Genomic DNA, 115,343 nt, shown 5'->3' with positions numbered 1-115,343 from the left:
TTCGTTTCTAATCGTCTCTGTTACATTTCCAATTTTTAATATCGTACCTTCTCGAACTCTACCCAACTTTATTAATTGATCATGCGGAACAGCTACAACCGTCTTTGATCCGCTATTCGAACCTACTTCGTCAATTTCTATTCCCATTCTTCCATATACCTCTCCACCACGGACAACACCATGAACCTTTACTATCCCACCAGCGTGAATTTTTGTGTTAATTGAACCTTTGCCAATTATAGTTACATCCCCACTACAGTATAGACTACTATTAACTGTGTCTGATATAGTTATATATGAATTGGGTTCTACTGGAACTTCACTCTGATTCGATAATTCTTTCATATCCTGATACAAAGTTGCTAATCGATCCAAAGTTGTTATTTGATTGGATAATGTGATAAAAGTTTGATTGATGGTCTCACTAACTTTTATCCACTCACCTTCCTTTAAATAAATTTTACTTTTCTCCACAGTATCCTGATATTTCTTTGCAGAGATTAAGAAGTTTCTAAATCGCTTTTCCATCAAAATTTTAAGTAGTGGTTGTAAACCAGTAACAGAAAAGTCACTAGATTTAAATGCTGGGGATTTCATGAGTTGTTTCACTACGGCAATCATCTTTCCTAACTCAACAAGCATGTTACCTACCAAATGTCCTAACTCGACAATTAACATATTATTTTTCCCCGATTCTAGTTCTGAACCAAAAACATTCCCCTTTACAACAATTGATTTTGCAGTAGTTAGTTTGGCTGCACTAACAGATTTATGAATAAAGATGTCGCCCTCTGCTTCAACAAGCATATTTTCTTCTACTTCACCTAATACCTCTACATCGCCAATAAAGTGTATATTACCAGAAGTTAGGTTTACATTATCATAGTGTATCAATTTAGGTACAATAGCTGCCTTTACTAATTTGCCCCTTATTTCAATAGATGGTCTACCAGACTCCATTGCAACTAGCTTATTCTCTATCTCAATAATACCTTTTCCAGTACGAGCAATGAGCGGATTCGTTTGCCGAGCAGGCAGTGGCTCATTCGTAACTGTTATTCCTGGTTTTCCTGGGATAGGAGGATGAATCGTTGCAATAACGGTCCCTTTCTCAACTGTTGGAATTAATTTCGTTTCACGGAAATTCACTTTTCCAGACTCATCCTCCACCAATCCATTCATAGGATTGATATCAACGTTTAGTTCAATCCATCCATCTTTCCCCGCTACTGCGTTTTTTCCTGTTGCAGCTTCAAATCTTCCAGGAATCAATGTGTTTACAGATTTCATGATTTCACTATGATTAAACCCATAACTAACGCGTAAAGCGTCCAGTTTTTCTAATATTTCTTTGTATTGGAGTGTGTTAGAAAACACTTTAGTCTCTCTAACCTTTAATTCAATATGTTCATTCGGTTCAACATCCTGTACTTCTCGAATTATTTTATAACCTGGTTCTACATCTATGGTTGCATGAAGTTTATTATTATCAATGGATACATTCCACTTTGTTGGCTCTTCTTGAGGTTCCTCCAACTTTATCTCCAATAAATCTTTTTCAGTTATTACCGTGGAAGTTCCAGAAAAAACTTCCTCATTTTTTATAAGTTGAATTCCTTTACCTATCGTAACAGTTGAATAATGAGAAGGAGAATCCACTACGTATAACCTTTGATCCTTAACCCATGACTTTCCGACAAGGTCAGTTGATGAAACATGGTTATTTACTGGTGTTTCATTCATTACATCTTGTTTTTCAACCATAGCTGTAACAGTGTTCGCTAGATCTTCTAGGGATGTAGAATGACTTTGTACTTCGATATTCTTAGAAAGTTCATTTGTTACTGTCAAACGAACTACTGCTTGTTTTTTACCTATTCCTATAAAACCGTTGGTCTCTTGCGTAATAATTTCAATATCAACTTCTTTTTTGCTTACACCCAGTAAATTAAGCCCGATATGTATTGCATCTTCAACATTTTTCCCCTTAGAAATTATACTTTGCATTTTAATTTCACCCCTATGAATTAATTACTGGGGAAGTATAGCTCGCTACCTTCGTATCACCATTTTTCACTTTTAATAACACCATCGTAATATCGTCTTTTTGATCTAAACTCTCTGTAAATTCATCGATTGCATTTACAATAGAATCTTCTATCTCCTGTACTTCTGCGTAATAATTATCTAGGAGCGCTTCTCGTAACCGATCGATTTTATACATTTCTCCGTCTGGATTTTGCGCTTCGGTTATCCCATCCGTATAGAAGAATACAAGGTCTTCATCATTAAGAGAGAGCGTGTTATCTTGATAAGAAGTGTTTGGTAATCCTCCCAACATCACCCCTTTTATCTTTGGTGCTTCATTGATCTCCACTTCCGAGCATACTATTAATGGCAAATTATGCCCCGCACTAGCATAGGTTAAGGTTGCCTTGTTAGGATCCCAATCAGCACATAAAACTGTAACAAATGAACCAAGGATACGTAAGTCTGAATAAATAGCTTGATTCATTGCAGTTAGTGTTTCTCCAGGTCCTTGTGTACTCTCAGAAGCACTTCGAAACGCTCCGCGGGTTAGAATCATAAGCATTGCTGCTGGTATTCCTTTTCCCATTACATCCCCGATTACAATTCTCAGTTTCCCATTTGGTAGCATATAGAAGTCATAGTAATCTCCCCCAATTAACCTTGCTGGAATAGAAACACCCGAAATTTCACCATTTTCTACTTCTGGGTTTGGACCATTTAAAAGCTTCATTTGAATTTTCTGAGCTACTTTTATTTCTCTCTCTAGTGTTTTTTTTACTACCTCATTATTCTCATTATTCAGATATGAGAGCTCCCTCTTAAACATCGTTACGATTCCTCCTTTTGAAGAGTTTCCAAAATCTCAAACACACCTATTGTCCCAAGAACATCATTAATTTCTTGACGAACTGCTTCTAACTCTATAGAAAAACGTTTATCTTTTGCCTCATGTACTAAATTTATTATTGCTCCAATTCCAGTTGAATCAATAAACTCCAATGCTTCGAAATTAATGATAACCTTTTCTGTTCCTCTTTCAATCGACTTTATTTCCTCTATAAAAGAGTCCATCGTTGCATAATCCAATACCCCATCAACATAAATCGTACAAAAAAGTCCATCGATCTCTTTATAAACTTGTATCGTATCCTTCATTTTCTCACTCCCCTTCATTACTTGTTACATAACAATAGCTTCTTTTACGACATTGCTTTTAATATCATTTCGTTTATGATTATTCTCGGCATTCAGTACTAGAATTAACGTAGAACCGCTAGCTGACGTTTCTAATACTACCTGACTTGCCATTTTCATCATTAGAGTAAAGCCTTGTCCCAAAGATTCTTTTGTAGAGAATCCAGCCATTAAAGTAGTTTTTGGTAATATTTTAAGCGGGAATCCAGTCCCCTGATCTTCAACAATAATGTGAAAAGAGTCATTAAATTGATAGAAGCTAACTTTACCTCGAGTTGCATGTTTTAATACATTTGTCACCGCTTCTGAAATTACCAGATTATAGTTGAGGGTTGTAGCAGATGGTATTCCGTTTTGGTAAAAAAAAGATTTGGCCAGTTTTCTGGCAACGGATATATGTTTTCTTTCTGTAATATCTAATTCTCCTAGCAATACCCCTTTTCTATAGCGTGATACATCATCCTTATTAATTAATAAAAATTGACCATGTGTCGCGGCATAAATAACGTCACGATAAACCTCCCAGGCTGCTTCACATTCGTTTGTTTCTTTACTATTATCTTCATAATCCGATTGAATCTCGCTGAACACACGTGTTAGTGCATCTTTTTCTAAGTAAGATGAATGTACCGATTTTACTTCCTCTTCTATAACAGCATCTGATTCCACCCAATTTACTGCTGAATTTGCTAGAATCATAAGTTCTTTTACAATTCCATCTTCTAGTTCTTCAAATGATTCTGTTATAAAAGATAAGAAAAACAGTGCTTCACGTTCTGATTCATCTAAATTCAGGGTGGCTGCACATTTAGAGGCAATCCATCCTACTAATGCTCTTTTTTGTACACTCTTATATGAAGTTAAATGAGCTAGTTTTAATCCGTTAGTCTGTTCTTTGTCATTTGCTTTCTTTTTTGAATGATCTTTTAATATTTTTTGCAGAATGCTCTTCATATTAGTCCTCCTAATTTAGAAAATTCGAAATTATTAAGGTATAAAAATAGTCCACCAAAAAGTATGGTGGACGATGAATTCAATTGACAGCATCAAAACATTGAACTCCTATGTCATTCCAAGCCTTTTCGGTAACCCGGCTATCCTAGTCCTTAGACCTTAGACCCGTGGCTTTGCGTCCTAAATTTTCAAATAGTTTGCTATTATCGTAGGATGTCTACATTGATAATTAATAGTATTTTATGTAATGTTGTTTGATTTAATTTAGTAATTATCCTTGTTTAGACGTTGATATTTAATAATTAATCTATCTAACTCTTGACTGCGTTCCAATGTTTGTTGACTGTTAAAACCACTATACGCAGCAGTTTTTAACATGTTCTCTCTCTTTTGTCTGATCTGTTCTAGCAATAATTTCTTTTGCATTTTGTGTTCCCTTCTATCGATTAAACTGCGCTTATATGAGCACACATCTGTTGTAAATATAATAGTATATTATTAATTCTGTATTTGAAATAAGAATCTATTCTTATTATTAGTAGTACTATACTCTTATTTCTTTCTGGACAAAATAAAAAAGAGAACCAAAATTATTGGTTCCCTTGAATATTATTCCTTCGTAATCTTAAATCGATCCATTTCTTTCTGCATTTCAGAAGCATACGATTCCAGATCCGTTGCTAGGCTATTTAAATGCTCCATAGATGCCGTTTGTTCTTCAATCGAAGCTGATACTTCTTCGGTTCCTGCTGCTGTTTCCTGACTGATTGATGCATTATTAGTAGTATTTGTAGAAATAATCTTCTCTTGTTCTACCATATCCTTCATAACGTCCATTACCTTTTCAATAAGCGTATTGTTGGTTTGGATTGTTTTTGAAATACTATCAAATGCTTGATCAGTATTATTGACAGACTCTTCTTGTGATTGAATGACATCGTTTGTTGTGTTAATCATCGAAACGGTTCGTTTGGTATCCTGTTGCATTTCCGAGATTAATCCAGAAATATCTCCAAGCGCGTGCTCGGTTTGTTCGGCTAATTTTCGAACCTCATCCGCTACAACGGCAAACCCACGTCCACTTTCTCCAGCACGGGCTGCTTCAATTGCTGCATTTAGCGCCAATAGGTTCGTCTGATTCGCAACATCGGTTATTTTATCTACAATATTACCGATATTGGTAGAGCGTTCATCCAGATTATGGATAGCTTGTACCATTTCTTTCGTCATTTTACCAGTTTCTACAGATTGATCACGAAGTTCTCTAATAATCGTAGCACCTTGTTCAGAGGCATCCGTCATCAGCTTCGATTCCTTATAAATGTTTGTACTTTGTGCTTCAATCTGGTTAATCAACTGGGATAATTTACTTGCAGCTGCCGTGTTCTGCTCCATTAACTCCGATTGATCTGCAGCACCAGAAGCAATTTCTTCCATCGTCGTCGCCACTTCATTAGCAGAGGCCGTATTTTCTTCCGCACTCGCGACAAGTGTTTGGGATGCCTCAGATACACTATAGGAAATAGTAGCTACTTTTTGCATCATCTGACGCATTTGTTTCAACATATTCTCAAAGCTAGCGGAAAGCTGACCAATCTCATCTTGACGTTTAGTGTCAACTTCAGCTACTAGATTACCATTCTCTACTTCCTTCATCGTCTCTTGTAATTTTTGAATTGGTTTCGTTATCCGTCTCGTGATTCCAAGAGATGCTAAGATGGCTAGAATAAGAACGATAACGAGGCTAATCGCTATTGGTATAAGAATAACTTGGGCTTTTTCCTTAAATTCATCCACATAGACGGTTCCACCAATTGTCCATCCAGTTGTAGGGTTTTTCGCAAACCCCATCACCTTCTCGTCACCTTCAAATTGATATTGAACAATTCCTTTTTCACCACGACTCATGATCTCTTGGTAGTACGATTCTTGTGATGCATCTTTCCCTATATAATCGCTTTCTGGATGAGCAATGTAACTACCGCTATTATCATATAGAACAGCATAACCAGTTTCTCCAATAGTAATGTCATCTATCATGTCGAGTAGCGTGTTAATCGTTACATCAACACCAACCACTCCAGCTACCGTATCATTATGATAATATGCTTTTGCTGCCGTTACTACTGTTTCTCCTGTTGCAGAATCCGTATATGGTTCTGTCCATATGGTTTCTCCGTCTGCATTAACAGCATCTTGATACCAGTCCCTATCGGTAACTTGAAAATCATCACCGAGATCAATATTAGGATAGATAAGCATCCCACCCGTTTTGTCAAAACCTGTATATATATTTAAAATGGAATCATTGCTTTCTCCGGTTTCCAGTAAATATTGATTCAATTCTTCTTTATTTTCTGGGTCATAATCAGTTAAGATTTCTTTTAACGTGAAACGTTCTAATGTATTATCGATATTCTGAAAAAACATTTCAAAGGTATCGTCCATGCTAGTCATTTGGCTTTCCACATTATGTGTTAACTCATCTGTTGTTGTTTTGACACTAAAGTTATAGCTTACACCTGCTACAATGACACCTGCAAGAACAATAAGTACGATAAATGGTAACAGGATTTGATTTTGAATGGATCTGTTTAAAAATCCTAGCTTTCCAGTAGTCCTTCCATTTTGATTGTTACTCATCGTTGTCCTCCTAATTGGAAAGTCTTAATCAACTTTTTTCAAATAATATTCTAATCGGTTCGGTTTTCCGAAATAGTAGCCTTGAACAAATGGAACACCTATTTCTTTTGCTTTTGCGTTATCTTCTTTCGTCTCAATCCCTTCTAAAACAACAGGGATGTCCTTTCCAAATAATTGCAATAATAGTTGGATAAGTTTTTGCTTTTTTGGTGAGCTAGCTAAATTAGATGCATAGGTTCGATCAATTTTAACGATATCTGGATCTAATTCTAGTAATGTTTGAAAACTAGATTCACCGCCTCCGACATCATCTAAGGCGATCAAATACCCTTCCTTTTTTAAATCAGCTACAACCTTTTTTATTGCTGGTAAATCTTTTTCTTTTTCTGCTTCATTAATTTCAAATACAATCGAAGATGATTTAATCGACATCATGGATTGAAGTTCTTTTAGATGTTTGTGAAATGATGGATGAACTAATGTAGATGGAAAAATGTTAATAAATAGCAATGCGTCTTCTGAGTTAGGTATTTCCGTAAGCCTCATACAAGCTTCCTGGATGGAGCTCATATCTAACTCAAAGAGTAAATTCTTTTCTTTATAAGATTTAAAAAGTAATTCTGGATTCGTTATTTCATTGGAACGAAGTAATGCTTCATAACCATATATCTCATTCGTGGAAACGTTTAATATTGGTTGTACTGCATGATAAAAGTTCTTATTTTTATACAATAACGTATCTTCCGTTTGATCCATATCCTTACACCCATTTCGTCATCGATGATTTTCGTATTCCTGGCTTAGCACCAAGTCTTTAATGGCGAAACCCTTCATTTCATTATGGGATTTTTCCCATCTACCAAACAATATGTATAAATGATGGCTTGTTTCGGAAAACAAACCATCATTTTCTTTTACAACTTAAATTGACGTACTAATCCATTTAATTGTTCTGCGAGTTTTGCTAATTGCTCCGAGCTTCCAGCAACTTCTTCCATTGTGCTTGTTGTCTGTTGTGTAGAAGCTGACGTTTGCTCGACGCCTGCAGCAGATTCTTCGGAAATCGCTGCGATCTCTTCAATAGAAGAACTCATTTGCTGACTACTTGCTGCAATTTCAGACATGTTATTCGCTACTGAATTAATACTAGTTGCCATTCGATTTACGGCATTTGTAATCTTCTCAAATGTTTGGCCTGTTGTATCAATTTGACTAGATCCTTGTTCTACCTCTTTATATCCAGCCATTAAGGACTCTGTAACATTCGATGTTTCACTCTGGATACTAGTAACAATTCCTGTAATATCTGTAACAGATACAGAAACTTGTTCTGCTAGTTTACGAACCTCATCGGCTACAACGGCAAATCCTTTTCCATGTTCTCCTGCTCGTGCTGCTTCAATTGCTGCATTTAAAGCAAGAAGATTTGTTTGTTCGGCAACATCTTTAATAACTGTTACAAGGTCAGAGATTTGTTTGGATTGTTCATCAAGACCTTTAACCTTCTGAACAGCTTCTTGAACAATTTGATCAATTTTAGCCATTTGTTGTGTAGAGCTCTTCATTAACTGGCTGCCTTCGTTGGTCATTTCGAGTACATTAGCTGATTGTTTGTGAGCTTCGTCCCCTTCTTCATTTGCTTCTTGCACTTTTGTAGCAAATGAACTCATAACAGAGGACAATTCACTCGCACTATTTGCTTGTGTCTCTGATCCTGTTGCTAGTTCCTGCATTGTCGTTGCAACTTGCTCGGTACCAGCTTTTACTTCGTTGGCTGATTGGGTTAATTCCTCACTTTGACTTGTTACTGTCTCTGAAACCTCAGAAACCTGCTGAATGACATTACGCAGATTTTCACTCATTCGGTTTACCGATTCTCCCAACATACCAATTTCATCTTCCCCATTGTAGTCAATTTTTTCTACAGCAAGGTCTCCATCAGCAATCTTATTACTTACTTCTACTACTTTGTTTAAGTTGCGTGAAATCATGCGACTTACTAAAATAACTAATGCGATACCGATTGCTGCGGCTATGACAAACGATACCAATTGAATAAGTTGCGTAAATCCTTGACTTTCTTTCGCTGCAGTAACAGCGGCAGTTCGTTCATCGTTAACCAATTGTTGTAATTCGTTTAATAGTTCTACTGTTTCTGACCGTTTTTGATTTGCTCGAAATACAAATTTATTGGCTTGATTAGCATCGCTACTGTTTACAGTAGCCACTAGTTCATCAAAAATTTCATTTAATTCTATATCATTTTCTACTATTTGTCCAAACAGTTCTTGCAGTTCAGGCGTATCCATTCGATCACTTATTCTCTCTGTAAGTTCAATAAATGACGCTTCTCGATCTTCATATTCATTGATAATCACTGAGCTTGGTTCCCGTTGATAATCTAAAACGCGAATCCCTTTTGCTCGAGTTAACGATGCCATCTCCCCAATAATAATAGCTCTTTCTCCTCTTCTTTCAAGGGCTTCAATATTATCACCGACATCATCCATAAAGAACGATGAAATACCGGTTGAAATAGCAAATAATAATAATACAATGGTTAAGATCAGTCCATATTTACCGCCAATCTTTAAATTTCTATATTTTGAAACTTTTATTTTCGGCTTCTTTAGCTTTAGTTTTTTACCCACAAAAATTTTCCCCTCTTTGATGTTTAGCTATCTACAGTTTAAACTGACGTACTAATCCATTTAATTCCTCTGCTAGCTTTGCAAGCTGCTCTGAGCTTCCAGAAACTTCTTCCATCGCACTGCTTGTTTGTTGACTTGAAGCAGAAGTCTGTTCAATGCCAGCAGCTGATTCTTCAGAGATTGCGGCGATGTCTTCAATTTTTGAACTCATTTCCTGACTATTCGATGCAATCGTAGATAGATTAGATGAAGCTTCCTTAATGCTGTTGGCCATTTCGGTCACATACATCGTAATGCCACTAAATGTTTCACTTGTTGTTTGTAGAGATTTCTTCCCGCTCTCTACCTCTTGATAGCTTCCTCGTAAGGAGTTCGAAACATTATTTGATTCTGTTTGAATCCCTGTAACAATCGTTGTTATATCTGTTACAGATGATGATACTTGTTCTGCTAGTTTACGAACTTCATCCGCAACAACGGCAAATCCTTTTCCATGCTCCCCGGCACGAGCTGCTTCAATCGCAGCATTCAACGCTAATAGATTTGTTTGCTCTGCAACATCTTTAATCACAGTAACAAGGTTTGAAATTTGTTGCGATTGATCGTCAAGACCTTGTACTTTTTGGATTGCTTCTTTGACAATTTCATCTATCTTATTCATTTGATCGGTTGAGCTTGTCATTAGCTTACTACCTTCGTCTGTCATCGATAGGACATCACCTGAAGCTTTTTCAATAAGCGATCCATTATCATTCACTTTATCCACTAACTCGGTGAATGAACTCATCATCGATGCTAGTTCACTAGAACTATTTGCTTGTGTTTCTGAACCAGTGGAAAGCTCCTGCATGGTTGTTGCAACCTGTTCAGAACCAGATTTTACTTCGTTTGCTGATTGGTTTAGTTCTTCACTTTGTGTGCTTACTACTTCTGAAACAGAATTGATTTGGGTCAATAATTCTCGCATACTAGCATTCATTTCATTCGTAGCTGTAGCTAGCTGCCCAATTTCATCTTTTGATTTAATATCTAATGGTTGATTCCCTAAATTCCCAGAAGCAATTGATTTCATTCGTTCCATCAGGGTTTTGATTGGTTTTGTAATGATTCGTGCTGTGAAGATGGCTATCACAATTCCAATTACTATAATAATCCCGGATAGAATGAGTCCAGCAATTATGGTCGTTTCACCAGAAGCGATTACTTCACTTGCTCTATTATTAATAGACTCTTCCCTAGATGCAGCTAACCCCTGGAGGTCATCCATTAATTCCTCTGAAAGAGGCTGTACATCATTATTCATAATTTCTAAGGCGAGTTCTTTATCTCCTCGATCATAAGCTTTAAAAACCGCGTCTGTTATAGTGCCCCATTGAATTTTCTTTTCTATGAGAGCTTCGATTTCCGCAGAATCACTAAGCTCTAATATTTCATTCTCAAGAGCAATACTAGCATCCGTTTGTCCCTCGAATTTATCTCTGAAGCTTGGGTCATCATATAGTAAGTATCCACGTAATAAGGCAGTTCTCTCCGCCATATCAAACGCTAATTTTTCATCTGCAATAAGTAATGGTAATTCCTTATCTGCAATTTCTTTGGTATTAGAAACTGTGTCATTTACTGCTAGGAAGTTAAATGCGCCCATTAGTAGGGATAGAAGGATCACCAGTGAAAAACCAGCTAGTAATTTTGCTCGTACACTCTTAAGTTGAAATAGTTTTTTCATATTAAGCCACCTCTCGATTTCTTAATTGATTAATTCTAAAGTACTTTCCCAACCGATTCCTGAATTCTCTCCGGAGTAAATGGCTTAACAATAAAGTCTTTCGCTCCTGCTTGGATTGCTTCTACAACCATGCCTTGCTGTCCCATTGCAGAGCACATAATAATCTTCGCTTCTGGGTTGATTTTTTTAATTTCCTTCACCGCATCAACACCATTCATTTCTGGCATCGTAATATCCATTGTAACTAATTCAGGTTGTAGATCTTGGAACATTTCAACAGCTACTTGACCGTTTTCTGCTTCGCCTACTACTTCGTGCCCTTGTTTCGTTAAAATATCCTTTAATTGCATTCTCATAAATGCTGCGTCGTCCGTAATTAATACTTTTGCCATAATCCATTCCTCCTAAATTCTATTCTTCGATGACTTCTTTCACTTCATTTGTTTCTTCCAAATCTAAAATCCGCTCTAAATCTAGTAAAATTAATAACTCTTTATCTAAATTAGCCACACCATGTAAGTACGTTTCATGCACGCCACCGATCATTTTAGGTGCTGGTTCAATAGATTCTGTGTTGATGTCCAGTACATCTGTTGCGGAATCGACAATTAATCCAACTTGAACATCATCTACTTGAACTATTAAAATACGATTGTCATCTGTCGTTTCCGTTTTCGTAATTTGTAATCGTTCTTTTAAATCAATAATTGGAATCGTTTCCCCACGTAAATGGATAACACCTTTAATAAAATCAGAAGTTCTTGGTACTTCTGTAATCTTTTGTAACTTTTCAATCGAAACAACCTGTTGCACATTTACACCAAATCGCTGCTCTTTTAAAGTGAACACAATGACTTTCATAAAATCTTCCATTATTTTGCCTCCTTTACTTTACTAATGCATTTGGATCAATAATTAACGAAACCTCTCCATCGCCTAATATCGTAGCACCAGAGATGGCAAAAATATCACGTAAATAGTTACCTAGAGATTTTAATACGACTTCTTTTTGTCCTATAAAGGAATCAACAAGTAATCCAGCCATCTTATCGCCTTTATGAACGATTACGATAGAGTTTTCTTCCTTACTGTCCTCAGCTGTAGGCACATTGAAAATATCTCTTAGTGATACAAGTGGGATAACCTTCCCTCGGAAATCAATTACCTTCTGTCCTTGAACAAACATTACTTGCTTCTCTTCCAATAGCATCGTTTCTACAATAGCCGACAACGGAATTGCATACGTTTCTTGTTGTACATTTACAAGCAATGTCGTCAAAATAGATAATGTTAGTGGTAATTGAATAGAAAACTTACTTCCCTTACCAGGTTCTGATTCTACAATAATATTTCCACCTAAGGATTCAATTTTACTCCGGACAACATCAAGCCCTACACCACGACCAGAAATATCAGAAATCTGGTCAGCTGTACTGAAACCAGAGGAGAAGATCATCTGATAAATTTCTTCATCTGATAAAACTTCGGAATGCTCGGCACTTAGTAATCCATTTTCAATCGCTTTTGCTTCTACTTTTTCACGATTAATACCGCCACCATCATCTTCAATCTCAATAAAGACATGATTTCCACTATGGAATGCACGTAAGGAAACTTTACCTGTTTCAGACTTACCAACTTCTTTTCGTTTTTGTGGCGATTCAATTCCGTGGTCTAATGAGTTACGGATCAAGTGAACCAATGGATCCCCAATTTCATCGATAACTGTTCTATCTAATTCTGTATCTGCACCAGTAATCTCTAAATCAATTTCTTTTCCAAGTTCTTTGGTAATACCACGGACCATACGCGGGAAGCGATTAAACACTTGTTCAACCGGAACCATTCGCATCGATAGCATTAAGCCTTGCATATCTTCCGTTACTCTCGTCATATTCTCAATTGTTTCAATTAATTCTTGATCTTTTAGCTTCTGTCCCAAATCTTCTAAACGACTACGATCAATAACGACCTCTTCAAATAGATTCATTAAATTATCGATTCTTTCCAGATTTACACGAATTGTTTTGGATTGCTTCGGTGCTGATTGATTATTAGCTGGAGCTTCTTTAGTCGCAGCTACTTCGGATTTCGCTTTATTTGGATCTTCGTCTTCTTGCGCTTTAGGTTGTTCCTGCTCTTTATCTTTAACCTTTAAATCTGATACATCGACACGATTGATTTCAGATACCGAATGAATTAGCTTTTCAAGATCCTCTTTTGATTCCTTCGTAAGCATTAATAAGGAGAATTCCTGTTCAAAGTTTCCATCCTCTATATCTTCAACGACAGGTACCGTTTGAATAAGGTCGCCTTTATCTTCCAGTTTTTCAAAAACCATATAGGCACGAGCTGCTTTTAAAATACAGTCATCATTCAAACGAACGTTAATATGTAGTGCTTCAAACCCTTGTTCTTTTGCTTGAGCGATGACCGTCGCTTGGTACTCGTCTAGCTCAAATTCAATACTAGATTGACTTTCACTTGTAGAAGATGATTCCTGTGAAACGGGAGCAGATCCCCCATTTTCCAATTGTTCTAATTTGCTTACCAGATCAGAAACATCCTTCTTTCCATCATTGCCTTCACTAATTGACGCTACCATTTCTTCCAATGCTTCTACTGCGGCGAAGGTAATATCAACAACATCTGTAGATACGTGTAATTCTTCATTTCTGATTTTATCAAGGACATTCTCCATTTGATGTGTTAATGATGCTACATCTTCAAACCCCATCGTTGCGGCCATCCCTTTTAACGTGTGTGCAGAACGAAAAATTTCAGAAACAATACTTAAATCCTCTGGTTGTTTTTCTAGCTTTAATAAATTGTCATTCACTGCTTGTAAATGCTCACGACTCTCATCTAAAAAAACCTCAATATATTGATTAGTATCCATCTTATACTCCCCTTCTATTAATCTACTAATAGGTAAATATCAAGTTCTCCAACTGATTCAAATGCAGCTGTTAAATGGATTGCTTTTTCATATCCTGATAGCGACGTGCTACCTTCCATTATGGTTGGAGCTGTGATATCTGTTTTAATTCCGCTTTCAATGATATTCGTCGAAAGTCCTCCTGCAATCATATTTCCTAGTTCTCCACTAAACGATGAGAGCATCTCCCCTTCTAACGGCATTCCAAACATCGCTTCTCCAATTCCACCAAAAACTTTTGTATCTCCGGTTAATACCAGCTTTCCTCTTAGGTCACCTGTAATCCCAATGAGAACACCGAATTGTACTTTTAAAGCGTTCTGTAGTAGTTGTGGACCATTTACCTCGTGCTGAATTGGAACAACATTCTTTATCGATGCAATGGTACCATTTAACAATGTAGTGATCGACTTACTTTTTTCATTTGCTATTGTCACGATGACCCACTCCTTTTTATCTATACTAACGTTATATTTCTGTTATAAAAAATAGCTATTCCGATGAATAACAGAATAGCCAAGAATTAAATCCAACTTGGTAGTCAGGCGATCTTAGTCTCTAGGACTTTAGACCCTAAACTTTGCGTCCTATCTTTTCAAATAGTTTGCCTTTTTTGTCGGGTTAGATACTATTATAGTTCTTTTATACTATCCCAATCCTATAATATTCCAATACCTAAATCAATGCTTTACGGATGATTGAAAAAAATAATTGTTTTTAGAAATTTATGTGTATTATCGTAAAAGAACTAAATATTAGTACAGAATTATCTAAAATTAATTCTCTGATGTTTCTTCTTTCTCTAACGCTTCTTTAATCTTATAATTTGGTAAGATTAACACTTCTACCCTTCTGTTCTTCAGGCGATTCTCATCTGATGTATTCGGAACAAGCGGTTTATGCTGCCCAAAACCTTTCGCACTGAATTTAGTCGGGTCTAGGTGATCATTATCGAGAATTAAGCTCATAAAATTGACTGCCCGCATCACACTCAGCTCCCAATTTGATCCAAACTGTCTGTTATTCATTGGAATATCATCCGTATGACCACTAATAACAATTTGGCGAGGTGGATCCGTATCAAGGAAATTTGAAATCTCAGACGCAATCTCTCTTCCTTCACCACTTACCGTTGCACTTCCCGGGTCAAAGGAGACATCATTCATAATTGATACTAATAATCCTTCATCTGAAAGCTGAGTCCCTAATACATCCCCTAAGTTATTTTCTTCAATATATTCATTAATTTGTTGCTGAATCTCTTTCATCGATAACATTTCATTTGTTTCTTGTTCTTCACTCACTTGATCTTCATTGGCTTCATTATCCAATTCAACAGGCGCTTCCTCTTCTTCAAAAATCCCTTCGCCATCCCCAAATTCACTATTAAATACTTGAGCAAGTTTTTGGTATTTTTGTGTATCTACTTCACTCATCGCGAACAATACAATGAATAAGGCGAGAAGAAGAGTTAACATATCCGAGTAGGGGAGTAGCCAGGATTCATCAACATGGCTGTCTCCTTTTTTCTTCTTCTTTTTACTCATTCTCTCCCTCCTGTTCAAAGGATTCTTTTTCTTTTGTTGAAAGGTAAGAGCTTAGCTTGTCCTTTACGATTTGTGGCGAATCTCCATTTGTAATCGAAACAATTCCTTCAATCATAATTTCTTTCACTTGTACTTCTTGCTGCGATTTCTTTTTCAATTTATTTGCAAATGGGTGCCATAAAACATACCCCGTAAAAATACCGTATAATGTTGCAATAAATGCAGCTGAAATAGCAGCACCTAATTTATCCATGTCTTCCATATGTCCTAGTGCTGCAATTAGACCAACTACAGCTCCTAATACTCCCAGGGTTGGTGCATATGTACCTGCTTGAGTGAATACAGCAGAACCTTCCTGGTGTCTTGTTTCCATGGCATCGACCTTTTCCATCATTACTTCTCGTATAAAGTCAGGTGTTTGTCCATCTACTGCTAACTGTAATCCCGATTTTAGAAAAGCATCATCTACTTCACCGATTTGTTTTTCTAGCATCAGAATTCCCTCTTTACGAGTTTGATCTGCCATATCTGCAAACATATCAATAAGCTCTTTTACATCAGATTGTTTTTCTTCCTTAAATAACACCTTGAACCATGCTGGAATATTTTTTAGTGTACTCATTGGAAAGGCAATACTTACGGATGCTGCAGTTCCAACAAGGATAATTAAAATTGCTGGCCCATTGAATAAAGCATCAACGGGAACCCCTTTGAGCACCATCCCCACTCCAATTGCGAAAAATCCAAGAAATAATCCTATAATTGATGACTTATCCATTTGTTCTACCTCCAAAAATTCTATTCAAAAACGCTTCTATGAATCTTTTATGTTGACCCAATTGTTTTTTACAGCAAGAATCGCAGCACTGGTCCGATCAGAAACATGTAGCTTCTTTAATATTGAACTAACATGATTATTTACTGTTCTCGTTGAAATATAGAGATTTTCAGCAATGCTACAATTTTTGTTCCCTTTCACGATTTCTTCTAAGATGTTCCACTCCTGCTGCGTTAAAACACCATTCGGACGTGTTGGTTTGCTATTCGTGACCTTTATATATTCATTTAATAATATAGATGATAGCTGTGGATGAATATATTGCTGACCATTTAGCATTGTCTTAATGGCGAATACAAGCTCACTTGTTTCCATGCCATTATAGAAATAACCATGCAATCCAAGTTTAAATAAATCGATTAAAAGGTTATTCTCTATATCGGCAGACCAAACAGCAATCTTAACGTTTTTGTCGAAATTCCGCGAAATTATTTTACTCACATCTACATTTGCTTCAACATCAATAATCAATAGATCATTCGAGGTCAGTTCCAGTGCTTCTATCTCTTCTTCTGAAGTAATAGCAGATATGACATATTCAGGAAGTTTCGCCTGTAGTACACTCATAATCCCTTCTCGAATTAGATCATTTTCTTTAACTAATACAATTTCACTCAAATTTAATCGCTCCCGTTCTAAATCTACCTTCTCATTAAAAAAGCTATTCTCTTTTTGAGAATAGCCAACGTTAGATTTATGAAATCTATCTTGGCAACCAGGCGATCATAGTCAACTAGACCTTAGACCCATAGCTTTGCGTCCTACCTTTTCAAGTAGTTTGCCATCATTATAGTGTTTGTTCAAAAAGGAGGATAAAAAGGACCGAGAAGTTCAAGGCAGCGTAGCTTTGAGTAGCGGAATGTATGCTTTTAAATACATGAGCAACGGAAAAGCAAGCTAACGAAGAAATTCGATGTGTCATTTTTACCGGACTTTTTGAACAGCCTCTTATAGAAGGGTATAGTAGTAATTACTTATTACTTTTGTAATGTTATAGTAACTTTATCATGTTTTCAATAGAAAGATAGTCAAATGAAAAAAGTACCAGTTTTGGGATAGTTTTGTGAAGTATAACTTTGGTAAAGATTCTAATTATTGTCTTTATAGAAGGGACAGGGGGACAGGGTTGTTGTCCCAGGGGTCAAGTTTATGTGACCTCAATAACGTTTTGGGTTAAATGAGGTTAAATGAGCTGGTGATTGCTCTTCAGCTATATGCCAATTTCCACAAAAAGATCCCCAGAATAGGTAATAATCAAACTTAGCCTTCATTTAGACATGACCTTTATATGTTCTTTCATTTAGTTTATATAACAAAACGAATATTATTGTAACAATACGTAGCAACTTATAGGGGTACCTTTGAAATTTCTTTTATATGGATAGAGTTTCAATATTCGGAAGTTTAGGTATCTCTGAATTTATCGTCGTCATTGAGAAGGAAACACACGGAATATGAGATGAGTTAATTGCTGATCTTCAGTATACATTTTATATAAAAGATACTGACCTTCTTTCAATTCATACTGCTCGAGATATTTCTGAATCGGATCGATTAACCAATATTCTGGTATTTCGTAATATGCGTAGCTAGATAATTCCCCCATCCTTTCTTGTTTAACGGATGAAGGTGACAAAATCTCAACCCTGAAATTTCATTAGTAGAAACGATCGACTTGGGACAATGTTCCTGTCCCCATGTACCGGAGCAACATCAAAAAATCCCACTGTTTTTATCCAGCGGGACTTAAAATGAATTCTATCTTAGTAACTGCAAGACGCCTTGCGGAAGTTGATTGGATTGCGCTAGCATGGCTTGGGCTGCCTGTACGATAATATTTCCTTTTGTAAAATCCATCATCTCTGCCGCCATCTCAGCGTCACGTACACGTGATTCTGCAGCCGTAAGATTCTCTGAGCTAATTTGTGTTACATTAAATGAGTGCTCTAATCTGTTTTGAATGGCACCATAACGTGACCTTTCATTTGAAACCATTTGAATAGCACGATCCATACTAGTAATTGCATCTTCTGCCCGATTCACCATATCAACCGCATGTATTCTTAGATTCGTAGTATGTACATTACTTCTCTTCACTTGTAATGACTGATCTGTATTTGCACCTAATTGTATTGTTAATGGATCTTGATTAGACGTTGCATGATTAACACGGTATATTTTTTGTTGGACAAGACGCACATATGCAGCTGATGTTGTAGTTGCTGCATCCCCAGAAGTGTTCGGCCAAATTTCATTGAAATAAGAAAGTGGATCGTCAGTTGGACTACTTGAATCAGCAACTACAGTAATATCTGTCTTCACAGAGCCTCCATCTGCATCAAGACCACCAATAGCTCCAGTATCCTCATTGGTTAGATCAATATGATCATTGATATACTGCACTCCATTAGCTTTATAGTCACTAATAAAATCCGTCAATCCACCTGCGTAACTCCCATTACTAATGTTTTTAAGAGCATCATCTAAAATTGCATCCAAGTTATTATTTAAATATTGCATAACATCTTTAATTCCCGAACCACCGGCTTCTTTGATTCGATCATGGAGATAGCGAACGGCTACATAACCAGTAGAGTAATCAATACTTTGTTGTCCCCAGGAGGCATCTGTTCCGTCTCCAATACTATCTATGATGGATTGCTTACCATCCCAATAAATATCTGCTTCCAATCGCTCGTCCCCACCATGGATAAACTCTGCCGCACCTTCTTTGAACCATTTTGGCATAGCAGCAAAGTTCATGCTACGGGCCATAATCGCATGGGTCATTTCGTGTGCGACAACCCGGTCATTCTCAATGAAAGTATTTTCGTCAAAAAAAGCATCTTTATTCATATGTAATTCAACACTTTCACCTTTACCATCTGCTCCAATGTAATAGCTAACATAAGCAAGGGTTCCTCCATCCATCGTGTCATCGATATAGATCGCAATGTCAGCATCATCTGCAGTAATACCAAAATAATTTTCAACCATTTTTTCCGATTCCTGAAGCATATACTCTTTCAAAGAATCAATTATTTCCTGTTCTTCCGTAGTAGTTATTGTATCTGCTGTTAATGGGGGAATCGCACCACCTGTAGTTGTTCCACCTCCATCAACTGAAACGGGGGTTGAGGATCCGTTTCCTAAAAGATTCTTTCCATTGAACTCTGTATTACCTGCTATATTATCTATTTCGTTTAAAATTTGAGATACTTCTGCTTGAATTGCTTCTCGATCGCCTTCTGTTAATGTTCCATTAGCTGCTTGAACACCTAACTCTCGACCACGTTGTAATAAAGCATGAACTTCATTTAATCCGCCTTCAGCTGTCTGAACCAAAGAAATAGCATCTTGAATATTTCGAGATGCTTGTTTCAACCCACGAATTTGCGCTCGCATCTTTTCCGAAATCGAAAGTCCAGCAGCATCATCTGCTGCTTGGTTAATTCGCATGCCAGAGGATAGATTTTGCAGTGCTTTTGATACAGTTTGATTATTCTTCGATAGTTGATTAGTAGTTTTTAGTGAAGGTATGTTGTGATTTATTATCATGCCGTTTTCTCCTGTAGACTATGAAACTTTTTTCGTAGTTAGTAATCGTTTATTTTAGTTATCGGCGTAAAAACAAAACATTAAAGCATAATTACATAACAATATATTAGGTATTGTGCATACTTACTAAAAACCACCCATTTAACAAATTCTCCCTATTATAATCAAACCTCTCATGATCCTCGTATCGAACTACTATTCCACCTGCTCCTTCTACAATTGCTTGTCCAGCCGCAGTATCCCATTCCATAGTTGGCGCATAACGTGGATAGTAGTCAGCTTTTCCTTCTGCAACTAAGCAAAATTTTAATGAACTTCCAGATGATACAACCTCAATATTTCCATGTTTCACTTCCAATTCCCGAATAAATGCTTTTGTTTCATCTGTCATATGAGACCGACTAGCAACTACACGAGTGGCTCTGTCGTTTCCAATTATCGGTATTCGGTGGCTTTTCTCCATTAATTCGTCTTCTGTAGTAATTCCTGCAATAGATGCACCCTCTATTTTAAATGAACCATAATCAATCCCACCAAAATAGAAAACATCTAGGGCAGGTGCGTAGATTACACCTAGTCTAGGGTATTTCCCGTCAACTAAAGCAATATTCACCGTAAACTCACCATTTTTCTTGATAAACTCTTTTGTTCCATCCAATGGATCAACTAACCAAAATCTACTCCATTTTTCACGTTCGTTAAACGGTATTTCAACCCCCTCCTCACTAAGGATAGGAATTGCGGGGTCTATTTTCTCTAGTCCTTTCATGATTGAAGCATGCGCTTTTTTATCTGCTTGCGTTAAAGGCGAATGATCTCCTTTTGTAAATACTTCGAATTCCTCTGCGTAAACTTCCAGTATTTTTTTTCCTGCATCCATTGTCACCTTAAATAAATCAATTAAACTGATTTTATTCATGTGTTAAACCACCTTCTCATAAAAATTAAAACCAAAATAATCTAACTATTGTTACTGTAATTAGCATTACTAGAATGCTAAGCGGTGTACCAACCTTTACATAATCTTTAAATTTATACCCTCCTGGCCCATACACAATTAAATTGGTTTGATACCCAATTGGAGTTATAAAGCTAGCTGATGCCGCAATAGAAATAATCATAGCAAATCCCATATAATGAACATCCATTGTTTCTGCAATTTCCAATCCTACCGGTAACATCAATACTGCTGCAGCACTATTTGTTATCAACTCTGTAAATATATTGGTTAACAAATAAACAAGTATCAAAATAACAAGTATACCTAGTGGCTCTCCTAAATAGAGCAACCACTCAGCTACCCATAATGCTAATCCACTCTTTGACATTGCTATGCCGATTCCAAATGCACTTGCAATGAGTAAAAGCACCTGAAATTGAATATACCTTTTAGCTTCTTCTGGAGTAATTAGTTTCATCATAATAAATATCAATACAGCTAAAGCCATTGCTTTAAACATGCTTAACCAACCAAAAGCTACTAGTAAAACCATGATTAGCAATACAATAACTGAAAAAACCCCTTTTTTCCTACTTTCATGTAAATTGGCTGGAGTAGCTATGGACGATACAACATAAAAATCCATTGATTGTTGATAATTCCGTATAAAATCAGAACCGGCTAATAATAACAATGTATCACCAGGTCGTAATATAATATCCCCAATTTCACTCCTGATTCGTTCATTATTTCGATGAACTGCAAGTACACCAGAATCATACTTCGATCTAAATCGTGATTGTTTAATGGAATTTTCTAATAAGGAGGATTGATCAGATACTACTACTTCTATCAATTCTGTATGACCATTTTTTAAGTCTTCTAATCCTAAATCGGAACCAGTTTCAAGAGTAAGTCCGTTTATTTTTTGTAAATCAGCAATAGTAGATATCAATCCCGTGAAGATTAATCGATCCCCTGTTTTAACTATGGACGTAGGTCTAACTGGAGAAATTCGTTCATCTCCCCTAATAATCTCTATTAAATATAGTCCTTTTAAATCTCTTAACCCTGCTTCCTCCACCTGCTTTCCTGAAAAAACAAAGTCTTGATTTACCTTCATTTCTGCAATGTATTCTTTGGAATCCTCCATAACTTGTTCCCGGAAGCCTTTATGATTCGGCAATAAGCGATACCCTAATGTGAAAACATAAATAAATCCGACAATGGTTATTGGTATACCAACTAGTGAAAGTTGAAAAAAGGAAAAGCCAGTTAAGCCATAATCAAGCAACATGCCATGTATAATTAGATTAGTAGATGTACCAATTAAAGTAATTGTTCCACCTAAAATTGTTACATACGACAGTGGAATTAAGAACTTAGAGGGGGCTATTCCATGCTGTTGGCACCAATTTTTTATAATTGGTGTAAATGTTAAGACAATAGGAGTATTGTTTAAAAATGCTGATAAAATTGGTAGCGGTAAGAAAAATCGTAGCATTGACCCTTTCACTCTGCTACTGTTGCCAAGCCAATTTATTAACGACCGTTCTATGATTCCATACTTTTGAACGGTACCCGATACAATGAATAACAACGCAATCGTTAACATCCCTTGGTTAGAAAAGCCAGCCAAAGCTTCTTCAGGGCTTAGTATCCCTGTTAATAGGAAGATAACTAAAACAGAGAAGATAACCATATCTGGACGTGCTAATTCTAGTATCAATGCTAAGAACATAATAAAAATTATTAATAACACAACTAACATTTCTGCAGACATCGTTTATCTCCTTCAGGTTTTATTAATACAATAATGAAAGCTACTACCGAAAGATAGTAGCTCTAACTTAAATATTTCATAATTTCTTTAACCACAAATTCTGTTGCATCCTCCAATGAATACCTACTTGTATCTATTTCAATGTCAGGATTTTTCGGTTCTTCATATGGACTCGATATTCCAGTGAAATTTGGGATCTTACCATTACGTGCTTTTTTATACAAGCCTTTAACATCTCGTTTTTCACATTCTTCTAATGGAGTACTAACATATATCTCTATAAACTCTTTACCAATGATCTCTCTTGCATTGTTACGGTCACTTTCATATGGTGATATGAAAGAAGCTAAAGTGATCAGTCCGGCATCATTCATCAACTTAGATACTTCTGCAACTCTACGTATATTTTCTACACGGTCAGCCTCTTTGAACCCTAAGTTTCGATTTAAACCATGGCGAACATTATCTCCATCAAGTAACATAGTATGGTTTCCTAATGATACCAAACGTTTCTCAACCGCATTGGCTAACGTGGACTTACCCGAACCCGATAGCCCAGTAAACCATAATGTTAATGGGCTCTGCCCTTTTTGTTGAGCCCGAATCTGTTTCGTAATATCAGTTTCTTGCCATACAACATTTGTTGATCTTCGTAGAGGATGGTTGATAACTCCACATGCTGAAGTCATATTCGATACACGATCAATTAGTATTAAACCACCTAGCACCTTATTTTTCTCATAAGTGTCAAATACCACATTTTCAGATAAGGAAATATCACATTCAACTAAATCATTTTTAAATAGTTGATCGGCTGAAAGTTCTCCTCCAGTATTTATATCAATTTTATGCTTAATAGACATTACGGTACCAGGTAGCGTTTTTGTTCCTAGTTTTACAAAATAGTTTCGTCCGGGTACTAATTTCGTATCATCCATCCATAAAATTTGTGCAGTGAACATGTCAGTCATGTGAATATTCTCTGAGGTGGTTAAGACACAACCACGTGACACATCAACTTCTCGGTCTAACTGAATGGTGACAGGTTGTCCAGCTACTGCAGAATTTGCTTCTTTATCTGTTACCAATAAACTTTTCACCTTTGCCTTTTCCTTGCTTGGTAAGGAAATAACTTCCTCTCCTACAGAAATGTTACCAGCTTCTATCTGACCTTGAAATCCACGGAAAGTGTGATTCGGTCTACTAACACGTTGTACAGGCATTACAAATTCATCCCGATCAACATTATTATTAACTTCAATATTTTCTAAATAAGGTAGTAACGGCTGACCATCATACCAAAATGTTTTCTTAGAAATCTTGGTAATATTATCTCCTTCAGTTGCAGAAACTGGAATTACTTGGACACTTTCAAGATTAAAGCTTTTAGTCATCTGTTCAAAATCTTCTTTGATTTCTTCAAATCTTTTTTGATCAAAATCGATTAAATCCATTTTGTTTACTGCTAAAACGATATGTTTAATACCCATTAAGGCACAAATACGAGCGTGACGTTTGGTTTGTGTAATGACCCCTTTAGTAGCATCAACTAAAATTACAGCGAGGTCTGCAAAAGAAGCACCAACTGCCATATTACGAGTATATTCTTCATGTCCAGGGGTATCGGCAACAATAAACGATCGGGAATCGGTTGTAAAATAACGGTAAGCTACATCAATCGTAATTCCTTGCTCACGTTCTGCCATCAACCCATCAAGGAGAAGGGAGTAGTCAATCTCTCCTCCGCGACTACCTACTTTACTATCCAGTTCTAAAGCTTTCTCTTGATCAGCAAATAGTAATTTTGCATCATATAGCATATGCCCAATTAATGTTGATTTTCCGTCATCTACACTTCCGCAAGTGATAAATTTAAGTAAACTCTTCATGTTAGAAATACCCCTCTCGCTTACGTCTTTCCATACTTCCGGTGGCCTCATGATCAATAACACGACTCGTACGTTCAGAAGAAACAGCCCCAAGCGTTTCTTCAATGATCGCATCCAACGTATCCGCTTTCGACTCCACGCCACCAGTAAGAGGGTAACAACCTAGTGTACGGAATCGAACTTTCTTTAATACCACTTTCTCATGAGGTTCTAATTTCATTCGGTCATCGTCAACCATGATAATGTTTCCGCCTCTTTCAACAATTGGGCGTTCTTTTGCAAAATATAGTGGAACAATATCAATATTTTCTTTTCGGATGTATTGCCATATATCTTTTTCTGTCCAGTTCGAAAGTGGAAAAACTCGCATACTTTCCCCTTGATTGATTCGCGTATTATAAAGCTTCCACATTTCCGGTTTTTGATTTTTCGGATCCCAAGCATGGTTTGCATTACGAAAAGAAAAAATTCGTTCTTTGGCTCGCGATTTTTCTTCATCACGTCTTCCACCACCAAAGGCAGCGGTAAACCCGTACTGATCCAAAGCTTGCTTTAATGCTTGGGTTTTCATAACATCTGTATAAGCTGGACCATGTTCAAAAGGATTTATTCCCTGTTCTACACCTGCCATATTCGAGTGAACAATCATATCAATCCCTAATTCCTTCGCTTTACGATCACGAAAGTCTATCATTTCCTTAAACTTCCAAGTGGTATCTATATGCATAAATGGAAAGGGTGGTTTTTCTGGATAAAATGCTTTCATGGCTAGATGAAGCATCACAGAACTATCCTTGCCAATAGAATACAACATTACTGGATGTTCGCATTCTGCTGCTACTTCTCGGATAATATATATCGCTTCCGCCTCGAGTTGATCGAGGTGGGTTAGTTGTGTCATGGTGTGTTCCTCCTAAGTCAATATCTCTATAAATTTATTAGTTTATCTGATAACCTAAAAAGTAAAATAAAATCTTAGGTTCATAATATATATCGGCTATTACATCACTTGAATTTAGTATAATACATTATAAAAGTTCTACAGTATATTACAGACAATATTTTAACACTATATATGATACTTATTAAGTTTTGTCATATAACGTCGATATATATTATAGTACTTTATGAAATTCCACTAAAAGTGAGGTTAATATAATGCGGGCATTTGAAAATAAAACTATACTTGTTACCGGAGGTACAGGCTCCTTCGGCAAGAAATTTATAGATAAAGTTTTACAAAGTAAAGTAAAGAAAGTTATTGTCTTTAGTAGAGACGAGTTAAAACAATATGAAATGGCTCAAGAATACACAGACGAACGAATGAGATTTTTTATTGGAGATGTGAGAGACAAGGACAGATTATATCGTGCCTTTGATGGTGTCGATTATGTTGTACATGCAGCAGCTTTAAAGCATGTAGGTGCTTGTGAATACAATCCATTTGAGGCGGTAAAAACAAATATTCATGGGGCACAAAATATAGTCGAGGCAGCAATTGATAGAGGAGTAAAAAAAGTTATAGCCTTAAGTACAGATAAAGCAGCTAGCCCAGTCAACCTATATGGCGCTACAAAATTAGCTTCAGATAAGTTATTCGTTGCAGCTAATTCATATGCTGGTGATAAGGACACTTCTTTTGCTGTAGTGCGATATGGTAATGTAGTCGGTAGTCGTGGTAGTGTTGTTCCGTTTTTTGAAAAGGTAAAAGAAACTGGTACGATTCCAATAACAGATGAGCGTATGACTCGCTTTTGGATTACTTTAGATCAAGGTGTTCAATTTGTAATAGATAACTTTTCCAGAATGCATGGCGGAGAAATTTTTGTACCTAAGATCCCAAGTATGAAAGTAATTGATCTAGCTGAAGCGATTGCACCTGAATGTAACATTAAATATGTTGGGATCAGAGCTGGGGAAAAATTACATGAAGCAATGATTACGGAAGATGACGCGCGTAGGACATTGGATATGGGAGATTACTACATTATTCAACCTGAGTTTCCTTGGTGGAAAGCTGAGTACGGACACGGAGGGGCGAAATTAGAAGACGGTTTTAGCTATGTTAGCAATACAAATAGAGACTGGCTATCAGTCGAAGAACTTCGGAAACTCGTCAAAAAGGGAAAGGTGTGATCTAAGTGAAAACTCCAAAACATCGCTATATTCCATATGGCCGACAGTTTATTGAAGAAGACGATATTCAAGCTGTTGTTGATGTTTTAAAAAGCGACTATTTAACAACTGGACCAGCTGTAAGAAATTTTGAAAAGAAAATTGCCGATTATCTTGGTGTCAAATATGCTGTTGCATTTTCTAATGGAACAGCTGCTTTACATGGTGCATGCTTTGCTGCAGGTATAAAAGAAGGGGATGAAGTGATTACAACTCCTATGACTTTTGCAGCTAGCGCAAACTGTATACTATATCAAGGTGGTAGACCTACCTTTGCAGATATTGACCCAAAAACTTATAATATTGACCCTAATGAAATTCGAAAAAAAATCAACTCTAAAACCAAAGCAATTATTCCAGTTGATTTTACCGGCCAACCTGTTAAATTAGATGAGATAATGACGATTGCTCATGAAAACAATTTAATAGTTATTGAAGATGCTGCACATGCAATAGGAGCTACTTATAAAAATCGTAAAATAGGCTCTATTGCGGATATGACAATGTTTAGTTTTCATCCTGTAAAACACATAACCACTGGTGAAGGTGGAATAATTACGACAAATAATAAGATATTTTATGATAAACTACTACAATTTCGTTCACATGGAATAACAAGGGACATATCTTTACTAAGTGATAACCATGGCCCTTGGTATTATGAAATGCAGTTTCTAGGATATAACTACAGAATGAGTGATATACAAGCAGCCCTAGGTTGTAGCCAAATTGATAAATTAAATGCATTTATTACAAGGCGAAAAGAAATTGTTAAACAATATAATCAAGTATTAGAAGATATAAATGAAATTCAAACTCCATTTCAAGATTCGAATGGAGTATCTAGCTGGCATTTATATGTAATAAAATTAAACAAAGATTTATTGGTAATCGATAGGAAACAATTCTTTGAAGAATTACACTATGCCAACATCGGAGTTAACGTTCATTATATACCAGTCCATTTGCAACCTTATTACCAAAAGCTTGGTTATAATAGAGGTGATTATCCTATAGCGGAAGATTTATACGAAAATATAATCACCTTACCACTGTTTCCAACAATGACAAATGAAGAGGTACGTTATGTACTAGAAACAGTAGTTAATTTAGTTAATAAATACAAGACTAGGTAGTGATTGAATGAAAATTGTAGCAATAATACAAGCCCGAATGGGATCTACCCGATTACCGGGGAAGATAATGAAAAAAGTATTAAACAAACCTTTGTTTGAATATCAAATAGAACGTGTAAAACGTTCTAAACTTATCGATGAAATAGTTGTGGCTACTACTACAAAAAAATCTGAACAACCTATCATTAACTTATGTGAACATCTTTCAATTCCATATTTTCGAGGTTCAGAAGATGATGTACTTTCTCGTTATTATGAAGCAGCTAGGAAATATCAAGCAGATGTCATAGTAAGGCTGACTTCTGATTGTCCAATAATAGATCCAGTAATAATTGATAAAGTTGTCAATGCTTTCTTAACAAATAAAGAAAAATATGACTATGCGTCTAATACACTGAAAAGAACCTATCCTAGAGGAATGGATACTGAAGTTTTCCCAATAGATGTATTAGAGAAAGCACATAATGAAGCAAACTTTAAATCAGAACGAGAACATGTTACACCTTATATTTATAACAATCCTCTCGAGTTTAATTTATTGTCTGTTGAAAACAGCAATAATGCAAGCAAATATCGGTGGACAGTTGATACTAAAGAAGATTTGTTGCTTATTAGTAGAATAATTAGCACATTATATAAAAGAAATGATAAATTTAACCTTAAAGAAATTCTAGAATTAATACATCAAAATCCAAATTGGAGTAAAATTAATGAAACGGTTGAACAAAAAAGTATATAAATGTTCAGCAATATGTTTTTAAGGTGGTAGCAACATGAACATTTTAATTCTTGGTCCTAAGAGCGAAAGATTGTCATACTTCTTTACTAAAAATAGAGATAATGTTATTTATTATGAAGAAAAGTTATATTTAAGTTCAAAGGTGCTTAAGAATATCGATTTTATCATAAGTTACAGATATCGTTATATTATTCAAGAGGAAATAATAAAAAAATTCCATAAAAAAATTATTAATCTCCATATCTCCTATTTACCTTGGAATAAAGGGGCTGACCCTAATCTTTGGAGCTTTCTAGAAGATACACCTAAAGGGGTAACAATTCATTATATGGATAATGGAATAGACACAGGTGATATACTAGTACAGGAAACAATAACAGTATTTGCAGATGACACCTTAAAAACTACTTATGATCGATTAACTAAGACAATAGAATTATTATTAATAAAGCATTGGAATAACATAAAAAAAGCAGAATACTCAGCGGTAAAACAATTACACCCGAACGGAAGTTACCATAAAAGTAAAGATAAACAACCTTATTTATACTTATTAACAAAGGGATGGGAAACACCAATAAAAAATTTAATTGGAAGAGCTAATAAATGAAAGGTGGTTAAAAATTGGAAGAAATTAAACTAGCTAATAAATTTATTGGAAAAAAGCATAAACCTTTTATTATCGCAGAAATGTCAGGAAACCATAACCAATCGCTAGATAAAGCATTAAAAATTGTAGAAGCAGCTGCGGAATCAGGGGCAGATGCAATAAAGATTCAGACATATACTGCTGATACGTTGACCTTAAATGTAAGAAACGGGGACTTTACTATAAATGACCCAAAAAGTCTATGGAATGGTGAGTCGTTATATGATTTATATAGTAAAGCGTATACTCCTTGGGAATGGCATGAAGCCATCTTTAATAAAGCTAAAGAATTAGACTTGATTCCCTTTAGTACGCCTTTTGATGAAACTGCTGTTGACTTTTTAGAGGATCTAGATGTTCCCTTCTATAAAATAGCCTCTTTTGAAAATAATGATTTACCGCTTATTGAAAAAGTTGCTGCAACAGGTAAACCAATGATTATATCAACAGGTATGGCAACAGTTGCAGAGTTAGATGAAACTATTCGTACAGCCCGAAAGCATGGCTGTAAAGAAATAGTTCTATTAAAGTGTACAAGTACCTATCCTGCAACGCCTGAGAACTCACATATTACAACTATTCCTCATATGAGAGAACTGTTTAACTGTGAAGTTGGATTATCTGATCATACAATGGGTACAGGGGTTGCCGTAGCTAGCGTTGCACTTGGTGCTACTATAATTGAAAAGCATTTTGTTCTAGATCGTTCTGAAGGTGGAGTTGATGCTGCATTTTCCATGGAGCCAAATGAAATGAAATTGTTAGTAAAAGAAACAGAAAGAGCTTGGAAATCATTAGGTGAAATAAAATACGGTCCAACAAAGGCAGAAAAAAAGTCTCTCCAGTTTAGACGCTCAATATATGCTGCTAAGGACATTGCTAAAGGGGAAGAATATACTAAAGAAAACATTCGAATAGTTCGCCCTGGATATGGACTTAAACCAAAGTATTATCAAACTCTCTTAGGTAAAAAAGCAGAATATGAATATAAGTTTGGAGAGCCAATACATTTTTAAAATAAGCTCTATTGAATTTATAATTCAATAGAGCTTATTTTTATTACTTATATTTTCAAGAACCCTAACAACTCTTTCTTTCCCCTGTCCATCCACAATTTTTTTAGCCTTAGCCCTTAATTGTTGGGACTTACTAAATCCGTCTATCATGTTCCTCACTTCTAGTTCAATAGTTTGGTGTGACACATCATCAGAGAAGCCTATATACTGATCAATGCCTAATTGTTGGACGTTTTCACATATTTCTATTTGATTATACGCAATTGCTGTTAAAATAGCTGGTGTACCAACGCAATACCTCTCCCACGTTGTACTACCCCCTGCACATATAGCAAAATCCACACTGTGCATCAACTTGGCCATGTAGTCAATATTACAATGAAAAATAATATTAGAAGAAAGTTCACACTTATCTTTAATAATATTTTTATGCAAATTTGATTGACCGACTACAACATGAATAGTAATATCATCACCTTTTATTACTTCTATTATTCGTAATAATGCTGTTAGAGCCTTTAATGTTTCATTTGTTGGATCACTTCCACCAAAGAACACCATTATTGAGAGTCGATTGTTTGGAATCTTAGGACACATATGGTAATTCACAAACTCATCTCTTAATAAAGAGTATTTTGGACCTAATAATTTAATACAATCTTTACTAACCAGACCTTCATAACGCACACCAGCAAGATGATAATAATTCTGATCTAATAATATATCACATTTATGTTCTCGATCTGCAATATCATCTATTACCATAATATTAGGGATATGGTTACGTATTTCAACCTCCCAAGTTTTGTCAATTGCATAATGATCAATAACTATCCACTCAAAGTCCAAATTATAATTTGTCATTATTTGCCTTGTTTGCGTAACGTCTTCAATTTGTGTTACACCTAACCATTCTGAGTGCTTTAAACTCCCAATAGATTTATTACTATTTGAATTAGTTACAAGTTTATAGACAATATAACCCTTTGATTTTATGAAGTTACATAAATTACCATCATGAGCCCTGCATATAAAAGTAATAAAATGGCCATTTTCCTTAAGTTTTTCTGCTAGTGCTAAACATCTCATAACATGACCTGTACCCATCTTAAACGAAGCGTCTACTCTAAAACATATTTTCATCAATAGCACCTTATTTAAATAAATTTTCACCTGTAGGTTGTTTTTATTCAATATATCTATCATAATAATTCCGATTTGAAACAATCGAATGTCTTTTAATAATTGACTTTTTATGTCTAATTACTCTTATGACTTTGTCTCATTTAATCCTCAATTTCAGTCTATTTTGCCTAAGTCTTCTGTACCTACTATAACGTAACTACAGATAATTTCTTGTAGTAAGTTTATTTGTTAATTTAAACAAAAAATTAGATCCTTACTTATTACACATCCGCTTAAAATAATTTACCTAGACTTAATTAATCATTGATAATTCCTTTAGGCATTCATTTATTATTGGATATAGTTCGCTATGTCCAAGCTTACATTGCTTTAAAAAATTGGATAACAATACTTCTATTTCCTTACCCTTAACTATTGAATTGCTTTCCTTATTCAATCTTCTAATTTCGTTCCCCATAATCTCCACTTGAACTCGAATATAAAAAGACAAGAAATATTTATAATAATCATTTGAATTTAAGGAATTGTATAATTCATCAAACTGAATTAGTGATTTTTCAAGAAGTACTTTTTTATCTGAATTAGAATATCTAGCAATATAGCTTAACACATGTTCAAAAGATTCAAGTAACTTATAAAAGCTATCAATACTTTTTTGCAGCTTCCTATGTTGTTCTTTAAAATTATCAAGGTTGTAGCTATTCGCCGAATTAAACCAATTTTCTTTTTCTATTGGGTGTGTTAAGATCTTCTCAATGACTTCTTCTATTAATTGAAATTGTACCCCCTCAATTGCAGCACCGCCCTTAGTAGTATTAATAAACGTCTTACTTTTATAAAAATCAGCATATAGCTCTATATTTTCCCGCATATTATTAAATCCAATATTGGTTTTTATTTCATTCCCGTAAACATCAATGGTTGTGATAGCATTATTTAGCTTTTTTTGATCTACCGTGGAAGGGATATGCTCATAGTCAATTCCCTCAGAATATAATCGATCATACAAATAGCCCAGGTTCTGACCAGCAAAAATGATTGGATCTGCTCCTAATTTATTTAATACTTGAAATGTCATCACTGCAATAGAGGGGGCATCTAAAATAAGATCATTTTTCAAGTCTAGTTTGTCCTGTAAAAAATACAGTGAAGTTTTATCCTGTGATGTTATAAAATGTGTTTTAGGACCATTGTACTTATTTAATATCTCGTAGCCAACACTTGTTCCAAATACCATGGGAATATGATCAATTTTATTATCAATCATCTTTTTAAATACTAAGTGGTTTTTTTCGCCCGGATCATATGTGCAAACCGCATCAGGTAAAACTTCATATTCGATCAAACTATTAATCGCAGATCCGACCGAAAATATATATGCTAAGTTATTCTTTTCAATATGCTTAATATATTCCATATCCTCAGCTAGCGAAGGTCCTGCCGAAACGATTAATGCAGGTTTTCCAATAAATTGTTTATGATCAATATCTTTAATAATATTCGGAGTATTTAGTACAGACCCAAAGTTCATTAAACTATTAATAACCCAGCGTTTTTGGAAATTAAAATTAGTATGCAAATTAGAGCGACGGTTTAAAATTGTTTTTTTTATATTTTTTCGAAAGCCCGTACTTTTTTCTTTTGCGATATTTTCATAGCTAGGTAAAACTATAACATGAACATTTCTATTATTCGAAGAAAATTCTTGTAGATAATTTTCGGATTGTGTTGCGTGATTGTCAATATATAAGTTCCTAGCTTTACTAGTAATAATATTATCTATCAGTTTTTTCTTAGTAACTTCTAAAAAAATCTCGGGTACAGGTTCATACATTGAGTAAGTGTTATTTGGGAACAATTCTCTAAACTTTTCAATATGATATCCCATACCAATTCCATAAAAAAATATATGTGTATCTATATTTATTTTTTCCTTGTGAGAAGAAATAATACGCTCAGCTTCTCGCAATGGATCATACTTACTGTGCACCATAACTTTTTTATTGTCGTCAGTAAAATACTGTAATGTTTTAAATCCACTTTTTGATTCGATTACACTTATTCGATCAGATTGTAAATCCTGTTCATATTCACGAAAATATTTACGAATTTCTGGAAATCTATCTCTTAGTAATAACGTATTATCAATTAGCATTATTTAAATACTCCTTATCTCTAAGAGACATTTCTAGATATTTTTGTAACGATTCAAATGCAGGAGTTAACTCGTATGATAAAATATCGATAATTAACACTGTATCGTTATCTTCGATAGCATCAATTAATTGAGTAAAGCCAACTTCACACTCTTTTATACTCTTTTCAATATTATCCCAGTGGGATGGCTGTTGTGTATTTTTGGTAAAGGTAGCAAATTGTAATATCCATTGCATTCCCTCAGCTAATTGATCAATTCCTGTCCATGTTTTATCGGAAAATCTTTCATAACTCTCGTCAATAATTACCTTCAATGATGGAACAGCACGTTCAAGGTAATCATATATCGTTTCCATTGTTTCTAAAATCATTTCACTTGTACTTCTTGTTACTATTTCAATATTTGATATACTATTTATACGATTCTTCATATATTCCTCGTGATTCTCGTAAACTTCTCTCCCATCAATAATTAGATGACTAAAAATAACATCATTTTCCTTAATGGTTTCATCAATCTTTTCGAAAATAGTTATAATTGAAAACTCACTATTATTTAAATTTAATTGTTCATTTTTATATTGTAATAACATAGTAACCTCCAGTTGGTTAGATAAGACTTACTTAATATTAATATCGGCAAGATAGGGGGAAGTTCAAGAGGGAGAGGTATATTTTTGTTCTATTTTATCGGCTCTAACTGCTAGAGTATATTGGATTTTTTTATTTGATAAACTCGCAACATATAAAATCCTTTACATTTAAATTGGCATGAAACAAATTAAAAGGGAGTTGAGTTCGGTTCATACTCATATTGATATTATTTTTCGTTTGAAAAGTAAAGATCATCTATTCGAGAGAAGGTGGAGGGGATATTATAGAAATTCATTTCGAATGTCCTAGGAATCCTCAAAATGCCATGGTTAAAGAGGTTTAACAAATCATATATGTAACCGTCTAGCTTCTAAGGGCACCATTTTTATTTAACATTTCGTGTTATTATTAATATACGTGACACATCTTTTCACACTTCTTACGATAATCCACAAATTTATTTTATTCCTGATTACGCATTCGCTCTAATGATAATAAAAAAGCCATTCAGATAGAAACTGCAAAGGAAGCTCTTATAGAGTATCATCAATTAATGGGAAAAGGTTTTGATAGGCTTTCATTTAAGCAGTAGATACATTCAAGAATTGGCAAATAGAAATTCTAAATGGCTTTGTCCTAGGAATAATTTATAAATGTTTAAATTCATAAAGGGTGGGTAAATATTTATTACCTTACCCCATATTTGACAAAGAACCATTATTTAAACTCAACAATTGAAGTAGAGATAGAATTTAAGAAGATTCAAAAAAGAGGGAGATCAAAAATTGATCTCCCTTCTGTAATAGAAATTATCTTAATAACTGTAAAACACCTTGTGGTTGTTGGTTAGCTTGAGCCAACATTGATTGTGATGCTTGAGAAAGGATGTTGTTCTTAGTGAAGTTCATCATTTCTTTCGCCATATCAACATCACGGATGCGTGATTCTGCAGCAGTTAAGTTTTCTTGTGATGCACCTAGGTTGTTAATTGTGTGTTCTAGGCGGTTCTGTACTGCACCTAATTGAGAGCGCTGATCTGACACTTGAGTAATTGCTTTATCAATAGAAGCTAATGTATCATTAAAACCACCAGATGAATCTGCACCTGACATTCCAGCAAAGGCAGTAACATCAATATCTGCAACAGCCATTCCAGATGTTCCAAGATCTTCTGCTGCCATACTTTCAATATTAATTTTTAATTGTTGGTCTGCATTAGCTCCAATTTGGAATGCAAGACCGTCTTCTTTAGCACCAGAAACTGCAAATTCACCATTTAGCAATGTTTTTCCGTTAAACTCAGTACGATCAGAGATACCTGTTAACTCTTCTTTTAGTTCATCAATCTCATCTTGAATTGCTTGCAGATCGTCTCCGTCCTGTGTACCAATGTTACCAGCTTGCACTGTTAATTCACGTGTACGTTGTAGAATTGAATGAGTTTCATTCAATGCACCCTCAGCAGTTTGAATTAAAGAAATACCATCTTGAGAGTTTTTAGAAGCCATTTCCAATCCACGGATTTGACCGCGCATTTTCTCAGAGATTGCTAGACCAGCAGCGTCATCTCCAGCTTTGTTGATACGAAGACCAGAAGAAAGTTTTTCTAAAGATCCTTGTACTGCGTTGTTGTTAGCACCCATTTGACGGTGAGTGTTTAATGCTGAAATATTGTGATTAATAATCATAATTTTCTTACCTCCATGTAGTGTTTTTTTATTTGCGAGTCACATCCTTATGTCTCGCATCTATAACAACTCATTTTGAGTTATTACCAAAGTTGTGTATGTTACGGCCATAACATTTATACATCTTGGTGATGTACTTTATATATCGGCAAGAAAAAATAATGTTTAACTATTTTTATAAAAAAATAAAATATTTTTTCGTAATCCATTTATGGTAGCCTGATGTTTATCTTATTATATAATCCTTTAGATTTTGTTCGTACTGGTCTGCAAATTCGGTTAATATGTTATTTTTTCTTAAAAAACCGATGTATTGTGACTTTATTACTTCATCTAAATAACTAGGAATTTTTATATCAAAATAATTCTCTGGATAATACTCTATATTCATCATATTGTATAATTCATTTATTTTTTCATCGTTCGCAAATTCAACGAACCTTCTATGAATCCATTTTCCACTTCCTAAATAATTAGTTACTATATGTTCTTTCTCTTGAATATGATTATAATCCTTTGAATCTATTAAGGTACCAGTTAACATATGTGATTGTTCATTTAGCTTAGAAAGTAAGTATGTTCTTTTGGGATCTAATGATGGATTGATTTTATTTTCTATCCTTTCTTCTACTATAGGTAACTCAAAAGCTTCTGAAATTATTTTCCAAAACATATTTTCATCACTTTTAAATAGCTCATACGGTAAAATTAGTATATTAAAATACCTTTCATAACTCTTCACAATATAATCAAGATCTAACGAGTGTTTCAGAAAGTTGTATTGATCCTCAATGAAGCTTGTTGCGCTTCCACTTCCACCTTCTTTAATAGATTGTATATGGATAGACTTTAACCATGACATAGGATCTCTAATAACAATTAACAAATTTTGCTTCTTTTTTGCTAACCTGGAAAGATTTCTACTAGCAGAATCTATGAACTGTGGTATTTTGTGCTGATTTTTTATTTGATTTAAATATGCAGTTGAAAACCCTTCATTACTCAAAATAAATTTTTGTCCTTCTTTATAACTCAAATCGCTTTTTATATTGAGTTTAAGGTTAGCATTGTAATCACCTTTAACCACTGAGTTTCTTAATGACTCTAATAATTCAAAGCTACCTCTCCATGACAAGCAATATTTTTCATCTCTTTTCCAAACATTTTGCATATATGTCGTTGCTGTTTTCATCATACCAATATGAATAAACCCTAATTCCATATGTTAAATTCCTCTCTATACTAAATTTAAAATACACACCTCAAATAATTCTAAAGTCCAACTTCATTTGTATCCTATAACATCAACTCCAAATAAATGTCTATTCTATTAAATACTGGTTCTAAGCACCATCTATTAACGGAAATTATACATTACTTTCATTTGACTATTAAATTATTTTTAACCGATTGCTTTTTTGAAATTTAAAATTCAATAAGTCAACCACTTTGTCATTAAGGTTACTTATTTTTTTAAAATCCTCTTTTATTATTTTTCGGACTTCCACCGTCTCTTTCTCAGTAAAATATGAATGCCCTAAAATTTAATAATATAATAAACTACAATTTTCTTCTATAGGAAATTGTTGCCTTTAGGATCCTACACCAACTTATCAAGAATAATAAAAATACCGCTCCCCAAACAGAAAGCGGTCTCCCACCAATCTATCTACCTATCTTCCAATTCCCTCACCAAATTCCCCGCCAAAGCATACAAAACAACCGTACTAACAAAATGCGATGAATTATCATTCGCATCCTGCTGTGGGTAAACCTCCACATAATCCATCCCACAAATGCCAAGCTTCGCAAATTCATGGACGAGCTCTACTAATTCAAATGACGTTAATCCATTCCCATCAACTGGACCTCCTGGGTTGAAGGCGAAGTCTAGTACATCACTACAAATACTTAAGTACACAGTTTCGGTTCCTTCTGAAGCGATGTCATACGCTTTGCGCGCAGTATCCAACAAGTCTCCTGATAATCGAATATCGCGTGAGGTTATCGTTGTTGCACCAACCTCTTTGGCGTATTCTCCAGTTTCAGGCTTATTACGTGGTCCGTGAATGCCCATGTGTACAATGCTTTCATTTCGAACGCTGTCACTTTCATAAATTCGGTGGAATGGGGTGTTTCGGGCATATAGTTCTCCCTCATGATCTGGATGATTATCATAATGGGCATCCAAATGAATGATCCCAACTTTTCCATCTATTTTTTCGCTCAACGCTTTTACGATCGGGTATGTAATGCCGTGGTCTCCGCCGAAAGCAACGGGGAATTTTTCTGTTTTCCATACATCGCTTGCAAAGTTTTCAATTCGTTCCATCGTTTCCTTTGTGTCAGCAGGTACGACATCGACATCGCCTAAGTCTCCGATCGTATAATGCTTGAGAACATCAATATGATCCAATTCGGGTAAGTAGCCCGAATAACGCGCTGAGTTTAGGCGAATGGCTTTTGGACCGAGCTCGCATCCGGTGTAATCTCCCCATGTGACAGAGCCCTCCCACGGTACGCCATAAATTAATACATCACTGTCCTTGAAACTACCATCTTGTAATCTCACTTTTTTTCCGCCTAGAAAGCAAGGTGTATTGCCATAGATTTTTTCTTGACTCACACTTCCACTCCTTCTGAATTTTTGTGATGATTACAGGGCAGCGAATATAGAGCTGCCCCGCCTACTTACTATGTTACTTTACTTTAGCTACTTTGTCATACTCTTCTAAAATTTCTTCGGATGGTGACTTTCCTACTAAACTAAATACGACGATTGCTATGCTAGATAAAATGAAACCTGGAACCATTTCATACAAAGCCGAACCGGTTAATGGCCAAAGGAATACCGTTATACCGCCAACAAGAATCCCAGCGACAGCACCATTGCGAGACATTTTTCTCCAAAATAAGGAGAACAAAATGGCAGGTCCAAAGGTTGCACCAAATCCAGCCCATGCGTAGGATACCAGATCAAGTACAGAACTTGTTTCATTCCAAGCAATTAATAGTGCAATAATTGCAATCGTTAGTACTGCGAACCGTCCGAACCAAACGAGCTCTTTTTGACTTGCCTCTTTCCGGAAATATCTACGGTAGAAATCCTCGGTTAACGCGCTGGAAGAAACAAGTAACTGCGAATCGACGGTACTCATAATTGCTGCTAATACGGCAGCCAATAAGAAGCCAGCAACCCACGGATCATAAATGAATTGCACAAGCTGAATAAATACTTGCTCCGAATCCGCTAATGGTTGATCAAAGTTTACAATCCCGAGCATCCCAACGATAAGCGCTCCATAAAGTGGGATAACAAGTCCTAATGTAACACTGATTAAACGTGCTTTTCGGACTTCCTTATGGGAGCGAATTGCCATGAAACGTGCTAATATGTGAGGCTGTCCGAAATAACCTAGACCCCATGCTAATGCGGAGATAATCCCAACAGCACCAATCGCTCCGGCAGATTCCCAGAGAACCCCAGCAGCTTGATCATAGGATGTATCAGCAAATGCATCGATCAAGCTTCCATCTATAGAGGCGAGTTGATTAAACAATTCCCCAAATCCACCAATTTGAAACAATCCATACACAGATGTGAATAATAACGCAGCTGACATCAACGCACCTTGGATGAAGTCGGTATAACTAACGGCTAAAAATCCACCTAAGAATGTGTAGGCAACAATAATGATTGCCCCAACAACCAGTGCCATATGGTAATCAATTTCAAAGGTACCTTGGAATAATTTTGCTCCCGCAACGAGCCCTGATGCGGTATAGAAAAGGAAGAACGCCAGTATGAAAGCAGCAGAAACGACCCGAAGCAAGTGGGAGTTATCGCGAAAACGATTTTCAAAAAACTGTGGTAACGTAATGGAATCATTTGTGTATTCCGTGTAAATACGCAGACGTTTGGCAACGAACTGCCAATTGATCATCGCACCAATTGCCAAACCAACGGCAATCCATAAACTCCATGTTCCAAGACCAGCGGCATACGCTGCACCTGGTAACCCAATCAACAGCCAGCCACTAAAGTCACTCGCAGATGCAGAAAATGCACTAACCCAGCTATTTAGTTTTCGTCCACCTAGAACATAATCCGATAAGGTATTCGTCATCCGGTACGTAATAATTCCAATCGTAATCATTAGGGCTAAATATAATATGAAGGTAATTAATGTTGCATTCATTCGTCCTCATTCCTCCTCTCCGTGTAAAACGTAATGATCGCCCACACCACTAATAGTGGCATTGGGACAAAGAACCAAAACCATGTCCAACCCGTTAAGGCATATAACATCCAAACTCCCCCTAAACATTTTTTCGGTTGACACCTAGGACGAAATTCCTGTCCATATGTTAGGCATATGAGAGGGGTGGAGAGAATATGATTTTATTTTTGGGTGTAGAGAGGTGATTGGGCGACGAAAGAGGTAGGTATGGAAATGGGAAATGGATAAAAACTTGAAAGCGTATCATATTTATCTTATAATTTAGATATAATAAATAATACCGAGTGGCGCGAACCACCCGGTAGTAGCAATCACACACCGCATGTGCGGTCGGCTACAATGAAGATGTTGGGTCAGAGAAGTAACCGCTTGTCCACTTGCCGAATGGGGGCGGTTACTTTTTATTTATGAGGACGACAATAGATAATTTGGATGAAACATATACTTGAATAAAAAGTCAACAATGTACTATAATATATATAGATAAATTATCCCGAATGGCGCCAACCATCCGGGATAATACAACTACAACCGCATTGGTGCGGTTGACCACTAGAATAAAATGTATAAACAACAAGGAAGTAACCGTCATTTCCATTGGTCTGGTAGGCGGTTACTTTCTTTTGTTTAGAAATACGACGACAGATACAATAAGTGTTAGTGTTGTTACTAATGTTAAACTGAACTGAGCAAGTAAACTTAATGCTTCATATGTCGTCATCGTTACCACCTCCCTACTTTGGGGAGTTGGTCAACCGCCCACCACGGATATGTAGTTGTTATTTAAATTATATCATTTCACTTCTATAATGAACAGCGAAAAAGAACAAGCGTTCCCCTCAAACTAAAAGAGTTTCATCTGTTCTGTATTATCGTCATTTTCAGACTCAGAGTTTTGCAAATTATATCCTAACGTTTGATAGCCATTCTTCCTTTTTTTATACATGTTGTTTAACATTTCTACACGGTCGTCTACATAATCATATACTTTAACAATCTCTTTTCCCTCGTATAGTCGATGGATCCTTCCTATATATTGTTGCAATGTTCCCTTCCAGGATATTGGCATTGTTAAAAACATCGTATCTAGCCGTGCATAATCAAACCCTTCTCCAATATATTTTCCAGTCGCAATAACTAATAGTTCTTGGTTTCTTGGGATTTCCTCGAGCTTTTCTATTTTTTCTTTCTCTTCCTTCTTTCCCATTCCCCCAGTTAATACAATGACATTTTTGGCAAAGCCTTTAAAACATATTCTCTAACATTTTAATATGCTCAATTCTTTCCGTTAAAATAATTGGTGAAGCACCTTTATCAAGCTCACGTAGTACATCATCAAAGATCATTTTATTCCTTTTTTCATCTAAGATAAGTTCACTGTTTATCGATTGCATCGTTTCTTGCTTCGTAGTAAATGATGTATTTCGTGGTACTAAAATATGCTTAAATGGACGAACCTTAGCTTGATCTTTTGCAGTTATTTTATATCCTGATTATCCTACTTAAAAATTGGGTTAGAAATATAACGTATCCTCATATATCAAGGTTATCTTAATTATTGACTTCCGATAAAGTTAATAATTAATAAATAACTTTAAATTGGTCGCATTCTTTATACATATAATTGTATATTTATACTTAACTTTAACTGAAAATAAAAAGATATTTATATGTACCAATAAAGATAGAAGTATAAGAGACTTCCAATCTCTTGATGATAAATTATACTGTAGATAATGAAAAGTTACTAAAATATTTAAGGTGTAGGTGAATGTATTGAGAAAGCCAATTGACTTAAATTCTTTAGTGAGTAGTTACGAAAATTTATCGGAGGAGGTTTTTGAAGGAATCCTGAGTTTATTCACTTTTACAGGCTCCCTATCAATGTTTTAGATATATTTAGGCGTTCCAATAATATAGAATAAAAAGCCTAATTCTTTCCTGTTTTTGGCGGGGAATTAGGCTTTTGATGTTCCACAATCGCGCCCGATTGCTGAAGATTGTTATTGAAGTAAACTGCTCTACATTACGGTTCGCGGAAGCGTGCACTTTTTTGCACGGCTAATGTTGTGCTTTCTTTTTGCATTTTTGCTATTGACTTGGCATAGTTGGTCTTATACTGTACGATGCACTATTCAAATTGTTAGCTTTATAATCCGAGTCTGGCACCTACTTCTGCATACTCTATATCTTTTCTTTCTGCATTCCAATTACCCCCTGTTTGTCCGTCCCATATCGCTCCTGTTTCAACGAAACCAACAGACGCAAACAACTTCCGGACGGCTTCGTTTACCATCCAATATGATGTAGCAACTGCATCGGCTTTTCCTTGTGGAAACGACTTTATGTAATCAATAACTTTCATCATTGCTTGTTTGCCAAATCCTTTGCCTTGATGCTTTTTATCAATCATAAAGCGATTAAGTCCATAAGTAGATTTATCTCCATATTTTTCACATAAAAGTGAACCTTCCGCCAGTTCGTAAAATCCAATATCGACATATCCTATGACTTCATCATTGTTGCATATAGCGAAGATCATAGGAGGTTTTTCGTCGTTGAGTATCTTTACATAGGCTTTAGCCAAACAATATATGCTGGAATCCACATTTCCTTTCTGCTCGTCTGTTATGCTTAACTTCAACACTGCCTCAAAATTATCGTGGGTAATTTTTCTTAATTCAATCATTTTTCTTCCCTACTTCCGAAAAATTCTATTATTCGCCCTTTGTTATTCAAGTATCCTGACCCGTTAGCAGAAAGGTTGCCGCCTAATTTAACAATTGCACTCGTTTTATTTCTAGCCTGTTAGTATTCAACGAAATGGCCCGATTGCGGCATACAGTTCTTTTTGACAACCAATCAAACTATTACAATAAGTATAACATTTTAATTGAATATGCATATGGCATTTAACTAAAAACATATTGTATTTTGACACTTTTACAGGCTCCCTAGTGATGGTTTCAGATGTATTTGGACGTTCTAAAACGAAGGTGAAAAATAATAGGTTTAACTCAATTGCTTTAATCCAGCTAAGAAGTCTTTTCATAGAAACCACTCCCATCTTAAAAATTTTCACTAGAGAATTTATAGCCTGAACGGGCTTAGGGAGAGAAGCCTGTCAAAATGAAAAATTAATTTTTTCTACTTTGTTTGAAAAATATTTCTTTGAAGCTCTTCCATCTTTTCCATACGTATCCTCTCATTTTATAAGAAATTATAGATCTATTATACAATCTAACCAATACATGAAAGAATCAAACGAATTGAACTCAGTCTTATTTGACGTTATTCTGAGTTTTGTGGAGGTTTTATTTATGGGGAAACGCAAGAAAAACAAATCTAATACGCCAAGACAAAAACGAATGAATCGTCCCAGACGGCTTCAAGCAGCAGAACATTGGATTCCGAAATATACTGGGAAAAGTCTTGTAAATGGGTATAGCAAGCACTTTGCAGTAAATAGACTTTGTGCAGTTATAGAACTAGAAATGCTTGGCTATACATTTGATGATGTTTATAAGCAAAAACTGAAACATGCCGAGATTCAAAAGCAACAACTAGCCAAAAAACGAAACGCTGTAAAGAAACAAAAACGGGAACAAGCAATAAAGGACTTTTTCTATGAGGAAAGCGATGAGACATTTGCATTTATTGCTGGCCACACACCTGGTGGAGCCCCATATGGTATAACTTGGGAGGAATGGGAAGAAGAGCATGATGTAACGTCCAAATCTGATTCTAAACCATTTCGCATAGATATAGATGACGACGAACTTCCTTTTTAGATGCAAATAGGAGGAATCAATTAACCGATTCCCCCTACGTAAACACATCCCCTAATTTAACTTCAAACCCTTCTAAAACTTTGGATTGAATGGTTCCTTTTTCCTTCATTACTTCTGTTTGTTCATATACACCTGAATCATTTAAGTTATATATTTGAATAACCTCTAACATTGGATTGATGATCCAGTATTCCTTTACTCCATATTTCATAAAAGCTTCCATTTTAACAACTAAATCATGGCTTTGATTGGATGGACTTAGAATTTCCATGATCAAAGCAGGTACTCCAACATACTTACTATCTTGAAATCCTTTTTTGTCACATATAACAGATATGTCTGGGATGAATATCAAATCTTCATTCAAATCATCACGATGTAATTGAATATCATAAGGTGCAGAGAAAACTTCACATTCTTTCCCTTCCAAATAATTGAATAGTTCCGCATGAAGTTTACCAGATATTCTCTGATGTGCCGTTGATGGAGATGGTGACATGAAAACAACACCATCAACATACTCCAATAATTGATTGGTTTCTTCTCTCATTCTATAAAATTCTTCAAGGCTGATTTTTCGCTCTTGTGAATCGCTCATAGACATTTGCTCCCTAGTTTATTTTCATATATTTTATCACACTAGGTCCATTTCCTATTATTTCATCAACCCATCAATCACCTTAAACACCAACTTAACGCCCTTCCTGTGATAAAGAAAGTTGTTCAGACTTCCAATAATGTACGTTTCCAGTTCTGGATGGTAAAACATAAAACTCCCCGTGATACCTGCATTTCCCCACATGGCATATTTCTTCGGTAACACAACTGGGGTGGGTGTAAATTTCATAATCCCATACCCATAATCGATACCGGGGGCAAACTTCGCCCAATCGTGCATCGCCTCAAATGATTCCTTAGAGATAAGCTCATGATTTTTTACTGCCTTCATGAACTTCAATAAGTCCTTTGCTGGTGCAACAATTCCTCCACCGGCATAATCAATTCCTAAGCTGGGATAGCTGATGACATTCGTATCCTTTATATAGACGTCTGCAGGAGGGAATTCATTTTTTATCACCGGATCTGAATAATGAAGTAAATAGGAATGCTGCATGTTCAGTGGTTCGAAAATATATTCTATCAAGGCACGATGGAATGCCATTGATGTCACTCGCTCAATGATTAATCCTAATAAATGATAACCGGTATCCGAATAATGAAAACCATCTCCGGGTGCAAAATGGGATTCTAAATTTTCCTTGGACCATTGGATGGTTTCTTTTGGTGTCCAAAAATGACTTGGTTCCTCGAGTAAATGGTCTAACATCGGCTTTCCTTGCTTTGGCTTGTCTTCAAAATAGTCATGGATCCCGGACGTATGGTTCAGCAAATGTTTCACTTGTATTTCACCCGTATAATCGGTTCCATTGTAAACGTGTAAATCTTTTACTATCTCCCCATCCAAGTATTGGGTAATATTATCCTCATAAGAAATCTTTCCTTTTTCCACCAGCATCGCAACAATAACAGCGGTAAACATCTTCCCAATACTCGCTCCGAAAAAGGCTTGGTTTGATGTAGCCTTCATCTCGCCTGTATTACCTTCTGCCAGATTGACATGGAGCCCTTGATTTTCCGAGTGTACCAACAAATATGCATTACGAATATTTTTGTCGTTTTGAACCATCTTCCGAAATTGGCTCTCCAGCAACTGGAATTTCTCATTTACCATGGCAAATACTCCTTCCCTTGACCAAACAGCGAACTTTTTTGCTTCCTCTTGTACTACTATTCTAGTGAAAGCTCATATATTCGAAAATGCGCTCATATATTTCTAGATTCGCTCATAAATCTGGAGTTTTGCTCATAAATCCGGAGTTTCGCTCATAAAAGGGTGGAAATAGCTCATAAGTGGGATACGTCAAATTTTTGTCTATTTTTAAAACCCCAGCGTGCCCACTTCCTACATAGCAAATACTCCTTCCCTTTGACCAAGTAGCGAACTTTTTTGCTTTCTCTTGTACTACTATTCTAGTAAAAGCTCATATATTCAAAAAAACGCTCATATATTTCTAGATTCGCTCATAAACCAAGAGATTTCGCTCATAAATCTGGAGTTTTGCTCATAAAAGGGTGGAAATAGCTCATAAGTGGAATATGCCAAATTAATGGAATCCCCTCCGATACCCCCAGCCCCTCCCACATCCTGCGCCTCTCATTCCCAAATCCATTTTCAAATTGCACATTCCTCCAATTAAAGCTAAAATAGTCTTCGTGCATACTTAAATTTACCCACCTCATTTTCGAATAATTATGACTATTAAGAATAAGTATAAGTAAGCTAGTACATGAAGGAGGAATAATATGTTAAGCAGTATTGCTGGGTTCTTCGATCGGATGGTTCGAAGGTATTTACCAGATGCATTTTTGTTTGCGATTCTTTTAACGATTATCGTTTTTCTATTAGGGGTATTCTTTACAAACAGTTCTCCAGTTCAGATGGTTGAGTATTGGGGTGGCGGATTCTGGAATCTATTAGAATTTGCTATGCAGATGTCACTCATTGTGGTGACAGGATATATTTTAGCCAACAGCCCGATTGTTAAAAATATATTAGGTAAAATTAGTAAACTAGCGAAAACTCCTGGACAGGCTATTGTACTGGTAACTTTTGTTGCTGCGATTGCTTGTTTAATTAATTATGGGTTTGGGTTGGTAGTTGGTGCATTGCTGGCGATCCATGTTGCCAAACGTATCCCATCAGTGGATTACCGCCTGCTCATGGCTAGTGCGTACAGTGCTTTCTTACTTTGGCATGGTGGACTTTCTGGTTCTGTTCCACTGACCATTGCGACAGAAGGGCACTTTTTAGAAGACATGCTTGGTATTGTTCCAATCACTGAGACACTTTTTAGTGGGTTTAACCTGTTTATCGTTGGTACGCTTCTGATTACACTACCATTGCTAAATCGTTTATTAATGAATTCTACTCAAGGTACTGGAAAGATTGACCCTGAACTACTTAATTTACAAGCGAACCAAGTGGAAGAGACTGTAGAAACGCCGAAAGAAGAAATGACGCCTGCAGACCGTTTGGAAAATAGCCAAATCCTATCGTTAATCATCGGAATACTTGGTTTGGTGTTTATCATCTATCATTTTGTACAAAACGGATTTGATTTGAATATTAACATTGTGAACTTTATCTTCTTATTCTTAGGAATTATTTTCCACCGCACGCCGCGCCGCTTCCTAAACAGTGTCACAGATGCTGTGAAAAATGCAGGTGGAATTATTATTCAATTTCCATTTTACGCAGGTATTATGGGGATGATGGTCACTTCGGGGCTTTCGGAGCAAATGTCATTATGGTTTGTAAATATTTCAACTGAATTCACGTTGCCACTATTCAGCTTTATAAGCGCAGGAATTGTCAATTTCTTCGTTCCATCTGGTGGTGGACAATGGGCGATTCAAGGTCCAATCATGATTCCAGCCGCAATCGACCTCGATGTTTCAACTGCCAAAACAGCAATGGCTGTTGCTTGGGGAGATGCTTGGACAAATATGATCCAGCCATTCTGGGCATTGCCATTACTTGCTATCGCTGGGCTTAAAGTAAAAGACATCATGGGATTCTGTGTAATGGTGTTGTTCTTTAGCTTTATACCAATATCGATTGGGTTATTATTCTTTTAATAAAAAGATAGACGTTAGGCACCCCCTAGGTACCTAACGTCTATTAAAATGGGCTTTCTTTTAATTGATTCGGATTATAGAAGGTTGAATTTCTAACGTATAACGAGTCTAGCATTTCTGGCATACAGCGGAAAATATAACTCACCCTACCACTAGAAAACTCTAACATTAATACGTCTTCCCCATCATCAATTTGCATAAAGGATGGCAGATCAAGCCCCTCTCTATATAATAATTTATAATCGAAGCCTTCATAAGCCTTTTCAGCCTGTTCCAATGTTGACCGTCTTCCGATACCTTCTTTCGTTTCCCAATCTTCAAACGATCCACTTCTGCCCCAACTGATAAATTTAATTACTCCGTCTTCAGCAACAAACTTTATTGGTGGAGAAGCGTAAATAGTGATCGATTCGTTCCGCGCATCGATATTTCCTTCCCCCATGTAATCGCGTACCACTTCCTCACGATCACCAATATTAACGGTCTTACTAAACGCTGCAACTTCATGTTGTTTTTGAAATGGATCGTAATCGTCATCTGAACTTTCTACTTTTTCTTCTTGTCCTGTATTTCCTGGATCTTCTATTCCATCCGTGTTCCCATTGTCCTCTATATCATCCGTGGATACTTCCTTCTCAGCATCCGTATCGTTTCCCTGTTCACTAATTCTGTCTTTGCTTTCTTGTTCCGTATTGGTAGAATCCGATTGTATCTCAGAACCATTTTCTGATAATCCTTCATCAGCGTTTTCACTCGCAGTTGAAGGCGTCAGCGGTGTTTCAAAGATTTCTGATCTTACTAATAACTCATCCATTGTCATCTCTACTAATGACAAATAAGTATCCTTCTCGTGTAGTTCCATACTATAGATCTTATTTGTTCCATCCGCTAAAAACACAATGATTAACTCGTCATCGTACATGTAGAATGCTTCATCAGCTGTTTGTTTGGTATAAGTGTATTTTCCCAATAAATCATTAACAGAGTCTCCAGTTGCAACACCAGACGAAGTTTTTGCCGATTTCCTTTCATCCTTCAGCCCTACTATTTCGTCATCTCGCAACACGATATGATGATTTTCGTAATCCATCAGCGTTAAATCTTCAGCACGACCAGTTTCCAGACTTCTTGGCTCCCCTAGTACTTCAACTACTTCATCATAGCTACTTCCAAGTGTCAATCCCTCTATAGCTAGTTCCTCACGTAAAGGGGATGGATCCTTTGGTGTAGCCTTTTCTTCCTCCGAAACATCCTCATTTTCTTCCACTTTGTATGGCGGGGAACTATCGCACGCACCAAGAAATAGTAGTATAAACAAACCGAAATAAATACCTGTTCTATGCAAAAAATCATCTCCAAGTTTTTGTGATCTTTATTAATATCGGTTACCTGACCAGTAAAGTGAAGGGACGCGGGGACAGGTTCATTGTCCCCGCTCCTTTTTTCTACCCGAAACTTGGGTGATGGCTATCCCCATAAATATTAGAATCGAACCATAAATAATACTCCACGTGATTGCCTCGTCTAGAATTATCCAACTGAAAAACATTCCAAACACTGGTACTAACAACGTTGAAAGTGTCGCAGTGACCATATCAATTTTACTCAGTAACACGAACCATACGGTAAAACAAAGTGCAGAAGCTAATACCCCTGTAAATAAAATATAAAAGATGCTCTCGGCTTGGAGCTGAACTGGATCCCCCCATTCCATAATAACAGCAGCTGCAATAATGCCAATTGTTCCAAATAGCATTTGAAATGCAGACACCTGTAATTTAGGAAGTCCATCTAATTTCAGTCGGTAATACACATTCGATGCGCCCCATGAGATGGCTGCAATTACAATGAATGCTTCGCCGATAATCATGTCTACATTTTGTGCTTGAAAGAAATCCCAGCCAATAATTAAGAGGAGACCGAGCATACCGACAAGAAGTCCAACCAGCTTATTCCTCGTAATCTTTTCTCCTAGAAATTTAACAGCTAGAAAACTACTCCAAATCGGCATCGTATATAATATAATAGAAGATTTCCCTGCATCAACGAAGCGTAAGCCATACATTACAAGTAGAAAAACGATTGTTGTTTGTAAGATACCTACCACAACAATGTGCCCCCATTTCTCCTTGGGTGGGAGCTGCATTTTCATGAAAATTACGATTAAGAGTAATGCAATAGCTCCGGTTCCAAAGCGGAAGGCAGAGAATGTAAATGGCCCCATGTACGCTAAGGAAGCTTTCATGTATACCCAGGCGATCCCCCAAATGAGGGTGATTATAAGTATGAGGAGCCAGTTGAGGAGCTTTGTGTTATGTAATAATTTCTTCATTTGTTAAACCTACCTTATTGCTTACAATGTTTAATTCAAGTGAATTGGCCGAACCAATTCACTCTTTTTTTTCTGACCAAAAAGAAAACTGCTGACACAATAGTCTAGCAGTTATTGCTTCCAATTTATTATAACACCTTATGTTTGGACAATTGAATGAAGGAGCTCATATGCATTCCATAGATTACACTCCATCTTCATCATTAGAAATGTGATCGGATAATATTATGTAACCTGGGACGCAACCGAATAATCGGTGGTTTTCTACCAAAATGCACTCGATTTGTTAATAAGATGACATGTAAATCAACGGATGGGTCAAACCATATACTTGTGCCTGTGAAACCAGTGTGTCCATAAGATAAATCAGAAAAATAATCGCCGCAAGATGATAAATTCGGACTTTTTAATATCCATCCTAATCCTCTATATTCACTTGCAAATGATGTATAGTTTTTCCTAGATATATCTAACGCATTTCTAGATAAGATACGCTTCCCCTTGAAAATACCATCATTCTCGATCATTGTGGCAAAGTTTTGTAAATCGTGGATTGTGGAAAAAAGCCCTGCATGACCACTGATTCCCCCCATGGACTCGGTATTATCGTCATGAACAATTCCAAATTTATAATCCTTCCGTTTCTCACTATATTCCGTAGCAGCATAACGGTCTCTATCAAATTTTGGGTTGAATCCGCTATTCACCATTTCCAATGGCGTAAGAATTTCTTCCATAACAAATTCGTCAAACCGTTGTCCAGTTACAACTTCTACTAATTTATATAACGTAATTAACCCTAAATCACTGTATACCACCTTATGGTCTGTTACATATTCTAACTCTTGATTATAAATATTCTCAAGCACTTCTTCTCTATTCAGATCCTCTTCAAAATAGGGTTTATGTGCCGGTAACCCTGATGAATGGGTTAGCAGTTGCTTAATTGTGATTGCCTCTTTATTTTTTCGCGCAAAATCTGGCAAGAAATAGGCCACTCGATCATCTAACCTAATTTCTCCCTCATCTAGTAATTTTAAAATAGCTGGCAAGGTTGCAACTACTTTGGTTAACGAAGCAAGATCAAACACGGTATCCAGTTTCATTGGTGACTTTTCAGGATAGACTACTTTGCTTCCAATTGATTCTTGTAAAACGACCTCACCTTTATAGGATACATGTACCACTGCTCCAGGAATATGTTCGGCATCTATTTCTTTTTGTAAAAAACGAAGCACTGTTTCCTTCATCAATTATCATTCCTTTCATTAAAGATCTTTTCTGTATGATTTATAGGTTTTCCACTTCCCATACCCCAATTTTTGATAAAAATCTACTAATCCTGTCCAATCAATGACAATGCGGTTAATTCCCCGTTCACGTAAAAATGCTATTCCCGCTTCTACAATAGCTAAACCATAACCATTTTTTCGTTCTTTTGCATCAATACCTAGTGGACCAATTCCTCCAAGTTCTTCTTTAAATAAAGGAGCCCAATATACATTTTGAGCAATCAATGGAGACATTGAGTCATTTATTCGGCAAAAGCCAATAATTTGATCCTTTTTCTTAAGTACGACAAACTCTCTGCCTGTCCCACCTCTTTCAAAGTACGTGATTGCTTCATATTCCCATCTCCCCGGAAAACAGCGATGCAGAAAATCCAATAAATGTTCTTTTTCATTCGTTTTTAATAAAGCAAACTCCACATCTTTTATATTGGGTATGGAATGTTTTTCTATTGGATTATAGCTACGAATGAGATCGTAATCTGTTCCATGCTTCTCATAACCTTTATGTTCGAACCATCGACAGACGTCCTCAAATTGCTCCGGAATTCCAGGGAAATAATGCCAAGGGTCTCTTCCTAAAATAATCCTTTTTACCCCTTTTGATTGAAAAACCTCCTCTGCATGGTCTAGCAAATGCTTTCCAATCCCTTGTTTCCTATAGGATTGTTTCACTATAAGGACTTGAATCCAGCCAAATTCAGGCTTCATACCCACCTGTAATTCTTCTTGCCACCGTTTGGCAACAAGAAAACCAATAACCTGATTATTTTTGGTTACTGCAATACGTGATCCCTCCAAACAAATATTTTCATCTAGGAAACTATTTTGTTCAAAAAGCTCCTCAAGCATTGGGAAAGATTCTCCTACTTCGTTATTCCACAATTCCACAATTTCTTCCAATTTATCGTTAGTCCAAGGAATTAGTTTCATCGTTTCACCTCTCTAGTGATTGTTTGAATGTAGCCATAAAAGCATCATTTATCTGTCTGTTTTCTTCCTTCCATGCTGCAACTATTGCACCTCCGATTGGCTCTATTCGTGGCTTTATGAGGCGTACTTCTTGCTGACAACGATCCACTACATGGAGTATTGGTTTTTCAAATAATTCCATCCGATTAAAAACACCTCCTGTTAAGACGACCGGAACGGAAACATTCTGAAATAACTTTCCTCCTAAAGCAGAAATAGCTCGTCCAAGTTCAACACCGTTTCTCCAAATAATTTCCTCCGCCACTTTGTCTCCATGATCATACGCATCCATAACCAATCTACTTAAAGATGCAATTTCGGTTCGAGGATTGGTACCTTGATATAGTTTTTTAATCGTTTCTGGTAACGCTTCTACGTTGTAGTACTTTTGCAGTAAATCAATCAAATATGTATAATCTTTCAAACCATCATAGGCTAGAAACGCTTCACTTAATGCATCCCTACCAATAGAATAGCCGCTTCCATAATCACTAAATAAATACCCCCAACCGCCAACTCGTTGGCGCTCTCCATGCTGATTCATTCCAAATGTTATCGATCCAGTTCCAGAAATTTGAACAATTCCTGGCTCACCTAGCGTCCCGGAGTAAAGAGCGGTTATCGCATCATGATCAATCGTTACTTTAACCTGTTTTGGCAGATAGGAGGAAATTATTCCCTTGATAAGCTTATTATTTTCCGGATGGTCCACACCTGACATTCCTGCATATAAATGTTGCACATGACTAAACTCAGAATACCTTTCAAATTCCATAAAAAGCTTTCCAAATTCCCCTTTGAGATGATAATTGGATACACTATTGGGATTAGTTGGACCAACGATCGATTTGGCAACAACAGTTCCATTTTCATCTGCAAGAACTCCGATTGTTTTCGTTCCGCCACCATCTATTCCAATTACATACACAAACAATTCCCCCATTAAGAAAAAAGGAGCCACCGTGATGATAGCTCTTTTTATCTCTGCTTTCTTACTTTCGTTTTCCGTTTTTGGTTAAAAAATCAATTGCGTCTCTTGTTGTATCGATATGTTTTACAGTTTGATCATATTGCAGAGATGCAACACACATAAATAAAATATCAATCACCTGCAATTGTGCAATACGTGAAGATGTCGCACCACTGCGGAAGGTAGGCTCCTTAGTTGCTGACGTATATAAACGTATATCTGCTTGTTCTGTGACGTTAGAGCTTCCATATCGAGTTAAACTGATCGTTTTAATATTATTTCGTTTAGCAAGTTCTAATACATTTGCAACTTCTTGGGTTTCCCCTGAAAAAGAAATGCCAACAACGACATCTCCCTGTTCTGCATTCGCGACCAAAGTTGCAGCCATGTGAATGTCAGAGAATGCGTAAGCCATTTTATTAATACGGAGAAATTTTTGTTGGGCATCATGTGCTATAATGCCGGAAGCACCCACACCAATAAAATGAATTTTATTAGCATTCCTTAATAAATCAACTGCTTTCTTTAGCTCATCTGTGCTTAATAGTTCTACTGTCTCACGTATTGTTTGAATACTATTATTGGTCATCTTCTCAATAATGGATGGCAAGGGTTCATTAGGTTCTACATCGCGAAAGCCTTGATCATTTGTTTTCTGAAGGTCACCTGCAATCCGAAACTTCAAATCTTGAAAACCTTTTAAATCCAAAGATTTACAAAGTCTAATTACCGCTGCCCCGCTAGTTGAACTTCTTTTCCCTAATTCTAGTGCTGTTAAGGTGACAGCTTCTTCCGGGTTTTCAATAATATATGAAGCTATTTTTTTCTCAGATGGAGGTAATAAAGGCAGCATTTCTGTAAGCATCACAAGTCCCCCAGTCATAAATGACATAGTATCAGCTCTCTTTCTCCTTTAGTATTCGGGTGATTTATATTTCTTTACGCATAACGTGGAACTTTCTTGTTATATGAAAACCAGTTTTTTTGTATAAATGTCCAGCAGAACTTGTTTCACCTGTCCACAGAAACCAGGCACTATGTAAACCTTCTGCCTTCATATTATTCAAGCATTCATTCAAGATTAGTTTTCCAAGCCCTTTCCCTTGTTGATTCGGATCAACCCCGAAAGGACCAAAGCGCTCAGGTACCCCTTCATAGCCACCATAAATACAAAAACCAACGAGTTTACCTTTGTGGCGAGCAATAAGAATACGATCTAATGGGAGGCCTTGTAGAATTCCTTCTCGAATAGCTCTTCCCCAATCTGGGTTAAATTTCTCGTTAGCAAACTGGATAACTTCATAAAGGTCTTTATCCTGTGCATTATTAATAGAATAACCTTCTTGTTCTCGTTTTGTTTTTAAATGAATAATCTCTTTTGGAAGTCTATAATCCACCAAACTACGATCCATTGCAACCGGAGAGTATAGTTTATCGAATCCTTGTTTAAGCAAGAATTGATAAGCTTCGGGATAATTTTCTTCATCCAAGCCGGGCAGGATATAATTCGGAGCATAGGATGCGAAAAATACATTTTTTCTTCCATTACCCTTTAAAAATGTAACCGCATTTTCAATTAACTGGGATCCAACACCAGATTTACGGTGTTCTTCATCCACGAAAAAGAACGGCATCCAACCATTTTCCGTTTCTAAATCATCTCCGTACATGGGTAATAGTCTGCGCACCGCGTAAACACACCCTATTAGCTTATCACCCTGAAAGGCAAGCTGCATCCCCTTTGGATCAAAGTTGGCATCTAGAAGCACTAGATGACGAAAACGTTTTAAGGTTATTGGATCATTTTGTAAAGTACGATTCCATAAGTTAATAATAAGTATCTCATCCCCTGGAAGATAACTTCTATAATTGACCATTTTCTCCCACTCCCCCTGATAGTGCTAAATCAATCGCTTTCCGTACAAACCCATCTGCCTTTTGAATGGAATGTTTTGCTTTATTCAAAGATGTATTTGCTTTTATCATGACAATTGCGGGTTTGACTTCAAAATTGGTCTTTTTCAGCGTTTCCTTCGCTCGTTCATAGGAAACATCTGTAATTGTCGAAACAATACTGATTGCTCGTTCCTTTAATTTTTGATTACTAACTTTGACATCCACCATTAAGTTCTCATATACTTTTCCAATCTTAATCATCGTCGTTGTCGTGATCATATTCAATATGAGTTTATGCGCGGTTGCTGCCTTCATTCTCGTTGACCCAGTAATAACTTCTGGACCAGTTAGCACTTCAATATTAATATCTGCAAATCTACTAATCATGGAACCTTCATTACTCGAGAGACTCGCCGTACTTGCTCCAATTTCCTTTGCATACTTTAGAGCACCGATTACGTATGGTGTTCTCCCGCTCGCTGCTATACCTATCACAACATCTAGCTCCGTTACATTCCTTTCTTTAAGGTCATTCGCACCTAAAGTTTCACTATCCTCTGCACCCTCCACAGCCTTCTCAATTGCTTTCGTTCCTCCTGCCATGACAGCTTGAACAAGCTCTGGAGGAGTACTATAAGTTGGAGGACATTCAACTGCGTCTAATATACCTAATCTACCACTTGTTCCAGCACCGACATAAAATAATCTTCCACCATTTTTTAATGATTGATAGACAGCTTCAACGGTTGCTTCTACTTGTGGTATAACTTTCTGAATTGCTGTTGCTACTTTTCTATCTTCATCGTTAATAGTAGTTAATATTTCTGCTGTAGTCATATTATCGATGGATTTAGTCTTGTCATTTCTTTGTTCTGTTGTCAGTGTTGATAATTTGCTCATCTCATCCCATCCTAATTGTATAAAAGATATGGTTCCCTTTGGTTGTGAAAAGTCTTCACTTCTTCCTTACATGACAGTAGGAATGCCTCAGTATCCCCTTTTAACAAGAGATCCCGCAACCGCTTTGTTCCAGCTAGTAGGTCAAAAAAGTATTTCCCATTTTCATGTTTTAAGAAATAAAAATCGTTTGGATACATTGTTGCAACTAATTCAATTAATACAACACCTGTTTCAAAAGCATTAAAGTTCCCACGATCGACAATATGTAACTGAATCCCCCCACATATTTCATCTTTATGCTTTTGATATGTCGGAATAAATGATGTAGGTCTTGCTAGGACTCCAGAAAGTTTCTGTTCATTAAAATTCTTTGCCAACCGATACCCGTCTATAAACGGTGCACCGATATACTCAAAAGGCCTAGTCGTTCCTCGACCTTCTGATAAGTTAGTTCCCTCAATCAAACAGGTTCCGGGATATAAGATTGCCATATCGATGTTTGTTGTATTAGGAGATGGGGCTACCCAAAATAAATCCGTATCATCGAAGTACTGATTCCTTTCCCAACCTTCCATTGGAATAACGGTCAAATTGCATTTCAATCCGAATTCCCCTTTGAATAAATGAGCAATCTCCCCGATTGTCATACCATGACGATTAGGTATCGGAAAAAGACCTACAAATGATTGGACATCCTCCTCTATTAAATTGCCTTCGATCTTTTCACCTGAAATTGGATTAGGTCGATCTAACACAACAAATTCCTTATCAAGTTCTTTACACGCTTCCATCACATAGGCCATTGTATAAATGAATGTGTAATACCGAGATCCGATATCCTGCAAATCAAAAACAAGAACATCTATATTATCAAGCATTTCCTTCGTTGGTTTTTTGGTCAATCCATACAGACTGTGAACTGAAAGATTCGTAATTGGATCGACTATCGATTCCACTTTCTGCCCTTCTTTTGCATCTCCTCGTATGCCATGCTCTGGAGCATATAGTGCAACTAGATCAATATCCGGATGTTCAAAAAACAAATCAATTGATGGTGTTAATCTCTTATTCACACCTGTCATATTTGTAACTAAACCGATCCGTTTTCCTATATAATCTTCATAATTTTTTTCTAAGAATATATCAAGTCCTAGTTTCATTACAGGTCACTCCTAAGAACATTTTGGCTTTTGTCAAGAACAAAAGCCATTCATAAAATGTGCATGGTTATTCTTTTACCCCACCTAATGTTAACCCTTTAACAAAATGACGCTGGAATATTAAGAAGACAATAATCATTGGGATTGCAGCAATTGCTGCACCACTCATTAATAGTTTAAAGTCTGCAAGGTTTGCATCTTGTAATGTTTTCAATCCAACAGGTAGGGTATATAAGTTCGCACTATTTAAAACAATAATTGGCCATAAGAATGAGTTCCATACGTTCATGAAAGTAAATATACCTAATGCAGCTAATCCTGGCTTCGCAAGTGGAAGTACAATACTCCAGTACGTTCTCCATTCACTTGCCCCATCAATTTTCGCTGCTTCAATTAATTCATCCGGAATGGAATACATAAACTGTCGCATTAAGAAAACACCAAATACCATGGATAAATCAGGTAATATCAATGCCCAGTGAGTATCCATTAAACCTAAATCGCGAACCATTATAAACATTGGAACTAAGGTTACTTGCGAAGGGATCATCATTGTAGAAATAATTAACCAAAAGATAATATTCCTACCTGGAAATCGCTTCTTGGCTAGTACGTAACCTGCCATGGAATCAAATAATAACACACCTACTGTAACAACAATCCCTATATATAAGCTGTTAAAAAACCACATTCCCATACTGTTTTGGCTGAATAATCTTTTAAATCCTGAGAACGTGTCTTCCACGATATAACTCATCATATCGCGATGGTAGGTTGCTTGTTCCAGGTCATCATTTTTTTCCGCTTCCCGTGCTTTTCCCCAATGCTCGAAGTATTCTGGTATTCCCATTGGATACATTTTGGGGGGATTTGCATTAACATAGGAAGTCGTTCTTTCTAAGTCATCATCCTGATAACTACTTAACTGCAAGGAGGTACTGAATACCCAATATAATGGCAAAAGGGAAACAATCGAAAATAGCAGTAGTAGTGATACAATAAGTGTCTTTTTTATACTAAATTTTCTCATCTTTTATTTCCCTCCTATTCATCATGACGTAAAGCTCTATACTGTAAAATTGAAATAACTAAGATAATAAAGAATAATACGACAGACTGTGCCGCAGCTAATCCGAACTCAAAATCTCTGAAACCAGTTTTATAGATTAAATGCACGATGGTCTCTGTCGCATAGCCAGGTCCCCCACCAGTCATCAAAATAATCTGCGTAAATACCTGGAACGAACCAATGGTACTTAGTAATACTAAATAAACAGTGGATGGTTTAAGCATTGGAACGGTAATTTTAACCCATTTTTGTAATGCATTTGCACCATCAATTGTTGCTGCTTCATATAAAGATTCAGATATTGAACTCATTGAAGCTAAATATAATATTATCCCTACACCAAAAGGAATTAGCATTTGCATGATGATGATCGCCCATAAAGCCGTGTTTGACTGTCCTAACCAATTCAAAGGTTCAAATCCGAACCAACCAATAACATAATTAAATAGTCCAAATTCATAGTTATACATCCATCTCCACACCATTGCAATAATAACCATAGAGGCTACTGTAGGTAGATAGAATGCGGCTCTGAAAAATCCTTGAGCAAAGCGTCCTAAGGAATGAATTAAAGATGCTGCTATTAGCGCAGTAATGACATTAAAGGGAACAGTTACCGCGGTATAAATCGTTGTATTTAGAAGTGCTTTCTTAAATGCTTCACTTTCAAATACACTTAAGTAATTTGATAATCCAGCCCATTCGTTGCCACCTATAATTTGATATTCCTGAAAAGATAGAATAAATGCCCAAACTACCGGGATTGCTATAAATACAATAAACAACGTTAATTTCGGTAACAAGAACAGGTAGGCAGCATAATTTTTTTTCATGGAGTGCCATACTCCTTTGTTCTTATTAGAAGTGATGGACGCATTTGTTCCTTTCATGTTTTTCCCTCCCAGCTGTTCGAAATATGTAAAGCTTGCAATCTTTAAGAAAATCGGTAGACTCTAGAAGAACTCTAAAGTCTACCTTCTATTAATCGTTAATCTAGTAATTCCTCTACTTCAGGCTTAGCATCTGCCATGGCTTCTTCTGCCGTTTTTTCGCCATTAAATACTAATTGAAGTTCACGTTGGATGACTTCATCTATTTTTTTCCATTCTGGATGGCTTGGTAAATTGATAACTTGATCAGACATTTCTTGTGCCCTTGCCATTTCTGGATTATCCGCATATGGGTCCATGTCTGCAGCACTTTCTAAGGCAGGGAATACTCCATATTCACTAGCCATACGGTATTGTTCATCTGCATTAGAGATGTGTTTGATAAATTCAGCTACAACTTCTTTCTTACCTTCTTCTTCTTGGTGGAACATCGTCCATCCACCAACTCCACCAATTGTTCCAGGTTCACCTGTAGAACCAGTAGGGTAGTTTGCTACCATAAAGTTTGTTGGATACGCTGTTTGAGCTGATGTGATTGCCCAAGTTGCCCATGGCTGCATAGCTACCGTGCGTTGTTCCTCGTCTGCCCACGCTTGGAACGTACCACCTACGTCAGCTCCTCCCATGGATACAGGCGCAACTTCTTGCTCAAGTTTTAAATCTGCTAGCTTTTGAATTGCTTCAACTGCTTCTGGGGAATCGAATGTAAATTCAGACAAATCATCACTTAATGGTTGCCCACCGTCCATATAGAAGAAAGGCCATGCTTCATAATAACCATCTAGAATGTAAGTGGAGAATCCATATACATCCGTTTCTCCATCTCCATCCCTATCAAAAGTAAGCTGTTCTGCTGTGTCAACAAACTCTTCCCACGTCCACTCCCCATTTTCTGGAGGTGTAACACCAGCTTCTTCGAATAGATCTAGATTTAATAACATAGAGTGTACCGTCACTGAGTTCGGCACCCCATATAAGCTTCCCTCATGCGTATAGGCTTCTAAAGCGTTATCATAAAAATCAGCTAACTCTTCTTCTGTAAAGTATTCATCTACAGATTCAATTACGCCTTGTTCGATATGTTCAATGCTTACAGCACTACCACTAATATCAACTGGAGCAATATCTGGCCATGATTGACCTGCAATATTTACACCTAATTTATCCGGAAGCTCTGCCCAAGGTACTTGAACTAATTCAATTTCTACTCCTTCATGCTCAGCTTCAAACTCTTCAATCTTTTCTTCTATCCAAAAATACTTATTACCTTCTCCATCTTCACCAGAGTCGTCCCCCTCTTGAGCCCAACGTGGTCCGTCCCAAATAGTAATTTTACCTGTCCATTCACCGTCTTCGTTTGTATTAGATGAATCATCATTACAAGCGGCTAAAACCCCAATTAGTACAACCATAATGAATAAAGCCAAAATTTTTGTCATTTTACCTTTCAATTTTCTTACCCCCTACATAAAATGTAATTTTAGTATTCAATAAAAGTTTCCAATTACACAGATTACTAGGTTGACTTCACCCCCTTAAAGTAAGCTCACCATGCTATCTTGCCCATGACCACATTACGTTTAGAACCAGTTGCAGCTGGTAAGTTATTTGTTCTTTTTTGTAAACATTGGTAACCAAGTAATGCAAAGATCATTGCTTCCTTCGCATCTGCATTCACTCCATAATCATCTGTCGTTTTTACGACAACATTATTTGGGAGATGCGCATCAATTCGCTCCATTAACATCTTGTTCTTGCTCCCACCCCCACTAATTAAAACCTCACTTATGGATGCTAATTCAATGTTTTGTTTTATTTCATTAGTAAGTGTAATAGCTGTTAGCTCTGTTACTGTTGCTACCTTGTCCTCATGCTGTATCGTTAACTCTTCCGCTTTACCCCAAAGGAAACTAGCATATTCTTTACCAAACATTTCCCGTCCAGTACTTTTCGGAGGATGTTCTGCAAAATAAGGATGTTGAAGCAATTCGCTTAACCACTCTTGGTGTACCGTACCTTTCCGCGCTATATCCCCATTTTTATCGTAGCTCCGTTTTCCGTCTGTGATTTTCTCTACAAAAAAATCTATTATCATGTTTCCTGGCCCTGTATCATAGGCAAAAACAGCGTTTTCATTACAACCTTTTGGAAGAATAGTAATATTTGATATTCCTCCTATATTAACTAGCACTCTACCAAAAGATTCATGTTGAAATAATTGATAATCAGCATATGGAACTAGTGGTGCTCCTTGTCCCCCAGCTGCTATATCCCTTGTTCGAAAATCTCCTACCGTTGTAATCCCAGTTTTTTCAGCAATGACACCAATATCCCCAATTTGTAACGTCGATGCTACCAAATGTTTACCGATTGTAATGGCACTTGGTTGATGAAAAATCGTTTGTCCATGAGAACTGATCAAGTCAATATCAGTTGGATCTAACCCTACATCCTTAATAACCTTTAATGCTGCGTCTGCATAGAGAATTCCTAGAAGCATATTCATACTAGAAAGGTTATCAACCCTTGATGACTCTGGATCACAAAGTTTTAAAATTTCGTCTTTTACTTCTTGTTCATAAGAAATCGTATCAAAATGAATAAGTTCCATCGAAACATTTCCGTTGAGATCCTTCATTTTTACTATGGCTGCATCAATACCATCTAATGAAGTTCCTGACATGAGGCCAATCGCATACGAGACCCGTTGATTGGTATGCATGTTAACCATCCCTTCGTTTTGGTAACGTAATTGGTAACTTTCCTTTCACCTGAACTTTACCAAACAGCGCATTTGCAACCGTAATCAGTGCTGGATGTGTAAATTCATAAGTTGCTATGTATGCTGGAATATCTGGTAAATAAGAAATGTCGTATGGGCTTCTTGTTGCAATAACAATTACCGATTCGTTTTGTTGCTTAATTTCCCGCACTAATTCTACTTGTGTATCATTTGGCTTAACCGTCAATGTCCCAATTATTACAGCACTATATTTTGAAGCACTGGCAGCAACCTTATCGATTTCTTCTTTTGTTGGAGGATTGGTTAGTTCAATAACATCTGTTTTTTCATGATTATTTTTAATTGATTCTCCGAGTGAAAACGTTGAATACCTTTGATCTTCCACCTGCATCGCATAACTATTCTGCGGATATACAACGAGTAGACGATCTTCGTCCAATGGTGATAATGGAACAAGGTTATTTTCGTTTTTCACAATCGTAATACCTTGCCTATAAATTTCATATGCTTCCCATTCATGAAATTTACTCCCAAAGTCAGCAGAGACCACTGGTGTTTGATTAAGAGGAATATCCTCCCAACTCAAATATTTGTCCTTTAACTCCATTACTCGTTCATAGGCACTATGAAGTGTTTTCTCGGAAATTTCTCTGTTAATTAGAGCTTCTTCCACTGCATGAATTGTTTCGTACTGACGTGATTGTAAATGGGACACCATTATCAAATCAACACCAGCCTTTATCGCTTCCACTCCACCGGCAGCAGTTCCAATCGTTTCTGAGATGGCATTCATTTCCATACAATCCGTAGTTACAACACCGTTAAATCCGAGTTTTGTACGTAACAGATCGGTAATCACTTTTTTCGAAAGTGTAGCAGGTACATTCTCCCGATCCTCTATAGCTGGAAAATAAACATGAGCAGACATAATGGTATCTGTACCGTACTCCATAACATCAATAAAAGGTTTTAATTCTACTTCTTCTAGTCGTTCCATATCATGTGCTATTGTTGGTAGATCTAAATGCGAGTCGACATTTGTATCTCCATGACCAGGAAAGTGCTTTAACGTTGTGATCATTCCAGCATCCTGCATTCCTTTTACGGCTTGTAGGCCAAATTCAGAAACCATTTCAGGAGTTTCTCCATAAGAACGGACACCAATGACAGGATTTTCTGGATTGTTATTAACATCTAATACAGGTGCTAGGTTCCAGTTCACACCAAGATGTTTCAGTTCTCTTCCAGTCAATAAACCAGTGATATAGGCATTTTCACTTTTTCCCGTCGCACCAAGTAGCATAGAGCCTGGTAACACGGTTGATCCCTCTCCCAATCTTCTAACTACACCGTTTTCTTGGTCGATACAAATTAGTAACGGCTTTTCATGTCCAGCAGCTCTTGCTTCTCGCTGTAATTCTGTAGTTAATTGATAGATTTCCTCTGGCGTCCCTATGTTTCTACCAAATAAAATAACCCCTCCAATATGTTTTTCACGTATTAATTTCTTAATTTCAGGGGTTGCCGTCTTTCCTTTAAATCCAAATACCATTAATTGGCCGATTTTTTTCTGTGTCTCACTAAGACTCATATATTTTTTGCACTCCTTTATGTAACTCTTCTTACAAGTCTATAAGTCAAATCCTGGAATGGTTGCACCTTTCCGTTTATTCGCTCCGATAGGGAATTTTAATGTCTGAGCGTAATTTGTTCTTGTTAGACAGCCTCTCATCGTACCTAATGCTTTATAATAGTCGTAATACCTAAAATCACTTGAATTCATGATGAACCAGTATTGAGACAACGCTTCCAAATACGTGTTAAATTCTTCGGATACATCAACGAATATATCTGGTTCATACCCTTCCATATCCTCCCAGTTTTCACTATGAAACATTCGAGTTAATGAGTGCGGAGGTAAACCATCAATCTCAAATCCAGGTAAGGCTGCTTTTAGCCATGCTGCTTGAACAATCTTAGGGCAACGCGCATGATCCGGGTGCATACTGTTTTCCCAATGCGTGATAACAACATTTGGTTTCAATTGGCGAAATAATTTGGCTACTGTTGTAACTGTTTCATCATCCTCTTTTAATTCCGCATCATTATAATCTAACGTAATACTTTTTCCACCAAGAACTGCAGCAGCACGTTCCGCTTCTTCAATCTTTTGCTTCCGATAATCTTCGACTGAAATATGGGGTGGATTTCCTTTTTCACCAGCTGTTAAATGTAAAAATGTTACTTTATGTCCTGCCTTTGCATACTTATAGGCAATAGCACCAGCCTGTATCTCCCCATCACCGCAATGTGCACCAACTACCATTAAATGTAATTTCTCTGCCATTTTCCCACCTCATTAAAAAAAATTGAATTATTTCTAATAAACCCAAAGCATGATATCGCTTACATTAATGTTGCAAAAAATAGAGGTCTAATCCTCCTCAGACTAATTCATTAATTTTCTAATTATTTAATCACTTACATTATACATTAATATTCTAAAAATGAAATAGAAATTCAAAAATATTTTAAAAAAATTGTACTTAAATTTCATATTGTTATACAAATGAAATGATTTGTATTATGGAATGTGATTATTTTGAACTATACTTCAACCAAAAACCTTCTAAAGACCTATATAAAAAATAAAGGGTTCTACTAATTATCGTTGAATACTTCATAAAAGCGCTTTTAAATTTTAACGGAGGTGTATTTTTTGGTAAAGAAGATTTTTGGATTATTATTGTTTGGTTTCATCGGCTTAGGATTTTCTACAGCATTCAGTTCCGTAAGCTTCGCAGAAGAAAATACTCAAATGATCCGTATCGGGGTTGTACCCACAGCAGAAAATGTGAAATTAGGTAGTAATGGTGATTTTACGATTGTTAATAAAGTCACCGGAGAAGTCATCTATTCTGGATCAGATGAAGAAGTTTCTGTTCAACTCGATTCTACTGCGGAAATACAAACTAACTATCGCTTACAAGTAGCATGGACAACGAGCAATTCTTATGTAGAAGATTGGCTAAATAGGGCGGAAATTGGTGGTTACGATACATATATCGAACCTTATAACAATGGTTGGCGTTTATATATTGGCGCATTTGCTGAAGATGCACCATGGGGAGATCGCAATGCATTTCGTGAAGAAGTGATTTCAAGTGGCTTAGCAGGAAATGATTCCTTTTGGAAAGTTGTTACCGTGTCTAATGGTGAATCATTAATTAAAGTTACTGGGCAAGATTTTGAAGAAATTATTTCGAACCCCATACAAGTTAGGTCAGACGATGATCTCGTTTTAATCGATGGGAAAAATTACCGGGGTATCGGCGAAGTAGCGTTTAATAGTAATAATACACTAGCTGGGATCAATGAGCTTCCATTGGAAGAATATTTATATGGAGTTGTACCACATGAATTACCGCCAGAACCATATAATGAGTTGGAAGCACAAAAATCACAGGCTGTTGCTGCTAGAACTTATGCAATTTCAGGATTAGGCAAACGAAGTAATGATGGCTACGACCTATTACCAACCACATCTGATCAAGTTTATGGTGGCTATGAAGTAGAACACCCAATATCTACTCAAGCTGTTCAGGAAACTTCAGGAATTGTCGCTACTTATGAAGGTGAATTAATAAGTGCAGTTTACCACTCTACTTCTGGAGGATTTACAGCCAACAACAACGATATTTGGGATTCTGCTCCAGTTGATTATTTACAAGGGGTACCAGATGCACAACGAGGAAAAGCATTCGATAATGTTCCTTCACTAAACGTTTTCAAAAATAGTAGTAATCCCAAATCGCTACGTGCAGTGAAAAAAGGAGACTTTGAATCAGACTGGTCAAGGTACCATCGTTGGCATTTTGAATGGACGCCAGATGAGATTAGTAATGTTCTCAGCACGTACTTTAATACGGAAGTTGGTGAAGTTTACGAAATTAACGTAGTGGAGCGTTCAAATTCTGGCAGAGTTTTAGAAATTGAATTCGTAACAGAGAATGGCAATTTCTACGAATTCAAGGATCGAATTCGGTGGGCTCTACAATACATCAATGCCAATGGCGATCCAGCTGTTTTACTCAGCACTCTCTTTTATGTCGAACCAATAGTTGATAAAAAAACAAAGGAACTGTCTGGCTTTGAAGTGTACGGCGGAGGATGGGGTCATGGTGTTGGCCTGTCCCAAACTGGAGCAATGGGAATGGCTGTAAAAGGTCATACGTTTGATGAAATTTTGAAGCATTACTATCAAGGTATTGAACTAGAAGAACGTTATTAAAATTCCATTTTAATAGGTAAAAATCATAGATAAGTAGTAATAGTTACAAATAGCCTCGTTTTCTATTGGGATCAACGAGGCTATTTACTACTGGTATATTATTCTATGAAAAGATCTACTAACTCATCGATGGAGGTTATAATAAAGTCAGGGAAGCCTTCATTTGGAAATTGAGTCGAATCCTGTTTGTTTTCCTGCTTCCATTTTTCTTTACATATTACATCTAGTCTCTTAATTTCACCCCTTCTAGCTGGTACCATTTCCAAAAACGGGCTTGGTAGATTTCTATTTATCCAAACGGACTTAATCCCTAGCCGGTTTGCAAGCACAACATCATGATCAATTCGGTCTCCTATATGGGCCATTATTTCCCCATCTTTTTTTAAGGTGTTCAGGATTCTACTATCTGGCTTTGCATAACCACATCGATCTGGAGTAATTATTTCATTGAATAAAGTATATAAGCCTAGTTCCTTCATTACCGGTATTTGATACTTCGCGTAGCCATTGGTTACGGCAGCTAAAGAATAATTCTGTCTCTTCAATTCTTCGAGGCTATTAATTATATTCTGTTCTAATAGATAAACTTTTGGTTCCACTGCATGTTTTTCAACCAAATGAGCAACATCTATTTTTAAACTTAAATTGAGTTTCCTGATCGTCCTAGCTACAATATCATCCCAATCATATGCTTCTACTACCTTATTCTCTTTCATTCTTAGCTCATGTTCAGCCACAATGATTTTATTAATATTTATATCTTGATTTAATTCTTGCTGGAACGCAGAAACAATTTCTGGAAACACCCATTGAATAAAAGGATTTTGCATTAATGTTCCGTCTAAGTCAAATGTAATCCATTGTTTGGTCATAATTCACGCTCCCCATTTTCAAGTGATTTTATTTAGTTTACTATGAAATGAAAGCTTAACACCAATTCGTTAAAATTTAATCACATTCCTCTTCCAACCCCAACTAGAAAAAATGTATTAGTAATTCAGAAAAACACAGATCGTTCATTCGGATTTATCGACTTTCGTGTGGTAGTTATCAACGTTTATTCTAATTTATCAACTGTTCACCCCAGGGTATCAACCTTTATTCGGACTTATCAACTGTTCACCCCGGGTTATCAACGTTTATTCGGACTTATCAACTGTTCACCCAGGGTTATCAACGTTTATTCGGATTTATCAACCTTTCACCCCGGATTATCAACGTTTATTCTGACTTATCAACCTTTCATCCCGGGTTATCAACCTTCACTCTGATTTATCAACCTTTCATCCCGGATTATCAACCTTTATTCTGACTTATCAACCTTTCATCCCGGATTATCAACCTTTATTCTGACTTATCAACCTTTCATCCCGGGTTATCAACCTTCACTCTGATTTATCAACCTTTCACCCCAGGTTATCAACTTTTATTCTGATTTATCAACCTTTCATCCCGGATTATCAACCTTTATTCTGACTTATCAACCTTTCACCCCGGGTTATCAACCTTCACTCTGTTTTATCAACCTTCCACCCCGGATTATCAACCTTTATTCTGACTTATCAACCTTTCACCCCGGGTTATCAACCTTTCATCCTGGGAAAAAATACTTTTCTAAACTTTTACTCCTAAATAAATGATAATTAATTTTTAGCATAAAGTGATCCACAACTACCGACTGTTATAGCTTAAGAGACAACAAAAAACCGCCCCATCCAGGGACGGCTTCCCTCAAACCTCACTCACCGAATCACGATACACCATTTTATGTGGAATCATAATTCGTTTTGCGGGTTCATCTTTATTTTGTGTTTTCTCGATTAGAGCTTTGGCAGATTGTGCGCCAAGTTCATATATTTTTACATCGACCGTTGTTAGGGCTGGACGAGTAATTTCGGACAAATAAACATTATTGAAGCTAACAAGTGAAAAATCCTGCGGAACTCGAAAGCCGGATTCTTCTAATCTGCTGAGAATACCAAGACTAATCAGATCATCACTCACGACTAAGCCAGTTGGCCTTGTTTCGAGTGATAGTAAATACTCAACTGCTTCACGTCCACCAGACTTTAGAAATTCGGTATGAATCTTGTATGCATCTAGATTTATGAGACCGGCTTCTTGAAGTGCCGTATTATAGCCCGCTTCACGATCCATGGTAACAAATAATTCACTTGATCCACCGATAAATGCAATACGTTCATGACCTTTACCAATCAAGTAATTGGTAATTTCTTTTCCAGCTTTAAAGTTATCATTATCCACATGAGTTATTTCAGTTTCATGGTCATAAGGTTTCCCGACAATAACAAACGGGAAATCATTCTCCAGAAGAAAATTGGTTACGCGATCGTTAATACGAGAATAAAGCAAGATAACTCCATCAACATAACTACCGTACACCATTCGCTGCACTTCTTGATATATTTCTTCTTCTGTTTCCCCTGTTGAAAGCGACATCGAGTATCGTTCATCATGGATTACAGAACTTATTCCCCGCAATACCTCCGGAAAAAAGGGATTTTGCAGGGCAGTGTTTGCTGGTGATGGCATGATGACTCCGATCGCCTTCGTTGATTTGGCAACCAGATTTCGAGCACTCACATTCGGATGATAGCCTAGCTTTTTCATTGCTTTTCGAACTTTTTTCTTTGTATCCTCAGTAATTCTCGGGTTATCTGCTATGACACGTGATACGGTAGAGGGTGAAACCCCACTAGCTTTTGCGACATCTTTAATTGTTACCATGGTTTTCACCCTCTGCTTTTCTTGTTTATGTTGCTTCTCTTCACTTATTATAACATTATTTTGACAGATACTACCTACTATTTTCATAAACTGGTTTAGCTCTATTTTGGATAAAGCGAATCTTCAATCAGTGAGTAATTTCTTCATTTCCTACTGATTGTTAAATAAAATGAATTGGACATTTACAGCAGTTGAACCCCCACTTAACCTCTTGATTTTCCCTCGAAGTTTGAAGTGCGGGTCCTACCACCAGTTATATTTATACCTTCTTCCACTAAATCATGTTAACTTTCCCCAGGCTCCACTCTACCTACCTAATTTATAAACTCTCGCTTCATATGGCTTTAACACGTTTTCTTTTTGATCATCATAGTTACTAATTAATAGCGTTTTCGCTTGGTTCTCGATCTCCACTGGTAAGTTAAAGAATGCCTCTTCAGCAAACAAATTCGTTAAAATAACTACCGTTTCATCCCCCAGCACTCTCGTATACGCATATATTTGATCATGGTCTTCCATAATTAGGTTATATTTACCATAAACTAAAACTTGATGTTCTTTTCGTAGCTGAATTAGATTTTTATAATAATGATAAATAGAATCGGGGTTCTGTATTTCCTTTTCCACATTAATATCGGAATGGTTTGGATTTACTTTCATCCACGGTGTACCAGTCGTAAAACCTGCATTCTTTTCTGCCGTCCATTGCATTGGTGTTCTGGAGTTATCTCGACCAGTCTTCCAAATGACCTCCATAATCTCTTCTACTGGAGTTCCAGCTTCTAATTCATTGTAATAATAGTTTCGCATGCCAACATCATCGTAATCATCAATAGAAGGAAACTTCACATTTGTCATCCCAATTTCCTGCCCTTGATAAATAAATGGTGTACCCTGCATGAGAAAATACATCGTAGCCAAGCATTTAGCGGATTCCACGCGGTATGCTTCACTATTTCCCCAGGTTGAGAGCGAACGGGGCTGGTCATGGTTCTCCAAGAACAAGGCATTCCAGCCGACACCCTGTAGGCCTGTTTGCCATTTAGACAATGTTTGCTTCAATGCATGTATATCTAAACCGGTGTTCGTATTTTTTCCCCAGAGATCTAAATGCTCGAATTGGAAAATCATGTTGAACTTTCCATTTTCCTCTCCAACCCATTCATCTGCTTGGTCAACACGAACCCCATTTGCCTCTCCAACAGTCATAATATCATAATTAGAAAAAGTTTTTTCCTTTAACTCCTCTAAAAAGACCTGTATTCCATCGCGATTCATATGTCCATCAAAGGAGGGAACATACTTCTTATTGTCTGGATTTGGCATATCAGGTAAACCTGGAACTTTTTTAATATGAGATATCGCATCCACTCGGAATCCATCGATCCCCTTATCAAGCCACCAATTGACCATGTCATATAATTCATTCCGAACGGTTGGATTTTCCCAATTTAAATCCGGCTGCTTGCTTGAGAAAACATGAAGGAAATATTCATCTGTTTTTTCATCATATTTCCATGCAGAACCACCAAAAATGGATTCCCAGTTATTCGGCTCTTTTCCATCTTTTCCTGGATGCCAGATATAATAATCTCTATAAGGATTATCTTTAGAAGAACGTGATTCGATAAACCACGGATGCTCATCTGATGTATGATTAATTACTAGATCCATGATAAGTTTCATGCCGCGACGATGTACCTCTTGAAGTAATAAATCAAAGTCTTCCATCGTACCAAATTCCTCCATAATATCCTTATAATCGCTAATATCATAGCCATTATCATCATTTGGAGATTGATATATCGGGCTCATCCAGATAACATCAATCCCAAATTCCTTTAAATAATCTAATTTAGAAATAACTCCTTGGATATCTCCAATGCCATCCCCGTTTGAGTCCATAAAACTTCGTGGATAAACTTGGTATGCCACGGCTTCTTTCCACCATACTTGTTTCATAAAAATTCTCCTTACTATTCCGTATTCGTGTTGTGGGTAAGAGATAGGAAATGTACCAAATTACTGGTTCCTCTCCTATCCTACTTCCCCGTTTATCCCTTTGTTGCTCCCGAAGTTAGTCCTGAAATCAGATAACGCTGTAATAGTAGGAACACCAATGCAATTGGAAGTGCAATCAAGATTGCTCCAGCAGCAAATCGTGTAAAGTTAGTTGAGAATTGGTCATTAATGAAATTAAATAATCCTAATGCTAGCGTAAAGTTTTCTGGACTTGTCAAAACAATTCGTGGTAGTAAAAAGTCCATGAATGGTGCCATGAAGTTAAATAACGCAACCACTGCTAAGATTGGCTTGGCCAATGGTAGCATGATTGTCCAAAATATTTTCAAATGACCTGCTCCATCGATTTTTGCTGCTTCATCTAACTCTTTTGGAATCGTATCAAAATACCCTTTTACTAACCACGCATTGAATGGGATTTGTCCACCTAAATAGATTAATAACAATCCCCAAAGTGAATCTGTCAAACCAATTGTATTTAATAGGATGTATAGTGCTACCATTCCCATTAACGCTGGGAACATTTGAAGTAGTAAAAACATATATAAACCGTATTTACGCCCTACAAATTTGTAGCGTGAAAACGCATAAGCAATAAGGGATGTAATGACGATTGATCCAGCAGCATTCAATATGGCAATAAATAGACTATTTTTATACCAAATTAAGTAATCACTTTTCGGATCCGTAAACAGCCATTTATAATGCTCCAGTGTAGGATTGTCAGGGAATAAATCGGTAACAAGCATATTCGTTCCTGGATTTAAACTCATCATAACCGCCCAAAATAAAGGGTAACCAATGATGACAAACATAATTAAGAAAAAGAGATAGATGAACGTCACTTCTATTTTAGATTTTGTTTTTCTGTTCATCGACATTAGTAACGTCCCCCTTCTTCTTTAAAAGCTGCCGTTTTTCTAAACTGATAAAATGCAAATCCCATGACTAGAACTCCCATAATAATCGTTATTGCTGCAGCCATATTGTAATTATTTGTTTCAAAAGTTAATTTATATACCCATGAAATGAGAATATCCGTACCTCCAGCATTTTGACCACGTACCGGTGGGTTACCTTCATTGAATAGATAAATAATGTTAAAGTTATTAAAATTCTGCGCGTATTGCATAATTAACAATGGAGCTGTCGCAAATAGTACATGTGGAACGGTGATATGACGTAATTTTTGCCAACGTGTTCCACCATCAACATCTGCAGCTTCATACATATCAGATGGTACACTTTGAAGCACCCCTGTAAATAATGCAAATACAAACGGAAAACCCAGCCAGGTTTGAATCATGATTAAGGCTACCTTTGCCCAGAACGGATCAGAAAGCCACGGTATCATGATTTCAAATTGTGCTAATAGATCACGATTGATCGCCCCAAAGGTTGGGTTAAATAATGCTGAAAAGATTAAGATCGAAACAAACGCCGGTACGGCCCAGGGTAAGATTAATACCGTACGGATCGTACGCTTAAACTTAATTCGCTTATCATTAACTAGTAAAGCTAAGAAAAATCCGAGGACTATTTGTAAAGTGGTTGCTACTACTGTCCAAACAATCGTCCAAGTAAAAACACTAAAGAAGGTATCCTTCCAAATATCCACGTTTACTAAATTTACAAAGTTATCGAAGCTAACCCAATTTAGTAAATTACGTGGTGGGGCGTTGTATTGGTTATAGTCCGTAAATGCCAATGCAAGCATGAACAATAACGGTAAAACAACAATAAATACAAGCATGATCAATCCAGGTAAAATCATAAAATACGGAAAACCTTTGTCATAAAAATTAGACATCCCTTTTATAAATGTAGGATTCGGTCTTCCCTCTTCCCTTGCAATTGCATCCTTTCTAGCATCTATTAAGTTATAAGCATAGATTGCAATTCCAAACGCTAATACGATTAATGAAATCAATCCTTGCAGTAACAGCTGAATAGAATGATGCTCCTGTGGAATTGTACCAAGCGTAAATAATCCCCAAATCCCTATGTCTATATAGTTCCACATCGTAACTAAAAATGAGATTGTAATAATAAGAAGAATTATTCCTTTTACTATACGACGATTATATATCTGGCCCAATCCTGGAACCAAGATAGATAACAGTGTAGCGATATTTCGGGGTTGGCTTATTCCGGCTTTCCTCTCATTTTGATTATTAGCCATATCTGTATCCTCCTAATACCAATTAAACAAAACTTGCAGGATAATAAATGAATCTACTATTATATTAGTCTTCTATCCCCACTTGCCCGCTTTACAAGGGGCTAACTGCCAATTATATACGGGATAAAGGGATATGGGAGCTAATAGCTCCCATATTTCATCATTAATTATTCGCACCTGAAGCATCAATATTATCTTGAATTGTTTGAACCGCTTCTTCTAACACTTCATCTACAGGTTCTCCTTTAGAGATAAAGCTAAGTGCATCATTAAATGGATCCCAAACTTGTTGCATCGCCGGTACATTTGGCATTGGTTCACCATATTGAGTCTGTTCTGCAAATGCTGAGTAAATAGGATCATCGGCAATCACAGAGTTTTCAACTGCATCATTACGAGGAGGCATTTCTCCTGCAACGTCATAGTAATGTAATGAATTTTCTTCATTTGTAATAAATGCCATTAAATCTTGTGCCCACTCTTTATTTTCTGAGTAGTAGGAAAGCATGTATGATTTCACACCTACAAATGATTTAGGATTTTCCCCATTCTCAAGGACTGGTAGTGGAACAACACCTAAGTCATCGCCTAGCGCTTCAGCATATTCACGAACCATCCAAGGGCCGTTCAATACAGTTGCAACTTTCCCCTCTTTAAATAGACCATTCATAATATCTGGAGTTAGATCTTGTGGAATATACCCATTGTCAAACCATGTTTTAACAAGTTCTCCACCTTGTTTCGCACCTTCATTAGCAAGTCCAACATTATTGATATCGTAATTTTCTCCGTCAAAGTCAAATACGTAAGCTCCATATCCAGAGAAGAATGGATATACAAAGTATAAATTAGCAGCTTCCATTAAGAAGCCAAATTGATCCTGGCTTTGGTCTGTATAATCTTCTGCAATTGCCATGATATCGTCCATTGTTTCTGGTTCATCAACTAAGGATTTATTATAGTACATTGCATATGTTTCCATTACCGCTGGATATCCCCAGTAGTCACCATCATATGTTACAGCTTCCAATGAGATATCTGTGTAATCGCTTTCTGTTTCACCCAAATCTACTGGATCAACTAAACCACGCATTGCTAAATCCCCAATACGATCATGTGGTTGGAATATAATATCAGGCCCATTTCCTGCTGGTCCTTCTACATCTAACTTTTCAACCTGTTCCAACATATCTACTGGTACAAGTTCTACCTCAATACCTGTTTCTTCTGTATATTTTTCTGTTATTTCGGTAACTGCATCCTCTTGCTTTTCTTCAGCGTTTACCCAAAGCGTAAGGCTCTCTGGTTTCTCAGGCATTTCTGCAGATTCATTTGCTCCTTCTTCTGCGTTTTCTCCTCCTGATTCACTTGGTTCTTTTTGCACGTCATCAGGTCCACATGCAGCAAGTACCCCAATAAGTAAAACGAATAAAACGAATGCACCTAGCCATTTTTTCATCTAAGTAACCTCCCCTAAGGATCTTATATTTTTAGCGATTGCGTGAAAACGTTTGCGCAATTGCTTTAATTTCATTATACATTGTAATCGATAAAAATCAACTATTATTTTTAACGTTTTCATTTCAACAATCATATAGTGGTTAACGCTTACATTTTAAAATAAATCTGTTATACTTAACATAAGATATTTCAACTTTTATTTAATCTAGAATACAATTTCGTGCAAACGTTTGTATTAATGGGGAGTGTTACGAAAAATGTTGCGTGAAGCTATCTATCATCGACCAAAAAATAATTATGCCTATGCGTACGATGAAGAAACATTGCATATTTTGCTACAAACAAAGAAAAATGACGTTGAAAAGGTATCTCTTATCTATGGGGATCCTTATGATTGGCAAGACGAAAAATGGAACTATAAATCTAGTGAAATGATAAAATCAGGCTCTACTATGGAATATGATTTTTGGTTCGCAACAGTCAAACCAGAATTTCGTAGGATGCGCTATGGCTTTCATTGTTCAGATGACAAAGAATCGATTATATACACAGAGCGAGGTTACTTTGAAGAAGTTCCTGCCGATACTGCGTACTACTTCTGCTTCCCCTACCTCAACAAAGCAGACGTATTCACGCCACCTTCATGGGTAAAGGACACGGTTTGGTATCAAATTTTCCCAGAACGATTTGGGAATGGAGATCCTTCCATTAACCCGGAAGGTACATTAGAATGGGGATCGACCGACCCAACGCCAACTAACTTTTTCGGGGGCGATTTTCAAGGAGTAATCGATCACCTGGATCATTTAGTTGAACTGGGGATCACAGGTATTTATTTCACACCTATTTTCAAAGCCTATTCCAATCATAAATATGACACGATTGATTATATGGAAATTGATCCGCAGTTTGGTGATAAAGAAACCTTCCGTCGTTTGGTAAAGGAGAGTCACAAACGAGGTATTCGGGTAATGTTAGATGCCGTGTTTAACCATAGTGGTTATTATTTTCCTCCGTTTCAAGATGTATTAAAAAATCAGGAAAATTCTACGTATAAAGACTGGTTTCATATTTGGGATTATCCAGTAACACCAGAGCCTAAGCCGAACTATGATACATTCGCTTTTGTTGGTTCCATGCCAAAGTTGAATACAGACAATCCAGTCGTTAAAGATTATTTACTAAAAGTTGCCCGTTATTGGATTGAGGATTTTGATATTGATGGATGGCGTTTAGATGTAGCCAATGAAGTAGACCACGCTTTCTGGCGTGAATTCCGTAGCGTTGTAAAAGACGCGAAACCGGATGCATATATTTTAGGGGAAATTTGGCATGATTCCATGCCTTGGTTACAAGGAGATCAATTTGATGCCGTGATGAACTACCCATTTACAAACGGGGCAATTGACTATTTCGGGAAAAATGAGATGAGTGCGGAAAACTTTGCGAGTTCCATCACGAATGTGCTCCATATGTATCCCAAACATGTCAATGAAGTAGCATTTAATCTATTAGATAGTCATGACACACCGAGAATCTTAACCCTAGCTAATGGTAACCTAGATCGTGTAAAACTATTATACTTATTCCAGCTCAGTTTTATTGGTTCGCCGTGTATTTATTACGGGGATGAAATTGGTATGGCAGGTGGTCAGGACCCTGGTTGTCGTGCTTGCATGGAATGGGATGAAACGAATCAGAATAGAGATTTATTTGAGTTTGTGAAAGGATTAATTGAATTACGGAAACTAGAACCTGTCTTCGGAAATCACGCCGACTTTCGAATGGTAGAAGCAAATAATGATCAGAATTACATCGTGTATGAAAAGTTTCATGCAGATAAAACACTTATCTTCATTTTGAACAATAGCATGGATCCGATCCAAGTTAATTTGGGGCAGTATGGTCCTTGCAACGAATGGAAGCTAGAGGATATGTCCTCGATACAAAAACAATCTGTGTCAGATTTATCTACGATCAACGTTTCACCACTTGGCTTTCGTATATTTGAACAGTAACTCTAGATATGGTTCTAAAGCAGTTGATGTCTCTTACTGAGAGCCGGTGCTGAATATACACTGCCGTTTCGAATCAATAGGATATACCGAATTGAACAGATAGAGGATCCACACGTAGTGACAAAAGTGGATCCTCTTTTTCTATTATTACCTTAAACAAACGATGTCGGTTTCTTCACCACTGGAGCTTCTCCTTAAATCAATTTCCACCATGCTTTAAATACCCTTTCCCCATAATTGATTCCACAGATGAATAATCCTTATACAAGATTACGGTATCACCTGCTAAAATCTTCTTCGCATTTATTTCATATAGGTATACAATGTCCCCTTTACGAACGATTTTACACAACAGCTCCCCAATAGGAAGATATTCCTATTCCCCATTCCTATTATCGGAACAAAAAATAAGAATAGTAGGTGATACCTTTTTCCCTTGTCATACACGACAATAGGAATTAAACATATGTCGTAAACTTCTCGGATTTAATATGTATAAAGGAGTAGGAAACATGATCAATTCATCGCTCATATGTAACATAGGGGGTAGAGCGAATAAAACTTCGCTAGGGTCTAATGAAAATAACGCTATTACGGACAATGACATGTCCGAGTTACAAATGATTCAAGATATACCGAAAAATAATCTAAAACTTGGTTTTTGGGACTATGATATTAAACAAGATATTTCTTATTTTAGTAAGCAATTACTGGAACTTTTCCGCATTGATCCTAATACAAACTTAACGTTAAGTTTAAAAAAATGCTTGGACTTTATCCATTGCGATAACAGAGATTCCTATTATCAAACGGTTTTAAAGTCGATCCTGAATAAAGCAAATTTCAGTACAGAGCTATCAATGTTACGAGCTGACGGAGAACGTTTTGATGCAACCATTCAAGCTGAAATCCTATTAAATGAAAGTGGCGAGCCTATCCGGTTGATCGGCATAATTGAAGACGTTACTACAACGAGAAGATTACTTAAGGACCTTCACGAAACGGAGAGTACGTTTCAAAATATTGCTCATAACCTTCAAGCTGGTATATGGTCCTATGACATCAGCGCAAAGCATTACTGGACTTCTCAAGGAATTGAAAAGATAACAGGCTATTCACCGGAACAGTTTAATAAAATTCTTTGGGATTCGCTCATTCACCCAGAGGATGTTGAAGCTTACCAGGCAAAGCAGCCAACTTTATATCATGGGGAGAACCTATTTCATCAATATCGAATCATCCATAAAAATGGAAATGTCGTTTGGGTGCAGGATCAAACATTACCTGTATTGGACGATAACGGAAACCTCATACGGTTAGACGGCATTATTACCGATATTAGCGCTCAAAAAAAATATGAGCAGAAGATCATGCGCCTTGCTTATCATGACTATTTAACCGATCTACCAAATCGAACATTGTTTGATCAACAGGTAGCATCCCTAATTGAGTCGTACAAGCACACGCAGGAAGAATTTTCTATCATGTACTTGGATCTCGATCGTTTTCGTAGCATTAATAACTCCCTAGGTCATCTTGTAGGTGATAAATTGTTACAGCAAATCTGTAGCCGCTTAAAGGAAGTATTACAAGAGAATGCCATGTTAGCTCGAATTGGTGGAGACGAATTCGCTGTGTTGCTAACTGAAACGAATCAAGCAGACTATCCAGTCGTCATGGCGAAAAAAATAATCGATAGTCTTGGTGAAGCCTTCATTATCGCGGACTATGAATTGAAAATCACGACTAGTGTCGGAATTAGCTCTTTTCCTGCTAATGGACAATCCGTGGAAGAACTCATGAAAAATGCAGATATTGCACTGTACCGCGCGAAGCACTATGGGAAAAATACGTACCAGATTTATTCACCTTCTTTAAATATTGATTCATTTAAAAAATACTATCTAGAACGCGACTTGCGAAAGTCAATTAACAATAATGAGTTACGTATTCATTTTCAACCTAGAGTGGAATCATCTACAGGGAAAATAGTAAGTGCGGAAGCGTTGATACGTTGGGAGCATCCCGTTTGGGGGATGGTATCACCTAGGGAGTTTATTCCTCTTGCTGAAGAAACTGGTTTTGTAAATGATATTGGGGATTGGGTATTGAAGCAGTCCTGTCTGTTCTTAAAAGAATGGACGAATGAAAATCTACCAATTATTCCAATTTCGATTAATATTTCTGCGCAACGATTTCTTAAAAATGACTGGAAGGAAACAATTATATCCATCCTTGAAGAAACCAGTACAGATCCTTCTCTTATTGAGTTTGAAATAACAGAGACGACGATTATACAATACGAGAAACCGGTTGAAGCAGCTCTGGAATATTTACGAGAAATAGGGATTCGTATTGCTTTGGATGATTTTGGGACAGGTTATTCATCCCTATCCTATATTCACAAGTTTCCTATTAGTACGGTGAAGATTGACCAATCATTTACGAGACAAATAACAAAGTCAGAAAGTGTGGAAGTAATTCTCAAGTCCCTAATCCTCATGACGAAAGGGTTAAATTTAAATGTCGTGGCAGAAGGCGTGGAAACGATCGAACAGCTCGCCTTTTTGAAGGAACAAGAATGCCAAGAAATACAAGGATACTTATATAGTAAACCGGTTCCTGAAGAAGAATTTCGGACTCTTTTGCACCAACAAATATTGAAAGTCTCTTTTGAAGATCAATTGACACAACAAAAAAATCGAAGAAAGCACTTTCGAATTCCGTTAACTTTTCCAATCAAAGCGGAAATGACCTTATCGCTCTTACATGGGGAAAAGGTACAAGTTGGAACAACGGAAATATTGATTGAAGATATTGGTCCAGGTGGGTTACGATTTCTATCCAATATTCATCTCCCAGTACGAACAGACATTTTTTATAACTTTGAAACAACTATTCTAGGAAACCTTATCCAGTTAAATGGAAAAATTGCCTGGAAGGAAGAAGTTAAAGGTATTTACGAGTATGGAGTAGAACTTACCATCGACAGCCAAGCAAGAGAAAAGTTAATAAAAATCTTAAATGATTTCCAAGATCAGTTGCGACAACATCCAGTTGTTCCAAACAGCAATATCTTTCGAGAAGACCGGTTCACTTATTTAAAACAACTACGATCCTTTCAACCATCGTAGGCAGCAATAAAAAAATTCACTGACATTTCATTCGTTTTTGTAAAATTTTGTCCCTTTCTTCTAACGGTTATGATAAGGTATAATTAGAAATTATACTACGTCTAATGAAGGAAGGGATTACGATGAGTCAACCAGACAAAATAAATATCCTACTTGTTGATGATCGCCCAGAAAACCTATTATCAATCGAGGCCATAATTGAAAAAGATGAATATAACCTTGTAAAGGCTTCTTCTGGTGAAGAAGCTCTTAAATTTTTATTAAAATATAACTTTGCACTCATCTTATTAGATGTACAAATGCCAGATATGGACGGATTTAGTACAGCTAAAATCATTAAAGCACGTGAAAAAACAAAGGACATCCCAATTTTGTTTATTACTGCTAATAACATGGAATCGGAACATATTTTTATGGGATATTCCGTTGGGGCAATCGATTATATTCTTAAACCAGTGGACCCTCTCATCCTTAAGTCTAAGGTGGAAGGGTTTGTTGATATATATAAACTAAAGCAACAACTAATTCAACAAGCTTCTATGTTGAATGACCAGAAAAATGCGTTAGAAAAAGCAAATCTGGAATTAACCAGCACGACAGAAAAATTACGAATTTCCGAGGCGCTAGCAAATGTGATCAGCGAAACATCTATCGATTCGATGATTGTGCTTGATGAAGATGGTGTTATTCAAAAAATCAATCCATCCGTACAGAAAACACTACAATATACGGAAAAAGACATTATTGGTAGCAGCATTTATATGGTGTTTTCGGAGGAGGATGCCCAAAAGTACATGCAGGACATTCTTCAAGCAAGCAAAAAGGTCGGACATATTGAAGGCTATGAAAAGCAAAAGGAATTAATGATCACTAAAAAAGATGGTTCAACATTTTTAGCTGAAGTGCAAATTGGATTGAAAAAAGTAAACGATACTTTGATGTTTGCATGCACAATTCGTGATATAACAGACCAAAAGAAGAATGAAGAAATGATCAAGTACATGGCTTACCATGATATTTTGACGGACTTACCTGATAGGAGATCATGGAATGTTCAATTGCCAAAGCAGATTAAGCTTGCAAGAAAACAGAATCAATCCTTAGGTGTCATGATCCTCAACATGGATCGATTTAAATACATTAATGATTCACTTGGTCACGTTATTGGTGACCAGATTCTTCAAGAAATCGCTAATCGTTTAATGGATACGGTTCGAAAGGAAGATCTGGTTGCTCGAATTGGTGGCGATGAATTTGGGATTATCCTTCCCAATACAGACCGGGAAAGTGCCTTACTAATTGCAGAGAAAATAATCGAAGCATTTCAGTTGCCATTTTTCATTAATAATTACGAGCTTTTTATTACGACAAGTATTGGATTAAGCGTGTTTCCATATGATGGCGAGGATTACCTCGAATTAATCAAGAACTCACATGCAGCTTTGTACCGAGCGAAAGAGCGTGGAAAAAACAATTATAATGTATTCCACTCTGGCATGAACATGCAAACCTATCGTTCTTTCTCCTTGCAAAACGATCTCCGTAGAGCTATTGAACGAGAAGAGTTTGAATTACATTATCAGCCACGGGTAAATATAGAAACCGGTAAGGTAGAAAGTGCCGAGGCGCTTATTCGTTGGAATCACCCAAGCTGGGGGTTGGTGCCACCTTTAGAATTTATTCCGTTAGCTGAAGAAACGGGGCAAATTGTCGAAATTGGGGATTGGGTTGTCAAAACAGTTTGTGAACAAATCAATACATGGAAACAAGAAGGAATACCACCTATCCGAATAGCGATTAATTTCTCTTCACAACAATTTTTACAAAAAGATTTAGCAGATATGATTCAGAGAATTTTAGAGAGCAATGATGTTCACCCAGAGTTAATCGAAATTGAAATAACGGAATCTGTTGTGGTGGAGAATGAAGAGAATTCTACGAAAACATTACAACAGCTAAGTGACATGGGGATTTGTATTAGTATTGATGATTTTGGTACAGGCTATTCCTCTCTTCATTACTTAAGTAGATTGCCGGTGAATACGTTAAAAATTGATAAATCCTTCATTCAAAAAATATCAAGTGATAAAAAACAACACAAGCTTATTATTACGTCTATTGTTTCCTTAGCAAAAGCATTAAACATGCATGTAATTGCTGAAGGGGTAGAAACGGAAAATCAGCTAGACTTTTTACGTAATCAAGAATGTGAAGAAGTACAGGGATATTTATTTAGCAAGCCTATCGTACCGAATATGTTGGAAGAGATTTTAGTACAAGGCGACTACAAAATTGATATTTTCAAAAATAATAACCCTAAATCTCCTGCCAAACTTGTAGTGGATACACCAGAACCGATCGAAAAGCAACAAATCATTAGAGTAGCACTTCAAAAGATTCAAGAACAACATGCGATTTCTTCAAGGGAGTTAGAAGTGTTTGATCTTATTTTAGCAGGATTAAGTAATAAGGAAATATCAGAGAAGCTGTATATTAGTGAGCACACGGTTAAAAACCATATTTCTCGTATATTCCAAAAGCTTAACGTGAATGACCGTGCCCAAGCAATGGCTATGGTCTACCAAATTTGTATTAATGAGGGGTAAGATGAGTCTTTCCCCTTTTTCTCGAAGGGATGTATGATCTTGAAAATTAGAACAAAATTACTTCTAGCCCTTAGTGCCTTACCGATATTGATTTTAATTACAATTGGTATTGGTTGGTATCAAGTTTCCAGTTTTAATAAAATGAATGAAGATTTACAGGAAACCTATGACCTCTCTATTATTGCAGAGGAAATTCATACAGATATCCATGAGGAAGAAATGCGTATACGAAATATCCTTCTTTCAAATGGATCGGATTCTATGCTTCCAGAGATTAACAAAATGGAAGCTGCTAGTGGACGGGTTTCAACTAACATTGCAAGCTTGGAAGCAAGGGCCTTTACACCTGAACAAAAAGAATTAATTAATGAATTGTCCAGTACAAATGTTGAATTTAATGTATTTAAAGAACAAATAATCGACCTAGCTACGAGTGGTAATTTAGAGCAAGCAACGAATGTTATGAATGAAAACGCAACAGAACTCAATAATGATTTTCAAGAACTTATTGCTGATCTTACAACAACCTTTGAATCGGATATGTATTCATCCCTTCAAACCGTGATGAACAATTTCACTAGGGAAATGATTGTTCAATCCGTTGTCATCGGACTAACCATCCTTATTATTATGAGTCTTTTATTGAGAAGCATATGGTTACTATCGTCGAGATTAAGGAATGTTTCCAACGAAATGTACCATATTGCCAATGGAGACGTGGACGCTGCTTCGGAAGTAGAAGTTCTATCGAATGATGAAATTGATGAGGTTGCCAAATCGTTTAATCAAATGGCAAAATCTGTGGAAGAACAACGCAATCGTGAGCAAGAGCTAACGTGGACAAAGACACATATTGCAGATGTAACAACAAGTATGACTGGTTCTAAAACAGTGGAAAGTTTATTAAAAACCTTCCTATCAAAGGTCGTTCCTTTAGTAAATGGAAGCCATGCAGTCTTCTATGTAAAAGACGATCAAAATGATGAGAACAATCCATCCTTTAAACTACGGGCATCCTATGCGTTTAAAGACAGAAAGCATATGACAAATGAAATCAAAATAGGAGAAGGAATCATTGGCCAAGCAGCACTTGAAAAAGAACCGATTATTTTATCCAATGTTCCCACAGACTATGTTTCCATTCAGTCTGGATTGGGAGAAGCGTCTCCACTAAGTTTGTATGTAATGCCAATTATATTTGAGGATGAGGTGAAGGCTGTACTCGAAATAGCATCCTTTGAATCATTCAGTGATAGTCAACGTTCTCTAATTGAAGAACTATCCGATGATTTAGGAATTATGCTGGAAAGTGTCCAAGGCCGTTTCCGATTGGCGAAAGCATTGGAAGAAAGCCAGGCACTAACAGAAGAAGTTCAAGCACAATCTGAGGAATTACAGATCCAGCAAGATGAATTAAAAACAACGAATGAAGAGCTTGAACAACAAACAATGGCATTGAGAGAGTCTGAAGAAAAGCTTCAAGAGCAACAAGAGGAACTAGAGCAAGCAAATGTCGAACTAGAAGAAAAAGCGAATAGTTTAGAAGAACAAAATAAACGATTTGAAGAAAAGAACAAGGAACTAATTAGCGCAAGGGCCGAGCTAGAAGAAAGAGCACAACAGCTGGCATTAAGCTCGAAATATAAATCAGAATTTCTAGCAAATATGTCCCATGAGCTACGTACACCTTTAAATAGCATGTTAATCCTATCTAATTTACTTGCTGAGAATTCAAATAAGGCTTTATCTCCAAAGCAAGTTGAATACGCGAATACAATCTATTCATCTGGTCGTGATCTTTTAACTTTGATTAACGATATATTAGATTTATCGAAAATTGAGTCTGGAAAAATGGATGTGCATCCAAGTCATATCCTACTACGTGAATTAACCGACTTTGTAGAAAATAACTTTAGACCCGTTGCAGATAAAAAAAATGTACAGTTTGAGATTGAATTGGCAAGCGGATTACCGGATACCCTTTTCAGTGATGAAATAAAAGTTCAACAAGTGCTGAAAAACCTTCTTTCGAATGCCTTCAAATTTACGAAAAAAGGAAAAGTAGTCTTACGAGTTGATATGCATGACACTTTTGGGGGCAAACCAACATTTGCTTTTTCTGTTCAGGATACCGGAATCGGGATTTCAGAAGAAAAACAAGAGCAAATCTTCGAGGCTTTTCAACAGGCGGATGGAACAACGAGTCGCAAATACGGCGGAACCGGCCTAGGTCTTTCTATTAGTAAAGAGATTGCTACCTTGTTAGGTGGCTCACTTACAGTCGAAAGCCAAGAAGGAAAGGGCAGTACTTTTACGTTCTATGTATCCGATTTTGATGGAACAGCCGAGGTTGAAGGGCCTTTATGGGCAGATGAACTTGCTGGTACTGTTGAACCTGAGAGCAATGGCACAGGTAACACGGTTGTAAAACCGGAAGCTCTTGTAGAGGTAGCTCAGCTGGAGCCAGAGCCAGAGGAAGAGGAAAACAGCCACATCAAACGACTATTAATCGTTGATGATGATCTAAATCAACGAAATAGTTTACTAGAGCTTGTAGGTGAAATGAATGTAATTATTAAAGCTGTTTCAACCGGGAATGAAGCAATTAAGGAACTGAATCGAAATGCATTTGATTGTGTAGTCCTTGACTTAGGGCTGACCGATACGACAGGTTTTGAATTACTCGAACAAATGATGGAATTAGAGGAAAATGAAAACCTAAAAGTAATTGTTTATACTGGAAGAGATTTAACGCCAAAAGAAGAACGTTATTTAAATAAATACACCCATACAATCATTATCAAAGACGAGCATTCTCCACAACGGTTAAAAGAGGAATTAGAGCTATACCTAAATGGAGATAAAACCGACCTTTCTACTTGCTTGGAGCATGTACAAGAGGATCCAAATACCGCTAAAACGGATTTTAAAGGAAAGAAAGTGCTTTTAGTAGACGATGATATTCGAAATGTATATGCATTATCTAGCATACTTGAAGTATATGGAATGGATATCATCTTTGCGGAAAATGGATTGGAAGGACTCGAAATTATGAATAATGACCCTGGTGTTGACTTAATCCTAATGGATATTATGATGCCTGAAATGGATGGTTATGAAGCAATCAGTAGAATACGGGAAATACCTGCTTATCAAAAACTCCCAATTATCGCTTTAACCGCGAAAGCAATGCGGGAGGACCGAGAAAAGAGCTTGGAGGTTGGTGCTTCGGATTATATCGTTAAACCAATTAATCCAGATCAGTTAATTTCGTTAATCAAAGTTTGGTTATTCCAACAGGATGGGAACGAAGCTTAATGGTAAAAACAAATCAACAATCGCTTGATGAGCTAGAGAAAGTACAAATTGATTTATTTTTACAAGGAATCTATAAGTGGTACGGATACGATTATCGAGACTATTCGTACCACTCTCTTAAAAGAAGAATTTGGCATCGCGTTCAAGCCGAAAAGCTGTCTAGTATTCTTGAATTACTAGATAAAGTGCTCCAGGATCAGAAGTGTTTAGCACAGCTTATTTCCGACTTCTCCATTAATGTAACGGAAATGTTTCGTAATCCCTCCTTCTTTTTACAGTTTCGTGAAAAGGTCGTTCCATTATTACGAACCTATCCTTCGATACGAATTTGGCATGCTGGATGTGCGACAGGAGAAGAAGTATATTCCATGGCCATTCTGCTCCAGGAAGAAGGGCTGTACGATAAAACGAAAATTTATGCGACAGATATCAATGATAAGGTTTTAAAGGTTGCCAAAAACGGACAGTTTCCACTGGAACACATGAAAAAGTATACGAGTAACTACCTAAAAGCTGGTGGAAAAATGGCATTTTCGGAGTACTATACGGTAACTGGGAATACGGCTCAATTCCATCCTACGCTGACAAAAAACATCATCTTTGCCCAGCATAATCTAGTAACTGACCAGTCCTTCAACGAATTCCATGTTATTTTATGCCGCAATGTTCTCATCTATTTTAATAAGTCATTGCAGCACAAGGTACATGATCTCTTTTACGAAAGCCTAAGTATGTTTGGTGTTTTGGGGTTAGGTGACAAAGAAACAATTTCCAACAAAGAAAAACTCAAATGCTATGAAGCAATCAATTCAAAGGAAAAGTTATTTCAGAAAGTAAAATAGTAGTTCTTTAGGAGGCTGGGACAAAACTAAAAAGTTCTCTTCTAAAGACGAACAATTAGGGTGTGGGTGTTTAAATTGTTCAGCTTTAATCGATCGACTCTAATTTAATATAATTGACCACTAGTGTAGTAGTGTTTTTTCCAACATAATAAAGTTCTGAAATACCGCTTCGGCAGAATACTTCGCTTTCCGCGGGAGGAAAGGCATCGGTGAGACCCCACAGTGCGTCAGCACGAGGAGGCTCACCAGCCGCCCGCGGAAAAGCGAAATGTATTTCCGTAGCGGGATGTATGCATCCAATAATCATTTCAATTTATTGCTAAGTTTACAATAGCTGTGTTTAACTGCCTAAAAGTAAAATCCGAACCAAATTGTAAAAGGTTCGGATTTTACTATGACTAAAACACTTTTGGCTCAGTCTCTTCTTTTACATTACAATTAGATTAAAAATGGATTAATGCATCAAAAACAGCATGCATTTTCCTTTTTTTGTATTATAATGTAAATATACATCATTTTATATCAGGGGAGACTTCTACATGGTCAAAATAAAAATGAACATTCAAACAGCATATCGTGGAGAGCTACTACGGGCAGGTAAAGTCTATGAAATAGAGGAAACAACTGCGAAGCGTTGGATCGCTAGCAAAATTGCAGAACAAGTTGAAGAAGAATAAATTAGACACGAGGCATACGCCAGATTTTGGCCATTGCCTCGTTTTTTAATTCTCGGAAACGAAATAGAGCGTGATTTGCGATATGATGCACGCATCTCTAGATATCTCGAATCAGCGCCCTCTGCCCTTCCCGAGTAAGATTCCGCCACGACACAAAGCACCTACTATATCACTAACTCATGAAACTTCTCTAATACGATAGGCTCTTCCTCCAACGAATCCTTTTCCCATAAACCTTGCAAATATACGGCTGCAATCGCTTGTTTTCGATTTTTTCCTTCTGCCATCATTTCAATAGCAACAACACTTTCAAAAATGGCAGCCATCTTTTCAGCTATTTGTTTGCAATGATAGGTTTGTAGACGAGATGATTTTTCATTTAGGTTCGCAAGGAATTGGACAAGATAATCAATTTCCTGACGTACACGATCAACCCACGTATCAACCTTTTGGTCACGTACATTTTTCAGTCGACTGGTCATTTCCTCTACAAAAAGCTCGCCAACATGATACTTTCCAATTAACCGTAATACTTCTAATCCTAATATATTGGCTGTTCCTTCCCAAACCGTTAAAACTTGGGCATCACGTAACAAGCGCGGTGTCACGAAGTCCTCAATATATCCATTCCCACCATGCATTTCGATTGCTTCATGAGCAAAATGAATGGCCTGTTCTGCTGTCTCCTTCTTCATAATCGCTACATATAACCGGAATAATAGCTGTTCTTTCTCTGATGCTTCGTGCTTTGTTTCCCGTCCCATAACACGATCCATTAGCTGAATCACTTCAAACATCGCATTCATTTCTACCTCTTGCTTTGCTACGAGGTGACTTAATGTCGCTTGCACCATTGGATATTCGGTTAGCTTTTTTCCAAACGCTTCTCGCTGGTTCGCATAATTTTTTGCTTCTAAATACGCCCGACGCATAATTCCTAGTGAGGCGATTGCATTGGAGACACGTGAGAGATTTAGGGCTTCAATCATATAATAAAACCCTTGATTTTCTTCTCCGACTAAAAACCCCTTTGCGTTATCAAATTCAACCTCTGCAGAAGGAACCGCTCGAACACCAAGCTTATCTTTTAACCGGCGAATTCGTAGGCCGCCGTTTGCTCGATTTTCTTCCCAAGGAACAAGAAATAGACTAAGCCCCTTCGTACCACTTGGTGCTCCCTCTAGCCGAGCCAATACCATTGCTACACCACAGGCACCAGCATTACTTGCAAAATACTTTTCTCCGCTAATTCGGTAGGAATTCCCGAATTTCTCTGCCTTAACTTCATTTGCTCCAACATCTGACCCACCTTGGCGTTCGGTTAAAAATGTTGCACCTTCATACAACTCCACATCACCTGTTGCTAAAACATGGGGCAAAAATGTAGCTTTTAGCTCCTCAGATGCATAGTGATCCAGTAAATAGGCTGTTGCCTTTGACAAAGTAACTGGGCAATAAAAGCCCGCTTCTGCATGAGACAATAAATAGGCTTGAGCAAATGAATAAACATAATTTCCTTTTCGTCCTAGTTCCGGAATATCTTTATGGATATAGCCTACAATTCCCGTATTATAGGTTTCTGAAATGGTTTGCTTATATCCTTCATTCAACCACACCCGTGAAACTTCATTGCCCATTTTATCGTAGCGAATTAACCTTGGTTGGCCTTCCCGATCGGTGTGGACTGCTCGCTCATCGATTGGTCCGGCACACAAGGCGCCAAATTGGTCTAGTTGTTGATTTGCATATTGGAAGAAATCCTCTGGTAGCATGTTTTCAAGTAGCTCTTTCAGGTTTGGATCCTGTCTATAAAAGTTTGTCATGTTTTTTTCTCCCCCTAATTTATAACCCTTTCTCGAAGCTGGTTTTTCAGTAGTTTTCCAGTTGCATTTCGAGGAAGCGCTTCCAATTCTTCATATAGTTTAGGAATTTTATAGTCTGCTAGCTTAGATTCCAAAAACTCCTTGCAGGAATCTGCTAGATTGTCAACCTCTCCCTCTTTTACAACAAATGCTTTCACCGTTTCTCCCCAGTCCGAATGAGGAACGCCTACTACGGCAACATCGGCAATATTAGGATGCGTAATTAATAGATTCTCAATTTCTTTTGGGTAGATATTGACCCCACCAGATATGATCATATCTTTTTTTCGATCAATCACCCAGAAATAGCCATCTTCATCCTGCATCGCCATATCACCTGTATATAACCAATCTCCACGAAGAACGGCAGCTGTTTGTTCTGGATCTTTATAATACCCTTTCATATTTCCTTCTCCACGAAGAATAATTTCTCCAATTTCACCTGGCTTTACATCGGCTCCGTTCTCATCAACAACACGTATTTCACAATCCAGTGCTGCTCGACTTCCGATACTCCCTGCTTTTGTTTGATGTTCGTCAAAACCAAGCAATGTACCATTTGGCCCAGCCTCTGTTAATCCATATACACAAATAAGCCGGTCGGTTTGGAATTTACTTTGAACAACATTCACTTCTTGCTGTGATAACGGGGCTCCTCCATATACCCAATAATTCATAGAGGATAGGTCATAGTCATTGATTTTTGGATGCTTGCAGCTTGCAAGGTAAGCAATCGGTGCGCCAAAGAAATGGGTTGTTTTTTCCTTTGCTACCGTTTCTAATAATAGTTCAGGAGTAAAAGTTGGCACTAACACATGGGTTGCTCCGACATACGTTCCTGCTACCATGAATAAATGAAGTGGTGCAGAATGACTTAAAGGCATCATATGAAGCACTTTACTCTCCGGTTTTAAGGTCATTTCAATACAAATCATCCGAGCTACCGTTAAGATATTTCGGTACGTAAACACAACCCCTTTTGGAGCTCCAGTGGTACCAGATGTATACAGTATCGAAGCCTCGTCATTTTCCTCTAACGAACACGGCACTTCTTTTTCTGAACCATCTGCTAACAAATTTTCAAAGGAGAGCCATTCTCCAATCCGTTCCCCTGTTTTAATAAAGATTAAATCTTTCGTTTCCGATAATGCCTCAACTTGTTTAAATAAAAGCTCGTGAGTTAGAAAAACTTTTGCATCACTATGATTTAAAATATAAGAAACCTCTTGTTCCACCAGTTTGGCATTAATTGGTACAATGAGGGCTCCTAAACGTTGGACAGCAAAATAGGTGATCATAAATTCTTTTGTATTTGGCATATGAAGCACCACTTTATCCCCCTGTTGCACGCCAAACTGATGAAAACTGTTTGCTAGTTTATTCACTGCTCGATTCCATTCAAAATAGGTTAGGCGTTCTGTCGGTGTAACAAGGGCCTCCTGATTCGGGTATTTCCTTGCATGAGTAGCTAATAGATTTGGTATATTCATTAGGAACCACGCTCCAATTCATTTAGTTTCATTTGAAAATCCTCTAATAACTTTTCCATTTCTGTACGAATAGTAACTAATTCATTAATCCGACTCGTCACCTCCTCAACCTTTTCATGTCCATATTCGATTGTTTTTTGCAGTTGTTGTTTCCCAGAGGGATCACGGTCAAACAATTGAATCATTTCACGGATTTCTTCTAGGTTAAATCCATACTTTTTCCCCCGAAAAATTAATCGTAAGCGTGTTTGTTCCTTTTTTGTAAACAAACGTTGTCCCCCTGCTGAACGCGATGGTTGAAGCAATCCTAACTCTTCATAATATCGTATGGTTCGATTGGTGATCCCAAATTGTGCTGCGAGCTCGGAAATCGAATAGGTTTCTTTCCTTGTCATGAAGCTATCCCCTTTATCCCTTATTGACTTTATTTGAGCCAATTTTCTAACATTATTAATTTATCATTGACGTTAACGTTAACTTCAAGCGATTCATTTAACCTATTTTTAGGTCAAAAGAACTGATACACGGTTGACAGTGTCATTACATATTACTATAGTTGAAATAATTAGATTTTTCAAACATAGGGGGTGTTCGTTTGGGTGATAATTGGCCGGCGACTAGTGTGATGGATAGGGATGATGACCAGATCTTTGTCGGAAGGGAAAAGGAAATCGATCAATTTTCCCATTTTTTACAATCCGATAATCCAACGAAAATCGTAAATATATATGGCACTGGTGGCATTGGAAAGACTTATTTACTTTTAAAATATTCTCGTATCACTGAAGCAAATGGGTATTGTTTTTTGCTTTTAAATAGTGAGGATTTTACCCATACACCAAAAGATTTTGCTACATACTTGCTAACTCTTTTAAAGTTAAAAGGGGAGCCTGTTCAACGTTATTCGCCAAATATACTTCAAAGCTGTCAACATAATTTATCCGCTATAGCAAAAAATAAGAAGATCGTAATTGCAATTGACACCTATGAAAAAATGGGAGATTTGGATCGTTGGTTAAGGCAAGTGTTTATTCGACATCTACCTCAATCGATTACCTTTGTACTAGCGGGGAGAGAACCCTTAAAAGGAGAATGGATCGATTCACCAGCATGGAGAGAAGTCATTCAACAAGTTGCCCTTACCGACTTTACACTACACCAAACGAGTACGTACCTTGCTCATTTCGGTATCAATAAGCCGGCTACCATAGAATCTTTGTGGCAGTTTACAGATGGCCATCCACTAACCTTATCATTAGCAGCAATGACAAGCAGTCGATCAATGATAGATAGCCAAGATACCGATTTAACCGTTACGATTCCAACGATTCTTTCCCAGCTCACAAAAAGATGGTTAAATGAGGTTCAGCAAGAGAAATTACACCTGCTTATCGAAGCTGCTGCCGTATTACATCACTTTGATCAAGAGATTTTATCAGCAACTTTAAAAAAGGAAGTTGACAGGGCTACGTTTCATGAACTAATAAATCTATCTTTTATTAAACCAACACTCCACGGATGGATCATGCATGATTTAATTCAGGATGCGATCAGGCTCAATCTTAAAAATCATAAGCGCATTCAGTTTGACGAATTAAATGAACGCGCAGCGTTATTTTACTACCAACGCACGATAAAAACACGCTCGGAGCATGACATTGCTCAATTTTTTTATCATTTAGGAGATGAGTTTATTCAATCTGCATTCTTCTCTGATTCCATTGATACAACGATGTATTTTGAACAAGTAGGAGCTCATAATTTCCATGAAGTCCATGCGTTTTTTGAGAATAAAAAAGAAAATGTTTCGCAAAGTGAGGCGGCATTCTATAGTCGTGATTCCCATACCACGTACCAATTTTTCGCCTCCATGGAACACAATAAAAAAGAGATCGAGTTGATGAATTCGAACTACATTCAAAAAATGGGATATGATGTTGCACGACTGTTGAAAAACGAACATGCAGAAACATTAGGTTTATCGATCATTGTACCGATTAACAAAAAGACGGTTCATCTTCTTGCGACAGAGCCTGTTTCACGTGCTTATTTCTCAAGACTAACGGAAACAGAGATAAAGGAATTTGATGTACCTGAAGAGTCGAATGCTGGCTGGTTTATTCGTATGCTCGATTATACTGATGTACACAATGTCGCTGCTCGTTCTTTTTCATTATATAATCTTTTTCCGCTTCTGCTCTCGGGTGGTAAAATTATTATTTCGACCCCTTTGCCTTTTTTCCAGGAGCTAATTAAGAACTTTGGTTTCCAAGAAGTTCCCCATGCAACACATTATGACTATGGGGCGAACTCCCCCTCCCCTACGTATATGTTAGATGTACGCGGAGCAAAGCTAGCAGGTTATCTGAAGCAATTTACGAAGGGAATAACGGCTCCGACAGAAGATTTAGTAAAAGGCTTTAATTTTACACCACGCGAAAAAGAAATTGTGAAGCTAATACTAGAGGATCAAACAAATGCAGACATTGCCAATCAACTATTTATTGCAGAAATAACGGTTAAAAAACACATCTCTCGTATTCTAGCAAAAACGAATACGAAGAATCGAACACAGTTAACAAAACTCATATTGGAGCAAGGTTGAGGATTGTGTCGGTGGTGTGGAATCGGGAAATCCCGATTCCAAATTAAACCTATCCAAGACGAAGAATCAAAAAAGCTTGTAGAGATTCCTCTACAAGCTGTATATTTAGCTAACACCTATCGATTGGCAAAAAATTCTTCTGCCTTTTCTAAGAAAACTTCTTGATCAGGTGTTAGATCGTATTCTTCTTCTATTGCACTTACTGGACAAGCTGCTTTACATGCTCCACAATCAATACAAACATCTGGATCTATGTAAAACTGGTCTGGTCCTTCTTCTATACAATCAACTGGGCAAACGGAAACACACTCAGCTGCTTTTTCCGGCCCACATGGATCTAAAATTACAAAAGCCATCTATCGTAACCCTCCCTAGTTTAAGCTTTCTTTCAATATTAATGATACATGCTTCCTGCGAGCAAGTAAACCATTATTATTTGTTAATTAGGACTCATTGAACCCCTTTCAGCAACTGTAGGCAATTTCAAAAATGTAAAAAAAAACTATAAAAGTGAACGTGACACAAGGGAGAAATCACACGTTATTATATAAACATAAAAGGCTTATTTTGGATGAAATAAAGGAATGGTTTATACAAATAGGATGAGTTGCAGTTTGGGATTTTTAAACTTCATCTGCGAACAAAAAAACTACTATGTACATTATGGTCACATAGCAGTCTGATTAAAAGCTTTCCATAAATTGAATTAAAGCTGGCCCTAGCAAAATAATAAACAACGATGGAAAGATAAATAATACTAATGGAAACATCATCTTAATCGGTGCCTTCATTGCCGATTCTTCTGCGCGTTGTTTTCTTAATTCACGCAAATCCTCGGATTGTACACGTAATACCGATACCATACCAATACCGAGCTTTTCAGCTTGCACTATATTATAAATTAATGTTCGTAACTCATCGGACTGAATACGGTCACTTACGGCATTTAGTGCTTCCTTTCTTGTTTTACCAATTCGCATTTCTTCTAAACAAAGCTTAAATTCATCGGACAAAACACCTTGCTTTTTGGAAACAACTTGACTTAAGGCTGCATCAAATCCTAATCCTGCTTCAAGACTAATTGTCAATAAATCGAGCATATCTGGGAGTTCTTTGACAGCCATTTTACTTCTTTTTTCAGCTTTTATTTTCAAATAATAATTCGGCAGGACCAATGCAACCATTAACCCTAATCCCATTAACACCAAATTGATAGTCATTGTATTATTCGTTAATAATCCATAACCTAATCCAAATAAAGGAAACCCTAACCCTAACGCAAACTGAACAATTTTAAAATCAACAGGGCTTAATTGAAAAGGTTGACCTGCACGCATTAGCTTGAGCTCTAACTTCGAAGCTTCTTCTGTCTTCAAACGCTTTTTATAGCTTCGCTTTAACTGATCCCACATTGGAACAAAAACCCGTTTATAAAAGGGGGATTCGAGTTTTGCGTCCACCTCAGCCAATGTAGTAGGAGGAGTGGTATGAAGATAAGCATCGATTCGGCTTTGAACGTGACTACGTTTTGCACCTAATAATGTTATTAATGCATGGGTAAATATTGAAATAAAAATAAATAAACTGCCATATAACATCGTCATGTTCTACACCTCAATCGTTGTTATTTTTCGAACTAGGAAAAACCCAATAATTCCACCAATTAATGCGATGACAACTAAAATTTGACCAATCGGATTCGTAAATAGTGTTAAAATATATTCTGGATTAATCAAATAAATGAGAAACCCTAATCCAACTGGAAGCGCACTAATGATGATTCCGGAAAGCCTACCTTGTGCAGTTAGTGTTTTAATTTGATTCTCTAACTTGGTGCGCTCACGTGTTGTTTCCACAATTTTATCTAATAGAAAAGCGAGGTTTCCTCCTACTTGTCGTTGAATCAAAATTGCTTCCACCAACAGCTCCAAGTCTTTACTTGGCATTCGATCCTTCCAATCCAGCAATGCATCCTCCAAACTCGTCCCATATTGCATGGCCTTCAACACTAGTTGAACTTCTTCTTTAATCGGCGAATAGGACTCCTCCGCCACCATTTGTAAGGATTGAACCATACTAAACCCCGCTCTTAAGGAACCGATCATGGAGGATACCATTCCTGGTAATCCTTCATTGAACTGTTTAATACGCTTTTTTTGCTTACCAGATAACCAAATTAGCGGAACCATATAACCGATGATGATTCCGAAAAGGGCGAGGATAACTTGTCCGAAAACAAGATAAACAACCCCTGCCATTATGATTGCCATCATCCATTGCATAATAATAAATTCCTCAGCCTTTACTGGAATGCCAGCAACACTTAACTTCTGTGCTAATTTATTTTGTTTCTTCGTTGGCTTTTTCTGACGTATTAATACGTGTTTTAACTTATCATTCCCTTGTTTTAAAACAGTGGAAATGGATGTTTTATCTTTTTTTGGGTGTTCGTTTTTTTCTTTTTTCTTGTTAAGAGAGACAGTAAGAAGTGATAGAAAGATAGTTATAAATGTAAAAATCCCTACGAGTATGCCCATTTTTTTATCACTCCTTTTCCATAAAGATTGATGGAGGAAGATGAATTCCTTCGCTTACCATCCTTTCGTAAAATTTTGGTCGGATACCTGTTGGGACAAGTTTGCCAATTATTTTTCCATGTTCATCTACACCAAATTGTTTAAAGGTAAAGATGTCTTGCAATACAATGACATCTCCTTCAAGACCTTGAACCTCGGTAATGTTTGTAATTCTTCTGCTTCCATCCTTTAAACGAGATTGTTGGATAATAACATGCAATGCACCGGCAATTTGTTCACGGATCGCTTTAACCGGTAAATCCATACCAGCCATTAATACCATTGTTTCCAGTCGTGCAATCATGTCACGCGGACTGTTGGCATGACCTGTTGCTAAAGAACCATCATGACCGGTATTCATCGCCTGTAGCATATCTAGCGCTTCTCCACTACGCACCTCACCAATTACAATTCGGTCTGGACGCATACGTAACGAATTTCGTACGAGGTCACGAATGGTGATTGCCCCTTTTCCTTCAATGTTTGGTGGTCTTGTTTCTAGGGAAACAACATGATCTTGTCCAAGTTGTAATTCCGCTGCATCCTCAATAGTAACGATACGATCTTTATTGGAAATAAAAGAAGACAACACATTCAATGTAGTTGTTTTCCCTGAACCGGTTCCACCACTAACAAACATGTTCAAGTGTGCTGCTACACAAGCTTGTAGGAATTCAGCCATTTCCTCTGTTAACGTACCAAAATTGATTAAGTCACGCACGGTAAACGGATCTTTAGAAAACTTACGGATGGTAATCGTTGGACCGTTTAGTGCAAGTGGAGGAATAATCGCGTTTACCCTAGAACCATCCTGCAGACGTGCATCTACCATTGGGCTACTTTCATCAATTCTTCGTCCTAAAGGAGCTACAATTTTCTCAAGTACCGTCATCACATGATCATTATCACGAAACGTGATATCGGTTAATTCCAATTTTCCGTTACGCTCTGCATAAACGTGATTTGGACCGTTAACCATAATTTCGGTAACATTTTCGTCGTTTAGCAATGGATTGATCGGTCCATATCCTGTTAAATCATTTTTGATCTCTTCTTTAAGAGATTTTAAGTCTTTGATCATTTTTAAGCTATCATTCTCGCTAATAATATCGAGAATAATAGAATCAAGTTCCAAAATGATCGTATCAATTTCTTCATCTTTTCGTTCCCGAAGTATATATTTATAAACTAAATTTTTTAACTCGCGATTTTCTTTCGGTTCTTTCGGTTTCTCAGATTTCTTTTTAGGAGCTTCTGTTTTGGCTGGTTTGGGTTGTTCCTTCGCTTTCTCTATTACTTGCACTGGAACCTGATTCCCTTGAGCCTCCGATTCAACCGGTTGTTTTGATTGTAATCTCTCGAACAAACTCATGAGTTTTCACCCTCCAACCTTTTCGGATAAAATTTACTAATAGACTGGAACAAAGTATCTTTTCTGTTAGTTGAATCATCGTTTCCAATTAAATCAACGGCAATTTTTTCAATCCCTTTGGCAAAATCATGCTTCGGTTTGGTAGTCACGATCGGAACCCCTAAATCAAGAGACTCATTTACCAATTTCGAATCATCAGCTAATACATAGATCTTCTCTATCCCTAGTATTTCTTGAATTTTCTTCGGTCCTACAACTGAAGTTGGCGTAAACTGATTGATAACTATTTGTGCTTTTTTCTTCAGACCAAGTGCCTCAAGGGTCTCAATCATTAATTTAGTATTTTTTAATACATGCATACTTGGTGTTGCTACGATCATTATTTGTTCTGCCTTATCCATTAGCTCTAAAGTTTGTTCATTCAAGCCTGATTGGGTTTCCACAAATAAAAATTCAGTTTCTACCTTCATCGCATCAACGATTTCCTGAAATAAATCTTTCGGAATCAAATCCGCATATTCTGGACGAGTTGGTGCGGCTAAAATCTGCATACCCGATACATGCTTTGAACTATAAAATAAGATATTATCTAAATCATGCACTTCTGCAACTTCTTTAATGGTATAGGTAGGCTTCAGATCTAGGGCCATTGCTATATCTCCAAATTGCAGGTCCCCATCAACAATACTTACTTTTCGGCCACGGTTCGCTATCCGTGTTGCTACATTTACCGTTAAGGTTGTTCGACCGGTTCCGCCAACCGCACTGCAAATTGCTACCAATTGATTGGAATTTTTGCTTGTACCTTCGTTCGTCATTGCCATACGTACACCTCCTTGAAGTTACTCTGTTACATGCTTTACAATCCGATTGCTAATCCAGCCTTGTTTCTGATCTGGCGTTTCTACTTGATACCATGTTATCTTTCCTGTTTCTTGCTCATCCAATACGGTTAATGGCGTATTCGACTCAACTATAGTTAGGACAGAAGCTGATAAACTTGGGGCTGTACGGATGTTTGATTTAATGGCAATGGTGACTACCTGCGTCAACTCATTCTCCATTACCTCTACATCTGTATTTTCTGTACCCATTTCTTCTAGTGGTTCGGATTTACTATACAATGCTAGTTGGAGCTTTCCTCTTTCACTTGCGTTAATTACTTTCACCATATCTGGCTGTGTTAATTCCAATGTAACAGCTTGATATTGCTGTTCTGTACCGTCTTCCAGTTTTTCCACCATACGGCCACCGACTGCTAACACATGGACACGTTCCAATATGATTTCTGTGCCTACCGGTTCCACCGTACTTAGTACAATATCCACGTTATCCTCTGGCTGAATAAAATTGGAAATCCCTGTTACGTAATCAACCTGAATCGATACAGCTCGATGCCCCTCTCTAATTTTGCGTGAAATAACTTCTGCTTCCTCTTCTTTGTTTTGAATACGATGGGGTAAAATGATTTCCCCTTGTTTAATCATGGAAGTTGTATACTTTCCGACCACGTCATTCACGTCTGAAATCGCCTCAGGATGCGCCGATTCAACGGGTACTTCCTTTAATGTAACTTGTTCTGTTGTAACCTCTTGATCCATTTCGAGATCTTCTGCTGCAATCACAACTTGAACTAGTTCTACAATTGCTTCGGTCGTTACATCACTTGATTTTGTTTCATTCATTACGAAATACAATAGTAATGTTGTGATGATACCGGATAGCAATGCTAGCAATAAAATCTTCTTCGGTTTCATCTTCATCCCGCCTCTAATTAATTAATTTAATGGTATATGCGCCACGGTCGAGTGGTACATTTTCGCCAGTTGCACCAGCGCCTGCTCGCTTAATAAAAATTCCTTGAATGGAATCATCTGTTGAATTCATTGGTGTGGTTACATAGAAATAAGCAAAGCCGGTAATTTCTACACTATTTAGTTTGCTATTTTGTACGGCATGTGGTTTATAAACAATAACTAACATGATTCGCGAACAATCTCGGTGATGATACTCTCCACTTGGATACGGACAGTTATTAATCCGGTAGTTAATTCCGTCTCGAGTAGCACCAGCGATGTTACCTGTCTGTGTGTTTAATATGTCACCTACTTTTAGCTGTTCACCAAAGCCATGGGTTAAGCTTTCTTCATATAATTTCGCGCCAGGACCTTCCAATGCAAGGACACCAAAGTTTCCACTAACGGAGTCGCCGGCATCCACTTTTAATTGATAAGTCTTTCCATACTCTAGTGCAACGGAATCATTAATCCCCAGTGGCACAGCACCTTTTGCTGCACCTACCGGGAAAAGACCGGCAACAGCATCAACATGAATAGCGACGCTTTCCATTCCAAATAAAGTTGCAAAAAATAAATCGACGTCTTTTTGTAAGTCCACTTTTACTTCAAATCCGTTTTGAATAGCTACTTTCTCTAAGCTTTCTAATTCATCATGTGCTACTAAGATTTCGTCTACCACATCATGTACCGCTTGTTCGGAGGTTGGAATCTCTTGTGCTCCGGACAAGGCAGCGGCATTTGCTGTTTTCTGCAAGTAGCTTTTGGACTTAAATAAATTCCCACCATCTATAACTAACCCCGTCATGACAAGCATGCCACCTAAGGCTAAAGCAAGGAGAAGCGCTGCATTTCCCTTTTCACTTTTCATGAACTTCTTGATAAAGTTACCCACACTTCTCACCTCACTCTACTCGTATCGTTGAGGATGTCTCTACGGTATACGGGATAGCCAGTCCTCCTAAAACATTAAAAAATTCCTCTGGATACGCTAATTTTACGGTTACATATTTTCCAGAGGTTCGATTTGCTTCTGTAGGAGTAACCGTAATTTCTAGCTCTCCATTTTTGCTAGGCAGCTCATTCATTGTGTATGCAGTAACCGCCTCATCCCCATACCCCAATCCAGCCATACGAACCGCTTCTTGGGAAACAAACTCCAACTGTAAATGCGTATAAAAAATCCTGCCAAAGTCAAAAATACCGACAAGTAGTAGCAGGAAAATAGGAATAACGAGTGCAAACTCAACGAGAGACTGTCCATCTTGTTTCCGAATCATAGGACAACCCATCCTTGTGCAAGCACCATACTCACAACAGTACCTGCTGCAATGGCAACACCATAGGGATAGGTTGCTGTAAGGGAGCCTTTCGAGATACCGCCTTTTAATACAACACCGCTTTTTAAACTAGCAATGAAATAAAGCAATGATTTAAGCATGCCTCGGCGTATTAAGATAATAATAATCGCCATGATTGCACCAACGATTGCCGTGTACAAAAAGGATTGAAAAACAAATGCGCCACCTTTTAACGCGCCAATCAATCCCAATAATTTCACATCACCTGCACCCATGCCTCCCATAAAATAAGGGATAAGCAATAAGCCAAAGCCAATCAAAAAACCAATGAAAGAATGGCTAAGAGCGTCCCATCCGCCCGTAGCGAAATGGAAGATGAATGTCATGAGTAAAGCAGGATATATCACGTTGTTATAAATCATGCGGCTTTTTAGATCGGTAGTAACACAGATTGCTAATATGATGAAGAGAAAAATATCAATCATCTTGTCCATCCTTTCATTCATGGTTTGATTTTCTTTGGAAAAGGATCCTACGAAAACATAGGATCCTCATGCATTTTTAAACTAATTCTATTATGGCGTAGTTGTATCTGTTCCTGAGCTTTGTAATTTACCTACTAGGTCTTGGAAAACTGTTTTAATTTCTCCACCTAATGTTACAAGTACGGCGATTACTCCGACTGCAATTAGACCTAAGATTAGACCGTATTCTGTCATTCCTTGTCCTTTTTCTTCAACAAATAAGCCTTTGATTTTGTTTAACATATTTGGTTTCTCCTTTTTAGATATAAATTTTTTTGGATGTCGCATGAGGAAATACACAACGTTTTCCGTGGCTCGCGATTAAGCATTGTTTAATGGAATTGTTTCTTATTCAGCTGGAGTGAATTTACCTGTAATTCCTTCGAATACTGCTTTAATTTCTCCACCTAATGTTACAAGTACGGCGATTACTCCTACTGCAATTAGACCTAAGATTAGACCGTATTCTGTCATTCCTTGTCCTTTTTCTTCTACGAATAAGCCTTTGATTTTGTTTAACATATTTGTTTCTCCTTTTTAGATATAAATTTTTTTGGATGTCGCATGAGGAAATACACAACGTTTTCCGTGGCTCGCGATTAAGCATTGTTTAATGGAATTGTTTCTTATTCAGCTGGAGTGAATTTACCTGTAATTCCTTCGAATACTGCTTTAATTTCTCCACCTAATGTTACAAGTACGGCAATTACTCCGACTGCAATTAGACCTAAGATTAGTCCGTATTCTGTCATTCCTTGTCCTTTTTCTTCAACAAATAAGCCTTTGATTTTGTTTAACATATTTGGTTTCTCCTTTTTAGATGAATATCGTTTTATTTTTTTAATGCTACTGCCTGTCCAATACTTAGTGAAGTACGATTAATCGTGCCAGCCGGAAGTTCAATAACTGATTTTACATTGGCAAATCGTTTGCCGATTTTTCCAGGTTCCAAGCTTTCTTCGATTCCGACGATCTCACTATTGGTATTCAGGTATAAAATATCAATGCTATATTTCATAAAGAACGTATGGATCGATGGGCAAGGTTTTAGATGAAGACCTGTACTTTCAGGTAAACGTTTGGTTCCCATTAATCCTTTCAATCTTTTCCAAAAGGAATAAGCAGGTTTTACATCCTCAGCAATCACTTGATCCGTGTTGACGTTGATTAACTTAATCTTCAGCACCTCCTGTTAGTTTGGGTTGGCGTAGCATTTGCTGACCAACTTATGTCCTTATTATGCATTGTTTTAGGGTTTGAAAATATCCCCCACCATTCCTGTTCTTTGCAGGCTTACGACATAGGACACCGTTCCTATACCCGGCACAATGGGATTTATTCCTATAGGACTGATGGCTAGAGAGGCTGGGAGGGAGAGGGAAAAGCCTTTAGGAGATTGGTTTTTGTGGTTGGATGGTGGGAAACAAAATGGGATGGTCGCACTCCGAGATGGGTCGTTTATATTGGATTTGGGGTGGTCACACTTGGGATGGGGCGATCATTACAATTATGAAGCTTTCCTACCAACCATGTTAAAAAAACCCGAACGAAACGACGTGCGGGTTTTACATGTGATTATTCTCTTCACGTTAGCCAGAACTATGTTTTAGTCGATAAACTTTAGAAATTGCATGGGCTCGATCAGGGACTTCAAGCTTTTGAAAGATTTTTGTAACGTGATTCTTTACGGTATGTCCACTAATATAAAGCTGTTCCGCTATTTCTTTGTTATTTAGACCTTGAATAACTAAATCAAGCACCTCCTGCTCTCTTGGTGATAACTTCAATTCTTTAATCGTACTCGTAATCGAATCTATTTTATCAACTGGATCGACCGGGGCTGAAATTGTAATTTCTTCTTCAAGGACTTGTGTTTCTTGAAGATATTGATAAAACTCCTCAATGATACCGACTTTTTGATCCATTTCATTTACAAACGCATCTAACTCTCCCTTTAGATAAACCTGTACCAAAGCAAAAATTTGGGCACTTGAATTTGCTTCTGTCCATTCCGCTTGACGATGAATAAGCTTCTTCCCTTCCTCAATTACCTCAGCAATGTTCGTATCTAAAAATACCTCTCTTAGGAAATTAGGCGAATAAACTGCTAAACGACAAGCATTTGTAATGTCTTGAACCAGAGTAAGTGGAAGTCCTTGTCTTAATGAAAATTCTTTTGCTATCTTTGCAGCGTCTTCTATCTTCTTATAAGCATCTTTTTCAAACTGTTCAATAGCACGAGAGAGAAAATCGACTTCTTTATCCATCCTACTTCCTTCTCCTTGTTCCACAAGCTGTAGGGAAATCCCACCAATAATTGCTAAAGTTTGCAAAAAGCTCATATGCTCCTCCACTTGATGTTTCTCTTCTGCATTTGTTCCAACACATAATACTCCTAAAATATTATCGCGATAACAAAGCGGACATTCAATAAGCAGCTTTCCATTCGATATTTCAATACTCGGAGTAGAAATTTCGATGTGGTCAGTCGATACGGAACGACTCCTATAACGGTCTAAAACTTCTTTAGCATATTCCCCAAGGTCACGTTCGGGACTTCCACGAGAAACAATTTTTACCTGTTCGCTTTTTGGATCTTTTAGAACAACTGCTGAAAAGACCCCTTCTATCAAGTTCAAGCTAATATCCACCAATATGTATATGATTCGCTTGTAATCTGGAGTAGCTGCCATCAGCTTACTTATTTCGATTAATGAAGTAAGGCGATTCTTTTGGATGATATTTTCTTGGGATAATTCTTGAAATAAAAACCCTGTTTGCACAATCGTTGCTAATGTCTTTGCCAACTCCATGCTTTTCTTTGAAAAGTTGACACGGGAATAACTTCCCCCAAAAAGTAAGGCGATTATTCCTTGATCATTCTTTAATGGGATACAAAAAAACGACTTCGGATAAACATGATGTCGTTTAAATAAAATGGAACGAGGATCCTTGTCTACATTTTCCCAGAATTCATGCTTATCGGTTATTAAAATACGTCCTAAAAATCCCTCCCCAGGAGAAAACGTTAATCCTTGAAGAGGTTGAATCTTTTCACCATACACGTGTTTTATTTTATACATATCTTCAGTGGAAGGACTGGCTATTCCAAGAAATTCAAAATCAGGGTGTGTAGAAATAAAGCGTTCAAAAAATAATTCGATGGAATTCCCAGCCTGGGTTGCATGTTGAAATAACTTATTTTGTTTGTTGTAAAAGGACGCTTCATCTAAATCTTTATAGCATAGTGATAATAGATTAGCTAGCTTTTTCATTCCATCGAGCCATCTTTGTTTTCGCTTTGGCGTTAGGATAGGGGTTTCGTCCAAAACTTTATTCCACTCTATATCGGAATGTAATTGAGCTTTTACCAAATTCTCTGTGTTCTCTTCAATCATTAATCCAGCCCAAAGATAAAAATTTTCTCCATGCTCCCATTCAATAGGTGCGACAATGGTGTAAATACCTGGCCACAGATCATATATATAGGGAGTAGAATGTGACCACGAATAGGCTTCGGCTTGTTTGATTTTATCTAATAGATTCTCTTCCAAATGTTCATATAGTGTATTAAATAAAGGGTTATTCCCTTCTTTACCTGATAAGACTTCTCCATTTTTATCTGTAATAATCGTTGAAAGTTCATATTTTTCCGCATATACCGATTGTAATTCTTTTACTAAATTTTCATTATGACTCATGCTTTTTTCACAGTTCCTGTTAAATCAATCTCCGTAGTAATTGCCGGTTCATTGTATCGGTATCGCGGATTTTCGTTATCCCCAAGGTTTTGAATGATTCCTTGTTTGACGAGAAGATTTAAAATAGGTACTAACTCATCATAACTTCGGTTTAGAAGCTTTCCGATTCCTTCAACCGTTTCAACCATGAATGGATTGGTTTGAAAAAGCATGGTGCATTCTAACTGAATTGGTAATAGGTCTTTATTTTCCATCACGATCGCCTCCTTCTCAATAGATTTGTTACGAACTGGTAGCACTTTGTTTAATATTGTCCCGACAGTTAAAATTCATTCCACTAAACTGAGAGAACATGCTTTTATTTTAGTTCAGACTAGAAAGATAATATATCCCCCACTATTCCCATTTCAGAATAAAATCAAACAAATAAGAAAAAGGTCTTCAAGAAGTAAGAAACCTCTTAAAGCCCTTTTTAATGCATCTTCGTATATATAGATTGAACTATCGGTTCGCTTGCAAATTCCACCACTGGAATCGTAAAGAAAAACGTCGCTCCTTCTCCCGCTTTACTTTCAACCCAAATCTTGCCATTGTGTAGTTGGATAATCTCTTTCGTTATTGCAAGTCCTAGTCCATTTCCCTTTTCTTTCGTTAATCTTCTATTCGTATAGGAACGATCAAATATTAGCGATTGCTCCGATTCCGGGATTCCTACTCCCTCATCCTTAATGGCAATTGTTACTTCCTGTTTATCTTTCCGATCAAGTATCATGTATATTTTCCCATGTTCCATATGTTGAATTGCGTTCGATACAAGATTCGTCATCACCTGTTCGAGGCGCGTAACATCTACTTCTACCAAAGGGGAATCTTTATTATCACATTTAATTTCCCTTACAGCGTCTAATCCAGCTTTTTGAATTTCCCATTCCACATGTGAGCATAGATGGTGAAATAGTTTATCTATGGACAGCACTTCCAACCCAAGGGAAATGTCACCTGATTCGAGCTTAGCCAGGTCAAATAAATCCTGTACCAAACCATCTAAAGATATTAGACGTGATTTTGCTGCTCGAAGATATTGTTGTTGTTGCTCTGGACGATCAATGAATCCGTCTAACAGGATATCCATATATCCCTTTACAGTTGCTAAAGGAGATCTTAGGTCATGTGTGATGTTGGAAACCAGCCGCCGTCTATTTTCTTCTGACGTTGCAAGGGATTCGTTAGCTTGCTGTAAATTTATGTTGGCTTCATAAAGGAGTTCGGTCCGCTTCGCTACTTTTTCCTCTAAGTTAGCATACAAATTTGCATTTTCAATCGCAATGGCTGCTTGTGAAGCAATCACAGTTAGAAATTCCATTCGATCATGCGTAAACACATGGGTGGACTGATTATTTTCTAAATAAAGAATCCCAGTTAGTTGATTTTGGTATAAAATCGGCATACATAGGACCGATTTTGCTCTCTTCCGCTTAATATATTGGTCATGTGCAAAATCTCCTTGATGGATCACGTCATCTAATACAACGGCTTTTTGGCGTTGATCTACATACGTTACAATCGATAGCGGAAGTGCAACATGCTCGATTTGTTTCAGCTTTTCAAAAACCTGTACCCCATTGGTAGTGTCATTAGATGCTGCTACTTGAAGTCGTTGATCTCGTTTAAGGACGAGACATCCGTACTCTGCTCCAGCATTTTGCAGGACAATATCCATTAATTTTGCTAAGACTTGATCCAATTTAATTTCATCTGAGATTGCTGCAGCTGCCCTAAGTGCTGCTTGCGTATCGATCAATCCTTCACCATTACCTTCTGCCGATTTTTTTCGACGATCAATAAATTCCTTATTGTCCTGATGCAGTAAAAAGGCTTTTCGTTCTGCACCCCAGTTACGATATGCAGCATATGCTTCCGTTAAATAAGTAGTGGCAACTGTTTTTATATTTTTCCTTTGAAAGTAATTACCGGCACATTCATTGGCAATCGCGATATCCTGTAGGAATCCATTTTCAATTGCAGCTTCTACCGATTTATTATAGTCTGCAATAGGATCCTTCTTAGCAAGCCTGTCCCACTCTGCTTTCACCAACAAATATTTGTGATTATAGTTTGACGGGGATTGTCTTGCCCATTTTCTTAGCTTGGCTAAATCTCTTTTTATTAATTTCCTTCCGACAGAACGCTTGATTAGCTGATTTTGAAGTAGCTTTGTTACCCACAGCCCATGATAATAATAGTAATCTGGTGTAATTAAAAGTACATGGGTTTGATGTACAAGATGATCTACTTTCTGCATAATTTTTTTAGCTTCTTGTTCTGCACCAAATAAATACGTCATCTGCAAGCGAATCGTGTAATGCATAATGGTTGCTGGGATGTCTTCCTCAAAGTCTGGATAATCCCAAATGATTGGCGAGTCTTTCTTGGAAAGTATTTCAATCCAACTCGTAATCTCAGACAAAAAATTATCCGTTAGTACATACTCGTTTTGTTTTGCAAAAGCTAATTGCCTGTCGATTCCTTTTTTGACATCACCTAACTTATCCCCTTTCATATAATGAAGCAAGCCAATAAACGCCCCAGCTGCTCCGGCTAAGTGAAGGTTTCCAGATTCCACACACATTTGCTGGGACCGTTCCAAATAGTCAACATTATATTTCACGTGTTGTTTCCAATGGCTGACAAAACTACCATAGACAAAGTTCACGCGAGCCTTCAAGCTTGTATCCTGGTATTTTTCTGTATGTTGAATCGCTAGTTTTCCAAATCGACTACTCCCCTCGTAATCATGAAAACCAGCACTTAACGTTAACGCATAATTGTTATACACAAGTGCGGAAACGTCCATATCACCATATTTCAGCATAAAACGAATCGCTCGAAGCATGAATACCGTTGCTAAATTTTGATTGACATGATACGCAGGGCCATTGCTATTTATTAATGTACGCATCGCTTGACGATGATCCTTTTCTTGTACAGGTGGCAGAGCTAATAAATCATCCGTACTTTTCTTTCCTAAAGCCAGTTTTGTTCGCAACAATTCCATTCCAACTGCTAATTTACTTGGATTTTTGCGAATTTTCCAGCCAAATAATTTCATACCTTCTAAACCGGTATCTACGGCCTTCTCTACTTCGTGAATATGTGTATATAAGTTTATCTTCAAGTTGTAAACGGTTAGTTGATCGTATCGGGAATTGGCTTGGTCCAATAGCTCATCGAATATTTTTTCAGCATCCTCAAACAGATGATTTAAGTAGAGTGTCTCCCCTAGACCTAATAACACGTTAAACGTCGTTTCATAATGTCTTTTCCAAGAATCATCTGGAAGGAGCTCATGTCCAATTCTAAAAAACTCTAATGCTGCTTTAAAAGCTGCACTCTTTTTCGCACGCTCTCCTGCGGCATAATTCCAATCAATTAAGTCAAATCTATCTTGGTCACTTAATTGATCCCTGCTTATGTTTAAATGATTCACGATCTCAAAAATATGATCCTCTATTTTTTCATTTGAATAGCGTTGGACTAATTCCTTTCCAATGTTTAAATGCGTCTCCAATCGTTTTTGTTCAGACAATGTCATATAAAACGCTTGCTGTACCTTATCATGGAGAAACATATAGGTTGGAGGATTCGAATCAATGAAAGACATCCCTTCGTCAGGATATACCCATTTATAGCTAGGATCAATCGGTATGATCAAGCCTTCATTCAAGCCTTCCCAAAGCATGCGAGCCGTTTCCACATAATTATTTCCCGTTAGAAGCGCTAGAGATTTTAAGTCAAATTGATTCCCAAAGCAAGCTGCATATTGAAGAATAGACTTTGTATCATTCTCTAGTTTTTCCATACGTTTTATCATGAAAGCGACAATACTATCGTTAATCGAAAGCTGTTTCAGCCTCGTTAGATCCGCCTTCCAGTTCGCTGTACTTGATTCAAAAAATAGAATCGATTCATCGTGGAGTGCTTGGAACAGTTGCACCATATATAGAGGATTTCCTTTGGTAACACGAGTCATAAATGCCACGATAAAATCTTCATCTTCTTCATTCGCGGAAAGCGATTCGTTCACCCATTGTCTAATATCCTCTGACTGTAACGGGGTGACAGGTATTTCGACAGCATGTATCGTTTTTTCCGCTAGCTTTGCTCGCATTGCTTCAAACGGATGTCCGAATTCTATTTCATCCTGCCTATACGCACCGATCACGAGTACATGTTGAATATCAGAATTGCTTAATAAATAGTCTAGTAGTTCTAATGTTGCTGCATCCGCCCACTGTAAATCATCGATAAACAAAACGAGTGGATGTTCTTTTTGAGCAAAAACACTGACAAACTTTTTTATTGCCTGCCGAAACCGATTATGGACACCTTGTGGAGGTAAATCAGGGAGGCTAGGTTGAGAGCCAATGATCCACTTAATTTCTGGAACAAAGCTTGCTATCACCCTTGCATAAGCTCCTAGCTCACTCTCTACTAACCTCTTCCATTTCTCGATTCGGTCTGCCCCTTCGGTTAATACCTGATTAATTAAGCCTTGAAATGCTTCAATTAAAGGGGAATAGGGAACTTGATTCTTGAGCTTTACAAACTTTCCAGAAATAAAATATCCACTGTTTCGTACTAAGGGTTTGTGTATTTCATGTACTAAAGCAGTTTTCCCCATCCCAGAAGGTCCGGGAACAAGAATGAACTCCTTCGATCCACGTTGCACATCATCAAATTTTTGTATCACTTTTCTTATTGCTTCGTTTCGCCCATATAATTTACTTGGCTTATCCAGCATCCGCTTTTGACTGTGTGTATCCAGCTCAAAAGATTCTATCACTCCTCGTTGATGGAGTTCTTTAAAGCATTTTTGTAAATCCAATCGTAAGCTAGATACACTTTGATACCGTTCATCGGGATTTTTCGCCATCAACTTTAAAATGATGTCTGAAATAATCTTTGGTATGTTCACATGAATCTCGTTTGGTGGCTTCGGCTTTTTCGCTATATGTGCATGAATCATTTCCGATGGATTGGATAGATCAAATGGTAACTTACCAGTTATCATCTCATAATAAATAACGCCCAGAGCATATAGATCCGTTCGATAATCCATATTCCGATTCATGCGCCCTGTTTGCTCTGGTGACATATAAGCAACTTTCCCTTTTAGCTGGTAAGGGCTGATATGAGGAAATGGTCTTTCGTTCGTTAAGGTTGTTGATTGGTAGAAAGCAGTTAATATAATCTGATTTGTTTTTGATTCCAGTAGGATATTCTTGGGATGTAGGGATTTATGGATGATATGTTTCTGATGTACTTTTTCTACATTTGTAGCAAGCTGAATTGCCATTCGAAGAAACGTAGGAATATCCATTGCACCGTTTTTACTAAGGCAGTCCATTAGCGTATTTCCATCCACATAATCCGTAATAATAAAGGCCTTGTCCCCCACTCTTTCCAACCTTTCTGGATGAAGGATAGCAATATCACATAATCCCTTCGTTAAGTGATACTCGTGAATCGTTTCCGCAACAGCATATTCAGTCGAGAAGCTATTGATGATCTCTTTTACACCTACAACACGTTGATCGTCCTTGGAAAACGCTCTATATAGACGCCAATTTTCGCCTTCTATTTTTTGGTTCATCAATTGATAACCTGGTATTTTTTCCATTTCAACCATCCTATTAAGCAAGTTTTAAGTAAATTTTAAATTATTTTAAACAGAACTTTAATTCAAACAATTATGCTTAATCTAGTGAGGAAAAGGGGGAATTTTCATGTTGCGAGAACAAAATGTTGAAGCGATAGAAAAGATTATGGAATGGGAGAAAATCGATGAGGAATGGGTGGCGTTAATCATCGAAGCAAAGAATAGCGGGCTAAGTATAAATGACGTTAGGGAATTTTTAACCGATCCAAATACTATTCTTTCGATTTATCGATGAACTTATAACCAATTCCTCGAATGGTTTGTATATACATAGGTTCGTCGGGGTTGGCTTCGATTTTTTTTCGTAAATTACTAATGTGTACCATTACGGTTCGATAATCTCCTAAACTATCTTCACCCCAGATTAACTCGAATAATTTTTCGACACTATACACACGTTCCGGATTTTGTGCTAGTAGACTTAAAATTTGAAACTCCTTTGCTGCTAGCTTAACAATGGTTCCGTTTAATTTAACTGTCGTACTATCTAAATTTATTTCTAAGCCTGGATACACCAATACAGATGGCTTCTTTACTGGTTTATGGTCTCTATTTTGGGTAGTTGGAAAGATTCGGTTCCGACGTAAATGTGCTTTTATTTTTGCGACAATTACAGCGGGACTTGTTGTTTTTGAGATAAAGTCATCCCCACCAACTCCCAAGCCTAGTATTTTGTCCATGTCTTCTTCTTTCGAGCTAAGGAACAAAATCGGGACTTCTGATTTCTTTCGAATATGCTGACATACTTCAAAACCATCTAGCTTAGGCATAACAACATCTAGGATGATTAGGTCGGGATGATGTAGTTCTAATACTTCAATAGCTTCTATCCCATCTTTGGCGAGGATCACTTTATATCCATTCTTTTGTAGGTAGACACGAAGAATTTCTCTCATGTCTGGGTCGTCATCAACCAATAGTATGACTTCACTTGCCATATGTACCGCACTCCTAAATATCAAAAATTACCAATTTACTAAATCTATTATACTATTAAGTGATCGAAGTTACGAATTTAAACCATGCGGAGAATTTTCTCTTAAGAAAAGGGAATCCTCACACACTGGAGAATTCCCTTAAGGTAATTTATTGTTCCTTATTCTTTTGGTGCATCTTTTACTTCTTCCCCATTCTTTCCTTCATAGCGTAATCCCCAGCTTGTTAAGGCTGCTACAAGCATGACAATTACTAAGAACCAGCCTTGGAAAACAAACGGGAATACTTCTGTTGGTTGTACAACCGGTAACCAAGCATACTCATCGCGCATCATGTTAATTGTAGACCAACCTAATAACACTGGTGCACCCCATGGGAAAATATACCCCAATGCTGATGTTACGGCATCTAGCATATTCGCTCGACGGTAGCGATGAATTTTATACTTTTCTCCCAACTCTTTTACAAATGGGGCTGCCGCAATTTCTGCAGCGGTATTGATGGTGATCGCACTATTCAATAAGGCGACAATTCCCCAAATGGCAAGCTCGGCACGTCGAATAGAGTTCTTAATCCATTTGACAAGACCATTCGTTATAGCTGCCATTGTTCCACCCAAGCGAAGTAAATGTGCAGCAGCTACGATAAGTAAAATTAAAATTGCCATATTCACGTAACCGGTAATCCCATCAACCAACGCACCTTCAACAATGGCATCAGAATCTGGGTTAAAGCTAATGATTTCCGTAAATTCTCCAAGATTTAAGAAAACAATCGTCGGAATAGCTGTAATAATTCCCCAAGTTAAGGAAGTGATTAAATGTTGACCAGATAAAGCAAGTATAAGTACAACGGCAAAAGGAATCAACATCACAAGACCACCAGGACTGGTTGATTCAATCATTGCATCTAATGCGGCTTGTTCGGTTTGTAACGCTTCACTTGCACCACCGAAAATCGCAAATAGAATCATAGCTGGCACAGCAGCAACTATCGAATATTTAAAACGAGACCGGACAACTCCCGGCACATCCGCATCCTGTGTCGTAGCTGAAACAATTGTCGTATCAGATACAGGTGCTAGATTATCCCCAAATACGGCCCCAGCTAAAATCGCCGCAAATAACATAATTGGATCCGCACCAACGGCAACCCCTGCTGGGAACATTAACGTACAAAAAGCTACGGTCGTACCATAACCAGTACCAACAGCCGTTGAAAACACAGCAGCTAATAAAAAGGTAAGGGCTACAAATAATCCCCCTTCTACACCTGTTACCGATCCAACCCATACAAGCCCCTCAACAAGTCCACCAACCTGAAGAACTTGTGCAAACATTCCTGCATAAAACCACGCAACCATGGCGATCACACCAACTGGTTGGGCTAGTCCATCAAACAAACCTTGCGCATAATCGGCCCATTTGCTCTTACAAAAAAATAACCCCAATGTTAATCCAATTACAGCCCCTAAGACAAGGCCAATTTCAGATGATAGTTTTAGTACACTAATGGATATCGCCCATACGACGAAAAATACCAATGGTACAGCTGCTCCAAATGCACCAAGTCGGAAATCGAGCTTATGGACCTCTTTTTCCCCTGTTGCTCGTTGCAATTCTTCATTACTTGACATGTGTTTTCTCCTCCTAAACAAGAACACCAAAAGATATACAGCTTCTGCATCTCTTTTGGTGTGTGAATAAAATGTTAAAATATTTAGTAAAACAAGTTTACCATATTTATCGAACGATTTTAATCATGATTTTGAAATTTATCTTGCATGTAACAGGCAGTAATTCCCCCCCACTTCAATTCTCTGAGGCAAAGAGGGGAAGTGGGGAATATAGCCCCACTGAATGCCGTTTCACTTTATTTCTTCAATTTAGCCAACGCATCTGCTAATGCATTATTGGTAAATTCGTCATCTTGCTTTTTCAAGTATTTATTCACGTCTTTTCTAGAGACTTTCTGCTTCTTCTCTCGTTGCTTCCTTTCATTGAACGTCGAAAGCTTTTCACGATGTCCACATGTACAGGTGAACATTTGACCTTCTCCTTCACCTCGGAGTTCTAATCGTTTATGGCAATTCGGACAACGAGCATTCGTTTTTTTGGCAATGTTTTTCTTATGGCCACAAGATCGGTCTTGACAAACAAGCCTTCGTCCATGCTTATTGTTTACTTCAAGCATTAATTTTCCACATTCCGGGCATTTCGTTCCGGTCATGTTATCATGCTTGAATTTAGTATCACTTGCCTTAATCTCTTGCACCACTTCTTTTGTATAATCTTTTATCTCAGCAATAAATTTATTTTTGTTTAATTTACCTTCAGCAATTTGCGTTAGCTTTTTCTCCCACTCTGCCGTTAGGGCTGGCGAGCGTAGGTCTTCTGGAACTAATTCAAGAAGCTGTTTTCCTTTAGAGGTAATAAAAATGTGCTTCCCTTTCATTTCCATGTAGTTTGTATTAAATAGCTTTTCTATTATATCTGCACGCGTTGCAACAGTACCGATACCACCAGTTTTGTTTAATGTTCCAACAAGATGTTTTTCATCAGGATTCATAAAGCGAGCTGGGTTTTCCATCGCTTGTAATAAAGCTCCCTCTGTGAATCGTTCAGGCGGCTTGGTCTCACCAGATGTAAGTCCTACCTTAACGGGCGAAAATGTATCCCCTTGTTTCACTACAGGAAGGCGCTGGTCGTCGACTGCATCCTCATCGTTCATACGATTATCATATACTTCCTTCCAGCCCTGTTTCTTGACTACCTTCCCTTTCGCTGTAAATGTTTCCGAACCAATCTCCACATGAATGACCATTTGCTCGTATTCATATGGCTCTGACAGTACTGCTAAGAAACGTTTAACAACCAAGTCATAAATTTTCCGTTCTTTGTCATTCAAGTCTTGTAATACAACGGACTGTTCAGTTGGAATAATTGCATGGTGATCACTTACTTTTGCATTATCTACTACAGACTTAGGAAGCTTGATTTCGCGACGCATTACTTTTCTAGCAACATTTGCATACTGATCGACTCCACAAGCTTTTACCCGATCCTTTAGTGTCGGAACAATATCCGTTGAGATGTACCGTGAATCCGTTCGTGGATAAGTCAACACTTTATGCTGCTCATATAGCTTTTGCATAATCGATAATGTTTGTTTTCCTGAAAAACCAAAGATACGGTTCGCATCCCGTTGTAATTCGGTTAAATCGTATAACTGTGGTGCATGTTTTTTCTTAAAGTTCTTATCTACTTTTACAACGTTAGCCGGCTTTCCGTTTACTTTTTCTAGAAGCCCATCTGCTTTATCTTTGGAAAAAATTCGCTGATTATTTTTTGCATCCTGCCATGTAAATTTAATGCCTTGATTTGTTTTGGCTTCAATTCCGTAAAATTTCTTCGGCTTAAATTCTTGGATTTCTTTTTCTCTTGCCGCAATCATACCAAGTGTTGGGGTTTGCACTCGTCCACTCGATAACTGAGCATTAAATTTCGTTGTTAATGCTCGGGTTGCATTTAAGCCCACATACCAGTCCGCTTCCGATCTAGCTACTGCAGAAGCATATAGGTTTTCATACTTATTTCCAGGCTTCAATTGATTAAATCCATCACGAATCGCTTTATCCGTAACAGATGAAATCCATAATCGCTTCACTGGCTTTTTCACTCGAGCTTTTTCGATAATCCAACGAGCTACTAACTCCCCTTCACGTCCAGCATCCGTTGCGATCACAATCTCCTTCACATCTTGACGATTTAGCTGTTGCTTAACAGTACTAAACTGCTTTCCAGTCTTTTTCATAACGACTAACTTCAAATTAGACGGTAGCATCGGTAAATCGTCTAGACGCCAAGTTTTGTATTTATCATCATACACTTCTGGGTCAGCTAGTGTCACCAGATGACCTAACGCCCATGTAACAATATATTTAGAACCTTCCATGAAGCCATTGCCCTTTTTCGTACAATGGAGAACACGGGCAATATCCCGACCAACAGAAGGCTTTTCTGCTAAAACTACGGTTTTACTCATTTTAAATATCCTCTCTTTAATAAAAGCATCTATTAATTACTGTACCATAGATGTGGTTTTTACGCAGTATGGATAATGGGGCGTGTTAGGTGGGAGTGGGGGAGGTTGATTCTTATGGGGGAAGCGTTGATTTTTCCGGTTGAACGTCGATTCTTACGGGCTGAGCTTTGATTT

96 protein-coding genes and 3 riboswitches (1 of these 99 running past the window's edge) are annotated in these 115,343 nt (G+C 37.2%); of the genes, 16 read left to right on the top strand and 80 right to left on the bottom strand.

Annotated elements, in window-relative coordinates:
- The 22 genes from BMX40_RS07305 to cysD form a co-directional block, all read right to left on the bottom strand.
- Positions 1-2,007: the 5' portion of a flagellar assembly protein A gene (locus BMX40_RS07305; RefSeq protein WP_090868355.1), read on the bottom strand. Its footprint begins 54 nt before the window's first position; the window shows 2,007 of its 2,061 coding nt (coding positions 1-2,007); its start codon is at positions 2,005-2,007; its stop codon lies off the left edge, out of view.
- 13 nt (positions 2,008-2,020) lie between these two features.
- Positions 2,021-2,857: a PP2C family protein-serine/threonine phosphatase gene (locus tag BMX40_RS07300; protein WP_090868353.1), complete on the bottom strand. Its 837-nt coding sequence runs from the start codon at positions 2,855-2,857 to the stop codon at positions 2,021-2,023.
- Positions 2,858-2,859: 2 nt separating this feature from the next.
- On the bottom strand, positions 2,860-3,186 hold the full coding sequence (locus tag BMX40_RS07295; protein WP_090868351.1) for an STAS domain-containing protein: 327 nt from the start codon (positions 3,184-3,186) through the stop codon (positions 2,860-2,862).
- Positions 3,187-3,210: 24 nt separating this feature from the next.
- Positions 3,211-4,179 carry an ATP-binding protein gene (locus BMX40_RS07290; protein WP_090868349.1) on the bottom strand — a complete coding sequence of 323 codons (969 nt, stop codon included), beginning with the start codon at positions 4,177-4,179 and terminating at the stop codon, positions 3,211-3,213.
- Positions 4,180-4,306: 127 nt separating this feature from the next.
- Positions 4,307-4,391, bottom strand: a riboswitch (cyclic di-GMP riboswitch).
- 52 nt (positions 4,392-4,443) lie between these two features.
- Entirely contained in the window at positions 4,444-4,590 is a 147-nt protein-coding gene (locus BMX40_RS07285; RefSeq protein WP_170840701.1) for an aspartyl-phosphate phosphatase Spo0E family protein, read from the bottom strand.
- A gap of 198 nt (positions 4,591-4,788) precedes the next feature.
- Entirely contained in the window at positions 4,789-6,822 is a 2,034-nt protein-coding gene (locus BMX40_RS07280; protein WP_090868346.1) for a methyl-accepting chemotaxis protein, read from the bottom strand.
- A gap of 24 nt (positions 6,823-6,846) precedes the next feature.
- Positions 6,847-7,578 carry an EAL domain-containing protein gene (locus tag BMX40_RS07275; protein ID WP_090868344.1) on the bottom strand — a complete coding sequence of 244 codons (732 nt, stop codon included), beginning with the start codon at positions 7,576-7,578 and terminating at the stop codon, positions 6,847-6,849.
- 158 nt (positions 7,579-7,736) lie between these two features.
- Complete coding sequence (locus BMX40_RS07270) at positions 7,737-9,473, bottom strand: methyl-accepting chemotaxis protein (RefSeq protein ID WP_244513414.1); 1,737 nt, start codon at positions 9,471-9,473, stop codon at positions 7,737-7,739.
- A 31-nt stretch (positions 9,474-9,504) separates the two neighbouring features.
- Entirely contained in the window at positions 9,505-11,199 is a 1,695-nt protein-coding gene (locus tag BMX40_RS07265) for a methyl-accepting chemotaxis protein (RefSeq protein WP_090868342.1), read from the bottom strand.
- A 35-nt stretch (positions 11,200-11,234) separates the two neighbouring features.
- Positions 11,235-11,591 carry a response regulator gene (locus BMX40_RS07260; protein WP_090868340.1) on the bottom strand — a complete coding sequence of 119 codons (357 nt, stop codon included), beginning with the start codon at positions 11,589-11,591 and terminating at the stop codon, positions 11,235-11,237.
- A gap of 19 nt (positions 11,592-11,610) precedes the next feature.
- A complete protein-coding gene (locus tag BMX40_RS07255) occupies positions 11,611-12,072 on the bottom strand; it encodes a chemotaxis protein CheW (protein WP_090868337.1) in 462 nt (153 codons plus the stop codon).
- 13 nt (positions 12,073-12,085) lie between these two features.
- Positions 12,086-14,098, bottom strand: coding sequence for a chemotaxis protein CheA (locus BMX40_RS07250; RefSeq protein ID WP_090868335.1), 2,013 nt, complete (start codon positions 14,096-14,098; stop codon positions 12,086-12,088).
- A gap of 17 nt (positions 14,099-14,115) precedes the next feature.
- On the bottom strand, positions 14,116-14,574 hold the full coding sequence (locus BMX40_RS07245; RefSeq protein ID WP_090868333.1) for a chemotaxis protein CheX: 459 nt from the start codon (positions 14,572-14,574) through the stop codon (positions 14,116-14,118).
- Between the two features lie 96 nt (positions 14,575-14,670).
- A riboswitch (cyclic di-GMP riboswitch) is annotated at positions 14,671-14,756 on the bottom strand.
- A gap of 157 nt (positions 14,757-14,913) precedes the next feature.
- The gene (gene motB, locus BMX40_RS07240; RefSeq protein ID WP_090868331.1) at positions 14,914-15,684 is read right to left on the bottom strand and encodes a flagellar motor protein MotB; all 771 of its coding nucleotides are present in this window, start codon (positions 15,682-15,684) and stop codon (positions 14,914-14,916) included.
- Positions 15,677-16,462, bottom strand: coding sequence for a flagellar motor stator protein MotA (gene motA / locus BMX40_RS07235; RefSeq protein ID WP_090868329.1), 786 nt, complete (start codon positions 16,460-16,462; stop codon positions 15,677-15,679). Before motA ends, motB begins: the two co-directional genes overlap by 8 nt.
- 36 nt (positions 16,463-16,498) lie before the next feature.
- Complete coding sequence (locus BMX40_RS07230; protein ID WP_090868328.1) at positions 16,499-17,140, bottom strand: response regulator transcription factor; 642 nt, start codon at positions 17,138-17,140, stop codon at positions 16,499-16,501.
- Positions 17,141-17,229: 89 nt separating this feature from the next.
- Positions 17,230-17,315: riboswitch (cyclic di-GMP riboswitch) on the bottom strand.
- 636 nt (positions 17,316-17,951) lie between these two features.
- Complete coding sequence (locus BMX40_RS07225; protein ID WP_090868326.1) at positions 17,952-18,158, bottom strand: Uma2 family endonuclease; 207 nt, start codon at positions 18,156-18,158, stop codon at positions 17,952-17,954.
- A 122-nt stretch (positions 18,159-18,280) separates the two neighbouring features.
- Complete coding sequence (locus tag BMX40_RS07220; protein WP_170840699.1) at positions 18,281-20,080, bottom strand: flagellinolysin; 1,800 nt, start codon at positions 20,078-20,080, stop codon at positions 18,281-18,283.
- Between the two features lie 106 nt (positions 20,081-20,186).
- Complete coding sequence (gene cysQ / locus BMX40_RS07210; protein WP_090868324.1) at positions 20,187-20,999, bottom strand: 3'(2'),5'-bisphosphate nucleotidase CysQ; 813 nt, start codon at positions 20,997-20,999, stop codon at positions 20,187-20,189.
- 25 nt (positions 21,000-21,024) lie between these two features.
- A complete protein-coding gene (locus tag BMX40_RS07205) occupies positions 21,025-22,803 on the bottom strand; it encodes an SLC13 family permease (protein ID WP_090868322.1) in 1,779 nt (592 codons plus the stop codon).
- A gap of 62 nt (positions 22,804-22,865) precedes the next feature.
- Entirely contained in the window at positions 22,866-24,692 is a 1,827-nt protein-coding gene (gene cysC, locus BMX40_RS07200; protein WP_090868320.1) for an adenylyl-sulfate kinase, read from the bottom strand.
- Position 24,693: 1 nt separating this feature from the next.
- A complete protein-coding gene (cysD, locus tag BMX40_RS07195; protein WP_090868319.1) occupies positions 24,694-25,593 on the bottom strand; it encodes a sulfate adenylyltransferase subunit CysD in 900 nt (299 codons plus the stop codon).
- A 257-nt stretch (positions 25,594-25,850) separates the two neighbouring features.
- Here cysD and pseB point away from each other — a divergent pair, with 257 nt between their 5' ends.
- Genes pseB through pseI form a run of 5 tightly spaced genes read left to right on the top strand, consistent with a single transcriptional unit; the run spans position 25,851 to position 30,407 of the window.
- A complete protein-coding gene (pseB, locus tag BMX40_RS07190) occupies positions 25,851-26,828 on the top strand; it encodes a UDP-N-acetylglucosamine 4,6-dehydratase (inverting) (RefSeq protein WP_090868317.1) in 978 nt (325 codons plus the stop codon).
- Positions 26,829-26,833: 5 nt separating this feature from the next.
- A complete protein-coding gene (pseC, locus tag BMX40_RS07185; protein ID WP_090868315.1) occupies positions 26,834-28,003 on the top strand; it encodes a UDP-4-amino-4,6-dideoxy-N-acetyl-beta-L-altrosamine transaminase in 1,170 nt (389 codons plus the stop codon).
- 7 nt (positions 28,004-28,010) lie between these two features.
- The gene (locus BMX40_RS07180) at positions 28,011-28,742 is read left to right on the top strand and encodes a cytidylyltransferase domain-containing protein (RefSeq protein WP_090868314.1); all 732 of its coding nucleotides are present in this window, start codon (positions 28,011-28,013) and stop codon (positions 28,740-28,742) included.
- Between the two features lie 34 nt (positions 28,743-28,776).
- Positions 28,777-29,352, top strand: a complete 576-nt coding sequence (locus BMX40_RS07175) for a formyltransferase family protein (RefSeq protein ID WP_090868312.1) — start codon at positions 28,777-28,779, stop codon at positions 29,350-29,352.
- 14 nt (positions 29,353-29,366) lie between these two features.
- Positions 29,367-30,407, top strand: coding sequence for a pseudaminic acid synthase (pseI, locus tag BMX40_RS07170; RefSeq protein WP_090868310.1), 1,041 nt, complete (start codon positions 29,367-29,369; stop codon positions 30,405-30,407).
- 24 nt (positions 30,408-30,431) lie between these two features.
- On the opposite strand, the gene pseG is transcribed toward pseI, so the two are convergent.
- The 12 genes from pseG to BMX40_RS07120 form a co-directional block, all read right to left on the bottom strand.
- Positions 30,432-31,550 (bottom strand): UDP-2,4-diacetamido-2,4,6-trideoxy-beta-L-altropyranose hydrolase, encoded by a 1,119-nt coding sequence (gene pseG, locus BMX40_RS07165; RefSeq protein ID WP_090868308.1) that lies wholly within the window; start codon positions 31,548-31,550, stop codon positions 30,432-30,434.
- A 295-nt stretch (positions 31,551-31,845) separates the two neighbouring features.
- Entirely contained in the window at positions 31,846-33,708 is a 1,863-nt protein-coding gene (locus BMX40_RS07160; protein WP_090868306.1) for a motility associated factor glycosyltransferase family protein, read from the bottom strand.
- Positions 33,698-34,303: a hypothetical protein gene (locus BMX40_RS07155; RefSeq protein WP_090868304.1), complete on the bottom strand. Its 606-nt coding sequence runs from the start codon at positions 34,301-34,303 to the stop codon at positions 33,698-33,700. The genes BMX40_RS07160 and BMX40_RS07155 overlap by 11 nt, the downstream gene beginning before the upstream one ends.
- Before the next feature lie 810 nt (positions 34,304-35,113).
- Positions 35,114-35,992, bottom strand: coding sequence for a flagellin Hag (gene hag, locus BMX40_RS07150; RefSeq protein WP_090868302.1), 879 nt, complete (start codon positions 35,990-35,992; stop codon positions 35,114-35,116).
- 226 nt (positions 35,993-36,218) lie between these two features.
- Positions 36,219-37,214 (bottom strand): hypothetical protein, encoded by a 996-nt coding sequence (locus tag BMX40_RS07145; RefSeq protein WP_090868301.1) that lies wholly within the window; start codon positions 37,212-37,214, stop codon positions 36,219-36,221.
- 447 nt (positions 37,215-37,661) lie between these two features.
- A complete protein-coding gene (locus BMX40_RS07140; protein WP_090868299.1) occupies positions 37,662-38,618 on the bottom strand; it encodes an agmatinase family protein in 957 nt (318 codons plus the stop codon).
- Positions 38,619-38,691: 73 nt separating this feature from the next.
- Positions 38,692-40,191, bottom strand: coding sequence for a sodium/proline symporter PutP (gene putP / locus BMX40_RS07135; protein WP_090868297.1), 1,500 nt, complete (start codon positions 40,189-40,191; stop codon positions 38,692-38,694).
- Between the two features lie 655 nt (positions 40,192-40,846).
- On the bottom strand, positions 40,847-40,954 hold the full coding sequence (locus tag BMX40_RS20650) for a putative holin-like toxin (protein ID WP_244513411.1): 108 nt from the start codon (positions 40,952-40,954) through the stop codon (positions 40,847-40,849).
- A 123-nt stretch (positions 40,955-41,077) separates the two neighbouring features.
- Positions 41,078-41,440 (bottom strand): DEAD/DEAH box helicase, encoded by a 363-nt coding sequence (locus BMX40_RS07130; RefSeq protein WP_090868295.1) that lies wholly within the window; start codon positions 41,438-41,440, stop codon positions 41,078-41,080.
- Positions 41,441-41,477: 37 nt separating this feature from the next.
- Positions 41,478-41,627: a hypothetical protein gene (locus BMX40_RS20160; protein WP_170840698.1), complete on the bottom strand. Its 150-nt coding sequence runs from the start codon at positions 41,625-41,627 to the stop codon at positions 41,478-41,480.
- Positions 41,628-42,382: 755 nt separating this feature from the next.
- Positions 42,383-42,922: a GNAT family N-acetyltransferase gene (locus BMX40_RS07125; protein WP_090868293.1), complete on the bottom strand. Its 540-nt coding sequence runs from the start codon at positions 42,920-42,922 to the stop codon at positions 42,383-42,385.
- 126 nt (positions 42,923-43,048) lie between these two features.
- On the bottom strand, positions 43,049-43,285 hold the full coding sequence (locus tag BMX40_RS07120) for a hypothetical protein (protein ID WP_090868291.1): 237 nt from the start codon (positions 43,283-43,285) through the stop codon (positions 43,049-43,051).
- Between the two features lie 268 nt (positions 43,286-43,553).
- On the opposite strand from BMX40_RS07120, the gene BMX40_RS07115 reads away from it, so the two are divergent.
- Entirely contained in the window at positions 43,554-44,024 is a 471-nt protein-coding gene (locus BMX40_RS07115) for a hypothetical protein (RefSeq protein WP_090868289.1), read from the top strand.
- Positions 44,025-44,058: 34 nt separating this feature from the next.
- On the opposite strand, the gene BMX40_RS07110 is transcribed toward BMX40_RS07115, so the two are convergent.
- Positions 44,059-44,622 carry a Uma2 family endonuclease gene (locus BMX40_RS07110; protein ID WP_090868287.1) on the bottom strand — a complete coding sequence of 188 codons (564 nt, stop codon included), beginning with the start codon at positions 44,620-44,622 and terminating at the stop codon, positions 44,059-44,061.
- A 57-nt stretch (positions 44,623-44,679) separates the two neighbouring features.
- Positions 44,680-45,756, bottom strand: coding sequence for a serine hydrolase domain-containing protein (locus tag BMX40_RS07105; protein ID WP_090868285.1), 1,077 nt, complete (start codon positions 45,754-45,756; stop codon positions 44,680-44,682).
- 632 nt (positions 45,757-46,388) lie between these two features.
- Here BMX40_RS07105 and BMX40_RS07100 point away from each other — a divergent pair.
- Positions 46,389-47,723 carry a short-chain fatty acid transporter gene (locus BMX40_RS07100; RefSeq protein ID WP_090868283.1) on the top strand — a complete coding sequence of 445 codons (1,335 nt, stop codon included), beginning with the start codon at positions 46,389-46,391 and terminating at the stop codon, positions 47,721-47,723.
- 43 nt (positions 47,724-47,766) lie between these two features.
- On the opposite strand, the gene BMX40_RS07095 is transcribed toward BMX40_RS07100, so the two are convergent.
- The 15 genes from BMX40_RS07095 to BMX40_RS07025 all read right to left on the bottom strand — a co-directional run bounded on the left by BMX40_RS07095 (position 47,767) and on the right by BMX40_RS07025 (position 64,291).
- Positions 47,767-49,068: a hypothetical protein gene (locus BMX40_RS07095; RefSeq protein ID WP_090868281.1), complete on the bottom strand. Its 1,302-nt coding sequence runs from the start codon at positions 49,066-49,068 to the stop codon at positions 47,767-47,769.
- 78 nt (positions 49,069-49,146) lie between these two features.
- Positions 49,147-50,055, bottom strand: coding sequence for a DMT family transporter (locus tag BMX40_RS07090; RefSeq protein ID WP_090868279.1), 909 nt, complete (start codon positions 50,053-50,055; stop codon positions 49,147-49,149).
- A 203-nt stretch (positions 50,056-50,258) separates the two neighbouring features.
- Complete coding sequence (locus BMX40_RS07085) at positions 50,259-51,305, bottom strand: serine hydrolase domain-containing protein (protein WP_090868277.1); 1,047 nt, start codon at positions 51,303-51,305, stop codon at positions 50,259-50,261.
- An 18-nt stretch (positions 51,306-51,323) separates the two neighbouring features.
- Positions 51,324-52,277 carry a GNAT family N-acetyltransferase gene (locus BMX40_RS07080; protein WP_090868275.1) on the bottom strand — a complete coding sequence of 318 codons (954 nt, stop codon included), beginning with the start codon at positions 52,275-52,277 and terminating at the stop codon, positions 51,324-51,326.
- Positions 52,278-52,281: 4 nt separating this feature from the next.
- On the bottom strand, positions 52,282-53,244 hold the full coding sequence (locus BMX40_RS07075; protein ID WP_170840697.1) for an N-acetylglucosamine kinase: 963 nt from the start codon (positions 53,242-53,244) through the stop codon (positions 52,282-52,284).
- Positions 53,245-53,308: 64 nt separating this feature from the next.
- Complete coding sequence (locus BMX40_RS07070; RefSeq protein ID WP_170840696.1) at positions 53,309-54,178, bottom strand: MurR/RpiR family transcriptional regulator; 870 nt, start codon at positions 54,176-54,178, stop codon at positions 53,309-53,311.
- 37 nt (positions 54,179-54,215) lie between these two features.
- Positions 54,216-55,163, bottom strand: coding sequence for a GNAT family N-acetyltransferase (locus BMX40_RS07065; protein WP_090868270.1), 948 nt, complete (start codon positions 55,161-55,163; stop codon positions 54,216-54,218).
- Entirely contained in the window at positions 55,150-56,082 is a 933-nt protein-coding gene (gene murQ / locus BMX40_RS07060; RefSeq protein WP_090868268.1) for an N-acetylmuramic acid 6-phosphate etherase, read from the bottom strand. Before murQ ends, BMX40_RS07065 begins: the two co-directional genes overlap by 14 nt.
- 11 nt (positions 56,083-56,093) lie before the next feature.
- The gene (locus BMX40_RS07055) at positions 56,094-57,242 is read right to left on the bottom strand and encodes an exo-beta-N-acetylmuramidase NamZ family protein (protein ID WP_090868266.1); all 1,149 of its coding nucleotides are present in this window, start codon (positions 57,240-57,242) and stop codon (positions 56,094-56,096) included.
- 67 nt (positions 57,243-57,309) lie between these two features.
- Positions 57,310-58,272: a carbohydrate ABC transporter permease gene (locus BMX40_RS07050; RefSeq protein ID WP_090868264.1), complete on the bottom strand. Its 963-nt coding sequence runs from the start codon at positions 58,270-58,272 to the stop codon at positions 57,310-57,312.
- A gap of 14 nt (positions 58,273-58,286) precedes the next feature.
- Entirely contained in the window at positions 58,287-59,201 is a 915-nt protein-coding gene (locus tag BMX40_RS07045) for a carbohydrate ABC transporter permease (RefSeq protein WP_090868262.1), read from the bottom strand.
- A gap of 98 nt (positions 59,202-59,299) precedes the next feature.
- A complete protein-coding gene (locus BMX40_RS07040; RefSeq protein ID WP_244513407.1) occupies positions 59,300-60,652 on the bottom strand; it encodes a sugar ABC transporter substrate-binding protein in 1,353 nt (450 codons plus the stop codon).
- A gap of 95 nt (positions 60,653-60,747) precedes the next feature.
- Entirely contained in the window at positions 60,748-61,923 is a 1,176-nt protein-coding gene (locus tag BMX40_RS07035) for an anhydro-N-acetylmuramic acid kinase (RefSeq protein WP_090868260.1), read from the bottom strand.
- A 1-nt stretch (position 61,924) separates the two neighbouring features.
- Positions 61,925-63,535, bottom strand: coding sequence for a beta-N-acetylhexosaminidase (gene nagZ, locus BMX40_RS07030; protein ID WP_090868258.1), 1,611 nt, complete (start codon positions 63,533-63,535; stop codon positions 61,925-61,927).
- A gap of 39 nt (positions 63,536-63,574) precedes the next feature.
- Positions 63,575-64,291: a PIG-L deacetylase family protein gene (locus BMX40_RS07025; RefSeq protein ID WP_090868257.1), complete on the bottom strand. Its 717-nt coding sequence runs from the start codon at positions 64,289-64,291 to the stop codon at positions 63,575-63,577.
- Positions 64,292-64,663: 372 nt separating this feature from the next.
- Here BMX40_RS07025 and BMX40_RS07020 point away from each other — a divergent pair, with 372 nt between their 5' ends.
- The gene (locus BMX40_RS07020; RefSeq protein ID WP_090868255.1) at positions 64,664-66,235 is read left to right on the top strand and encodes a SpoIID/LytB domain-containing protein; all 1,572 of its coding nucleotides are present in this window, start codon (positions 64,664-64,666) and stop codon (positions 66,233-66,235) included.
- A 98-nt stretch (positions 66,236-66,333) separates the two neighbouring features.
- Here the strand turns inward: BMX40_RS07020 and BMX40_RS07015 are convergent, their stop codons facing one another.
- The 6 genes from BMX40_RS07015 to BMX40_RS06990 all read right to left on the bottom strand — a co-directional run bounded on the left by BMX40_RS07015 (position 66,334) and on the right by BMX40_RS06990 (position 74,646).
- The gene (locus BMX40_RS07015) at positions 66,334-67,107 is read right to left on the bottom strand and encodes an HAD family hydrolase (protein ID WP_090868253.1); all 774 of its coding nucleotides are present in this window, start codon (positions 67,105-67,107) and stop codon (positions 66,334-66,336) included.
- Between the two features lie 859 nt (positions 67,108-67,966).
- The gene (locus BMX40_RS07010) at positions 67,967-68,983 is read right to left on the bottom strand and encodes a LacI family DNA-binding transcriptional regulator (protein ID WP_090868251.1); all 1,017 of its coding nucleotides are present in this window, start codon (positions 68,981-68,983) and stop codon (positions 67,967-67,969) included.
- 306 nt (positions 68,984-69,289) lie between these two features.
- Positions 69,290-70,945 carry a glycoside hydrolase family 13 protein gene (locus BMX40_RS07005; protein WP_090868249.1) on the bottom strand — a complete coding sequence of 552 codons (1,656 nt, stop codon included), beginning with the start codon at positions 70,943-70,945 and terminating at the stop codon, positions 69,290-69,292.
- 92 nt (positions 70,946-71,037) lie between these two features.
- On the bottom strand, positions 71,038-71,880 hold the full coding sequence (locus tag BMX40_RS07000; protein WP_090868562.1) for a sugar ABC transporter permease: 843 nt from the start codon (positions 71,878-71,880) through the stop codon (positions 71,038-71,040).
- Between the two features lie 5 nt (positions 71,881-71,885).
- Positions 71,886-73,187, bottom strand: coding sequence for a sugar ABC transporter permease (locus tag BMX40_RS06995; protein WP_090868247.1), 1,302 nt, complete (start codon positions 73,185-73,187; stop codon positions 71,886-71,888).
- Between the two features lie 163 nt (positions 73,188-73,350).
- Positions 73,351-74,646, bottom strand: coding sequence for a sugar ABC transporter substrate-binding protein (locus tag BMX40_RS06990; RefSeq protein WP_090868245.1), 1,296 nt, complete (start codon positions 74,644-74,646; stop codon positions 73,351-73,353).
- 259 nt (positions 74,647-74,905) lie between these two features.
- Here BMX40_RS06990 and BMX40_RS06985 point away from each other — a divergent pair, with 259 nt between their 5' ends.
- Complete coding sequence (locus BMX40_RS06985; RefSeq protein ID WP_090868243.1) at positions 74,906-76,666, top strand: glycoside hydrolase family 13 protein; 1,761 nt, start codon at positions 74,906-74,908, stop codon at positions 76,664-76,666.
- Positions 76,667-76,865: 199 nt separating this feature from the next.
- On the opposite strand, the gene BMX40_RS20155 is transcribed toward BMX40_RS06985, so the two are convergent.
- On the bottom strand, positions 76,866-77,018 hold the full coding sequence (locus BMX40_RS20155; RefSeq protein ID WP_170840695.1) for a hypothetical protein: 153 nt from the start codon (positions 77,016-77,018) through the stop codon (positions 76,866-76,868).
- A 160-nt stretch (positions 77,019-77,178) separates the two neighbouring features.
- Here BMX40_RS20155 and BMX40_RS06980 point away from each other — a divergent pair, with 160 nt between their 5' ends.
- From BMX40_RS06980 to BMX40_RS20150, 5 genes are all read left to right on the top strand, one after another.
- On the top strand, positions 77,179-79,800 hold the full coding sequence (locus BMX40_RS06980) for an EAL domain-containing protein (RefSeq protein WP_170840694.1): 2,622 nt from the start codon (positions 77,179-77,181) through the stop codon (positions 79,798-79,800).
- A gap of 122 nt (positions 79,801-79,922) precedes the next feature.
- Positions 79,923-82,406: an EAL domain-containing protein gene (locus BMX40_RS06975; RefSeq protein WP_211753616.1), complete on the top strand. Its 2,484-nt coding sequence runs from the start codon at positions 79,923-79,925 to the stop codon at positions 82,404-82,406.
- 39 nt (positions 82,407-82,445) lie between these two features.
- On the top strand, positions 82,446-85,724 hold the full coding sequence (locus BMX40_RS06970; protein ID WP_170840693.1) for a response regulator: 3,279 nt from the start codon (positions 82,446-82,448) through the stop codon (positions 85,722-85,724).
- Positions 85,724-86,566, top strand: coding sequence for a CheR family methyltransferase (locus BMX40_RS06965; protein WP_090868235.1), 843 nt, complete (start codon positions 85,724-85,726; stop codon positions 86,564-86,566). The genes BMX40_RS06970 and BMX40_RS06965 overlap by 1 nt, the downstream gene beginning before the upstream one ends.
- A 539-nt stretch (positions 86,567-87,105) precedes the next feature.
- A complete protein-coding gene (locus BMX40_RS20150) occupies positions 87,106-87,243 on the top strand; it encodes a hypothetical protein (protein WP_170840692.1) in 138 nt (45 codons plus the stop codon).
- 164 nt (positions 87,244-87,407) lie between these two features.
- Here the strand turns inward: BMX40_RS20150 and BMX40_RS06960 are convergent, their stop codons facing one another.
- The 3 genes from BMX40_RS06960 to BMX40_RS06950 are packed head-to-tail and all read right to left on the bottom strand — an operon-like array spanning position 87,408 to position 90,990.
- Positions 87,408-89,066 carry an acyl-CoA dehydrogenase family protein gene (locus tag BMX40_RS06960; protein ID WP_090868234.1) on the bottom strand — a complete coding sequence of 553 codons (1,659 nt, stop codon included), beginning with the start codon at positions 89,064-89,066 and terminating at the stop codon, positions 87,408-87,410.
- A 14-nt stretch (positions 89,067-89,080) separates the two neighbouring features.
- Positions 89,081-90,595: a class I adenylate-forming enzyme family protein gene (locus BMX40_RS06955; protein WP_090868232.1), complete on the bottom strand. Its 1,515-nt coding sequence runs from the start codon at positions 90,593-90,595 to the stop codon at positions 89,081-89,083.
- Positions 90,595-90,990, bottom strand: coding sequence for a MerR family transcriptional regulator (locus BMX40_RS06950; protein ID WP_090868230.1), 396 nt, complete (start codon positions 90,988-90,990; stop codon positions 90,595-90,597). The genes BMX40_RS06955 and BMX40_RS06950 overlap by 1 nt, the downstream gene beginning before the upstream one ends.
- Before the next feature lie 200 nt (positions 90,991-91,190).
- Here BMX40_RS06950 and BMX40_RS20645 point away from each other — a divergent pair, with 200 nt between their 5' ends.
- Positions 91,191-93,200, top strand: a complete 2,010-nt coding sequence (locus BMX40_RS20645) for a LuxR family transcriptional regulator (RefSeq protein WP_090868228.1) — start codon at positions 91,191-91,193, stop codon at positions 93,198-93,200.
- Positions 93,201-93,316: 116 nt separating this feature from the next.
- Here the strand turns inward: BMX40_RS20645 and BMX40_RS06940 are convergent, their stop codons facing one another.
- The 16 genes from BMX40_RS06940 to BMX40_RS06860 form a co-directional block, all read right to left on the bottom strand.
- Positions 93,317-93,556, bottom strand: a complete 240-nt coding sequence (locus BMX40_RS06940; protein WP_090868226.1) for a ferredoxin family protein — start codon at positions 93,554-93,556, stop codon at positions 93,317-93,319.
- A gap of 327 nt (positions 93,557-93,883) precedes the next feature.
- A complete protein-coding gene (locus BMX40_RS06935; protein ID WP_090868224.1) occupies positions 93,884-94,804 on the bottom strand; it encodes a type II secretion system F family protein in 921 nt (306 codons plus the stop codon).
- A 3-nt stretch (positions 94,805-94,807) separates the two neighbouring features.
- On the bottom strand, positions 94,808-95,737 hold the full coding sequence (locus tag BMX40_RS06930; RefSeq protein ID WP_090868222.1) for a type II secretion system F family protein: 930 nt from the start codon (positions 95,735-95,737) through the stop codon (positions 94,808-94,810).
- Positions 95,738-95,744: 7 nt separating this feature from the next.
- On the bottom strand, positions 95,745-97,148 hold the full coding sequence (locus BMX40_RS06925; RefSeq protein ID WP_090868220.1) for a TadA family conjugal transfer-associated ATPase: 1,404 nt from the start codon (positions 97,146-97,148) through the stop codon (positions 95,745-95,747).
- Positions 97,145-97,972 (bottom strand): CpaE/TadZ family protein, encoded by an 828-nt coding sequence (locus BMX40_RS06920; RefSeq protein WP_090868218.1) that lies wholly within the window; start codon positions 97,970-97,972, stop codon positions 97,145-97,147. Before BMX40_RS06920 ends, BMX40_RS06925 begins: the two co-directional genes overlap by 4 nt.
- Positions 97,973-97,990: 18 nt before the next feature.
- Complete coding sequence (gene cpaB / locus BMX40_RS06915) at positions 97,991-98,905, bottom strand: Flp pilus assembly protein CpaB (RefSeq protein ID WP_170840691.1); 915 nt, start codon at positions 98,903-98,905, stop codon at positions 97,991-97,993.
- A gap of 13 nt (positions 98,906-98,918) precedes the next feature.
- Positions 98,919-99,815 carry a pilus assembly protein TadG-related protein gene (locus tag BMX40_RS06910; protein ID WP_090868560.1) on the bottom strand — a complete coding sequence of 299 codons (897 nt, stop codon included), beginning with the start codon at positions 99,813-99,815 and terminating at the stop codon, positions 98,919-98,921.
- Between the two features lie 34 nt (positions 99,816-99,849).
- Entirely contained in the window at positions 99,850-100,224 is a 375-nt protein-coding gene (locus tag BMX40_RS06905) for a TadE/TadG family type IV pilus assembly protein (RefSeq protein ID WP_090868214.1), read from the bottom strand.
- Positions 100,221-100,730 carry an A24 family peptidase gene (locus BMX40_RS06900; RefSeq protein WP_090868212.1) on the bottom strand — a complete coding sequence of 170 codons (510 nt, stop codon included), beginning with the start codon at positions 100,728-100,730 and terminating at the stop codon, positions 100,221-100,223. Before BMX40_RS06900 ends, BMX40_RS06905 begins: the two co-directional genes overlap by 4 nt.
- Positions 100,731-100,820: 90 nt before the next feature.
- Positions 100,821-101,012: a Flp family type IVb pilin gene (locus tag BMX40_RS06895; protein WP_090868210.1), complete on the bottom strand. Its 192-nt coding sequence runs from the start codon at positions 101,010-101,012 to the stop codon at positions 100,821-100,823.
- A 105-nt stretch (positions 101,013-101,117) separates the two neighbouring features.
- Positions 101,118-101,291, bottom strand: coding sequence for a Flp family type IVb pilin (locus BMX40_RS06890; RefSeq protein ID WP_090868208.1), 174 nt, complete (start codon positions 101,289-101,291; stop codon positions 101,118-101,120).
- A gap of 104 nt (positions 101,292-101,395) precedes the next feature.
- Complete coding sequence (locus BMX40_RS06885; RefSeq protein ID WP_090868208.1) at positions 101,396-101,569, bottom strand: Flp family type IVb pilin; 174 nt, start codon at positions 101,567-101,569, stop codon at positions 101,396-101,398.
- A 32-nt stretch (positions 101,570-101,601) separates the two neighbouring features.
- On the bottom strand, positions 101,602-101,955 hold the full coding sequence (locus BMX40_RS06880; protein WP_244513406.1) for a DUF192 domain-containing protein: 354 nt from the start codon (positions 101,953-101,955) through the stop codon (positions 101,602-101,604).
- A 403-nt stretch (positions 101,956-102,358) separates the two neighbouring features.
- A complete protein-coding gene (locus BMX40_RS20640; RefSeq protein ID WP_244513405.1) occupies positions 102,359-104,470 on the bottom strand; it encodes a LuxR C-terminal-related transcriptional regulator in 2,112 nt (703 codons plus the stop codon).
- A complete protein-coding gene (locus BMX40_RS06865; RefSeq protein WP_090868204.1) occupies positions 104,467-104,724 on the bottom strand; it encodes a hypothetical protein in 258 nt (85 codons plus the stop codon). Before BMX40_RS06865 ends, BMX40_RS20640 begins: the two co-directional genes overlap by 4 nt.
- A 218-nt stretch (positions 104,725-104,942) precedes the next feature.
- Positions 104,943-110,150 carry an ATP-binding sensor histidine kinase gene (locus BMX40_RS06860; protein ID WP_170840690.1) on the bottom strand — a complete coding sequence of 1,736 codons (5,208 nt, stop codon included), beginning with the start codon at positions 110,148-110,150 and terminating at the stop codon, positions 104,943-104,945.
- A 106-nt stretch (positions 110,151-110,256) separates the two neighbouring features.
- Between BMX40_RS06860 and BMX40_RS06855 the strand changes: the two genes are divergently transcribed.
- Positions 110,257-110,424: an anti-repressor SinI family protein gene (locus tag BMX40_RS06855; protein WP_090868200.1), complete on the top strand. Its 168-nt coding sequence runs from the start codon at positions 110,257-110,259 to the stop codon at positions 110,422-110,424.
- On the opposite strand, the gene BMX40_RS06850 is transcribed toward BMX40_RS06855, so the two are convergent.
- The 3 genes from BMX40_RS06850 to BMX40_RS06840 all read right to left on the bottom strand — a co-directional run bounded on the left by BMX40_RS06850 (position 110,402) and on the right by BMX40_RS06840 (position 115,169).
- The gene (locus tag BMX40_RS06850; protein ID WP_090868198.1) at positions 110,402-111,127 is read right to left on the bottom strand and encodes a response regulator transcription factor; all 726 of its coding nucleotides are present in this window, start codon (positions 111,125-111,127) and stop codon (positions 110,402-110,404) included. The genes BMX40_RS06855 and BMX40_RS06850 overlap by 23 nt on opposite strands.
- A 158-nt stretch (positions 111,128-111,285) precedes the next feature.
- Complete coding sequence (locus BMX40_RS06845; RefSeq protein ID WP_090868196.1) at positions 111,286-112,761, bottom strand: Na+/H+ antiporter NhaC family protein; 1,476 nt, start codon at positions 112,759-112,761, stop codon at positions 111,286-111,288.
- A 236-nt stretch (positions 112,762-112,997) separates the two neighbouring features.
- Complete coding sequence (locus tag BMX40_RS06840; RefSeq protein WP_090868194.1) at positions 112,998-115,169, bottom strand: DNA topoisomerase III; 2,172 nt, start codon at positions 115,167-115,169, stop codon at positions 112,998-113,000.
- Positions 115,170-115,343 lie beyond the last annotated feature (174 nt).

The sequence above is a fragment of the Oceanobacillus limi genome, from assembly GCF_900111445.1.
Lineage (GTDB): Bacteria > Bacillota > Bacilli > Bacillales > Amphibacillaceae > Ornithinibacillus > Ornithinibacillus limi.
The sequence above is the reverse complement of the archived record's forward strand: the minus strand, read 5'-3'. Positions and strand labels throughout refer to the sequence as shown.

What these genes read in the sequence shown, in the direction of transcription:
- putP (WP_090868297.1), bottom strand. Translation starts at nt 40,191, where the DNA reads ATGAATGCAACATTAATTACCTTCATATTATATTTAGCCCTAATGATT.
- BMX40_RS07110 (WP_090868287.1), bottom strand. Translation starts at nt 44,622, where the DNA reads ATGAGCGATTCACAAGAGCGAAAAATCAGCCTTGAAGAATTTTATAGA.
- BMX40_RS06850 (WP_090868198.1), bottom strand. Translation starts at nt 111,127, where the DNA reads ATGGCAAGTGAAGTCATACTATTGGTTGATGACGACCCAGACATGAGA.
- BMX40_RS07130 (WP_090868295.1), bottom strand. Translation starts at nt 41,440, where the DNA reads ATGGGAAAGAAGGAAGAGAAAGAAAAAATAGAAAAGCTCGAGGAAATC.
- BMX40_RS06895 (WP_090868210.1), bottom strand. Translation starts at nt 101,012, where the DNA reads ATGTTAAACAAAATCAAAGGCTTATTTGTTGAAGAAAAAGGACAAGGA.
- BMX40_RS07085 (WP_090868277.1), bottom strand. Translation starts at nt 51,305, where the DNA reads ATGAAGGAAACAGTGCTTCGTTTTTTACAAAAAGAAATAGATGCCGAA.
- BMX40_RS06890 (WP_090868208.1), bottom strand. Translation starts at nt 101,291, where the DNA reads ATGTTAAACAAAATCAAAGGCTTATTCGTAGAAGAAAAAGGACAAGGA.
- BMX40_RS07080 (WP_090868275.1), bottom strand. Translation starts at nt 52,277, where the DNA reads ATGAAACTAATTCCTTGGACTAACGATAAATTGGAAGAAATTGTGGAA.
- BMX40_RS07045 (WP_090868262.1), bottom strand. Translation starts at nt 59,201, where the DNA reads ATGAAAGGAACAAATGCGTCCATCACTTCTAATAAGAACAAAGGAGTA.
- murQ (WP_090868268.1), bottom strand. Translation starts at nt 56,082, where the DNA reads ATGAGCAAATTATCAACACTGACAACAGAACAAAGAAATGACAAGACT.
- BMX40_RS07015 (WP_090868253.1), bottom strand. Translation starts at nt 67,107, where the DNA reads ATGACCAAACAATGGATTACATTTGACTTAGACGGAACATTAATGCAA.
- BMX40_RS06905 (WP_090868214.1), bottom strand. Translation starts at nt 100,224, where the DNA reads ATGATTCGGAAACAAGATGGACAGTCTCTCGTTGAGTTTGCACTCGTT.
- BMX40_RS06885 (WP_090868208.1), bottom strand. Translation starts at nt 101,569, where the DNA reads ATGTTAAACAAAATCAAAGGCTTATTTGTTGAAGAAAAAGGACAAGGA.
- BMX40_RS07125 (WP_090868293.1), bottom strand. Translation starts at nt 42,922, where the DNA reads ATGATTGAATTAAGAAAAATTACCCACGATAATTTTGAGGCAGTGTTG.
- BMX40_RS07010 (WP_090868251.1), bottom strand. Translation starts at nt 68,983, where the DNA reads ATGGTAACAATTAAAGATGTCGCAAAAGCTAGTGGGGTTTCACCCTCT.
- BMX40_RS07105 (WP_090868285.1), bottom strand. Translation starts at nt 45,756, where the DNA reads ATGGTAAATGAGAAATTCCAGTTGCTGGAGAGCCAATTTCGGAAGATG.
- BMX40_RS06950 (WP_090868230.1), bottom strand. Translation starts at nt 90,990, where the DNA reads ATGACAAGGAAAGAAACCTATTCGATTTCCGAGCTCGCAGCACAATTT.
- BMX40_RS07100 (WP_090868283.1), top strand. Translation starts at nt 46,389, where the DNA reads ATGTTAAGCAGTATTGCTGGGTTCTTCGATCGGATGGTTCGAAGGTAT.
- BMX40_RS07065 (WP_090868270.1), bottom strand. Translation starts at nt 55,163, where the DNA reads ATGGTCAATTATAGAAGTTATCTTCCAGGGGATGAGATACTTATTATT.
- BMX40_RS06935 (WP_090868224.1), bottom strand. Translation starts at nt 94,804, where the DNA reads ATGACGATGTTATATGGCAGTTTATTTATTTTTATTTCAATATTTACC.
- BMX40_RS06860 (WP_170840690.1), bottom strand. Translation starts at nt 110,150, where the DNA reads ATGGAAAAAATACCAGGTTATCAATTGATGAACCAAAAAATAGAAGGC.
- BMX40_RS07145 (WP_090868301.1), bottom strand. Translation starts at nt 37,214, where the DNA reads ATGGAATTAGGGTTTATTCATATTGGTATGATGAAAACAGCAACGACA.
- BMX40_RS06910 (WP_090868560.1), bottom strand. Translation starts at nt 99,815, where the DNA reads ATGAAAAGTGAAAAGGGAAATGCAGCGCTTCTCCTTGCTTTAGCCTTA.
- BMX40_RS20640 (WP_244513405.1), bottom strand. Translation starts at nt 104,470, where the DNA reads ATGAGTCATAATGAAAATTTAGTAAAAGAATTACAATCGGTATATGCG.
- BMX40_RS07290 (WP_090868349.1), bottom strand. Translation starts at nt 4,179, where the DNA reads ATGAAGAGCATTCTGCAAAAAATATTAAAAGATCATTCAAAAAAGAAA.
- motB (WP_090868331.1), bottom strand. Translation starts at nt 15,684, where the DNA reads ATGAGTAAAAAGAAGAAGAAAAAAGGAGACAGCCATGTTGATGAATCC.
- BMX40_RS07115 (WP_090868289.1), top strand. Translation starts at nt 43,554, where the DNA reads ATGGGGAAACGCAAGAAAAACAAATCTAATACGCCAAGACAAAAACGA.
- BMX40_RS06990 (WP_090868245.1), bottom strand. Translation starts at nt 74,646, where the DNA reads ATGAAAAAATGGCTAGGTGCATTCGTTTTATTCGTTTTACTTATTGGG.
- BMX40_RS06965 (WP_090868235.1), top strand. Translation starts at nt 85,724, where the DNA reads ATGGTAAAAACAAATCAACAATCGCTTGATGAGCTAGAGAAAGTACAA.
- BMX40_RS06925 (WP_090868220.1), bottom strand. Translation starts at nt 97,148, where the DNA reads ATGAGTTTGTTCGAGAGATTACAATCAAAACAACCGGTTGAATCGGAG.
- BMX40_RS07005 (WP_090868249.1), bottom strand. Translation starts at nt 70,945, where the DNA reads ATGAAACAAGTATGGTGGAAAGAAGCCGTGGCATACCAAGTTTATCCA.
- BMX40_RS07025 (WP_090868257.1), bottom strand. Translation starts at nt 64,291, where the DNA reads ATGGCAGAGAAATTACATTTAATGGTAGTTGGTGCACATTGCGGTGAT.
- BMX40_RS07265 (WP_090868342.1), bottom strand. Translation starts at nt 11,199, where the DNA reads ATGAAAAAACTATTTCAACTTAAGAGTGTACGAGCAAAATTACTAGCT.
- BMX40_RS07070 (WP_170840696.1), bottom strand. Translation starts at nt 54,178, where the DNA reads ATGTCATTTATGACTGGGGGACTTGTGATGCTTACAGAAATGCTGCCT.
- BMX40_RS06900 (WP_090868212.1), bottom strand. Translation starts at nt 100,730, where the DNA reads ATGATTGATATTTTTCTCTTCATCATATTAGCAATCTGTGTTACTACC.
- BMX40_RS07220 (WP_170840699.1), bottom strand. Translation starts at nt 20,080, where the DNA reads ATGATAATAAATCACAACATACCTTCACTAAAAACTACTAATCAACTA.
- BMX40_RS07050 (WP_090868264.1), bottom strand. Translation starts at nt 58,272, where the DNA reads ATGAGAAAATTTAGTATAAAAAAGACACTTATTGTATCACTACTACTG.
- nagZ (WP_090868258.1), bottom strand. Translation starts at nt 63,535, where the DNA reads ATGAGTCTTAGTGAGACACAGAAAAAAATCGGCCAATTAATGGTATTT.
- hag (WP_090868302.1), bottom strand. Translation starts at nt 35,992, where the DNA reads ATGATTATTAATCACAATATTTCAGCATTAAACACTCACCGTCAAATG.
- BMX40_RS06985 (WP_090868243.1), top strand. Translation starts at nt 74,906, where the DNA reads ATGTTGCGTGAAGCTATCTATCATCGACCAAAAAATAATTATGCCTAT.
- cysQ (WP_090868324.1), bottom strand. Translation starts at nt 20,999, where the DNA reads ATGAATAAAATCAGTTTAATTGATTTATTTAAGGTGACAATGGATGCA.
- pseG (WP_090868308.1), bottom strand. Translation starts at nt 31,550, where the DNA reads ATGAAAATATGTTTTAGAGTAGACGCTTCGTTTAAGATGGGTACAGGT.
- BMX40_RS06940 (WP_090868226.1), bottom strand. Translation starts at nt 93,556, where the DNA reads ATGGCTTTTGTAATTTTAGATCCATGTGGGCCGGAAAAAGCAGCTGAG.
- BMX40_RS07155 (WP_090868304.1), bottom strand. Translation starts at nt 34,303, where the DNA reads ATGTTATTACAATATAAAAATGAACAATTAAATTTAAATAATAGTGAG.
- BMX40_RS07250 (WP_090868335.1), bottom strand. Translation starts at nt 14,098, where the DNA reads ATGGATACTAATCAATATATTGAGGTTTTTTTAGATGAGAGTCGTGAG.
- BMX40_RS06845 (WP_090868196.1), bottom strand. Translation starts at nt 112,761, where the DNA reads ATGTCAAGTAATGAAGAATTGCAACGAGCAACAGGGGAAAAAGAGGTC.
- BMX40_RS06855 (WP_090868200.1), top strand. Translation starts at nt 110,257, where the DNA reads ATGTTGCGAGAACAAAATGTTGAAGCGATAGAAAAGATTATGGAATGG.
- BMX40_RS06975 (WP_211753616.1), top strand. Translation starts at nt 79,923, where the DNA reads ATGAGTCAACCAGACAAAATAAATATCCTACTTGTTGATGATCGCCCA.
- BMX40_RS06865 (WP_090868204.1), bottom strand. Translation starts at nt 104,724, where the DNA reads ATGGAAAATAAAGACCTATTACCAATTCAGTTAGAATGCACCATGCTT.
- cysC (WP_090868320.1), bottom strand. Translation starts at nt 24,692, where the DNA reads ATGAAGAGTTTACTTAAATTTATCACTTGCGGAAGTGTAGATGACGGA.
- pseB (WP_090868317.1), top strand. Translation starts at nt 25,851, where the DNA reads ATGCGGGCATTTGAAAATAAAACTATACTTGTTACCGGAGGTACAGGC.
- BMX40_RS07280 (WP_090868346.1), bottom strand. Translation starts at nt 6,822, where the DNA reads ATGAGTAACAATCAAAATGGAAGGACTACTGGAAAGCTAGGATTTTTA.
- BMX40_RS06955 (WP_090868232.1), bottom strand. Translation starts at nt 90,595, where the DNA reads ATGAATATACCAAATCTATTAGCTACTCATGCAAGGAAATACCCGAAT.
- BMX40_RS07275 (WP_090868344.1), bottom strand. Translation starts at nt 7,578, where the DNA reads ATGGATCAAACGGAAGATACGTTATTGTATAAAAATAAGAACTTTTAT.
- BMX40_RS07035 (WP_090868260.1), bottom strand. Translation starts at nt 61,923, where the DNA reads ATGCATACCAATCAACGGGTCTCGTATGCGATTGGCCTCATGTCAGGA.
- cpaB (WP_170840691.1), bottom strand. Translation starts at nt 98,905, where the DNA reads ATGAAACCGAAGAAGATTTTATTGCTAGCATTGCTATCCGGTATCATC.
- BMX40_RS07180 (WP_090868314.1), top strand. Translation starts at nt 28,011, where the DNA reads ATGAAAATTGTAGCAATAATACAAGCCCGAATGGGATCTACCCGATTA.
- BMX40_RS06840 (WP_090868194.1), bottom strand. Translation starts at nt 115,169, where the DNA reads ATGAGTAAAACCGTAGTTTTAGCAGAAAAGCCTTCTGTTGGTCGGGAT.
- BMX40_RS06960 (WP_090868234.1), bottom strand. Translation starts at nt 89,066, where the DNA reads ATGACAAACTTTTATAGACAGGATCCAAACCTGAAAGAGCTACTTGAA.
- BMX40_RS07300 (WP_090868353.1), bottom strand. Translation starts at nt 2,857, where the DNA reads ATGTTTAAGAGGGAGCTCTCATATCTGAATAATGAGAATAATGAGGTA.
- BMX40_RS06980 (WP_170840694.1), top strand. Translation starts at nt 77,179, where the DNA reads ATGATCAATTCATCGCTCATATGTAACATAGGGGGTAGAGCGAATAAA.
- BMX40_RS07260 (WP_090868340.1), bottom strand. Translation starts at nt 11,591, where the DNA reads ATGGCAAAAGTATTAATTACGGACGACGCAGCATTTATGAGAATGCAA.
- BMX40_RS07090 (WP_090868279.1), bottom strand. Translation starts at nt 50,055, where the DNA reads ATGAAGAAATTATTACATAACACAAAGCTCCTCAACTGGCTCCTCATA.
- BMX40_RS20150 (WP_170840692.1), top strand. Translation starts at nt 87,106, where the DNA reads ATGGTCAAAATAAAAATGAACATTCAAACAGCATATCGTGGAGAGCTA.
- BMX40_RS07120 (WP_090868291.1), bottom strand. Translation starts at nt 43,285, where the DNA reads ATGAAAAGACTTCTTAGCTGGATTAAAGCAATTGAGTTAAACCTATTA.
- BMX40_RS06995 (WP_090868247.1), bottom strand. Translation starts at nt 73,187, where the DNA reads ATGGCTAATAATCAAAATGAGAGGAAAGCCGGAATAAGCCAACCCCGA.
- BMX40_RS06920 (WP_090868218.1), bottom strand. Translation starts at nt 97,972, where the DNA reads ATGGCAATGACGAACGAAGGTACAAGCAAAAATTCCAATCAATTGGTA.
- BMX40_RS20650 (WP_244513411.1), bottom strand. Translation starts at nt 40,954, where the DNA reads ATGACGACATATGAAGCATTAAGTTTACTTGCTCAGTTCAGTTTAACA.
- BMX40_RS07000 (WP_090868562.1), bottom strand. Translation starts at nt 71,880, where the DNA reads ATGAACAGAAAAACAAAATCTAAAATAGAAGTGACGTTCATCTATCTC.
- motA (WP_090868329.1), bottom strand. Translation starts at nt 16,462, where the DNA reads ATGGATAAGTCATCAATTATAGGATTATTTCTTGGATTTTTCGCAATT.
- BMX40_RS06930 (WP_090868222.1), bottom strand. Translation starts at nt 95,737, where the DNA reads ATGGGCATACTCGTAGGGATTTTTACATTTATAACTATCTTTCTATCA.
- BMX40_RS07295 (WP_090868351.1), bottom strand. Translation starts at nt 3,186, where the DNA reads ATGAAGGATACGATACAAGTTTATAAAGAGATCGATGGACTTTTTTGT.
- BMX40_RS07255 (WP_090868337.1), bottom strand. Translation starts at nt 12,072, where the DNA reads ATGGAAGATTTTATGAAAGTCATTGTGTTCACTTTAAAAGAGCAGCGA.
- BMX40_RS07175 (WP_090868312.1), top strand. Translation starts at nt 28,777, where the DNA reads ATGAACATTTTAATTCTTGGTCCTAAGAGCGAAAGATTGTCATACTTC.
- BMX40_RS20160 (WP_170840698.1), bottom strand. Translation starts at nt 41,627, where the DNA reads ATGCAATCGATAAACAGTGAACTTATCTTAGATGAAAAAAGGAATAAA.
- BMX40_RS07205 (WP_090868322.1), bottom strand. Translation starts at nt 22,803, where the DNA reads ATGTCTGCAGAAATGTTAGTTGTGTTATTAATAATTTTTATTATGTTC.
- BMX40_RS07055 (WP_090868266.1), bottom strand. Translation starts at nt 57,242, where the DNA reads ATGAAACTAGGACTTGATATATTCTTAGAAAAAAATTATGAAGATTAT.
- cysD (WP_090868319.1), bottom strand. Translation starts at nt 25,593, where the DNA reads ATGACACAACTAACCCACCTCGATCAACTCGAGGCGGAAGCGATATAT.
- BMX40_RS07160 (WP_090868306.1), bottom strand. Translation starts at nt 33,708, where the DNA reads ATGCTAATTGATAATACGTTATTACTAAGAGATAGATTTCCAGAAATT.